The 114,203-nt window shown below is 70.8% G+C and carries 100 protein-coding genes (2 of these 100 cut by a window edge); 41 read left to right on the top strand and 59 right to left on the bottom strand.

Annotated features, from left to right (window positions below; genetic code table 11):
• Positions 1-1,005, top strand: the 3' portion of a protein-coding gene (locus PV796_RS01000) for an aminotransferase class I/II-fold pyridoxal phosphate-dependent enzyme (protein WP_274910829.1). 99 nt of this gene lie to the left of the window's left edge; the window shows 1,005 of its 1,104 coding nt (coding positions 100-1,104); its start codon lies off the left edge, out of view; its stop codon occupies positions 1,003-1,005.
• Positions 1,002-1,235: an acyl carrier protein gene (locus PV796_RS00995; protein WP_274910828.1), complete on the top strand. Its 234-nt coding sequence runs from the start codon at positions 1,002-1,004 to the stop codon at positions 1,233-1,235. The genes PV796_RS01000 and PV796_RS00995 overlap by 4 nt, the downstream gene beginning before the upstream one ends.
• A 37-nt stretch (positions 1,236-1,272) precedes the next feature.
• Here PV796_RS00995 and PV796_RS00990 read toward each other — a convergent pair whose 3' ends face one another.
• The 4 genes from PV796_RS00990 to PV796_RS00975 all read right to left on the bottom strand — a co-directional run bounded on the left by PV796_RS00990 (position 1,273) and on the right by PV796_RS00975 (position 6,258).
• Positions 1,273-2,079 (bottom strand): alpha/beta hydrolase family protein, encoded by an 807-nt coding sequence (locus PV796_RS00990; protein ID WP_274910827.1) that lies wholly within the window; start codon positions 2,077-2,079, stop codon positions 1,273-1,275.
• A gap of 155 nt (positions 2,080-2,234) precedes the next feature.
• Positions 2,235-3,782, bottom strand: coding sequence for an FMN-binding glutamate synthase family protein (locus tag PV796_RS00985; protein ID WP_274910826.1), 1,548 nt, complete (start codon positions 3,780-3,782; stop codon positions 2,235-2,237).
• A gap of 220 nt (positions 3,783-4,002) precedes the next feature.
• Positions 4,003-4,671: an SGNH/GDSL hydrolase family protein gene (locus PV796_RS00980; RefSeq protein WP_274910825.1), complete on the bottom strand. Its 669-nt coding sequence runs from the start codon at positions 4,669-4,671 to the stop codon at positions 4,003-4,005.
• A 63-nt stretch (positions 4,672-4,734) separates the two neighbouring features.
• Positions 4,735-6,258, bottom strand: coding sequence for an FAD-dependent monooxygenase (locus PV796_RS00975; RefSeq protein ID WP_274910823.1), 1,524 nt, complete (start codon positions 6,256-6,258; stop codon positions 4,735-4,737).
• Between the two features lie 146 nt (positions 6,259-6,404).
• Here PV796_RS00975 and PV796_RS00970 point away from each other — a divergent pair, with 146 nt between their 5' ends.
• Together PV796_RS00970 and PV796_RS00965 are read left to right on the top strand one after the other, a co-directional pair.
• A complete protein-coding gene (locus PV796_RS00970; RefSeq protein ID WP_274910822.1) occupies positions 6,405-9,689 on the top strand; it encodes a BTAD domain-containing putative transcriptional regulator in 3,285 nt (1,094 codons plus the stop codon).
• Between the two features lie 198 nt (positions 9,690-9,887).
• Positions 9,888-10,598, top strand: coding sequence for a phosphatase PAP2 family protein (locus PV796_RS00965; protein ID WP_274910820.1), 711 nt, complete (start codon positions 9,888-9,890; stop codon positions 10,596-10,598).
• Between the two features lie 12 nt (positions 10,599-10,610).
• Here the strand turns inward: PV796_RS00965 and PV796_RS00960 are convergent, their stop codons facing one another.
• The 21 genes from PV796_RS00960 to PV796_RS00860 all read right to left on the bottom strand — a co-directional run bounded on the left by PV796_RS00960 (position 10,611) and on the right by PV796_RS00860 (position 38,285).
• Positions 10,611-12,023 carry a glutamate-1-semialdehyde 2,1-aminomutase gene (locus tag PV796_RS00960; RefSeq protein ID WP_274910818.1) on the bottom strand — a complete coding sequence of 471 codons (1,413 nt, stop codon included), beginning with the start codon at positions 12,021-12,023 and terminating at the stop codon, positions 10,611-10,613.
• 7 nt (positions 12,024-12,030) lie between these two features.
• Positions 12,031-12,582: a dTDP-4-dehydrorhamnose 3,5-epimerase family protein gene (locus PV796_RS00955; protein ID WP_274910817.1), complete on the bottom strand. Its 552-nt coding sequence runs from the start codon at positions 12,580-12,582 to the stop codon at positions 12,031-12,033.
• A gap of 11 nt (positions 12,583-12,593) precedes the next feature.
• Positions 12,594-13,826, bottom strand: a complete 1,233-nt coding sequence (locus PV796_RS00950; RefSeq protein WP_274910815.1) for a polysaccharide pyruvyl transferase family protein — start codon at positions 13,824-13,826, stop codon at positions 12,594-12,596.
• Entirely contained in the window at positions 13,823-14,770 is a 948-nt protein-coding gene (locus PV796_RS00945; RefSeq protein ID WP_274910813.1) for a glycosyltransferase family 2 protein, read from the bottom strand. Before PV796_RS00945 ends, PV796_RS00950 begins: the two co-directional genes overlap by 4 nt.
• The gene (locus tag PV796_RS00940; protein WP_446750546.1) at positions 14,767-16,086 is read right to left on the bottom strand and encodes a hypothetical protein; all 1,320 of its coding nucleotides are present in this window, start codon (positions 16,084-16,086) and stop codon (positions 14,767-14,769) included. Before PV796_RS00940 ends, PV796_RS00945 begins: the two co-directional genes overlap by 4 nt.
• The gene (locus tag PV796_RS00935; protein ID WP_274910809.1) at positions 16,083-17,357 is read right to left on the bottom strand and encodes a DUF4910 domain-containing protein; all 1,275 of its coding nucleotides are present in this window, start codon (positions 17,355-17,357) and stop codon (positions 16,083-16,085) included. The genes PV796_RS00940 and PV796_RS00935 overlap by 4 nt, the downstream gene beginning before the upstream one ends.
• Positions 17,354-18,379 (bottom strand): NAD-dependent epimerase/dehydratase family protein, encoded by a 1,026-nt coding sequence (locus PV796_RS00930; protein ID WP_274910808.1) that lies wholly within the window; start codon positions 18,377-18,379, stop codon positions 17,354-17,356. Before PV796_RS00930 ends, PV796_RS00935 begins: the two co-directional genes overlap by 4 nt.
• Before the next feature lie 3 nt (positions 18,380-18,382).
• A complete protein-coding gene (locus PV796_RS00925; RefSeq protein ID WP_274910806.1) occupies positions 18,383-19,030 on the bottom strand; it encodes a PIG-L deacetylase family protein in 648 nt (215 codons plus the stop codon).
• Entirely contained in the window at positions 19,027-19,824 is a 798-nt protein-coding gene (locus tag PV796_RS00920; protein ID WP_274910805.1) for a glucose-1-phosphate cytidylyltransferase, read from the bottom strand. The genes PV796_RS00925 and PV796_RS00920 overlap by 4 nt, the downstream gene beginning before the upstream one ends.
• Before the next feature lie 13 nt (positions 19,825-19,837).
• Entirely contained in the window at positions 19,838-21,073 is a 1,236-nt protein-coding gene (locus tag PV796_RS00915; protein ID WP_274910804.1) for a class I SAM-dependent methyltransferase, read from the bottom strand.
• On the bottom strand, positions 21,070-22,278 hold the full coding sequence (locus PV796_RS00910; protein WP_274910802.1) for a glycosyltransferase: 1,209 nt from the start codon (positions 22,276-22,278) through the stop codon (positions 21,070-21,072). Before PV796_RS00910 ends, PV796_RS00915 begins: the two co-directional genes overlap by 4 nt.
• 2 nt (positions 22,279-22,280) lie before the next feature.
• On the bottom strand, positions 22,281-23,585 hold the full coding sequence (locus PV796_RS00905; protein ID WP_274910801.1) for an O-antigen ligase domain-containing protein: 1,305 nt from the start codon (positions 23,583-23,585) through the stop codon (positions 22,281-22,283).
• Between the two features lies 1 nt (position 23,586).
• Entirely contained in the window at positions 23,587-25,125 is a 1,539-nt protein-coding gene (locus PV796_RS00900; protein WP_274910799.1) for a right-handed parallel beta-helix repeat-containing protein, read from the bottom strand.
• 8 nt (positions 25,126-25,133) lie between these two features.
• Entirely contained in the window at positions 25,134-27,098 is a 1,965-nt protein-coding gene (locus tag PV796_RS00895; RefSeq protein WP_274910797.1) for an alginate lyase family protein, read from the bottom strand.
• Positions 27,095-29,272: a bi-domain-containing oxidoreductase gene (locus PV796_RS00890; protein WP_274910795.1), complete on the bottom strand. Its 2,178-nt coding sequence runs from the start codon at positions 29,270-29,272 to the stop codon at positions 27,095-27,097. Before PV796_RS00890 ends, PV796_RS00895 begins: the two co-directional genes overlap by 4 nt.
• 29 nt (positions 29,273-29,301) lie before the next feature.
• Positions 29,302-31,236, bottom strand: coding sequence for an asparagine synthase (glutamine-hydrolyzing) (gene asnB / locus PV796_RS00885; RefSeq protein ID WP_446750545.1), 1,935 nt, complete (start codon positions 31,234-31,236; stop codon positions 29,302-29,304).
• A gap of 2 nt (positions 31,237-31,238) precedes the next feature.
• Positions 31,239-32,756: a Wzz/FepE/Etk N-terminal domain-containing protein gene (locus tag PV796_RS00880; RefSeq protein WP_274910794.1), complete on the bottom strand. Its 1,518-nt coding sequence runs from the start codon at positions 32,754-32,756 to the stop codon at positions 31,239-31,241.
• Complete coding sequence (locus PV796_RS00875) at positions 32,753-34,150, bottom strand: Wzz/FepE/Etk N-terminal domain-containing protein (RefSeq protein ID WP_274910793.1); 1,398 nt, start codon at positions 34,148-34,150, stop codon at positions 32,753-32,755. Before PV796_RS00875 ends, PV796_RS00880 begins: the two co-directional genes overlap by 4 nt.
• Positions 34,147-35,412 carry a glycosyltransferase family 4 protein gene (locus PV796_RS00870; protein WP_274910792.1) on the bottom strand — a complete coding sequence of 422 codons (1,266 nt, stop codon included), beginning with the start codon at positions 35,410-35,412 and terminating at the stop codon, positions 34,147-34,149. The genes PV796_RS00875 and PV796_RS00870 overlap by 4 nt, the downstream gene beginning before the upstream one ends.
• Positions 35,402-36,727 carry a nucleotide sugar dehydrogenase gene (locus tag PV796_RS00865; RefSeq protein ID WP_274910791.1) on the bottom strand — a complete coding sequence of 442 codons (1,326 nt, stop codon included), beginning with the start codon at positions 36,725-36,727 and terminating at the stop codon, positions 35,402-35,404. The genes PV796_RS00870 and PV796_RS00865 overlap by 11 nt, the downstream gene beginning before the upstream one ends.
• Positions 36,728-36,806: 79 nt before the next feature.
• Positions 36,807-38,285, bottom strand: coding sequence for a sugar transferase (locus PV796_RS00860; protein ID WP_274918805.1), 1,479 nt, complete (start codon positions 38,283-38,285; stop codon positions 36,807-36,809).
• A 1,324-nt stretch (positions 38,286-39,609) separates the two neighbouring features.
• Here PV796_RS00860 and PV796_RS00855 point away from each other — a divergent pair.
• The 3 genes from PV796_RS00855 to PV796_RS00845 all read left to right on the top strand — a co-directional run bounded on the left by PV796_RS00855 (position 39,610) and on the right by PV796_RS00845 (position 43,659).
• Positions 39,610-40,533 (top strand): endonuclease/exonuclease/phosphatase family protein, encoded by a 924-nt coding sequence (locus tag PV796_RS00855; RefSeq protein WP_274910790.1) that lies wholly within the window; start codon positions 39,610-39,612, stop codon positions 40,531-40,533.
• Positions 40,534-40,702: 169 nt separating this feature from the next.
• A complete protein-coding gene (locus PV796_RS00850) occupies positions 40,703-42,385 on the top strand; it encodes a membrane-associated oxidoreductase (protein WP_274910788.1) in 1,683 nt (560 codons plus the stop codon).
• A 257-nt stretch (positions 42,386-42,642) separates the two neighbouring features.
• Positions 42,643-43,659 (top strand): NADPH:quinone reductase, encoded by a 1,017-nt coding sequence (locus tag PV796_RS00845; RefSeq protein ID WP_274910786.1) that lies wholly within the window; start codon positions 42,643-42,645, stop codon positions 43,657-43,659.
• A gap of 196 nt (positions 43,660-43,855) precedes the next feature.
• Here the strand turns inward: PV796_RS00845 and PV796_RS00840 are convergent, their stop codons facing one another.
• Positions 43,856-44,452, bottom strand: coding sequence for a chloramphenicol phosphotransferase CPT family protein (locus PV796_RS00840; protein WP_274910785.1), 597 nt, complete (start codon positions 44,450-44,452; stop codon positions 43,856-43,858).
• Positions 44,453-44,755: 303 nt separating this feature from the next.
• Between PV796_RS00840 and PV796_RS00835 the strand changes: the two genes are divergently transcribed.
• Both PV796_RS00835 and PV796_RS00830 read left to right on the top strand, forming a co-directional pair.
• The gene (locus PV796_RS00835; protein ID WP_342456948.1) at positions 44,756-45,232 is read left to right on the top strand and encodes a DUF6597 domain-containing transcriptional factor; all 477 of its coding nucleotides are present in this window, start codon (positions 44,756-44,758) and stop codon (positions 45,230-45,232) included.
• A 248-nt stretch (positions 45,233-45,480) separates the two neighbouring features.
• Positions 45,481-46,008, top strand: a complete 528-nt coding sequence (locus tag PV796_RS00830) for a sugar O-acetyltransferase (RefSeq protein ID WP_274910783.1) — start codon at positions 45,481-45,483, stop codon at positions 46,006-46,008.
• A gap of 406 nt (positions 46,009-46,414) precedes the next feature.
• Here the strand turns inward: PV796_RS00830 and PV796_RS00825 are convergent, their stop codons facing one another.
• The 3 genes from PV796_RS00825 to PV796_RS00815 all read right to left on the bottom strand — a co-directional run bounded on the left by PV796_RS00825 (position 46,415) and on the right by PV796_RS00815 (position 49,563).
• Positions 46,415-46,819: a hypothetical protein gene (locus PV796_RS00825; protein WP_274910782.1), complete on the bottom strand. Its 405-nt coding sequence runs from the start codon at positions 46,817-46,819 to the stop codon at positions 46,415-46,417.
• A 15-nt stretch (positions 46,820-46,834) separates the two neighbouring features.
• Entirely contained in the window at positions 46,835-47,191 is a 357-nt protein-coding gene (locus PV796_RS00820) for a hypothetical protein (RefSeq protein ID WP_274910781.1), read from the bottom strand.
• 149 nt (positions 47,192-47,340) lie between these two features.
• Entirely contained in the window at positions 47,341-49,563 is a 2,223-nt protein-coding gene (locus PV796_RS00815; protein WP_274910779.1) for an alpha/beta fold hydrolase, read from the bottom strand.
• An 87-nt stretch (positions 49,564-49,650) separates the two neighbouring features.
• Between PV796_RS00815 and PV796_RS00810 the strand changes: the two genes are divergently transcribed.
• Together PV796_RS00810 and PV796_RS00805 are read left to right on the top strand one after the other, a co-directional pair.
• Positions 49,651-50,214, top strand: a complete 564-nt coding sequence (locus tag PV796_RS00810; RefSeq protein WP_274910778.1) for a TetR/AcrR family transcriptional regulator — start codon at positions 49,651-49,653, stop codon at positions 50,212-50,214.
• 337 nt (positions 50,215-50,551) lie between these two features.
• A complete protein-coding gene (locus tag PV796_RS00805; protein ID WP_274910776.1) occupies positions 50,552-51,235 on the top strand; it encodes a recombinase family protein in 684 nt (227 codons plus the stop codon).
• Positions 51,236-51,337: 102 nt separating this feature from the next.
• On the opposite strand, the gene PV796_RS00800 is transcribed toward PV796_RS00805, so the two are convergent.
• Positions 51,338-52,369, bottom strand: coding sequence for a DMT family transporter (locus PV796_RS00800; protein WP_274910775.1), 1,032 nt, complete (start codon positions 52,367-52,369; stop codon positions 51,338-51,340).
• On the bottom strand, positions 52,363-52,974 hold the full coding sequence (locus PV796_RS00795) for a TetR/AcrR family transcriptional regulator (RefSeq protein ID WP_274910774.1): 612 nt from the start codon (positions 52,972-52,974) through the stop codon (positions 52,363-52,365). Before PV796_RS00795 ends, PV796_RS00800 begins: the two co-directional genes overlap by 7 nt.
• Before the next feature lie 310 nt (positions 52,975-53,284).
• On the opposite strand from PV796_RS00795, the gene PV796_RS00790 reads away from it, so the two are divergent.
• A complete protein-coding gene (locus PV796_RS00790) occupies positions 53,285-53,698 on the top strand; it encodes a (R)-mandelonitrile lyase (protein ID WP_274910773.1) in 414 nt (137 codons plus the stop codon).
• A 55-nt stretch (positions 53,699-53,753) separates the two neighbouring features.
• On the opposite strand, the gene PV796_RS00785 is transcribed toward PV796_RS00790, so the two are convergent.
• Together PV796_RS00785 and PV796_RS00780 are read right to left on the bottom strand one after the other, a co-directional pair.
• Positions 53,754-54,542 (bottom strand): alpha/beta hydrolase family esterase, encoded by a 789-nt coding sequence (locus PV796_RS00785; RefSeq protein WP_274910772.1) that lies wholly within the window; start codon positions 54,540-54,542, stop codon positions 53,754-53,756.
• Positions 54,543-54,866: 324 nt separating this feature from the next.
• Positions 54,867-55,568, bottom strand: coding sequence for a FadR/GntR family transcriptional regulator (locus tag PV796_RS00780; RefSeq protein WP_274910771.1), 702 nt, complete (start codon positions 55,566-55,568; stop codon positions 54,867-54,869).
• 230 nt (positions 55,569-55,798) lie between these two features.
• Between PV796_RS00780 and PV796_RS00775 the strand changes: the two genes are divergently transcribed.
• Entirely contained in the window at positions 55,799-56,131 is a 333-nt protein-coding gene (locus PV796_RS00775) for a cupin domain-containing protein (RefSeq protein WP_274910770.1), read from the top strand.
• Positions 56,132-56,376: 245 nt separating this feature from the next.
• Here the strand turns inward: PV796_RS00775 and PV796_RS00770 are convergent, their stop codons facing one another.
• Entirely contained in the window at positions 56,377-57,012 is a 636-nt protein-coding gene (locus PV796_RS00770; protein WP_274910769.1) for a hypothetical protein, read from the bottom strand.
• Between the two features lie 227 nt (positions 57,013-57,239).
• The gene (locus PV796_RS00765) at positions 57,240-57,959 is read right to left on the bottom strand and encodes a sensor histidine kinase (protein WP_274918804.1); all 720 of its coding nucleotides are present in this window, start codon (positions 57,957-57,959) and stop codon (positions 57,240-57,242) included.
• A 22-nt stretch (positions 57,960-57,981) separates the two neighbouring features.
• On the opposite strand from PV796_RS00765, the gene PV796_RS00760 reads away from it, so the two are divergent.
• Positions 57,982-58,866 (top strand): hypothetical protein, encoded by an 885-nt coding sequence (locus PV796_RS00760; protein ID WP_274910768.1) that lies wholly within the window; start codon positions 57,982-57,984, stop codon positions 58,864-58,866.
• Between the two features lie 101 nt (positions 58,867-58,967).
• On the opposite strand, the gene PV796_RS00755 is transcribed toward PV796_RS00760, so the two are convergent.
• The 5 genes from PV796_RS00755 to PV796_RS00735 form a co-directional block, all read right to left on the bottom strand.
• Positions 58,968-59,717, bottom strand: a complete 750-nt coding sequence (locus PV796_RS00755) for an alpha-ketoglutarate-dependent dioxygenase AlkB family protein (RefSeq protein WP_274910766.1) — start codon at positions 59,715-59,717, stop codon at positions 58,968-58,970.
• A gap of 489 nt (positions 59,718-60,206) precedes the next feature.
• Positions 60,207-60,764: a methylated-DNA--[protein]-cysteine S-methyltransferase gene (locus PV796_RS00750; protein WP_274910765.1), complete on the bottom strand. Its 558-nt coding sequence runs from the start codon at positions 60,762-60,764 to the stop codon at positions 60,207-60,209.
• A 360-nt stretch (positions 60,765-61,124) separates the two neighbouring features.
• A complete protein-coding gene (locus PV796_RS00745) occupies positions 61,125-61,319 on the bottom strand; it encodes a hypothetical protein (protein WP_274910764.1) in 195 nt (64 codons plus the stop codon).
• A gap of 712 nt (positions 61,320-62,031) precedes the next feature.
• Entirely contained in the window at positions 62,032-62,505 is a 474-nt protein-coding gene (locus tag PV796_RS00740; protein WP_274910763.1) for a nuclear transport factor 2 family protein, read from the bottom strand.
• 102 nt (positions 62,506-62,607) lie between these two features.
• A complete protein-coding gene (locus PV796_RS00735; protein ID WP_274910761.1) occupies positions 62,608-63,951 on the bottom strand; it encodes a serine hydrolase domain-containing protein in 1,344 nt (447 codons plus the stop codon).
• Positions 63,952-64,353: 402 nt separating this feature from the next.
• Between PV796_RS00735 and PV796_RS00730 the strand changes: the two genes are divergently transcribed.
• Positions 64,354-64,584: a DUF6296 family protein gene (locus tag PV796_RS00730; RefSeq protein ID WP_274910760.1), complete on the top strand. Its 231-nt coding sequence runs from the start codon at positions 64,354-64,356 to the stop codon at positions 64,582-64,584.
• A gap of 509 nt (positions 64,585-65,093) precedes the next feature.
• On the opposite strand, the gene PV796_RS00725 is transcribed toward PV796_RS00730, so the two are convergent.
• Positions 65,094-65,789, bottom strand: coding sequence for an aspartate/glutamate racemase family protein (locus PV796_RS00725; RefSeq protein ID WP_274910759.1), 696 nt, complete (start codon positions 65,787-65,789; stop codon positions 65,094-65,096).
• A gap of 106 nt (positions 65,790-65,895) precedes the next feature.
• Positions 65,896-67,083: a cytochrome P450 family protein gene (locus PV796_RS00720; protein WP_274910758.1), complete on the bottom strand. Its 1,188-nt coding sequence runs from the start codon at positions 67,081-67,083 to the stop codon at positions 65,896-65,898.
• A gap of 561 nt (positions 67,084-67,644) precedes the next feature.
• Here PV796_RS00720 and PV796_RS00715 point away from each other — a divergent pair.
• Positions 67,645-68,370 carry a Mut7-C RNAse domain-containing protein gene (locus PV796_RS00715; protein ID WP_274910757.1) on the top strand — a complete coding sequence of 242 codons (726 nt, stop codon included), beginning with the start codon at positions 67,645-67,647 and terminating at the stop codon, positions 68,368-68,370.
• 760 nt (positions 68,371-69,130) lie between these two features.
• Here PV796_RS00715 and PV796_RS00710 read toward each other — a convergent pair.
• Positions 69,131-69,835, bottom strand: coding sequence for a hypothetical protein (locus PV796_RS00710; protein ID WP_274910756.1), 705 nt, complete (start codon positions 69,833-69,835; stop codon positions 69,131-69,133).
• 310 nt (positions 69,836-70,145) lie between these two features.
• Here PV796_RS00710 and PV796_RS00705 point away from each other — a divergent pair, with 310 nt between their 5' ends.
• The 6 genes from PV796_RS00705 to PV796_RS00680 all read left to right on the top strand — a co-directional run bounded on the left by PV796_RS00705 (position 70,146) and on the right by PV796_RS00680 (position 78,297).
• Positions 70,146-70,841 carry a class F sortase gene (locus PV796_RS00705; protein ID WP_274910754.1) on the top strand — a complete coding sequence of 232 codons (696 nt, stop codon included), beginning with the start codon at positions 70,146-70,148 and terminating at the stop codon, positions 70,839-70,841.
• A gap of 210 nt (positions 70,842-71,051) precedes the next feature.
• Entirely contained in the window at positions 71,052-72,644 is a 1,593-nt protein-coding gene (gene proP, locus PV796_RS00700) for a glycine betaine/L-proline transporter ProP (RefSeq protein ID WP_274910753.1), read from the top strand.
• 209 nt (positions 72,645-72,853) lie between these two features.
• The gene (hemC, locus tag PV796_RS00695) at positions 72,854-73,789 is read left to right on the top strand and encodes a hydroxymethylbilane synthase (protein ID WP_274910751.1); all 936 of its coding nucleotides are present in this window, start codon (positions 72,854-72,856) and stop codon (positions 73,787-73,789) included.
• Positions 73,790-73,828: 39 nt separating this feature from the next.
• On the top strand, positions 73,829-74,839 hold the full coding sequence (locus PV796_RS00690) for an agmatine deiminase family protein (protein ID WP_274910750.1): 1,011 nt from the start codon (positions 73,829-73,831) through the stop codon (positions 74,837-74,839).
• A 348-nt stretch (positions 74,840-75,187) separates the two neighbouring features.
• Positions 75,188-75,742: a MarR family winged helix-turn-helix transcriptional regulator gene (locus PV796_RS00685; protein ID WP_274910749.1), complete on the top strand. Its 555-nt coding sequence runs from the start codon at positions 75,188-75,190 to the stop codon at positions 75,740-75,742.
• Entirely contained in the window at positions 75,739-78,297 is a 2,559-nt protein-coding gene (locus PV796_RS00680) for an MFS transporter (protein ID WP_274910748.1), read from the top strand. The genes PV796_RS00685 and PV796_RS00680 overlap by 4 nt, the downstream gene beginning before the upstream one ends.
• 79 nt (positions 78,298-78,376) lie before the next feature.
• Here PV796_RS00680 and gntA read toward each other — a convergent pair whose 3' ends face one another.
• Positions 78,377-79,102, bottom strand: coding sequence for a guanitoxin biosynthesis heme-dependent pre-guanitoxin N-hydroxylase GntA (gene gntA / locus PV796_RS00675; protein ID WP_274910747.1), 726 nt, complete (start codon positions 79,100-79,102; stop codon positions 78,377-78,379).
• A 302-nt stretch (positions 79,103-79,404) separates the two neighbouring features.
• On the opposite strand from gntA, the gene lpdA reads away from it, so the two are divergent.
• A complete protein-coding gene (gene lpdA, locus PV796_RS00670) occupies positions 79,405-80,805 on the top strand; it encodes a dihydrolipoyl dehydrogenase (RefSeq protein ID WP_274910746.1) in 1,401 nt (466 codons plus the stop codon).
• Between the two features lie 199 nt (positions 80,806-81,004).
• Here the strand turns inward: lpdA and PV796_RS00665 are convergent, their stop codons facing one another.
• From PV796_RS00665 to PV796_RS00650, 4 genes are all read right to left on the bottom strand, one after another.
• A complete protein-coding gene (locus PV796_RS00665) occupies positions 81,005-81,151 on the bottom strand; it encodes a hydroxybenzoate 3-monooxygenase (protein WP_274910745.1) in 147 nt (48 codons plus the stop codon).
• 124 nt (positions 81,152-81,275) lie between these two features.
• Complete coding sequence (locus PV796_RS00660) at positions 81,276-82,937, bottom strand: GMC oxidoreductase (protein WP_274910744.1); 1,662 nt, start codon at positions 82,935-82,937, stop codon at positions 81,276-81,278.
• A 274-nt stretch (positions 82,938-83,211) separates the two neighbouring features.
• Positions 83,212-83,865, bottom strand: coding sequence for a response regulator (locus tag PV796_RS00655; RefSeq protein WP_274910743.1), 654 nt, complete (start codon positions 83,863-83,865; stop codon positions 83,212-83,214).
• Positions 83,840-85,006: a sensor histidine kinase gene (locus tag PV796_RS00650; protein WP_274910742.1), complete on the bottom strand. Its 1,167-nt coding sequence runs from the start codon at positions 85,004-85,006 to the stop codon at positions 83,840-83,842. Before PV796_RS00650 ends, PV796_RS00655 begins: the two co-directional genes overlap by 26 nt.
• 599 nt (positions 85,007-85,605) lie before the next feature.
• Between PV796_RS00650 and PV796_RS00645 the strand changes: the two genes are divergently transcribed.
• The 3 genes from PV796_RS00645 to PV796_RS00635 all read left to right on the top strand — a co-directional run bounded on the left by PV796_RS00645 (position 85,606) and on the right by PV796_RS00635 (position 88,864).
• Positions 85,606-86,073: an ATP-binding protein gene (locus PV796_RS00645; protein WP_274910741.1), complete on the top strand. Its 468-nt coding sequence runs from the start codon at positions 85,606-85,608 to the stop codon at positions 86,071-86,073.
• Positions 86,074-86,543: 470 nt separating this feature from the next.
• On the top strand, positions 86,544-88,100 hold the full coding sequence (locus PV796_RS00640) for an alanine/glycine:cation symporter family protein (RefSeq protein ID WP_274910740.1): 1,557 nt from the start codon (positions 86,544-86,546) through the stop codon (positions 88,098-88,100).
• Between the two features lie 110 nt (positions 88,101-88,210).
• Entirely contained in the window at positions 88,211-88,864 is a 654-nt protein-coding gene (locus PV796_RS00635) for a response regulator transcription factor (RefSeq protein WP_274910739.1), read from the top strand.
• 89 nt (positions 88,865-88,953) lie between these two features.
• Here the strand turns inward: PV796_RS00635 and PV796_RS00630 are convergent, their stop codons facing one another.
• From PV796_RS00630 to PV796_RS00620, 3 genes are read right to left on the bottom strand one after another with little or no spacing between them, the layout of a single operon-like run.
• Positions 88,954-89,448, bottom strand: coding sequence for a hypothetical protein (locus PV796_RS00630; protein ID WP_274910738.1), 495 nt, complete (start codon positions 89,446-89,448; stop codon positions 88,954-88,956).
• A complete protein-coding gene (locus PV796_RS00625) occupies positions 89,445-90,974 on the bottom strand; it encodes an ATP-binding protein (protein WP_446750544.1) in 1,530 nt (509 codons plus the stop codon). Before PV796_RS00625 ends, PV796_RS00630 begins: the two co-directional genes overlap by 4 nt.
• 7 nt (positions 90,975-90,981) lie before the next feature.
• Entirely contained in the window at positions 90,982-91,668 is a 687-nt protein-coding gene (locus tag PV796_RS00620; RefSeq protein WP_274910737.1) for a response regulator transcription factor, read from the bottom strand.
• A gap of 133 nt (positions 91,669-91,801) precedes the next feature.
• Here PV796_RS00620 and PV796_RS00615 point away from each other — a divergent pair, with 133 nt between their 5' ends.
• From PV796_RS00615 to PV796_RS00600, 4 genes are read left to right on the top strand one after another with little or no spacing between them, the layout of a single operon-like run.
• Positions 91,802-92,434, top strand: a complete 633-nt coding sequence (locus PV796_RS00615; RefSeq protein ID WP_274910735.1) for a hypothetical protein — start codon at positions 91,802-91,804, stop codon at positions 92,432-92,434.
• On the top strand, positions 92,431-93,549 hold the full coding sequence (locus PV796_RS00610) for an efflux RND transporter periplasmic adaptor subunit (RefSeq protein ID WP_274910733.1): 1,119 nt from the start codon (positions 92,431-92,433) through the stop codon (positions 93,547-93,549). The genes PV796_RS00615 and PV796_RS00610 overlap by 4 nt, the downstream gene beginning before the upstream one ends.
• Complete coding sequence (locus PV796_RS00605; RefSeq protein ID WP_274910732.1) at positions 93,546-94,295, top strand: ABC transporter ATP-binding protein; 750 nt, start codon at positions 93,546-93,548, stop codon at positions 94,293-94,295. Before PV796_RS00610 ends, PV796_RS00605 begins: the two co-directional genes overlap by 4 nt.
• A complete protein-coding gene (locus PV796_RS00600; RefSeq protein WP_274910730.1) occupies positions 94,295-95,491 on the top strand; it encodes an ABC transporter permease in 1,197 nt (398 codons plus the stop codon). Before PV796_RS00605 ends, PV796_RS00600 begins: the two co-directional genes overlap by 1 nt.
• A gap of 94 nt (positions 95,492-95,585) precedes the next feature.
• Here the strand turns inward: PV796_RS00600 and PV796_RS00595 are convergent, their stop codons facing one another.
• The 3 genes from PV796_RS00595 to PV796_RS00585 form a co-directional block, all read right to left on the bottom strand.
• Positions 95,586-96,620: a D-alanyl-D-alanine carboxypeptidase family protein gene (locus tag PV796_RS00595; RefSeq protein WP_274910729.1), complete on the bottom strand. Its 1,035-nt coding sequence runs from the start codon at positions 96,618-96,620 to the stop codon at positions 95,586-95,588.
• Positions 96,621-96,841: 221 nt separating this feature from the next.
• Positions 96,842-97,402, bottom strand: a complete 561-nt coding sequence (locus PV796_RS00590; protein ID WP_274910728.1) for a DinB family protein — start codon at positions 97,400-97,402, stop codon at positions 96,842-96,844.
• Between the two features lie 74 nt (positions 97,403-97,476).
• Complete coding sequence (locus PV796_RS00585) at positions 97,477-98,130, bottom strand: TetR/AcrR family transcriptional regulator C-terminal domain-containing protein (protein ID WP_274910727.1); 654 nt, start codon at positions 98,128-98,130, stop codon at positions 97,477-97,479.
• 127 nt (positions 98,131-98,257) lie between these two features.
• Between PV796_RS00585 and PV796_RS00580 the strand changes: the two genes are divergently transcribed.
• Both PV796_RS00580 and PV796_RS00575 read left to right on the top strand, forming a co-directional pair.
• Positions 98,258-99,250 carry a PDR/VanB family oxidoreductase gene (locus tag PV796_RS00580; protein ID WP_274910726.1) on the top strand — a complete coding sequence of 331 codons (993 nt, stop codon included), beginning with the start codon at positions 98,258-98,260 and terminating at the stop codon, positions 99,248-99,250.
• Between the two features lie 40 nt (positions 99,251-99,290).
• Positions 99,291-100,001, top strand: a complete 711-nt coding sequence (locus tag PV796_RS00575) for an MSMEG_1061 family FMN-dependent PPOX-type flavoprotein (protein ID WP_274910725.1) — start codon at positions 99,291-99,293, stop codon at positions 99,999-100,001.
• A gap of 35 nt (positions 100,002-100,036) precedes the next feature.
• Here PV796_RS00575 and PV796_RS00570 read toward each other — a convergent pair whose 3' ends face one another.
• On the bottom strand, positions 100,037-101,494 hold the full coding sequence (locus PV796_RS00570; protein WP_274910724.1) for a S53 family peptidase: 1,458 nt from the start codon (positions 101,492-101,494) through the stop codon (positions 100,037-100,039).
• A 172-nt stretch (positions 101,495-101,666) separates the two neighbouring features.
• Here PV796_RS00570 and PV796_RS00565 point away from each other — a divergent pair, with 172 nt between their 5' ends.
• Positions 101,667-102,443, top strand: coding sequence for a class I SAM-dependent methyltransferase (locus PV796_RS00565; RefSeq protein WP_274910723.1), 777 nt, complete (start codon positions 101,667-101,669; stop codon positions 102,441-102,443).
• Positions 102,444-102,521: 78 nt separating this feature from the next.
• On the opposite strand, the gene PV796_RS00560 is transcribed toward PV796_RS00565, so the two are convergent.
• Positions 102,522-103,604: a trypsin-like serine peptidase gene (locus PV796_RS00560; protein WP_274910721.1), complete on the bottom strand. Its 1,083-nt coding sequence runs from the start codon at positions 103,602-103,604 to the stop codon at positions 102,522-102,524.
• A 183-nt stretch (positions 103,605-103,787) separates the two neighbouring features.
• Positions 103,788-104,558, bottom strand: coding sequence for an AraC family transcriptional regulator (locus PV796_RS00555; RefSeq protein ID WP_274910720.1), 771 nt, complete (start codon positions 104,556-104,558; stop codon positions 103,788-103,790).
• Positions 104,559-104,612: 54 nt separating this feature from the next.
• Between PV796_RS00555 and PV796_RS00550 the strand changes: the two genes are divergently transcribed.
• Positions 104,613-105,836 (top strand): MFS transporter, encoded by a 1,224-nt coding sequence (locus PV796_RS00550; RefSeq protein WP_274910719.1) that lies wholly within the window; start codon positions 104,613-104,615, stop codon positions 105,834-105,836.
• 110 nt (positions 105,837-105,946) lie between these two features.
• Here the strand turns inward: PV796_RS00550 and PV796_RS00545 are convergent, their stop codons facing one another.
• Entirely contained in the window at positions 105,947-107,524 is a 1,578-nt protein-coding gene (locus PV796_RS00545) for a glycosyltransferase family 39 protein (RefSeq protein ID WP_274910717.1), read from the bottom strand.
• 331 nt (positions 107,525-107,855) lie between these two features.
• Here PV796_RS00545 and PV796_RS00540 point away from each other — a divergent pair, with 331 nt between their 5' ends.
• Complete coding sequence (locus PV796_RS00540) at positions 107,856-108,764, top strand: polysaccharide lyase (RefSeq protein ID WP_274910716.1); 909 nt, start codon at positions 107,856-107,858, stop codon at positions 108,762-108,764.
• A gap of 49 nt (positions 108,765-108,813) precedes the next feature.
• Here the strand turns inward: PV796_RS00540 and PV796_RS00535 are convergent, their stop codons facing one another.
• Entirely contained in the window at positions 108,814-109,203 is a 390-nt protein-coding gene (locus PV796_RS00535; RefSeq protein WP_274910714.1) for a nuclear transport factor 2 family protein, read from the bottom strand.
• A gap of 211 nt (positions 109,204-109,414) precedes the next feature.
• Between PV796_RS00535 and PV796_RS00530 the strand changes: the two genes are divergently transcribed.
• The 6 genes from PV796_RS00530 to lspA form a co-directional block, all read left to right on the top strand.
• Entirely contained in the window at positions 109,415-109,750 is a 336-nt protein-coding gene (locus PV796_RS00530; RefSeq protein WP_274910712.1) for an ArsR/SmtB family transcription factor, read from the top strand.
• A 346-nt stretch (positions 109,751-110,096) separates the two neighbouring features.
• Positions 110,097-111,200 carry a C45 family autoproteolytic acyltransferase/hydolase gene (locus PV796_RS00525; RefSeq protein WP_274910710.1) on the top strand — a complete coding sequence of 368 codons (1,104 nt, stop codon included), beginning with the start codon at positions 110,097-110,099 and terminating at the stop codon, positions 111,198-111,200.
• 146 nt (positions 111,201-111,346) lie between these two features.
• The gene (locus tag PV796_RS00520; protein ID WP_274910708.1) at positions 111,347-112,126 is read left to right on the top strand and encodes an ABC transporter ATP-binding protein; all 780 of its coding nucleotides are present in this window, start codon (positions 111,347-111,349) and stop codon (positions 112,124-112,126) included.
• A gap of 99 nt (positions 112,127-112,225) precedes the next feature.
• A complete protein-coding gene (locus tag PV796_RS00515) occupies positions 112,226-112,978 on the top strand; it encodes an ABC transporter permease (protein ID WP_274910707.1) in 753 nt (250 codons plus the stop codon).
• Between the two features lie 114 nt (positions 112,979-113,092).
• Positions 113,093-113,692: an AAA family ATPase gene (locus PV796_RS00510; protein WP_274910706.1), complete on the top strand. Its 600-nt coding sequence runs from the start codon at positions 113,093-113,095 to the stop codon at positions 113,690-113,692.
• 233 nt (positions 113,693-113,925) lie between these two features.
• Positions 113,926-114,203: the start of a signal peptidase II gene (gene lspA / locus PV796_RS00505; protein ID WP_274910705.1), read on the top strand. 292 nt of this gene lie beyond the right edge of the window; only the first 278 of its 570 coding nucleotides appear in the window; the start codon lies at positions 113,926-113,928; the stop codon falls past the right edge of the window.

The raw sequence follows: 114,203 nt of genomic DNA, 5'->3' as shown, positions 1-114,203 counted from the left end.
CCGCATGCCGGGAGTTCTCCCATCCTCACCGGCCACACGCCACTGGCCGACCAATTGAAACGGGAAATCTCCCAACTCACCGGCATGGCACACATCATCCTGTTCCCCACCGGTTGGGGCGCCGGATACGGCTCGATCACCGGACTGATCCGGCCGCAAGACCATGTCGTTCTCGACGAACGCGCCCACGCCTGCCTGAACCAGGGAGCGCACGCCGCCACCCGCAACGTGGTGCTCGCAGACCATCTCCACAACGACTCCGTCCACGAACACCTGGCCCGGATCCGAGCCCACGACACCCGCAACGCCGTCATGGTCGTCACCGAAGGCGTCTACTCGATGGACTCCGACACCCCGCGACTGGCCGCACTTCAGGACATCTGCCACGCCTACGACGCCACACTGCTCGTGGACGTCGCCCACGACCTGGGCGCCCTCGGGCCCGGCGGTACCGGGAAGATCGGGGAACAGGGGCTGCTCGGCCAGATCGACCTGGTAATGGGGTCGTTCAGCAAGTGCTTCGCGACCAACGGCGGCTTCATCGCCGCCCGTTCCGAAAACGTGGCCGAGTACCTGTCCGGCTACGCCACGTCACACTTCTTCTCCTCGGCGCTCTCGCCACTCCAGGCAGCCGCGGCCCTGCAGTGCGCCCGCATCATCCAGTCGCCCGAGGGAGAACGCCGCCGCGCCGCCCTGGAACACGTAGCGACCCGACTGCGCGCCGCGCTGACCAAGCGGGGGCTCACCGTCCTCGGCGACATGTCGGCCATCGTTCCGGTGGAAACCCACTCAGCCGCCGTGGCGCGTGTCGCCTGCAAATTGGCCGAGGCCCGGGGACTGATTCTGGCGATCATCGAGTTCCCGGCCGTTCCGTTGAACTCGGCCCGCTTCCGGATGCAGTTGATGTGCGACCACTTACCACAAGACATGGACCTCACCGCGCAGATCCTCGACGAGACCGTGACCGAAGCCCGTGAACTGCTCACGACGGGAGCCGAAGAATGACCAACGCGATCGCCCGGGGCCGTCTACCGCACCTGCTGGACACGAAGTTCCGCGTTCCGGCCGACCAGGTCAGTGACGCCGTCACCCTGAAGGACCTGGACCTGGACTCCCTGGCACTGGTCGAGTTCAGCCTCACCGCCGAGGAGGAGTTCGGGGTGCTCATCCCCGAGACGGAAATCGGCACCATGACGGTCCTTGAGATCGTCGACCAGTTAACGATGCCCCTCTGACGAAACCCGCTGCGGCGCGGCCTGTCCGGTGTCCGCCCTATCCGAGCGAACTCTTCGGCGTCGGGGATGTCTTGCCTCCGGGCCGCGGCCTGGGGATGTACTGGTCGGCCCAGGCGCTGATGATGTGGGCGGCCCGCTGTGCCTGTCCTCGTGCGGTCAGGAGATGGTCCGCGCCTTCGAGCGAGACGAAGCTGCGCGGGTGCCGTGCCTCGCGGAAGATCTCCCCGGCGTTGTCGATGCTGACGGTCTGGTCGGTGGGCGAGTGCAGGACGAGTAGCGGCAGGCTCAACTCACGAATCCGGTCGCGGAGTTGAGCGCGGCGGACGTCTTCGACGAAGGCACGCTTGAGGACCAGGGTCCGCCCGCCGACGAACCACTCGTGCGACCCCTCACTGAGCACGCGATCCATCACCGCGTCGTACTGCCGCTCGACGTGACTGGGCTCGACCGGCGCCCCGATGGTGGCGAGCGCGCGGACGCCCGTCATCTCGGCCGCCGCTGCGAGGGCGGCGGCGCCTCCCCACGAGTGCCCCACCAACAGGTCTGCCGGAGTCCCTCGCTCCGCCATCATGGCCGCCGCGCGGAGCGTGTCCTGGACCTTGACGGTGAAGGAACCGTCACCCCAGTCACCGTCCGAGTCCCCGATCCCGAGGTTGTCGAAGCGCAGCATGCCGATCCCCTCGCGCGCAAGCTGCTTGCTGACGCGCGAGGCGGCCGGCGAGTCCTTGCCGAGCGTGAATCCGTGCACGAAGATCCCCCAGCCGCGGATCTCGCCGTCCGGCAGGTCGATCGCTCCGGCCAGTTCGGGGCCGACGACGCTTCGGAATCTCACTTTTTCGGTCATGTTGCGATCACCTAGGCAGGGGTTGTTCGTGTGCGGGGAGCGAGGCCGGCACCGGCTGGGGCGCCCTGTGCGTGCTCCGAGCGGGACAGTGGGGAAGAGGGGAGGGCGGTAAGGAGGAGAGTAGCGGGCGCGGTGCTTGACGCGGTGTCGGCGCGTCAGGCGGTCGGGGGCTCCTCCGATGCCGCCTTGGCGGCGAGCAGCGCGGTGATCTCCTCGGCGAGCCGCGGGCCGAGCTCGCCCCAACCGTCCTTGTAGCCGTAGACGCCGGCCAGGGTACGGGCCTCGTAGTCGCCGTTCATGATCTCGATGTCGGCGGCCGTGATGAGTGCCGGGTGGGGAACGCCGACGGCCGACGAGACCTTCAGCAACTCCTTGCGGAGGGTACGCAGGTAGACGGCGGCCCGGGTGGCCTTCGAGGTCGGGTCGAGACCGCGGGCCAGCCGCGGGTTCTGGGTCGCGACGCCGGTGGGGCACTTGTCGGTGTGGCACTTCTGCGACTGGATGCAGCCGATCGACAGCATCGCCTCACGCGCCACGTTGATCATGTCGGCACCCAGCGCGAAGGCGACCGCGGCGTTCTCGGGCAGGCCGAGCTTGCCGGAGGCGATGAAGGTCAGGTCGTCGGTCAGCCCCAGCTCGGCGAAGGTGCCGTAGACCCGGGAGAAGCCCATCCGGAAGGGCAGCGACACCGAGTCGGAGAAGATCAGCGGCGCCGCCCCAGTACCGCCCTCGCCGCCGTCGATGGTCACGAAGTCGACACCACGGTCACCGCGCGCCATCAGCGTGGCCAGCTCCTGCCAGAACTCCATCTCGCCCACCGCGCTCTTGATCCCGACCGGCAGACCGGTCTCGGTGGCGAGCAGTTCGACGAAGTCCAGCATCGAGTCGACGTCGCTGAACGCGGTGTGCCGCGACGGGGAGGCGCAGTCCTTGCCGAGCGGGATGCCGCGGATCTCGGCGATCTCCGGGGTCACCTTCGCGCCCGGCAGCATCCCGCCCAACCCCGGCTTGGCGCCCTGGGAGAGCTTGATCTCGATCGCCTTGACCGGGGCGCCGGCGATCACGTCCTTGAGCTTGTCGATGTTGAAGCTGCCGTCCTCGTTGCGGCAGCCGAAGTAGGCGGTACCGATCTGGAGGATGAGGTCGCCGCCGTTGCGGTGGTACGGCGAGAGGCCGCCCTCGCCCGTGTTCTGCATCGTGCCCGCCAGCGCCGCCCCCTTGTTGAGCGCGGTGATCGCCGCGCCGGAGAGCGATCCGAAGCTCATCGCCGAGATGTTCACCACGCTCGCCGGTCGGAACGCCTTGGCGCGCCCGCGCGGCCCGCCCAGCACCTTGGCCGAGGGCAGCGGGGCCTGCGGGTCGTGCGCGTCGGGCAGCGGAGCGTGGGCGAACGTGCGCTGCTTCAGGTACGCGTGCCCCTGCATGTGCTCGATGTCGTTGTCGGTGCCGAACCCGAAGTAGTTGTTCTCGCCCTTCGCCGACGCGTAGATCCAGGTGCGCTGGTCCCGACTGAACGGGCGCTCCTCGTCGTTGGAGGTGACTATGTACTGCCGCAGCTCCGGCCCGATCGTCTCCAACAGGTACCGGGCGTGCCCGATCACCGGGAAGTTCCGGAGCAGGGCGTGCTTCTTCTGGACAAGGTCACGAGCGGCCACGAGTGCCAGTGCAGTTGCGGTGGCCGTGGCGATGCTCCGGGCGCGCATGAACGTACCTCTCCTCGATGCTCGACCCCCTCGCCGTGCGGTGGAGCCGTCATGTCGTGTCGTATCGGGCGTTGGGCGGCGGGCACGACCAAGCGGGCGTCAGCGTCCGTCGGAGAACGCGAAATGATATTAGGGGCTCGTCAGGACCGGCGCGGGGGCAGGGTCGTCGGTGGGGCGGTCGCCCCAGCTCACCGATGGTGTGGGCGACCGCCAGGCACCGTCACGTGACCAGGCGTAGCCAGGCATCCGCGAGTGCGGCATGGCCGGCCGGCGTCGGATGCACGCCGTCCGCGGCCCAGTGCTCCGGCCCGCTCGCCGCGGCGAGTTGGGCGAACATGCTGTCCGCGGCGAGCAACTGCGCGCCGTGGGCGCGGGCGAGCTCGCGCACGACCTGGATCTTCGGGTCCAGATCGGCCCGCCACTCCTTGCGGACCGCCTCGTCGATGCGCGCGTCACCGGGACCGGCCACGACGGTGCCACTGATCGGCAGCAGGAACGGCTCGATGAGAACCAGCGCCGTGCCCGCCTCGGCCAGCGGCGCGAGCAGACGCTCGTAACCCGCCGCGAAGTCCTCCGGGGGGATCACCCGGCCGTCCGGGTCGATCGTGTGCCAGCCCATGTCATTGACGCCGACGAGGATCGACACCACGTCCGGGCCCGCGTCAAGCACGTCCGCCTGCCACCGGGCTTCCAGATCGCTCACCTTGTGGCCCCCGATCCCGGTGTTGAGCCAGCTCACGGGCCGGTCCGGGTGGCGGAGTCCGAACTCGCCCGCGACGCGCAGCGGGTAGCCGAACCCGAGGCCGTCCTCGCTCTCCAGCCGCTGGCTGTCGGTGATCGAATCTCCGGTGAACATCACGGTGGCTCCCGGACGGAGGGCGATCGTCATCTGCGCTCCTTGACAAGGGGGTTGGGGGAGGGAGGAGAGGCCCGTCGGGAACGGGGCGGCGCATCAGGTTTCCGCGGGGCCGAACCACTCGCCGGCGGCCCGCGCGAACGCCTGCCGGTCGACGTCGCGAGCGTCCGCCCAGGCGACGATGGAGTCCGGCCGGACGAGCACGGCGCCCAGCCCCAGGTCGTCCTCGACCGCCCCGGCCGCGTAACGCAACCGGCGCTGCCAGCCCGTCGCCGCATCCCGCAGGCGGCGTTCGGCGCTGAAGTCGAGCACCACGCCCCGTCCGTCGTGCATCAGGTCGGCGAGGCACGTGCCGTCCGCACGGCGGAACTCCGGGGCGTGGCGGCCGACCAACGGGTGGTCGCTGCCGAGGTCGTGGCGGGTCGCCCAGCCCGAGAGCCGCCCGACCACATAGGTCGTCCCGTCCCGGGTCCCGAGCAGATCGCGGATCACCCCCTGGAGGGCCCGACCGTGCGGGCCCGGCGCCATGGCGGACACCTGGGCGCGGGACCAGTCGAGCACCCGCGCGCCGACCGGGTGGCGTTCGCGGGTGTAGGTGTCGAGAAGGCCGTCCGGCGCGTCCCCGCGCACGGTCGCCGCCAGCTTCCACCCCAGGTTCAGGGCGTCGCCCAGCCCGGTGTTGAGTCCCTGGCCGCCCAGGGGGGAGTGGATGTGCGCGGCGTCGCCCGCCAGCAGGACGCGTCCCCGCCGGTAGCTCGTCGTCTGCATCGCCCGATCGGTGAAGCTCGACGCGAGGTGAACCTCGGTCAGCGTCACGTCGGTTCCGGACACCCGGCGCAGCACCGTCTGGAGGTGGTCGCGGGTCGGCGGGTGCGCACGGTCGAACGCGCCGCCGTCGAAGTCCATCATGCCGACGTGCCCTGCCGTGCCCATCCGGAGGTACATGCCGGTCGGTGTCGGGTTGATCCCAGGGCGGAGCTTCTCGGGATCGGCGAGGGTGGCGACCATGGTGTAGCCGGTGAACCTCGGCTCGGTGCCGACGCATTCGAAGCCGGCGAGCCGACGCACCGCGCTGCGCCCGCCGTCGCAGCCGACGACCCAGCGCGCCCGGTACTCGCGCTCGCCGGCCCGCACGACCACGCCCTCGTCGTCCTGCGCGACGCCGGAGACGGTGACGCCACGCCTGATCTCCACGCCGAGCTCCACCGCCCGCTCGGACAGCACCGCCTCGATCACATCGAGGCTGGTCAACGCGAAGTCCGGGGCCGGGCTGGGCAGTCGGAACGGCAGCGCGGTCAGGTCGACCCTGGCCGGGTCGAGCACCATGCCGGCGAAGTGCCCCACGCCGCCGCGGATGGCGGACTGCCCGTCCGCGCCGAAATCGGCAGCGAGTTCGTCATGGACACCCGAGGCGTTCAACAGCGGATGCAGCATTCCGCGGCGGTGGAACCCCTGGAGCGATGTGGCGAACAACCCCCGCATTCCCAGCGGTTCCGCCCGCCACGGGGACCCGGGCGCCGACTCCCGCTCCAGCACCACGACGGCGCAACCGGCGAGCCCCAGCTCGCAGGCGAGGAGGAGACCGACCGGGCCAGCACCCACGATCACTACGTCAGGCATGAGAAAACCCCTTCCGAGGACGGAAATCCGTGACGCACCCAGGCTGTTGGGGAGCGCTCACAGCGGGCTCACACGGCGCTGACACGGCATCGCACCGGCGCCGCCCTGATGTGAGGACCCGACGGTGCGTGCGCGAAGATGGGGACATGGACGGGGGCGCGCGGCTTCGCATCACGCTGCTCGGCGCCTTCGAGGCGTCTCGCGGTGACGCCGTCCTGCCCGTCCCGGGTGCCCGCTTGCAGGCCCTGCTCGGGCGACTGGCGCTCGCCGGCGGACACCCGGTCGAGCGGATCGCCCTGGTCGACGCGATCTGGGCCGAGGACCCGCCGACCGACCCCACCCACGCCCTCCAGGCCCTCGTCTCACGCCTGCGCCGAACCCTCGGCTCCGCCGGCCACGTCGCGCAGCGCGCGGGCGGCTACCAACTGGCCGTGGACGCCGCCGACGTGGACGCGCTGCGGTTCGAGCAGCTCGCCCGCGACGGCCGGGACCGCCTGCGCGCCGGCGACCCGCAGGCGGCGGCCCTGCTCGGAGCGGCCGTGGCGCTGTGGGGCGACCATCCCGGCACCGAGCCCGCGGCCGTCGCCGGGTTGGCGCCCGCCGCCGCGACCCGGCTGGCCCACGCCTCGATCGAGGCCGTCGCCGACCTCGCCGACGCCGAACTGTCCCTGGGTCGCGCCGACTTGGCAGCCACCCGCCTGACCGCCCTGCTCGCCGAGCACCCCGTCCACGAACGCGCCGTCGCGCTGCTCATGGACGCGCTCGCCGCCCAGGGACGCCAGGCCGAGGCCCTCGCCCGGTACGAGCAGGTCCGCGCGCGCCTGGCCGACGACCTCGGCACCGATCCGGGTGCCGGCCTGCGCGCCCGCCACCTGCGCCTGCTGCGCGCCGACCCGCCCACTCCCGACGCCGCCCAGACCAGACGGAGCAACCTGCCCGCGCCACTGACCCGTTTCATCGGCCGCGACGACGACCTCGCCCGGATCGAGGCGCTGCTCACGGCCGGGCGCCTGGTCACCGTGGTCGGCCCCGGCGGCGCCGGCAAGACCCGCCTCGCCGTCGAGGCCGCCCGCCGCCACCGGCCGGAATACCGCGACGGCGCGTGGATGATCGACCTCGCCGCGGTCACCGAGCCCACCAAGGTCGGCACGGCACTGCTGGCCGCGATCGGGCTGCGCGGCTCGGCACTGTTCGAGGCGTCGGCCGAGCCGCACGCTGACCGGGTCGGCGAACTGGACGTCCTGACCGACCAGTTGAGCGGCCGGGAGAGCCTGCTCCTGGTGGACAACTGCGAGCACCTCATCGACGCCGTGGCCCACCTGATCTCGGCGCTGCTCACCCGCTGCGCCGGACTGCGGGTACTGGCCACCAGCCGGGAGCCACTGGCCATCGACGGCGAGGCGCTCGTCCCGCTCGGCCCGCTGCCCCTGCCCGAACCGCACGCGGACGCCGAACAGGCCCGCCGGACGGCGTCGGTGCGGCTGTTCCGCGAGCGGGCGGCGGCCGTACGGCCCGGGTTCGACGTCGACGCACACCACCTCACCGATGTGCTGCGCATCGTGCGGGGCCTCGACGGCCTGCCGCTCGCCCTGGAGTTGGCCGCGGCCCGCCTCCGCACCCTCTCGCTGCCCGACCTGGCCGCCGGACTGTCCGACCGGTTCCGCCTGCTGACCACCGGCAGCCGCACCGCCGTCCCGCGGCACCGCACCCTGCGCGCGGTCATCGCCTGGAGCTGGGACCTGCTCGACACGGACGCGCGTACGGTCGCGGAGCGGATCGCGGTGCTGCCCGGTGGCATCACGCCGGCCTCGGCCACCGCGGTCTGCGCCGGCACCGCGGTGCCAGCCGACGAGATCCGGGAGCTGCTCGCGGCCCTGGCCGACCGGTCGTTGCTGCACCTCGCGCCGGACACCGGCCGGTACCGGATGCTGGAGACGATCCGCGAGTACGGCCTGGAGCGCCTGGCCGAGCAGGACACCCTGACCGTCGCGCGGGACCTGGCCGCCCGCCACCTCACCGAACTGGTCGCCCACTACGACCCGTTGCTCCGCGGCCCGGAACAGCTCGCCGCACTCCACGCGCTGCGCGCCGAGTACGACAACGCGCTCGCCGCGCTGCACCACCTCAACGACACCGGCGACGCCGACGGCGCACTCGGCCTCGCGGTGAACCTGATCTGGTGCTGGCACATGCTCGGCCGGAACGTCGACGCGGCCTACTGGCTCGACAAGGCGATCGCCCTGCCGGCCGCGCGGCCAGGCGTGCGGCGCGACATCGCCGAGGGACTGCTGCTGCTCAACTTCCTCGCCGTCCCGGGCGCACTGGTCATCGACGCGGCCAAGGAGCGGCGCGAGGAACTGCGCGTGCTCACCGACCGTCTGCGGAACCAACCGGAGTTGCCGGGCTTCGGCGGCGCGCTGCTCGCCATCAGGCTGGCCTCCCTGGACAACGACGACGCGTCCTCGATGACCATCCGGCGGCTGGTCGACGGGCCGGATGCCTGGCTGGCCGGGCTGGCCCGCATGTTCCGGGCCCACCTCGCCGAGAACGAGGGCCAGCTCGGCCAGGTACGCAGCGATGTGCTCGCCGCCCTGGAGTGCTTCGACCGGGCCGGCGACCGCTGGGCCCTGGCCAAGGCCTTGCCGCTGCGCGCCCTGCTGCGGCAGTACGACGGCGATCTCGACGGCGCGCTGGCCGACTTGAACGAGGCCAAGCGGTTGGCCCGCGCGTTCGGCTCACTCGGCCTCGACGACGAGATCTTCATCGACCGGCGCCGCATCGACGTGTACGAGCGGCTCGACGAGACCGCACGCGCGAGCACGATGTTCGCCGCGGCCCGCGAACGCGCGCTGCGCTCGGCGTCACCCGAGCTGGCGATCGTGCTCGACGCACGGGAGGCCGGTCTGCGGGTGCGGATCGGCGATCTCGACCGGGCGCGCGAGCTGGTCGAATCCGCCGAGACCGGGCTCTTTGAGCAACTCCGGTCCGTCCGCCCCCACGGGCGGGCGCTGGTTGCCACGGCCCGAGGCGCGCTCTGTCTCGCACGCGGCGACGGGCCGGGTGCCGAGGAGGCACTGGACCGGGCCTACGCGGCGGCGGTCGACAGCGGGGACCTGCCGTTCGCCGCGACGGTGGTGGTCACCGTGGCCGAACTCGCCGCGCTCTACGGGCGGCACCGGGACGTTGCCGCCCTGCTCGGCGCGGCGGCCCGTCTGCGGGGCGCCCATGACCACACCGACCCGCAGGTCCGCGCGTTGAGCGCCCGCAGCCGGCGCGCACTCGGCGACGCCCGCTTCACCGAGGCGTACGAGACGGGTTGGCGACTGGACCCACCGGCGGCCCTGACGTGGACCGATCCGGCGCGCCTGCGCCGCACGGCACCGCCCACGCCACTCCCCGAACCGGGCGGTGCCCAAGCACGGCGGGCGTGAGCCCACGGCGCGAGCGGCACGCAGACCACCGGCCGGCCCCGGGGACGGCGCACCGGATTGTTGGCTAGGGTGCCAACTGGCGCCTGATTCCGATGACTTGGCCAGGAGGAGGGCCGGGCGGGGCAGTTCGGGGCCGCGCGGGCTGCCGGCTCCCGCGACGGCATACGGCGATGGGCCGGACACGACGGGGGGCTTGCGGTGGCTCGCTTGGTGGGAGCGCATCCGGACGTCGGCCGGGCCCCGGCGCCCGCGGTGCTGCCGCCCTCGCTGCGCGGGTGGCTCGGGCCGCTTGCGGCCCTCGCCGCGCTGGTGGTCGTCGTGCTCGGGACCCGGTATGCCGACGACCGCAAGCCCGGCGCCATGGACGCGTGGATCTGGGCGGCGGTGGACGGTGCGGGGCCGTCGTGGCGGTATGTCGCCCTGGCCATGGACTTCTTGGGGGAGCCCGTCGGATCGGCGACGCTGGTCGTGACCACCGTGACGGGCTGCCTGTGGCTCAGGCGCCCTCGCGCAGCGGTGTTCGCGGTTGCCGGGACCGGCCTGACCGTGGGGACGGCGACGCTGCTCAAGTCCCTGGTCGGGCGCACCATCCACGGTGACCACCTGTCCTACCCGAGCGGGCACACCGCCTTCCTCACCGCGCTCTGTCTCGTGGTGGCGCTGCTCGTGACCGGCCGCCTCGGCCTCGGCGGGGCGGCCGGCACGCTGCTGGTGTCCGCCGCGGCGCTGGTGGCCGGCGCCGCGATGGGATGGGCACAGGTCGCCCTGGGTGCGCACTACCCGACCGACGTCGTCGGTGGCTGGTGCACCGCGGTGGCGGTGACGTCAGCGACCGGGTGGCTGGTCGACCGGACGGCCGACTGGCTCGTCGACCGGGGGGCCGACGCCGGCCGGCCGGAGCATCGCTGACGTCACGTCGCGTCACGCCAAGCGGCGGAACGCGGGCTTCACCGGCCGCCCGGCCAGCCAGGGGGTGGGGTCACCGGCGTCCAGTGCCTTCCGGTACACCGCACACGCCTGGGCCACCACGTCGACGGTGCGGTCGATGTCGGCGTCGTCGAGCGCGCTGCTCACCACGAACGACGGGGCCAGCACTCCGCCCGCGAGGAGTTGACGCAGGAACAGGGTGCGGTACTGCTGCGACGGCTGCCGGTTCTCGTCGAGGGTGGCGAAGACCAGGTTGCTGGCCCGGCCCCGGACGACCACGTGATCGCCGACGCCGGTGCCCGCCGCGGCGTCGCGGACACCGGCGGCCAACCGCTCGCCGAGGGCATGCAGCCGCGCGGTGATCCCCTCCTCGGTGTAGGTGTTCTGCACGGCCATCGCGGCCGCCAGCGAGTGGGTTTCCGCGCCGTGCGTGGTGGACAGCAGGAACACTCGGTCACGGGAGTGACGCAGCCCGCCCCGCTCCATCAGGTCGCGGCGCCCGGCCAGCGCGGAGACGGCGAAGCCGTTCCCCAGCGCCTTGCCGAACGTGGAGAGGTCGGGGACGACGCCGTACAGGCCCTGGGCGCCCGCCTCGGACCAGCGGAAGCCGGTGATCATCTCGTCGAAGATCAGGACGCAGCCGTGCCGGTGGGCCAACTCCCGCAGGTCGGCGAGGTACTGGGGAGTGGGATCTTCCCTGTGCAAGGGAGTCTCCCCTGCCTGAGCGAAGCCGGGAGCTTGCGGAAGGGGCTGAGAACCGGGGAAGAGGGCGGTGTGGGAGGCGGGTTCGAGGATCAGGCAGGCGACTTCGCCCCGGTAGCGGGTGAGCAGTTCCTCCGTGGTGGCCAGGTCTCCGTACGGGAACGTCACGGTGAGTTCGGTGGTCGCCGCCGGGATGCCGGCGGACATCGGGGTGGTGCCGATGAACCAGTCGTCGACGGAGAAGAACGGGTGGTCACCGCAGACGGCCACCCGCGGGCGGCCCGTGACGGCGCGGGCCAGGCGCACCGCGGCGGTGGTGGCATCGGAGCCGTTCTTCGTGAACTTCACCATCTCGGCGGTGGGTACCGTGGCCAGGAAGCGTTCCGCGGCCTCGACCTCCACGATGGACGGCCGGACGAAGTTGCTGCCGCGGTGGAGTTCCCGCCGCACCGCCTCGATGACGCGGGGGTGGGCGTGCCCGAGGCTGACCGACCGCAGGCCGGAGCCGTACTCGATGTACCGGTTGCCGTCGACGTCCCACACGTGGGCACCGCGGCCGTGGCTGATGACCGGGGCGAGGTTCTCGGGGTACTGGTCGTCGCCCTTGGCGTAGGTGTGCGCGCCCCCGGGGACCAGGGCGTGCAGCCGCTCGTTCGCCTGCCACGACCGGGGCAGACGGAGCTCTTCGGTGTCTTCGGTGGCCACGCCGACCTCAACTCCCTTCCCTCTTCAGGGCGTTGGCGAGGCTCGGTGCCTCCCGGTCCCGTCGGGACATCGAGGTGATCGGCAGCGGCCAGGGAATGGCGAGCTCCGGGTCGTCGAAGGCGATCGTCACGTCCTCGGCCGGATTGTGCGGACGGTCGATCCGGTACGAGGTGTCGGCGGTCTCGGTCAGCGCCTGGAAGCCGTGCGCGCACCCCGCCGGGACGTACAGGGTCGCCTGCGTCTCGCCGGACAGTTCGAAGAAGGCCCGGCCCAGGTAGGTCGGCGAGTCCGTCCGCAGGTCCACGACGACGTCGAAGATCCTCCCGTACGAGCACCGCACCAGTTTGGCCTCGCCGGCGCCGGAGCGCAGGTGCAGGCCGCGCAGCACGCCCCGGACCGAGCGGGACACGCTGTCCTGGACGAAGGCGCCCGGGTCGAGGCCCACCGAGCGGACCACGGCGGCGTCGAAGGTGCGGCAGAAGAAGCCGCGTTCGTCGGCGTGCGGCGTCGGCTCGAACAGGTACGCGCCGGCGATCGCCGGGACTTCGGTCGCTTTCATGCCGGGCACATTCATGGGACCTCCCGCAAGGCGTGGACGTGGTGGACCGCAGGGAACAGGGCCGTGGTCAACGCGGCGAACTGGTCGTCGAGTTGGCGAGCGGCGGCCGCGTTCCGCTCGGCGAGGACCTGGCGCAGCTCCGGCGCCTGCTTCTCCAGGGCCCGGAACTGCGCCAGCAGCCGGTCGGCGTCGACCTCACGGGCCGGGTGGCGGAAAGCGCCGAGACCCATCCGGGCCATCAGCGCGTCGCTCTTCGCCGCATAGCTGAGCGCGAGCGTCGGCGTGCCGACCTTCAGCGCGCAGATCAGGTTGTGGTAGCGGATCGCCACCACGGTGTCGGCGGCCGCCGTCTCCTTCATCAGGTCGGCGAGCGAGGAGACTTCGGCGGCGGTGAGCAGGGGCGAGTCCACCGCGTCGAGGATCGCGGCGACCACCGGTGCATCGCACGCGTCGCCGGTGAGCAGCCGGACGGGCCTGCCGTCCTCGACCAGCGCGCGGACGAAGCGCGTCGTCCCGTCGAGGTAGCGCCGGTGGATCTCCTCGGCCCGGGCGCGGTCGTCGTCGCTCCCGTAGAAGGCCATGACACCAACGCAGACCAGGCCCGGCGACGCCGCGGACCCGCCCGCCCGCGGCGTCGGCAGGGAGAACGCGAGGTCAGGGAAGACCCCGTCGCCGGTGGTGTCGACGCCCATCTCCCGCATCGCGTCACGGGATTGAGCGTCCCGGTACGACCGGTACGCGGCCAGCCGCGCCGACCAGCGCACCAGGGCCCGGGTCAGCCGGTTGCCGATCGCGGCGGCGCCGACGCTGACCAGCGCCACCGGGGTGCCAAGCAGCCGGCCGGACGCGCAGAGCAGGAACAGCGCGTACGGGAAGCCCCACGGCCGCAGCGGCAACGTGGCCTCCAGGACGCCCATGCCCGGCACGATCACCACGTCGTGCCGGCGCACCCAGGCGGCGGTGCGGAAGGCGTCGACGAGCTTGCCCAGCCCCTTCGCCGCGATCGCGCCCCCGCGCGAGGCCGTCCGGTACTCACCGCGGTACCAGTGCAGCCGCGTCGCGGGGATCTCGTACCGCGACGCGACGGCCTCGGGCCCGCCGCACAGCGCGTCCACGACCGCGTCCGGGTGCGCGGTGCGGAGGTAGCCGAGCACGGCCTCCAGCGACCCGTCGTTGCCGAGGTTGCCGGAGCCGAGCAGGCCGAACACCCCGACGCGCACCGGAGTTCCGTTCCCGGGCGTCATGGTCGCCTCCCCTCACGGCCCGCCACGAGGGCGTCGACGGAGACGGCGAGCCGGGCCGGGTCGACGGGGGCGCGGTCCTCGACCCGCTCGCCGGCGCCCGGCCGGACCCGACTGGTCAGCCAGGCGGCCAGGTGGCGGCGGCAGGCGCGCCGGTCGGCCGGGGACAGCGGCGCCCGCCGGATCGCCGAGGCGAAGCCCCAGACGTACTCGGCGAGGAGACGGGGCGTCGGGTGCAGCGGGCCCGCCCGGCGCGGGTCCAGGTTGACGCACCGGGCGCGCTTGGAAGGGTTCGCCCGCTCGGCGCGGGTGGGGTGGTCGCGGCGGAAGTACAGCAGCTCCGGTACCTGGTGGAAGGGCCCGTGCAGGGTGATCTCGGCGACGAACGTGCGGTCCGCGTGGTGGTAGCTGCCGAGCGGCTTCACCCGGCGCAGCACATCGGCCCGCAGCACCCCGTAGAAGTCGTCGCCGCCCGGCTCGAACAGCAGGCTGCGGAAGCGCTCCGGCGGATGCGGCGAGTCGGTGGTGAGCCCGTACTCGTACGGGACCTTCACCCGGCCGTCGCCGTCGACGATCGCCTGCCCGGTGTGCGCGAGGATCACCTCGGGCCTCTCGTCCAGCGCCTCCACGCAGCGCCGCAGCAGGTCGCGGCCGTAGAGGTCGTCGTGCGAGGCCCACTTGAACAACTCGCCCCGGCATTCGGCGAACACCCGGTTGTGGTTCGGTGTGGCGCCGATGTTCCGGGGCAGTCGGAGGTACCGGATGCGCGGGTCCCGCGCCGCGTACGCGCGGCAGATGTCCTGGGTCCCGTCGGTCGAGGCGTTGTCGGAGACGACCAGCTCGAAGTCCTCGTAGGTCTGGCCGAGCAGGGCCTCGAACGACTCGGCCAGGTACTCCTCGCCGTTGTAGACGGGCAGGCCGATGCTCAGCCGTGGTGGGGCGGTCATGGGGTCCTCACTTCGGGGGTGGGGGAGTGGTGGTACTCGCGCAGGGCGGACCGCAGTTGCAGCCACCACACGGCCGAGCCGCTGACGGTCGCGGTGGCGACGCCCCAGGCCGAGCCGACGGTGCCGGCGGCCACCGCCCCGCCGAGCCCGCCACCGACGTAACAGGCGGAGGCGAAGAGCTGGCAGCGCAGGCTGCGTCGGGCCGCGGCGAGGGCACGCAACCCCGCCGCCGCGCCAGTGCCGAGACCGGCACCCGCGACACCGAGCGTGATCGGCACGATGAGCTGCGCGGCGGAGGGCCAGACGCCGCCGAGCACCAGCGCGCCGAGCCGGTCCGGCATCAGCAGCAGCGCCCCGCCCCAGAGCAGCGCCGCCGCGGCCTGCCCGCCGCCCAACAGGAGGCAGAACGGGCCCAGTTGGTGCGGGGAGCGCCGCAGTACCCGTGCCGCCTCCGGGACGGTGACCAGCGAAAGCCCCATCAGCACCGCCAGGAACGGGCCGAGCAGCAGCTCGGCGCCCCGGACCGCACCCACCGCGCCGACCCCGACGATCGCGCCGAGCCCGTAGGCCCGGAGCTGGCTCGCGCCGCTGAGCGCGACGTTCTCGACCAGGTACCGGTAGCCGAGGTCGCGCTGCTCGCGCAGCCATCCGCGCGCCAGGGACATCCGGGGCCGGATGCCGGACTGGAGGCAGCCGTACGCCGCCGCCACCGCTGCGGCCGCGCCCCAGGCGAGCACGAAGGCGGCCACGCTGCCCACATGGGTCGCCACCACCATGGCCGGCACGAGCGCGACGCCGCACACGACGTCGTTGACGAACGCCCTGCGCCCGGTGCCGGCGGCGAAGAACGCGAACCGCCAGGCGTCCTGCAGCAGTAGCGCCGGTAGCACGACGCCGAGGCAGGCGAACGCGGGCCCCACGCGGCCGCCGAGGGCGAGCCCGGCCACCAGGCACACCGCACCGAGGGCGGTGCCGAGGCCGAGCGCGGTACCCGAGGACCGGGCCACCGCCGCGCGCCAGGACGCGGCCGACGCGCTGCTGAAGCGCACCACGAGCGGGTCGGTGGCCAGCCCGCGGGAGACGTTGAGCACCACGCCGTAGGTCACCCAGGCCAGGCTGAACACGCCGAACGCGGCCACCCCCAGCGAGCGGGCCACGTAGACCCCCACCACGAAGTTGGAGAGGCTGGAGGCCGCCTGGTCGGCCAGTCCCCAGGACAGCCGACCGACCATGGCCCGCTTGGCGGTCCGCCGGGCCGGCCCGGCCGGGTCCGCCGATGCCGTCGTCCGCTTCCCCCCGGTGGTCATCGGCGTCATGCCTTGATCAGCCCGGCGCCGTGCAGGGCGCCGGCCGCGGCGGCGACGGTGTCGAAGGGCAGCCCGGACCGCTCGGCGACGTCCAGCAGGCTGTGCTCGCCGTCGGAGAGGTTGAGCACCCACAGCATGGCCATCTGGGCCTGCTGGGTGTCGCTGCGGCCGCCGAGCGCTTCGTACAACCCGCGCCGGCCGAGCTGCGGTTCGCCGTAGGGGCTGAGGTTGAGGTACCGCCGGTTGCGGTCCAACACGGCGCACGCCTCGCGGCAGACGGCGAGGGTGTCCGCCATCGCCTCCGGGGAGACGAAGTCCGGGTTGTCCGCGGAGGTGTGGTACTCGGGATAGCCGGCGTACGGGGTTCGGCTGAGCGACCCCACACCGAGGTTGAATCCGGGCGAGCAGTACTGCCGCTCGTCGTAGCCGTACGGGGTGAACTCCACGACCCGGTGCGGGCGTTCGGAGGCGGCGAGCACGTGCCGCATGACCCGGTCGATCTCCGCGTCGCCACGTCTGCTCTGCTTGTACGTCAGATGGCCCGGGTCCCCGGCGCAGGCCAGCACCAGGCCGTGCTTGACCCGCTCCATCCGCCGCGCGTTGCGGGCGAGCCAGGTGATCGCCCCGATGGTGCCGGGCGCGTAGACGAACCGGTAGGTGTAGTACGGCGTTTGCCCGGCCAGCGACCGGGCCAGGAACGTCGCCACCGCGATACCGGCCAGGTTGTCGTTGGCCAGCGACGGGTGGCAGACGTGGCAGGAGACGATCACCTCGTCGGGGACCTGACCGGGGACCACGTGCTCGGCGTAGGTGAGGTGGCCGTCCGCGAGGGTGGAGTCGACGCACACCTCGTACGCGCCGTCCGGCAGCGCGTCCAGGGTCTCCTGGGCCAGGCAGAACCCCCAGTCCGGCGTGTAGTAGCTGGTGCGGTAGGGCACCCAACTCGGGTGTTCCGGCAGGGTGTGCAGGTGCCCGCGCAGCTCGGCCAGTGACATGGTCGTGGAGACCGGCACGCTGTAGCCGAGCACGTGCAGGCTGGACGCGGCGAAGTCGACGACCCGCTTGCCGGTGGCGTCGGCGATGTACGCGTCCCGGATGTTCCACTCCTGCGGCACCGTCCAGTCGAGCACCTGCGTCCCGGTCGGCACCTCGTGCACCGTGAGCGGGACGTACTCGCCGACGATGGCCAGGGTGTCGCGCACACCGTCGCCGGTGATGCTCCGGCACAGCGGGTACAGCCGCTCCACCAGCGCGTGCATCTTTTCTCCGAGCCCGGTCATCGGCGCCGCCGCAGGGTGTCGTCGACCGCGCCGGCCTCGGACGCCGCCCGCAGCACGGCGAGGCGGGTGAAGCGCCGTTCGAAGTCCTCCCGGGTCAGCCCGAACGTCCGGTAGGCATCGGCGAGTTCGAGCGCGCCACGCCGCACCGTCCACGCGCAGTCGAACCCGGGTACCGCGGCGCGGAACCGGGAGAAGTCCACCCGGTACGACCGGGGGTCGGCACCGTTCTCCCCGGTGATCCTCACCCGTGAGCCGGACACCGCCTCGGCGACCCGCTCGGCGATCTCGGCGACCGTGACGTTGTTGGCCTCGCTGCCGATGTTGAACGCCCGGTCGTGGACCGCCTCGCGCGGCGCGTCCAGCGCGGCCGCGAAGGCCCGGGCGATGTCGGCGGCGTGCACCAGGGGGCGCCATGGGGTGCCGTCGGAGAGCACCAGCACCTCGCCGGAGAGCAGCGCGTGGCCGACCAGGTTGTTCAGCACGATGTCGGCGCGCAGCCGCGGTGAGTAGCCGAAGGCGGTGGCGTTGCGCAGGTACACCGGGCTGAAGTCACCGTCGGCCAGCGCGTGCAGGTCGTCCTCCACCCGCACCTTGGACTCCGCGTACGGCGTCACCGGGCGCAGCGGGGCGTCCTCGGCCACCAGGTCGTCACCGCCGGCGGCGCCGTAGACCGAACACGTCGACGCGTACAGGAAGCGCCGCACCCCGGCGTCGCGGGCCAGTTGGGCGAGCCGCACCGAGGCGCGGTGGTTGATGTCGTAGGTGAGTTCCGGCGCCAGCGATCCCAGCGGGTCGTTGGACAGCGCGGCCAGATGGATCACGGCGTCCACCCCGGCCACGTGCGACGCCGTGACGTCGCGCAGGTCCACCCGATGCCCGGACGGGTCGGCGGGTGCCGGGCCGAGGACGCAGTCGGAGAACAGGCCGGCGTCGAGGCCGACGACCTCGTGTCCGGCGGCGGTGAGGACCGGGGCCATCACCGTGCCCAGGTAGCCCTGGTGCCCGGTCAGCAGTACGCGCAAGGTTCATTCCCCCAGCTTGAGAGTGAGTTTGGTGACGGCGAACGCCTCGGCGTAGCGCGCGTGGCATTCGATGCCGCGGATGCGCGCCAGGCCGAGGAAGGACTCCCGGTCGTACCAGGGCCGGTGCCGCTGCGAGGGGTAGTGCTCCTGCAGCAACCGCACCTTCTCTTCGGCGACCTCGGGCGACAGCGGTTGGTACGCCGCCGGACGGCCGAGATCGCCGTCCCACTTGACGATCTCGTAGCCGAGCACGAGGTGGTCGCGGAACGCGGTGGGCACCAACCGGGCCAGGCCGCGGTGGTCCTGGTGCGCGTCGTCGGTGCGCGGGGCCAGGATCAGATCCGGCTCGGTCCCCGCACGCAACTCCTCCACCGCGGCCTTGGCCTCGTCCCAGTGCACGGGCAGTCGGCCGTCCGGCAACTTGTCCACGGTCAGCCGCAGTTCGGCACCCGGGCAGAAGGCGGCGAGCGCGGCCTGCTCCTCCTGCTCCCGTTCGCTGCCACCGCCGGAGAGCACCAGCGCGTCGACGCGGATGCCCGGCCGGGCGCGGCACACCGTCAGCAGCGTGCCGCCGGCGCCGATGGCGATGTCGTCGCAGTGCGCGCCCACCGCGACGATCCGGTCCAGGCGCCCGGCCCCGAGGCGGATCACGCGGTCCCCACAGCGACGGCTTCGCGTTCCCACACGGCCCACGGGCGCTCGCCGCGGGCGTACCCGGCGTCGAGCGCGGCCCGCTCCTTCACGGTGTCGGTCGGCTTCCAGAAGCCGCGGTGTTGATGCGCCACCAACCGTCCACGCTTGGCCAGTTGGGCGCATCCGTCGGCGACCAGATCCCCGTTCTCCGGTATGTGGTCGAAGACCTCCTGGCGGAGCACGAAGTAGCCGCCGTTCTCCCACAGCGGCAGTTCGCTCACCGCGGTGATGCCCCCCACCAGGCCGTCCTCGCCCAGGTCCACGCAGTGGAACGAGGACTGCGGCGGCACCACCATCATCGACGCACCGGCGTCGCGCCGGGCGAAGGAGTCGATCATCTCGGGCAACGGGGCGTCGGTGAGCACATCGGCGTAGTTGGCGAGGAACACCTCGTCGCCGTCCAGGTGGTGCCGCACCCGGCGCAGCCGCTCCCCGATGGGCGACTCGATGCCGGTCTGCGCGAACGTGATCGTCCAGTCGGCGATGTCGGTGGACAGCAACTCGGTCCGCCCGCCCCGCAGCACGAAGTCATTGGACGCCGTCTCCTCGTAGTTGAGGAAGAAGTCCTTGATGTGGTGCGCCCCGTACCCGAGGCACAGGATGAACTCCGTGTGCCCGAAGTACGCGTAGTAGCGCATGACATGCCAGATCAGCGGCCGCGGGCCGACCATCGCCATCGGCTTGGGCATGTCGTCCGCGGCTCCGCTGCGCATGCGCAGCCCGTAACCGCCGCAGAACAGAACGACCTTCATGCTGCGACCTCTTTCACGACGTGACCTCGACAATGCTCAGTTCCGGGATGGGAAAGACCAGTCGGCCGCCCCAGGCGTGCACGAAGGACAGTTGCTCGACCAGCTCGGCCCGCAGGTTCCACGGGAGCACGAGGACGTGGTCCGGTCTGTCGGCGGCTATCTGCTCGGGCGACAGGATCGGGATGCGGGTGCCCGGGGTGAACCTGCCGTGCTTGTAGGGATTGCGGTCGACCGTGTACGGCAGCAGGTCCGGGCGGATGCCGCAGTGGTTGAGCAGGGTGTTGCCCTTGCCCGGGGCGCCGTAGCCGACGACCGTCTCACCGCGCTCGGCCGCCTCGATGAGGAACCGCAGCAGATCCCGGCGTACCTTGGCCACCCGGGCGGAGAACTCGGTGTACCCGGACAGCTCCTGCAGCCCGGCGGCCTTCTCCCGGGCCAGCACGTCGGCCACTTGGGGCGACGGCTCGCCGGCCACCTCGGCCGGCCGGGCCCACAGCCGGAGGGAACCGCCGTGCGTGGGCAGCAACTCGACGTCCACGAGCGCGAGTCCGCCGCTCGCCAGCGCCCGGGCCGCCGACGCGACCGTGTAGTACTGGAAGTGCTCGTGGTAGATCGTGTCGTACTGGTTCTCCTCGATCAGGGTCAGCAGGTGCTGCACCTCGATGGAGACCCAGCCGTCGTCGGCGACCAGGGCGCGCAGCCCTCGGGTGAACCCGACGACGTCGGGGACGTGCGCGTACACGTTGTTGGCCACGACCAGGCCCGCCGGGCCGTGTTCGGCGCGGACGGCCGCGCCGGTGTCCGGCGACAGGAACTCCGTGAGCGTGGGCACACCCGCGTCCCGCGCCGCGGCCCCGACGTTCACCGACGGCTCGATGCCCAGGCAGCGGATCCCCCGGTCCACCAAGTGTCGCAGCAGGTACCCGTCGTTGCTCGCGACCTCGACCACGAAGGCGTCGGCGCCGAGGGCGAGGCGCTGCACGGCGTCGGCGACGAACGTGCGCGCGTGCTCCACCCAGGACGTCGAGAACGAGGAGAAGTACGCGTACTCGCCGAACGTCTCCTCCGGCGTGATCAGCGGCGGGATCTGCGCCAGCCAGCAGTCGGTGCAGACCCGCAGGTGCAGCGGGAACGCCGGCTCCGGCTGGTCCAGTTGGTCCGCGGCGAGAAAGCTCTCACACGGCGGCGTCGCCCCGAGATCGACGACGCTCGCCATCGCTTCCGAGCCGCAGAGTCGGCATCGTGTCATCTACTTCCCCCCAATGATTCCGTCCGTCCCGCGATCGCGGTGCGGTACCCAGCCACCAGGCGCGCAAGGCCGACGGCCGGGCTGAAACCCCGCTCGTAACGGCGCCGGGCCGCCCGGCCCATCTCCCGGTTGCGGCCCGGCTCGGCCGCGATCCGGCGTATGCAGGACGCGAGCGAGTCGGCCTCGCCCGGCCGGTGCAGCAGCCCGGTCACCCCGTCCTCGACGAGTTCGACGAAGGCGCCGTGACCGGCGGCGACGGTCGGGACCCCCGCCGCCATCGCCTCGACGACCACCAGGCCGAACGCCTCCAGCCACGTCGAGGGAGCCACCACGGCCACCGACCGCGCGACGACCTGCCGGCACCGAACCGGGTCCAACAGGCCGACGTAGCGCACGTCGTCACGGCCCGCCGCCCAGGCGGACACCTCTCCCTCCAGCGGCCCCGCGCCGGCGATGACGAGGGGCACGCCCACTCCGCCGCCCGCCGCGATCCCGTCCCACGCGGCCATGAGCAGCCGCACGCCCTTGGCCTCCGCGAGCCGACCGAGAAAGAGCAGATGCTCGCCCGGGCCCGTGCGGCGGACGCCCGGCTCCGGCACGAAGTTGTGCTTCACCGCCAGTCGTTCGGCCGGCATGCCGGCCCGCACCAGGACCTCGCGCTGCGCCGCGGAGATGCAGAAGAACCGCTCCACGCCGGACCACCACCGTCGCCGGTTGACCGACAGGCTGACCGCGAGCGGCACCGTCGCAAGCCGGGAGCCCCGGTAACAGCCGTGCCGGACGGCCGGCAGCGGCGTCGCCCGGACGCACTCGGCGCACGGCCGGCCGTCCCGTTGCAGCGTGCCGGGCGGGCAGACCTGGGTGTAGTTGTGCAGCGTGGCCACGACGGGCACAACGGCGTCGGCGCAGGCGGCCAGCACCGCGGGCGACAGGAGCGGGAAGACGTTGTGGACGTGCACCACGTCCGGCCGCCCGGTGCGCAACCGGGCGGCGAGTTCCGCGCGGACCGCCGGGTTCCACGGCACCAGCAGCGGCACCGCGGCCTTGCCCAACAGGGACCGGGCGGCGATGTCGTCGCTGCGCCGCTCGAACACCTCGACCCGGTGGCCGGCCGCCCGCAGCAGCGCCGCCTCCTGGTCGACGACCTTGTTCTCCCCGCTCGGCTGCGCCGAGGCGTAGCGGTTGTGCACCACGAGGACGTGCATGGTCAGGCCACCTCCGACCGCTGGACTCCGCGCGGGACGCGTCGTCGGGGAACTACGGGCACGGGTAAGGGCGTTGCTGCGGCGGGTGCCGCCAGGAGCGAGGCGGCGACCGCCAGGTGCAGCAGGTACGGCGAGGCGTCGCCCAGCCCGGCCTCGGTGTACGACGCGATCGCGCAGTAGCTGATCAGGAAGATCGCGCAGGCCCTCGGCAGCGACGGCGGCCGCAGCAACGCGACGCCGCCCAGCACGAGGAGGAGGGCCGCCACCAGGGCGATGCCGATCAGACCCTGCTCGTTGTAGACGGCCAGCCAACTGTTGTCGATCGGCAGCCCGCCGAACGACTTGTCGCCCAGGCCCACGCCGAACATCTGCTCCGCGGCCGTCCTGGGCGCCGCCAGCAGGGCGTCCCACACCTTGGCCCGACCGGTGAGGCTGGAGAAGTTCTCCTGGCTCTGGCCGCGCAGGAACCACGCCTCCAGCACGGAACCGAGCGCCACCGTGGCCACCGCGGCGCACAGCACCGCCCAGAGGAAGAACCGGCGGGCGGCGGCACTGGTCAGCAGGAGCGAGCCGATCGCCAACGCCAGCCCGATGAACAGCCCGAGCGTGGCCGTCCGGGTATGGGTCAGCGCGAGCAGGACCAGCGACGGCACGATGACGACCGCCGCGCTGGCCCGGTCGGTCCGGCGGCCCAGCACGAGCAGCACGGTAAGCCCGGTGATCACCGCGGCGTACTGCCCGATCTGCGGTGGGGTGAGCGGCCACAGCGCGCCGACGAGGCGTCCGCCGTAGAGGTCGGGCAGGGCCGCACCCGGTGAGACGACCAGGCCGGCGGCCACCGACCCGAGCACCGCGAAGTACATCCGGATGTGGTGCCGGACGAACGTCGGGCCGCCGTCCCACCAACAACTGAGCAGCCACAGCGTGCCGACGAAGAGAGCCAGCCGGGCGCAGCGGAACAGCGCGCCGAACCCGGACTCCATCTGCGCGCTGGAGATCACGCCCGTCACCAGGAGCAGGGTGAGCAGGAACAGGAAGGCGCTGGGGCGGACGCGCAGCCGGCGGTTGAGGACGAGGGCCAGCGCGAACGCGGCGACCAGCGCGCCCATGGTGACCAGTTGGATGAGGGAGCGGGGCAGCGGAACGATGGTCCTCGCGCCGGCGGAGCCGAGCGTGTTGAGGACCAGCAACCCCCAGACGATCCCGACGAGTTTCGGTGCCCCGGGAGGGCGCGGTGCGCCGCCGGGCCGCGTTCCCGCCGTGTCCCGTCCGCCCGGCGGCCCACTGCGCGTCAGGTCCCCGGCCATCTCAACCACCGGCCCGCGGGTCGAGGGCGCTGCCCGCGTCCTGCCGGTACGGCGTGCCCCGCCACTGCCCGGAGTCCAGCACCCGGCTGGGGTCGTGGGCGACGAACTTCCACGGCCCGAGGTAGACGTTGTCGTGCCAGCGGTTGTGCTGCGTGCCGGTGATCGCCTCAGCCACCCGTTCGCCCTGGTACGGCGACCAGTCCGGGTACGTGCCGTAGTTGGCCAGCACCGCCATGCGATCGCACTTGGCCGTGCACGGGACGACGGACTCGTCCAGCACGAAGCGGTTGCCGTGGATGTCCACCCGCTGGGTCTTCCACCGGCAGTCGCCGTAGAGCGGTGCGCGGGCGATCGCCGGCTCCGCGCAGCGGCCGGTGTCGCGCACCAGCAACGTGCAGTCACCGGACGAGGTGTTGGCCGGGCTGTTGCAGAACCGGTCGGCGTTCTCCCACAGGGTGATCCCGTTCCAGTTGTTCTCCAGCACGTTCCGGTAGATCTCGATCCTGTCGGTGCGCGCGCGGACGCGTGGTTCGCCACCGGACTCGGACAGGTAGACGGTCGCGAACGGGAAGTCGTCGCCGCGGTCGGCCGCCCGGCGGCCCTCGACCCAGTTGTTCCGCCGGATCGTGTTGTTCCGGATGACCGCGTTGTAGCTGGTCTCGTAGATCAGGGCGGCGCCGTCATTGGCCTCGATCACGTTGTCCTCGATGCGGAAGTCGTTGTTGTTGGTGTCCGCCCACAACCCCGCTCCGCGGTTGTCGTGCACCCAATTGCCGCGTACCTCGGCGCGGTTGACGGCCCAGAACTTCACGCCCCCGGTGCAGCCGCAGCCCGGCCGGCGCCGTTCCCAGTCGCCGGTGTTGTTGCCCACGATCTCGTTGCCCTCCACCACCAGGTCGCTGAAAGGGCCGCCGTTCCTGTACGCGTTCAGGCCGTACTGTCCGTTGTCGCGCAGGCAGTTGGCGCGGACCCGCTGGTGGGCACCGGCCATCAACCCGGCCCCGGAGTTGTCCCGGATCGTCAGGTGCTCGATCACCCACCCGTCGGCCGAGTCGTGGTTGACCACGCCCTCGTTCTGTGGCGCGACGAAACGCCGCACGGTCAGGTAGCGGATGGTGACGTTGCGGGCGGAACCGCCGAACGCGTACTGGTTCTCCTTCCGACCGTCGAGCACTGCGCCCGGCGCACCCAGGTAGCGGTCTCCCTCCTTGGGGATGACCTGGGCGTAGCGATCCGGGGCGAGCCGGTGCCTGCCCGGGCGGAGCCAGAACGTGGTGTGCGGAGGGTTGTCCTTGGTCTTCGCCGCCAGGTCACCGACCACCGCGGGATCGACCGCCACCGTGCCCGCCGGCGCCCGCGTCGGCCCGGCCGCGGGCTCGGCACACACCCTGGCCACGGGCGTGGACAGCGCCCCGGACGCGGTGGGCGCGGCGGTCGGCTTCGCCCGGGTGCCGTGCGCGCCCTCACAGCCGGTCGTCGCCAACAGGGCCAGCGTCAGCGGTGTCGCCGCCCACGCCCAGTGCCGCCAGTTGATCCCCACGCGCCCCCCTAGCCGCGGAACCTGAGCACGGTGGTGAAGCCCTCCGCGCCGTCGGTGAAGCCGGTGCCGACCAGCGTGGTGGCGGGTTCCCTGCGCCCGAAGCCGGCGGAGTACCAGCCCAGCGGCGGATCGGTCTCGCCGCGGTGCGCCCGCCAACTCAGCCGCCCGGGCAGGTCGAGCACCGCCCGGCGCTCCTCGCCGCCCCGGGTCCAGGTGAGCACCGCCCGGGCGTCCGCCAGGTCCGCGGCGATCGCCGGACCCAGGTGGAACGCGAGGCGCACCGCCGCCCGGTGCCGGCCGCGCACCTCGTCCAGGACCCTCAACTCCGCCCGTGCCGGCGTCAGTTCCACCCTGCGGCGGTGCACGAAGCCCTGGTATCCGTCGTGCTCGGCACACCAGCGGGCCGTCCCGCCGATCGAGGCGCCGGAGGCGTCCGCGGCCAGCACGCGGCCGTGGGCATGTCGGGTCCACAGGAACGGGCCGCCGGAAGCGGACTGGTCACCGCCGGCCAACTGCAGGGTGTTGTGGCCGAGGGTCGACCGGAAGTACTGCCGCCACTCGGGCTGCCCGTGATAGCAGAACGTCCCCGGGTCGGCGAGCACATCGACCCCGTCGTGCCGGACCTCCACGGACAGCGCGTCCGCGTGGGCGTGCGCGGCGATGGACAGGAAGCCGTGCGGACCACCGTCGCAACGGCACCAGACCTCCGCCGGGCCGCGCAGGATGGTCATGCCGGCGTCGGCGAAGTGCGCCGGTCGGCTCGCCGGACGGGACACGTCCCGCACCTCGGGCGTGATCAGCGCGGCCAGCAACGGGGTACGCACATCGGTGCCGGTCACCGTCGGCCACCAGGCGAGCCGACCGAACACCGCGTCCCCGGTGGCCAGCAGCGAGGCCCAGCGATCCGTGCCCGCGCCGTCCACGACCAGACCGTGACCGTCGTCCGCGTCCCCCTGGCGCGGCGGCCGCAGCCGGTTGTCCACGACCGCCGCGAGCGCGTCGGTCATCCGCAGCAGCACCAGCCGGACGGTCGCGGGGACCGGCACCGCGGCGGCGTCCGCCTCGGCAAGCGCGGCCAGGCCGAGCTCCAGCACGAGCCCGTGGTACTCCGTCGCCAGCTCGCGATTGAGGCCCGAGGGGAAGGTGTTGGCGCGCAGGTGCCGTTCCAGCGACCGCAGCGCGCCCGCCCGCCACCGCGCCGAGGAGGGGAACCAGCCGAACGCGCAGGCCGCGGCGAACTGCCCGGCGGCCTCGGCGATGACGTGGTTGTTCGCCGAGGACCCCCGACTGGGGAAGGCGGCCAGCCAGCGCTGGTGGTGCCAGATCTGGTTCAGCGCCACCGAGTTGCCCTCGAACAGCCCGGCCGCGCCCGGCCAGTCGTCGAGCAGCCGACGGATCCACACCCAGGACAGCAGCCGGATGCCCAGCTCGATGCCGCTGACCCAGTGCACGCCGCGCAGTGGGGGGTTGGCCACCCACCACGACCGCAGGTGCGCGGCCACGCGCTCGGCATACCGTTCGTTCCCGGTGAGCGCGTAGGCGGCGGCGAGCACGGTGAGGTACTGATGCCGGGACAGCTCCCAGATCTGCTTGATGTCCCCGACCTCGTCCTCGTTCCGGTACGGCACGTCGAAGGCGTAGCCCCACGGCGCCCGGCGCCCGGTCTTCGGGTCGTACCACCAGTCCGGGTCGGCCAGGTCGTCGCGGACCACCCCGAAGTACTCGGCGCGCCCGTCCATCAGCCGGTCCGCTGCGGCGACGAGACGTTTCGCGGCGGCCGGAGGCACGGCGGCGATCGTCCCGGCGGGCAGTACCGCGGTGAACCGGGCGCCGGTCACGCTCGGGAAGTGCGGCCGCGCCGACCGCCACCGCCGCCTGCGCACCCCGTCGCCCACCCGGCCGCCGACCTCAGCCGGTCCCATCCGGGACAGCCGCCGCAGGTACCAACCCGGACTCCCCGAACTCACCGTCATCGCGCCCTCGCCAACGTCACCGGCGTGCCGCCGGCCAGGCCGGCCCGTACCGCGAGGGTGGCCGCCGTGGTGGCGACCAACGACTCCAGCGGCACCGGCATCGGCCCTCCGGTCCGCACCGCCTTGATGAACGCGGCCAGTTCGGCGTTCTGGCCCTTGTCCCGGGCCCTGGGCAGCCGCGAACTGACCCACTTCTCGGGGCCGTACACCGAGGCCCGGACGAAGTCGTCGAGCCGCAGCACCTTGCCGTCCGCGACCAGGTCCAGCGTCTCCTTGGGGAAGCCGGGCGCCCCGGTGGTGACGTAGCTGAGGGCGGCGGTGGATCCGTCCGGGTAGCGCAGCACGACCTGCAGATCCTCGTTGCCGGACGGGGCGAGGGCGTACACCGAGACCGGGTCGGCCCCGAGCAGCCAGCTCGCCGTGTCGATGAAGTGCCCGCCCTCGCCCTCGAACCGCGATCCCTCGGTGGCCTGTTGGAGGTACCAGCTCCCGTGCTGCAGCCTGCCCGCGTTGATCAGGTAGCGCAGGCTCGCCGGGCCGGTCCGGGCGCCGAACCGCTCCCTGGCCTCGTTCAACAGCGGTGCGAACCGGCGGTTGAAACCCACCTGCAGCCGGTCGTTGCCGGAATCCTCCACCGCCGCGAGCACACCGGCCAGTTCGTCCTCGGTGAGGGCCAGCGGCTTCTCCACGAACACCGCCTTGCCGGCCAGCAGCGCCTTCCGGGTCAGTTCGGCGTGCGAGCTGTGCCGGGTGACCACGAACACCGCGTCGACGGACTTGTCGCCGAGCACGGCGTCGAGGTCCGTGGTCGCCTCGGCGAAGCCGAACTTCCGCCGCGCGTTGGTCGCGGACAGCGCCGTCGTGGTGACGACGGTCGACAACTCCACGCCGTCGCGTCGCGCCAGGTGCGGCAGCAGCATCGACGTCGCGTAGTTCCCCGCGCCGACGAACGCCAGCCGCACCGGTGTCTCGGCGGCCCGGGCCGGACTCCGTTGCACGTGCACCGCGGGCACGGCCACCGCCGGTGCCTCCGCCTCCCCGTCCCCCGCACGTTCGGGGTACCGGAACAGCACGGCCACGGCCTTCAACGCGCCGTCCTTCAGGCGCCGGTACGTCTCGACGGCGTCATCGAAGGCGGCGACGTGGGAGACCAACGGCTCCACGTCCACGCGGCCACGGGCGACGAGATCGAGGAAGCACGCCAGGTTGCGACGCTCGGTCCAACGCACGTAGCCGATCGGATAGTCCCGCCCCTCCAACTCGTACGCCGGGTCGTAGCGCCCGGGACCGTAACTGCGGGAGAACCGGACGTCGAGCTCCTTCTCGTAGTACGCGTTCCACGGCAGGTCCAGACGGCACTTGCCGATGTCGACGACCCGGCCGCGGTCCCGGCACAACCGGGCGGCCAACTCCACGGGTTGGTTGCTGCCGGCGCCGGCGGCCAGGTACACCTGGTCCACGCCGCGGCCGTCGGTGAGTTCGGCGACGGCGGCCTCCACGGCCGCGGAGGCGGGATCGCTACAGGCCGCGGCGCCCAGGCGCTCCGCGAGCCCGCAGCGCGTCGGATCGGGGTCGACGCCGACGACGCGGACTCCCGAGGCGACGAGGAGCTGCACCACCAACTGGCCGATCAGGCCGAGGCCGATGACCAGCGCCACGTCACCGAGCTGTGGCTCACCGCGGCGCACACCCTGCATCGCGATCGATCCGACGGTGCCGAAGGCGGCATGCCGCGGCGCGAGGCCGTCCGGCACCGGGGCGTAGAGGTTCCTCGGCACCCAGTTCAACTCGGCGTGCAACGCATGCTCGTTGCCGGCACAGGCCACGAAGTCGCCGACCCGCACGTCGTCGATCCCGGTGCCGACCTGCTCGACCACCCCGCACAGCGAGTAGCCGAGCGGCGTGTAGGAGTCCAGCTTGCCCATCACCTTGCGGTAGGTGGCCGGCACCCCGCTGGTGGCCACGCTCTGCATGACCTTGGCCACCTGGTCCGGCCGGGAACGGGCCTTGCCCAGCATCGACATGCCGGCCTCGGACACCTTCATGAGCTCGGTCCCGGTGGATATCAGCGAGTAGGCGCTGCGGACCAGCACACCGCCCGGCTTGCACCCCGGCACCGGCACGTCGAGCACCGCCAGCTCGCCGCTCTTGTAGTTCTGCACGACCTGTTTCACCCGAAGTCCCCTTGTTTCTCAGCCGTCTTCTACGCCGTCGCACCGGCGCTCCGGTCGGACCCGGAGGTCGCGCCGCGATACCAGTGTTCGAGGGTCAGCACATGCCACAGATGCTTGGAGTAGTCCCGTTGTCCGGCGGCGTCCGCGGCGACCATGCGCGCCAGGGCGTCGCGGCGCAGCAACCCGGAGCTGACGAGCACGCCGTCGTGCACCACCTCGCGCACCAGCGGCGCCAGGTCCCGGCTCATCCAGGCCCGCAGCGGGGCGCTGAACAGGCCCTTGGGCCGGTAGACGACCTCCCGGGGCAGGATCGAGGCGGCCGCCTCCTTGAGGACGGCCTTGCCCTGCCGCCCGACGATCTTGCGATCGCCCGGCACGGCGAACGCCGCCCTGACCACCTCGACGTCCACGTACGGCACCCGCACCTCCATCGACGCGGCCATGCTCGACCGGTCCGTGTAGGCGAGGTTCAGGCCCGGCAGGAACATCCGGGCGTCGCCCAGGCACATGCGGTTGACGAAGTCGTCGAGGTCGTTGTCCTGATAGATGTCCGCGTGTTCGGCGAGCACCTCCTCGACCGCCCCCGCCAGGTCCGGATCGAGCAGGGCGAGCAACTCGTCCCGGTCGTACATGGTGTAGCTGCGCCGGAACGCGGTCTCCTCCGGCAGCTCGGCGAAGGACAGGAACCGCTTCGCGAAGCGCACCGACCGGTATCCCCGGCGGGCCGTGGCGACCGGCAGCCGGTCCACGACCCTGGACAGGCCGCGCCGCACCGGGCGCGGGACGCGCTGGTAGCGCAGCGCGACCAGGTTGGCCAGGTGCTTGCGGTACCCGGCGAACAACTCGTCGGCGCCCATCCCCGAGAGCATCACCTTGACCCCGGCCTCCCGGGCGGCCGAGCAGATCAGGAACGTGTTGATCGCGGCGGGGTCGCCGATCGGCTCGTCCAGGTGGTGGGTCATCTGCGGCAGCAGGTCGAGCACGTTCGGGGCGATCTCGATCTCGTGCAGGTCGACGCCGAACCGCCCGGCCACCCGCCGGGCGTGGCGCAGGTCGTCCGGCATTGCCTCGAACCGGGCGTCCTCGGCGCGGAACCCGATCGTGTAGGCGGAGATCCCGGGGCGGTCGCGGGCCGCCAGCGCGGTCAGGTAACTGGAGTCGAGACCGCCGGAGAGGAAGGTCGCCACGGGTACGTCGGCGCGCAGGTGACGCCGGGTCGACTCCTCGACGACGGCCGCGACGTCCGGCAGCTCGCCGGCCCGCGCCCGCTCCCGACCCTCGGCGGCCACCTCCCGAAGGTGCCAGAACCGGCCGCGCTCCACCCGACCGCCGGGCCGGCACCTCAGCCAACTCCCCGGCGGCAACTTCTCCACCTCGCGGAACGCGCACCGGGAGTCCGGCACCCAGTAGTACAGCAGCGAGGCCACCAGCGCCGCATGGTCCACCCGCAGCGAACCGCCGGTCGCGGCGGCGAGCGCCTTGAGCTCGGAGGCGAATGCCAGGCCCGCACCGCGCCGGAGCACGAACAGCGGCTTGATGCCCAACTGGTCGCGGGCGAGCACCAGTTCACCGGTTCGCTCGTCGAAGATCCCGAACGCGAACATGCCGCGCAGCCGGGGCAGGCAGCCCGTGCCCCAGCGCCGCCAGGACTCCAGCAGCACCTCGGTGTCGGAGGTACCGCGGAAGCGCACCCCCGCGGCCGCCAGCTCGGCACGCAGCTCGGGCGCGTTGTACAGCTCGCCGTTGTACGTCAGGGCGAGGCCGCCCGAGACCATCGGTTGGGCGCCGGTCCCGGACAGGTCGATGATGGCCAACCGGCGGTGCCCGAGGTGCACTTCGCCGCCCCCGACGGCGTGACCGTAGCGGCCCGCCCCGTCCGGACCGCGGTGGGCCAGGGCGTCGGTGAGCCGGTCGGTGACGACCTTCCCGTCCGGCCAACGGTAAGTCCCTGCGATGCCACACATGCCTACCGCGCCTCCTGGTCGTTGTTCGGAACCCGCGCCCACATCGGCAGCAACTCGGCCCGCCGCCGGCCCGTCCCGCTCTGCCGGGCCGGCCGCTCGGGCCGGCCGCACAGCGCGGTCCCCAGCCCGTCCCACAGCGTGCCGTCGGTCCGGTCCCGCGGATCGGGGTCGATCAGCACCACACCGATCACCGCGATGCGCTGGTCCGCGAGTTGCCGCGCCACGGTGTGCAGCCACGCGGCGCTGCCGTGCCCGGCCCGCACGACGAGCACGGTCTGAGTGCCGAGGTACGGGAGGTCGGTCCACGCGGTGCCGGGCGCGACCGAGCCGACGCCGAACCGGAGTTCCTCGTGCGACACGGCCGCGGCACGCTCGCCGCTGACCACGGTCGGACCTCCCGGCTCCGGGCGGCGGCCCGCGAGCTGCGCGTTGGGCAGACCGTCGACGATCACCACCGGCCCGTCCGCCGCCAGGGCCCCGGCGAGAGCCAGGGCGATCACGCTCGTGCTGCGCGCACAGCCCAGTTCCAACAGCGACACCGGTTCCGCGGAGCCGCGCACGGTGCGGGCCAGGGACGTGGCGAGCCGTTCACGTGCCGCCCGGGTCCGTCGGCGCTGCCACCGCCTGGCCGACCGGCGGGGCAGCTCCGCGAGGACCGAGGCGCCGAGGTTCGCCGCGATGTCCCGGCGCAGCACGGGGCGGTCCGCCACCACCGTCCCGACCGCGGCCACCGCGAGTCCGAGGACGAGTCCGAGGGCGAACCCGATCGCGGCGTCGGTGGCAGCGGTCCTGGGCAGGGAGCGCCGCACCGCGTGCGGGGCGTCCACGATCTGTGTGCCCGCGATGAGTTGGGGCGTGCCGATGTGCGCCTCCGCGGCACGCCGGCCCAAATCGGAGATCCGCGAGGTGAGTTCCGCACGGCGGGCGAAGAGCGACTCCAGACTCGCCGGCGCCTTCGCCCCGCCCTTCGGCGATCCGTCCCCGACCGCCTTGTTGACCTCGGCGAGTTCGTCCTGCGTTCGGTCACGCTGGTCGAGCAGGGCCTTGGCCTCGGCGTTCGCGGTGTCCCGTATCCGCCGCACATGGTCCGCGACGAAGGCATCGGCCAGCGCCTTGGCGCGGGCCACCGCCTCCGCGTCGCTCTGGCCCGTCACACTGATCTGCAGCAGGTTGTTGGTCAAACCGGTACCGCCGTAATCCTGCACGAAGTCCTCCGGTTTCGCCGGGGACTTGAGGGACTGCAGGGCCCGGCCGGCGATCCGTGTGGTCCCCAGCAACGCGACGTCGGTGCGGATCAGCGTTCCGGGGTCGTTCGGCTGGTCCTCCCGATGCGCGACCAGCACCTTGGTCACCGCGGTCGGCGGCGTCGGCAGCAGCACAGCCAACGTCGCGCCGACGAACAGCCCCAGCAGCGCCATGGAGCACCAGAGGCGACGCCGTCTCCGCACCGCCACCACCAGCGCCTGCAGGTCCAACAGCGGAGCGGCGGCCGACGACTCGGACGTCGTACGCGTCGTCACCCGACACCTCCCGTCGCGTCGGCCCCCACCGCGAGCGCCGGTGTGGCGGCATCCCGAGGACGGCCGACCGGCCGCGCCGGAAGGGCCCGGACCACGCCGGCGAGGACGATGCCGACGACCTCGTGCCGGGCGTCCGCACACGCCTCGGCGATGCCGGCGAGCTGCTGTGCGGTCCAATTGCCCGCGCTGAGCACGACCAGGGCACCGGACTCGTCGTCGCGGTCCGGCACCACCGGCCGGTCCACCGAAACCCCCACCACCCGCAGCGCGGGGTGCCCCCTGCTCGAAGAGCTCGGGGAAGGATCGCCGCCGGCCTCGGCGACCAGCCGCCCGGCGGCCCGGCGGGCGATCTCGTCGCCGTCCGGGACGACGACCAACAGCCGGCGCGGAGGCGTCAGTTGATCCCGAAGGCGGGCACACACCCGCCGGTAGCGCAACTGCCTTCCGGCCTCGTCGCCGGACGTCTGCGGGGTGGGGAGGTCCCACCGGACGTCGAGGCCCAGCAGCCACCGGATCCGGGCCAGCGGGCCGCGGTCCTGCGGCCGGTGCGCGGGCCGTTCATCGGGTACGTCGACGGTACCCAGCAGCGCCGAGCCCAGCGCCGCGGCGATCTCCGGTTCGGTGCGCAGCCGGCGACTCATCCGCGCGGCCGTGAGATGGCCGATGACCGCGAGCAGGAAGAACAGCACCGCCCCGGCAACGACGAGTTGCCTTCTCGTCGGTGGCGCCTCGCCGGCCGGCCGGGGCGCCGGCCCCATGACGACCATGTTGGCCTTGTTGGTGGCGGGGGCGGCCTGGTCCAGCTTGTTGATGGCCTCCTGCAGCGCGGTGCGCAGCTTCGCGAGCTCGGTGCGGGTCCCTACGCTCTCCACGCTCCGCCCCGGACCGGCCGCCTCGGACAGCTCGGTGATGCGGCGGCTGGTCTGCGCCACCGCCTGACGCAACGCGTCGGGCCCCGCCGCTGCTTCGGGGTCGGCACTGTCGCCCGCGAGCCGCGCGGCGAACGCGACGAACTGACGGACCATCTGGTCGGAGAGCCGCTGTGCCCGCTCCGGGGTGTCGGCCGTTCCCGAGACCATGATGATGTTCCCGTCGGCGGCCTTGGCGCTCACCCGATCCCGCAGCTCGCTGCCGCTGACCCCGGCCCAGCCCAGCGCGGCAGCCGCCCGGTCGACCACCGTCGAACTGGTCGCGACGTCCACCTGGGTCAGCAGTTCGCGCTCCTCCCACTGCCCCGGCAGCAGGACCGATGCCGACGCCGTGTAACTCGGCGGAAGCAGCAGCGAGACGCCGAAGCCGACGAGCGCACCCACCACGGCGAGGACGGCGAGGAGCCGCCAGCGCCCACGGATGATCCGCCCGATCGTGGCCAGGCGTATCCAGTCATCGCTCAACGGCGGGGCCTCTTCCCCGCCCGGTTCGGCCCGCCCGCCGACACCGGGGTGCGCCCGCGGCAGGCAGCGGAGTAGGCGGCGAGCAGCGCCGCCTGCGAGTTCCGCCAGCAGAGCTGTCCACCGATCCGCTCCTGGCCGATCTTCCCCATCCGGGCCCGCCGCTCCGGATCGTCGAGCAACTCCGCGATGAGCCGGGCGAATGCGGCCTCGTCGTTGGCGGGCGCGTAGACCGCGGCGTCACCGGCGGAGACCCGCGCCTCACGGAGGTCGAACGAGACGACGGGCCGGCCCATCGCCATGTACTCCAGGACCTTGTTCATGGTCGACACGTCGTTGAGCGGATTGCGCGGATCGGGGGAGAGGCACACGTCCGCGGTGGACAGATAGCGCACCAGGTCGGCGTCCGGGATGCGCCCGGTGAACTCCACCTGCTCCGAGAGCCCGAGCCGCCGGGACAGTGCCACCATCGCGTCGAACGCGTCGCCGGCGCCGACGAACACCGCATGCCAGTCGGTCCGCCCGAGCTCGTCGCGCAGCTTCGCGAGGGCCCGCAAGGCGTAGTCGACGCCGTCCTGCGGGCCCATGACGCCCAAGTAGCACAGCAGATGGGGCTTACCGTGCTTCAACTCCGGCTCGGGCGGCACCGGTTGGAACCGGTCGGTCTGGGGTGCGCTGCGCACCACGAAGACGTCCGCCGGCCGCTTGCCGCCACGGCGCACCGCGACGTCCCGGTAGCTCTCGTTCGTGGCGAGCACGACGTCCGCGGCGCGATAGGTCCGCCGCTCCAGCGCGCACACGGCGCGGTAGAGCAGGTCCTCGCCGCGGTCGAACCGGGAGAGGTACAACTCGGGCACCAGGTCGTGCTGGTCGAAGACGAACCGGGCGCCGCGCCGCTTCAGCCACAGCGCCGGAAGGAACAGCAGGTCGGGCGGGTTGCAGGCGTGGACCACGTCGACCGGGCCGACCTTGCGGGCAAGCCGGGCCGTGTGCCACAACGCCGATCCGTACTCCCGCAGGTAGCCGGCCGGTCCTCCGGTGGCCGCGCGCAGCGGATAGCGGTGGATCCGCACCCCGTCGATTAGCGCCTCCGGCTCCGTGTCCCGCTTCTCCCCCCGGGGACAGACGACGTGCACCTCCCAGCCCGCGTCGCGCAGCGTCGTGCACTCCTGCCACACCCGCCGGTCGAACGGCACCGACAGGTTCTCCACCAGGATCAGCGCGCGCCGGGCCGACGCGTCACCGCCGGTCGCGTTACCAAGCAAGGCCCATGTACCCCGGTTCGGCCCGGCGCGCCTCGGCGTCGGGAAGGCGGATGAGGTCGACGATCACCGCGCCGCCGCCATGGGGCAGCGCCGACAGCACGGCCGGGTCCCTGGTCCCGACCAGACACACCTCGGCGTGCTCCAACACCTCGTCGACGGAGTCCGCGAGCAACTGCGCGAGATGCGGCAGTCGGGTCTCGATGTACTCGCGGTTCGCGCCGAGCAGCCGAGAGAGACTCACGTTGGCGTCGTGGATCCGCAGGTCGTACCCCTTGCCGAAGAGCACCTCCGCCAGCTCGACGAGCGGGCTCTCGCGGAGGTCGTCGGTGCCGGGTTTGAAGGACAGCCCGAACAGGCCCACCCGGCGCTTGCCGGTGCGCTCGACCAGGTCCACCGCGCGCTGCAGATGGTCGGAGTTGGAGGGCAGCACATGGGCGAGGATGGGAACCGAGACGTCGGCCCGCCGCGCCGCGTGGACCAGGCTGCGCAGGTCCTTGGGCAGGCAGGAGCCGCCGAAGGCGAAGCCGGGCCGCAGGTAGGCGGGGCTGATGTTCAGCTTGCGGTCGGCCAGGAACACGTCCATCACCTGGTGCGAGTCCACCCCGAGTGCCTGGCACACCGCGCCCAGCTCGTTCGCGAAGCCGATCTTGAGGCCGTGGAACGCGTTGTCCGCGTACTTGATCGCCTCGGCCGTCGGGATCGGCACCCGGAACACCTCGCCGGGCAAGCCGTCATACAGCGCCCTCACCGCATCGCCGCTCGCCCGGTCCAACTCGCCGATGACGGTCTTGGGCGGGTCGAAGAAGTCCCGCACGCTGGTGCCCTCGCGCAGGAACTCCGGGTTGACCACGACCCCGATGTCCACCCCGGCCGTGCCGCCCACGTACTTCTCCAGGATCGGCACCAGCAGGTTCAGGCAGGTGCCCGGGAGCATGGTGCTGCGGAACACGACGGTGTGCCGCCCGCCGCGCGCACCGCGATCCGCCAGCGCAGCACCGATCTGTTCGGTGACCCGCTCCAAGTACGCGGTGCACAGGCTGCCGTTGGGCTCCGACGGCGTGCCCACGCAGACCAGTGACACCTCGCTGCCCGTGATCGCCGCGTGGACATCGCTGGTGGCGCGCAACGCTCCGGTCCGCACGACCTCGGCGATGAGCTCGCCGATCCGCTCCTCGACCACCGGGGCCCTGCCGTCGTTCACCAGGTCGACCTTCACCGGGTTCACGTCCACCCCGATGACCTCGTGACCCATGCTCGCCAGGCACGCGGCCGACACACAGCCCACGTAGCCGAGCCCCAAGACGCTGATTCTCATGACGCGTTCCTCCCCCCAGGCAGGCCCCTTCGGCCTGCGGTCCGTGCGCCGGCCGCACGACGTCGCCGCCGCTCGCGCATCAGTAGGCCCCCTGTCCTTGGAGCACCGCGCGCAGCGTCTTCCACAAGATCACCGTGTCGAGGGCGAGCGACCAGTCCTCCACGTACCGCAGATCCAGTCGGACGGCCTCCTCCCACGGCAGGTCGCTGCGCCCGCTGATCTGCCACAGGCCGGTGAGCCCGGGCTTGACCAGCAGCCGCCGCCGGATGTCCGGGCCGTACGCGGCGGACTCCTCCGGCAGCGGTGGCCGCGGACCGACGAGCGACATCGATCCGGTCAACACATTGAAGAGTTGCGGGAGTTCGTCGATGGAGTACCGCCGCAGCAGCGTTCCCACCCGGGTCACCCGCGGATCCCGGCGGAGCTTGAACAGCAGACCGGCGCCCTCGTTGCGCTCGGCCAGTGCGGCACGCGCCCCGTCGGCCCCGGCAACCATGGTGCGGAACTTGACAATGGTGAACTCGCGGCCGTCCTTGCCGACCCTGCGCTGCCGGTAGAACGCCCCGCCCCGACTGTCGACCAGCACGAGCAGTCCGACGAGCACCATCAGCGGTGCGAACAGCATCAGCAGGATCGCCGCGCCCATCCGATCGACGACCTCTTTGACCACCCGGTGCCCCCCGGTGAAGGTCGGCATGCTGACCCGCAGCAGTGGGATCCCGAGTACCGCGTCGACGTGCAGCCGCGGTCCGGCCACCTCCATCAGCACGGGCGCCACGACCATCTCGGCATCGCTGCCTTCGAGGTTCCAGGCCAGCCGCTGCAGCCGGTCCGGTGACCAGTGCGGGTCCGGCGTGACCGCGACGACCCGGTAGCCGTCGCGGTGGACGTGGCCCGCGACGTCCGCCAGCCGGCCGATGACCGGCACTCCGTCCAGTTGGTCACCGTCGACCCCGAGACCGTCCGTCGTGCACACCGCATCCACCCGCCAGCCGAGGTGCGGGAACTTCCGGGTCCGGGCGATCAGGTCGCGCACGGTGGCCAGGCTGCCGGCAGCGAGCACCGGTCGCAGGCACCGTCCTTCCTTCCGCTGCCTGTGCAGCCACAGACGCAGCAGATACCGCGCGATCATGGTGATCAACGCGGTCGTGGGGATCGCGACGAAGATCCAGAGCTTGATGTTGCGCGAGGCGAGGGCTATCCCGCCGAGCGCCAGGACGACGGTCGCCGTGAACAGCGCGCGTCCGAGCCGGCGGAATTCCTCCGCGCCCTGGCCGAGTACGGCCGGAGCCCACGACCGGCTCACCGCGAGCGCCCCCAGCACCAGCAGCTCGGTGCCGAATGCGAGAATGCCCCACTTCTCGTGCCAGTTCGCCGCGTCCCGGGACCCGAAGAGGTTGCCGATCGCCGCCACCACGAAGGCGGTGGCCACGGTATCGCTGATGATCACGGTACGGCGGTACCGCTGCTCCCAGTCGATCGCGGGCTGGTTGACTGCCCCGTTCTCCGGACGCCTGCGCGCCGAGAGCAACGGGTCGACCAATTCCCCCTGTTGCACAGATCCCCCCAGGTCGTCAGTGGTCTCGCGGTATTCGCTCCACACGCTCCCTCTCCTCAGGAGGCCCCCGCGCCGCCCTGTTCATCCCCCAAGAGGCCGGCCTCCCCGCATGACGTCCCGGCTGTTGCGGCGCGACGTGAACGCCCCACCCAGGCGGCATCGAACTCGCATGTCTTGCCGGACTCCCGAGGTGCGCGGAACCCGTCGAGCCCTCGGGCTCCCCACACCCAAGGCCCCCTCTCGGGCTCCAAAGAATCGCTCCTGCCCACGTGTGGCACCCAGGGCGCGACTGCCGGTTGTCCGTAACGCTGGCCCTAAAGATCACGATTTGTCGCCTCGTGTCATGTGAAGCAGCGTCAATGTAGACCATCGAGGCCCGTCTGGAGAGGGGAATGTGTGCAACTCGTGGCCAAACTTTGAAGGTTGACCCGCCGAACGGTCACGACACGTGTGTCTTGGCGGCGAAGCCGCGCTTGTGACCTGTGATGACGGGAGTTCTCGGGTGGCCGGCACCGGCAACCCCGGGACGCCCCGGCACCGCCAACCGAGCCCCCGCGGAGGAGTACTCCGTCACGTTCCGGCTCGGACGAGGCTCCGACCGCAGGCGGTGCAGACGCCCGTCCAGCACTGCGGCAACACCCTTCAGAAGAACGGGACATGACGGGAGATCAGGCCAATGCGCAGGCATCTGAGCCAAGCCCACGAATGGCCAGAAAGGTATGGGCGACCGATACCGGGCACCTCCCGCCGCCCCCGCGGTTGAACGCTGCCGTGGATCCCTCGTAGAACCCGCGGCCCTGTAGATCGATGCCGAGCCGAGCCTGCGGGTGAAGCCTTCGCGGGTCGCGGCCTCGCCGGTGGCGCCGGAAGGCGAACCGCACGGCATGCCGAGGACGGGACAGCGCGGGCGAACGAGTGTAGGTTTGGCGCCGGTTCATGTGAAAGGCTTCCGGAGCCCGACAAGTTACGGGAGCCTGGACCGTGACGGTTTCCCAATGCGAAGAAAAGCGACGACGGCCAATTTCGACAATTGAAGTGTCGGATGTCGAAGGCTGGCAGTCGGTGCCGAGAGTGACGTGTGGACGGTTTCAGTGCTGGACGGACGGCATTCCGACAGGGAACATCTCCTGGCCTCCTTCCGTCACCGACGAGTGACGCACTGCGAGGCGACGCAAACGCACTCGCCCGTGCGAATTCCGATTCCTCGGAGCGCTCGACGGGCTCCGGAGAAGGCGGCGAACGGGAATTCGGGCAGCCTTTCGCAAGGCCATTGAGTCGGCGCCGCGTACTGCGCGGGGCGGCCACCACCGCGGTCGTCGGAGCGATGGCCGCTGCGGCGACGGCCCCCGCGGCCGCCGCAGACGACAACGCGTACGCCGTGACCAAAGACGGCCGGCGCCCGCTCCGGGTGATGACGTTCAACCTGCGGTACGCATCGGACACTCGCCCGAACTCCTGGGGCGAACGCAGACCCGCGATGCGACAACTGCTCCGCCAGGAAGCGCCTCACCTGCTCGGCACGCAGGAAGGGCTCTACGGGCAGTTGCAGGACATCGCGACCGATCTCGGGCCGCACTACGCCTGGATCGGCACCGGGCGAGCCGGCGGAAGCCGGGGCGAATTCGCGGCGATCTTCTACGACATCCGACTCCTCACCCCCGTCGAGTACGACCATTTCTGGCTCTCCGACACGCCCTACCTGATCGGGTCGAAGAGCTGGGGCAACACCGTGATCCGGATGACGACGTGGGTACGGTTCCGAGATTTGGGGCGACGCGAAGTCCGGGACGGGGCGAGTGGCGCATCCGCGCGGAGCGGGGGAGGGGAAGGCGTAGCGGGCACCTGGGGCTCCGGAGAGTTCTACGCGCTGAACACGCACCTCGATCACGCCGTGCAATATGCGCGGGAGCGCTCGGCAGCACTGATCAATGACCGAATGGGCACACGGAATCCCGCGCTGCCGCGGATCGCGACCGGAGACTTCAACGTCGCGGCGCACAAGAACCCCGTGTACGAGGCCATGCTCGGGGGCGGCCGACTCGTCGACAGCTGGGACGCAGCAGGCGAACGGAGCGCCCCATACGGAACCTTCCACGGGTATCACCCGCTGGTGCCGGGCGGAGATCGGGTCGATTGGATCCTCACCTCGCCGGCAGTGCGAACGCGGCGCGCAGCGATCAACACGTATGCCGTGAAAGGGCAGTTCCCCAGCGATCACCTGCCGGTCCAGGCGCTGGTCGAGTGGTGAGGCGCGCAGGTGCGGCCAGGCGCGGGAGAGGGGGAGTAATCGGGGCCGACTTGACTGGTAGACGGCGCTCTGTCCCGTCAACGGGGCCCGTTCGGAAAGGGATCGGTGCCGTGTGCCACTCGGCGTCCCGTGGTTGACGCAGGATCAACTGCACCGAGAGGGTGCGGCGGTGGAGATCAGTGACCTGACAGCCGTCGAGCGACGCGTGTGGGATGCCTTCCCGAGCGGTGTCGCGGTCGACTTACGCAACGGCGAAGACGAAGACGAACACGGCGCCGTGCCGGAGGGGGACCGATGGGGGCCGGAACGCACGGTGCGCGGCGAGGTGTTGCGTGCGCTGGTGATCAGCGGCGCCTCGGCCGAGGGCGCGATCGCCGGCTTGCGTCTGGTCGGGGCGCGCATCGTCGGGCGGTTGGACTTGACCTGTGGCACTGTCGACGGCCCGGTGCGGCTGTTGGGTTGTCACTTCGATGAGCCCCCCGAACTGAGCGGGGCTCGAACCCGCACGCTGGATTTCACCGGATCTCGTCTGCCCGGACTGCGCGCGGATGAGGCCCGCGTGGACGGCGCCCTGCGCCTGAGCAGATGTCATATCGCCGGTCAGGTCACGCTGTCCGGTGCACGGATCGGCAACAGCCTCTTCCTGGACCGGACGAGGGTGCGGGGTCCGATACGTCTGGACGGCATCCGCATCGAAGACGCCCTTGCGGTCGAAGGCGCTCAACTGACCGTGGGTGAGGGCGAGGTGTCCCTGCGCGCGGTCAACGCCAGTGTCGGCGGCGGGGTCGTCGGCAAGGACCTCACCGCTCGGGGCACCGTACTGCTGACCGGCCTGCGGGTGGGCGGAACCCTCAACCTGGAGGGCTCCCACCTGGTGCACCCCGGCGGCGAGGCCCTGGCCGCCGCCGTGATGACCGTTGACCTGGACGTACTCTGCAACGGCCTGCGTGCCCAGGGCGAGGTGCGCCTCACCCGGTCCAGGATCGGCGGCCGGCTCAACCTGACCGGAGCCCGGATCGCCAACCCGGGGCACGCGGCCGTGCAACTCAGTGGTGTTGCGGTCGGAGCGGAGGTAGCGGCGGCTGATCTGCACACCCAGGGACAAGTCAAGGCCAGGGGCGCCAAGATCACGGGTGCCCTGGTCCTGACCGACGCCCGCCTGTCCCACCCCGGCGGAGCGGCCTTGCTGGCCAGTAACTGCACAGCCGCCCAACTCTGGCTCGACGGAACAAAAATGACCGAGGGTCACTTATCACTCCGAGGCTCCACCTTCACCACCGTGCACGCCCACCCCGAGACGTTTCCGGCACAGGTGTGGCTGGACGGACTCACCTACCAGGCACTGTCCCCGCGCCTTCCGCCCCGTCAGCGCCTGGCACCCCTGCAACGCGATGGGGACGGCTACGTTCCCCACTCCTACGAGCAACTCGCCACCGCCTACCAGCGGGTGGGAGACGAGACCGCAGCCCGCACCGTCCGCCTCGCCAAACAACGGCACCACCGCTCCACCCAACCCGGGTACGCCAGGCTCTGGGGATACCTCCAGGACGCCACCGTCGGCTACGGCTTCCGCCCCGTACGCGCCGCCGGCTGGCTGCTCACCCTGCTCCTCCTCGGCGCCCTGGCGTTCGGACTCCACCACCCCGTGCCGACCAGGCCCGGCGAAGGCCCCACCTTCCAACCACTCGTCTACGCGCTGGACCTTCTCCTGCCCGTCGTCGACTTCGGCCAGGAGAAGGCGTTCCAACCCCAGGGCTGGTACCAGTGGCTCGCGTATCTGCTGATCGCCTTGGGCTGGGTCCTGGCCACCACGGTCATCACCGGCATCACCCGGGCCGTCAGCCGCCAGTGACTGTCCCTGTCCCGCAGGTGGGGCGGCTCGTTCGGTTCGTGCCTGGGCAGCCCTCCCCGCCGACGTCGCCGGCAGATGAGTGGGGATGCGGGGCGTGGGCGGCAGAGCCGGGAGTGGGAGCCGCTCCGGAATACCCCGCTCAGGAGGGGAGTTGAGACGGGCGGGACGTCCCGTGCGTAACCGCGCCCGCCCCGGGCGCCGGTCGGGCGATCCGCAAGACGATCGTTCCGCGGGGACGAGCGAAGGAAAGGTGCGCGATGAAGTCCGTCATCCGGACGGCCGCCGGCGGCGGCCCCGAGGTCCTCCAACTCGTCGACCGTCCGGTGCCCGAGCCCGGGCCCGGCGAGGTACGCGTGCGGGTGCAGGTCTCGGGCGTCAACCCCACTGACTGGCGCAGCCGCAGGCGCGCGTTGCCGCCAGGCATGCACGAGCAGGTGCCCCACCAGGACGGCGCCGGGGTGATCGACGCCGTCGGACCGCGGGTTGACCCCGCGCGGGTCGGTCAACGGGTGTGGATCTGGGAGGCTGCCTGGGAGCGTCCCTGGGGAACGGCGCAGCAGTACACGCTCGTCCCCGACCGGCATGCCGTTGCGCTGCCCGACCACGCCCCGTTCGAACTCGGCGCCGCCCTCGGCATCCCGGCCCTGACCGCCCACCGCGCGCTGACCGTTCACGACGGTGGTCCGGGGCGCATCGCGCCCGGTGCACTGCGGGGTACGACCGTGCTGGTGGCGGGCGGCGCGGGCGCGGTCGGCAACGCCGCCATCCAGCTTGCCCGTTGGGCCGGCGCACGCGTGGTCACGACCGTCAGCAGCCCTGCCAAGGCCGCCCTGGCACGCGCGGCCGGCGCCCACCAGACGGTCAACTACCGTACGCAGGACGCGGCCACGGAGATCCTGGCCTTCGCGCCCGGGGGCGTCGACATCGTCGTGGAGGTCGCACCAGGCACCAACGCCGCTCTCGACATCGCGGTGGCCGCGCCGGGGGCCGTGGTGTCCTACTACTCGGCCGGCGAGGACGAGCGGCTGTCCGTCCCGGTGCTCTCCTCGCTTCCGGCGAACCTGCGCTGGCAGGGCGTCTTCGTCTACACCGTGCCGACCGCCGCGAAGCAGCAGGCGCTCACCGACGTCGCCGCAGCCGTGGACGCGGGCGCGCTGTGCGTGGGGGAGGAGGCCGGACTGCCGTTGCACCGCTTCGCACTGGAGCGGATCGCGGACGCCCACGCCGCACTCGAACGGGGCGTGGTGGGGAAGGTCCTGCTCGACATCCCGTGACTGCGGCGACGAGCGCGCCCTGACCGAGTGACTGGCTCGCTGGCAACCCGGTCAGAGATGTCCTGTCGGAGCGAAACCGACTGTGGATCTCGTGCTGAGCTGGGGGTTTGCCAGTTGGGGTGAAACTGGCATGGCTCAGGATGCTCACTGCACCTGGCTTCTGCGGAAGACCAGCGTGGCATGAGCGCGTTTGGCTCTAGTCGAAGAGACTGTGCTTCGCCGTCGGCGGTTCTTGGCTGTCCGTCAGATAGCGTCGTCGGAGGCGAGTGAAGGCGGCGGGGCTGGGGCGGCGCGGGAGGAACTCCTTGATGCGCTGCGCGCATTCGCGTGGGCTTGCCGTGCTGGTGTCGCACTCCACGTCGTAGTCGCCGTGGGCGTGGACCAGGTCGTATTGGTGCGCCGCGAGGCCCGGCGGGCGGTCGCCCCGGGCCAGCTCGCGGCGAGCCAGCTCGTCCAGCGGGCAGTGGACGCCGACAAACAGTACGTCCTCGGGCGGCAGCACCGTCAGGCAGTCGAGCAGTCGCCACGGCTCGCTCAGCACATGGTCGACCACGATGTCGTTGCCCACCTCGGCCATGGCCGCAATCGAGCGGTGGAAGCCCATCCTGGTCCGCCGCAGCGCGGCGTCGAGCTCCTCCGCCCCGAGCTCCCACTTGCTGCGCATCGCATTGAAGCTGTCGACCGCCAAGTGGAAGAAGACGCCGTCATTCAGGATGTCCAGAAGCTCCCGAGCGATGCTTGACTTCCCTGAACTGGAGGTGCCATTGAGGAAGATGATTCGACCAGGTGTCATATCGGCATGGTGACATGGTGCTGTTCCGGCTCCGCGGTGAGGGGACCTCCAGTAGTTCTCGGCGCCCGGCAAGACGGCAGTCTTGGACGCCGTAGGCTCGCGGGCTGTGAGTCAACAGGGTGGAAATGGCGGCGAGCTCGTCGCTTGTCCGAAGGCTGATCAATCGTGTGTCTGGGCTGCGAAGAACCCCGGATCTTCCGAAGTCGTCTGCACTACGGTCGTCCGCAGTTGTGTGCGTGGTGCGGAGGTGGACGATACGTGGGGAGCTATACGACACGACGAGGTGTCCGAACCGGCGCGACGATGTGGCGGGCGCTCTCAGATGGTCCCGAGAAGCGCATCGCCCCCGACGGCGTGATGGATCTGATGTGGTTCCAGGACCGTCTCGTCGTGGCAGGCCCCGACACTCGGACGGTCATCGTGCCGACGCAAGCCGGCAAGGTGACCTGGGGTCTCCAACTCGCTCCGGGCGTGGCGTACGCACTTCTCGGAGTGCCCGCACACGAACTGGCGGAGCGGCGCGTCGAGTTGTCGGACCTCGTCGTACTCCCCAGGCACGACCAGCCCGGACGGCAGGATCACGTTGATGGCCTCCAGCGCTTCGACCGGGGCACCGGCAGCGCGGGCGGCCGCGTCCAGAGCGACGTGGAGGCGGAAGCGGGACGCGGCCTGTTCGGCCTGCTCGATGCCCGCCAGGACCTTCTTGGCGTGTGGCAGGAAGACCTGCCCGTCCAGGCTCAGCCCGCCCGGAGCCTCGGGAGGTCCGCACCAGGAGCGTGACCCCGATGTGCCTCTCCCCAGGGCCGCGATCCGCTCGGAGATCGCCTGCTAGCTGCTCCCCAACTCGTCGGCCGCAGCCTGGAACTGGCCAGTCTCGGCGACGGCCGCGAACGTCCGCAGCGCTTCGGCATCCACGCTTCCGCTAACTTCCACAACCATTGGTTGTGTCGGGCGGGATGCAAGGTTGTTTGATCGAGTGTTGTGCGCGGTGGTGGAATCATCGCGTGTCTACCCGCACAGAGCAGGTTATGTATGTCCAGACCCCTGAGTTCGCGCGTCATGCGAAGCGGATCGTGGAGGTGACTGATGCGACGTCTCGACTGAACGTGCTTCCGTTCAGCGACAGCGAAGGTCGCGAAGAACTACTTTCTGTTGTGTTCGGTGGCCCGCTGCCGGAGTCGGTGACGATCTACCCGCCGTTCTTCACCGAGTACGGGCTGAACACGACGTTCGGGGAGAACGTCTTCGTCAACCAGGGATGCACCTTCATGGACAAGGGGGGCATCCGTATCGGCAACGGCGTCATGATCGCCCCGAAGGTCAGCCTCATCACCGGAGGCCATCCACTGCCCCTGGCCGAGCGCCGCGAGTACCTCGCCTTCGCCCCGATCGTCATCGAAGACGACGTCTGGATCGGGACGGCTGCCGTGATCACGCAGGGGGTGACCATTGGTGCCGGTGCGGTGGTCGCTGCCGGTGCGGTGGTCACTCGTGATGTTCCTGCCGGCACCGTGGTCGCGGGAGTGCCAGCCCGGGTGATCAAGACGATCGACTGAGCCCGGCCGGACTGCCGGCCCGGGGGCGCGCCTCTGCGGTCTGATGCTGATGCCTCGTCACGCCTGGCTGGCCGACGGGCAGTGGGACCGCATCCGACCTCTGCTGCCCTCGTACCGGTCGTCGGGGCAGGCCGTGAGCCGATCAGTGGCCGGTTGCCCCGCGGATTGCCGGGTGCCTCCTCATCGGCCCCGACCTCAACGGGTCCGTCCCATCGCCTGTTCCTGTCCCTGCCTGCGTCCCCGTCCCTGTCCTTGTCCCCGGCCCTGGAGGGTTGGGGCGTGGTCAACGCCCGTTCTGTTGGCGGGGGATGAGCCTGGTGGCCGTGCCAAGTTGTGTGCCGAGCCAGGCACCGTGGGGCCGGGGCCGGGGCTGGGGCTGGGGCGCGGCTACCGGGAGGGGGCGCCGTTACTTCCCGCGCGGGACGGTGAAGTACTCGGATGCGGAGGAGCCCCAGCCTCCGAGGTTGAGGGAGAGGATGGTGCCGTAGCGGGTCCGGGCGGTCGCCAGGCTCATCGGGGATTCCGGGTGTGTGGTGCAGCGCTGGTGGATATCTCCGGGGTCGGTGGTGGGGCACGGGGTGGGTTCGTTGACCCGGTGGGGGAGTGGAGTGTTGGGCGAGTCCCAGTCGAGTTGGAGTCCTGGAGCCTTGAGTGTCGGTGCGGGCATCGTCCTGCCGTCCGGGTGGCGGCCGTGACGGCGCAGGTAGTCGAGTGCGTAGGTCACGGTGCCTGCCGCGTGCGGTACGTCCCGCCCCGCGCTGTCCTGCGGTCCCCAGGCGGCGATGTCGGCCGCTCGGATGCGGCGCAACACGTCGGCGATGTCCCCCTAAACACCGAAGTAGGCGACGGCCTGCATGTCGCACCGGAGGACGTCCGGGGATCGGTTGTTCTCGAAGATCGAGCCGTTGTAGGGCCGGGTGCAGGAGTCGGTGAAGCGCGTGAGCACGTGCTCCAGGCCCGGGACGGCGGCCAGGCGCTCGATCAGGGCGCGCATCTTCCGTTCCTCCTCCGCCCTGCGGGACTCCGCCGCCGGCGACATGGCCCGCGCGCGCAGTGCCTTCTTCGACGGCTCGCGGGAGCACGCCATGGTCAGCCCCACCAACGCGAACGCCAGTAGCAACCCGCCTGCTCGGCCGCACTTCCCACGGACCCGGCGCCACCGGGCCCGCACGGTTTCCGTCATCTGCGAACCTCCGCAGCCAGCTTGCGCTGCGACGGGGGCCGGCCGCATGAGTGCGCGTACTCAGCGCCGGTGGTGTCTACGGGGCGCTGATGCAGTGGCCGAACGGGCTGGACTGTTAGGCGACTCTCTGCATGAGCATGTAGCTGTGCTCATCGAAGATTCTTGGATCGGAGCCAGGTGCGGATGGCCTCAATGTGTTGAGACTTGCTCTCCAGCGGCAGCCAGTGTCCTGCAGGCACCCGCGCCACGGTGAGATCTGCGCAGGCCGCGCGCATCGGGTCGCCTTGGCGGTTTCCCGAGATGTTGCAGATCGCGTCCCACTCGCCGTTGACGAACAGCACCGGCTGCGTCAGGCGCCCGCCGTCGGGTGCTTTGCGCGAGTAAGCGACGTTGGCGTCGTCGTTTGTGTACCACGCAGAGGGAGGACGAAAGCCGTGAGTTGCGAACGCCTGCACCAGGGTGTCGAAGTCCGCCGGTGGCCAGAGAGCCGGATCGGCCGGCGTCGGCGGTGCGCAGTGCGCGGCGCCGAAGCGTCCGCCGTCGCGTGTGACCGTGGCCGTCGGTGAGATGGCGCCGATCGCGGCGGGGCTGCCCGGTTGATAAACCGATGCCAGCGTTGCCGCCGGAGCCGCGTCAAGGTCGGCGACCGCCGCTTCGAAGTGTGTCGTGTAGTAGCGGTAGTAGTCCCACTGTCCGTCCGGATACCGGTCGGCCGGGTAGAGCTGACGGTCGACCAGGGGTACGAGCGTGGCCAGGCTGTTGGCGGTGGGGTAGTAGGCCCACGAGGTCAACACCACGCCGCGGCACCGCTCCGGCTCGTGTGCGGCCACTGCTCCCGCCACGACGCTGCCCCAGTCGTGGCCGATCCAGACCGCGGTTCTGCCGCCGAGATGATCGTGGAGCTCCGTCAGGTCCATCACGACCTCCTCGACGGTGTAGGCGTCGGTATCCGCCGGGGCGGAGGATTCGCCGTACCCGCGCAGATCGGGCGCGACGCAGCGCCACCCGTCGGCAGCGAACGCCTCCATCTGGGCCCGCCACAACAACCCGATGCCCGGCCACCCGTGGAGGAAGAACATCAGCGGTCCATCGGTTGGTCCGCACTCCAGGTAGTGCGTGGTGTGGCGAGGCGTGCCGAGAATGCGCGAGACCAACGGCGGTGCGATGTCGTGCCGAACATCGTCCTTGCCATCCCGTCGACGCGCGTGGGTGGTCCCGGCAACGAGAGCGAACAGGACCAATGCGATGTCCAGGGCTCCATACGCGACGGCTGTTGGTTTGAGCCCGAATCGCTCGACAGCGAGCCCGGCGGCGAGCGCGGGCACACTGAAGGCGAGATAGCTGACGATGTACATCGTCGCGAACACCTGGCCCCGTTGGGCGATCGGTGCCGCCTCACCGAGGGCATGGACGGCGAACCGGAACGTCGCCCCGAACCCGAACCCCGCGATCAGCGACCCGACGACGTAGAGCGGCAGTGCACCCGTCGGCATGGCTGCGATAGTGACCAGGACGCCAATGGCGAGGGGCCCGAGGCCGAACCATGCGCGGTGTTGTGGCGGAGCGAAGGCCGACGCGACCGTGCCCGCCGTCCCTGCGACGAAGAAGACGCCGAGGATGACGCCCGCGACGAAGTGGCTGTGCACGTCGAGGACGGTGGTGAGGATCGACGATCCGAGCGAGAGGTACAAGCCGCCAAGGGCCCACGTCGCACTGATCGACGGCAGCAGTGCGACGAAGACCGGCCGTGTGGCCCGCGGGAGTTGAGCGCTGGGCAGCAGTGACCGCCAAATGGTTTCCCGGGGTGGCGAGTCGGATCGAGCTTTCTCGGGAACCAGCCAGACGAGTGCCGCGAGCACCAGGTACACGACGGTGAGGATCCAGAAGACGAGTTGGCGGGGCAGTGGCGCGAACTCCACCAGGGCGCCGGCGAGGACAGCGCCGATCGCTATCCCCAAGGAAGGGACCGCGCTGCTGATGGTCGAGCCGAGCCGGGGGTTCGGCGCGGACTCCATGATCAGGGCCGTAGTGGCGCCGGCGGCTGTCCCCACGGCAAGCCCCTGCACAATGCGCGCGGCCATCAGGCCGCCGACGCCTGTGGCGACGGCGAAGAGCAGCATGCCCAGAGCGAGCAGCACCAGGGCACCGCAGGCGACAGGCCGACGGCCCACCCGGTCGGAGACCGATCCGACGGTCAACAGGGCGGCGAGCAAGGCGAAGACGTAGACGGCGAAAACGACCGTCAAGGTGAACGTGGAGAGGCCCCACAGGCGCTGATAGACCGGGTAGAGGGGGGACGGCGCCGAAGCGGCAGTGAGCGTGGCCGCGCCCACGGCCCCGGCCAGGAAGAACGAAACTGAACGGTTGAGCACGCGACCTCCATCAAAATGCAATGATCTTTGCTTTAACCCGCCCGGCCCATCGTAGTAGAAGCAAAGATCTTTGCGTATGCTGGTGACGTGTCTCACCATGCAGCCGCCAGCCGCCCCGGAGGGCGGAGCAGTCGAGTACTGACCGCGATCTACACCTCGGTCGGTGAACTCGTGGGCGAGGGCGCCGAAAAGATCACGTTTCCCGTGGTCGCCGAACGAGCCGGGGTCAACCCGACGACGCTCTACCGACGCTGGGACAGCGTCCACGCTCTCCTTGAGGAAGTCGCTGTCGCCGCCCTGACCCGGGACGGTGAGTCAGCGCCCGACACCGGATCCCTCCAGCAGGATCTGACCGAGTGGGCGCAGGTCATCGCCCGCGACATCACGCGTCCCCACCGAGCCCGATACCTGCGCGCGATGGTGTCGGCCCGCACCGAGAACGTCGCGAGTTGCCCGGTCACGGAGAAACGGCGCGAGCAGGCATCGGAGATGGTGAGCCGAGCCCGCGAACGCGGCGAGAAGACACCAAGCGTCCCGCAGATCCTCGACCATGTCATCGCACCTCTGTACCACCACGTCGTATTCGCCTTGCCCGTCGATCGCGAGTACGCGCGACGCCTGGTCCGCGATGTGCTGGCTATGGCTGAGTGACAGGCTGTCCCGCACATGCTGGACGCGCTGCTGGACCTGCACGGCGGCGTGAGCCGGAGATGGTGGTGCCCGACCACACCTCGGTACCGATGTTCCCCGAGGCCGTCTCACGAACGGTCCTTTGCCCGAGCAAGATCAATCACGGGCCACCAGACCCCCGCCGATCCCGGATTCGCTCTCAGAACCCGTTCTCACTTAAAAGTGGGACGGGCCCTCTTCTGAGACTTGCGTTGGGTGAATCCGGGCCCATGACGGACCCTCAGCAGCCTTCCCTGGCCGACCGATCGGTCGACACCGACGACACCGACGACGTCGAACAGGCACGCCTGTCCGAAGTGTGACGCGCAGCCCAGATCACCGTGCCGCTCGCGCGGCGGGCGCGGTCGCCTCCGCCCATCACACCCGCCGCTTCACCCAGGTGCCCCGGCTGAAGAAGGCGCTGCGGACCGCGCGGGAGATCAAGGCTCACGCCCCGCACTGCCGGGTCATCTTCCCCGTGTACGAGATGAAGCGGCTCGGCCGCGACGCCGCCGAACTCACCGCGCTCGCCGACCGCCTCACCGCCCACGGCCTGGTCCTGGAGCTGCTCGCCGGGCCGCTGCTCGGTATCTACGACCCCACCAGGCCGGGGAAGCTGCTGTTCGCGTTCTTCGCCGCGATGGCGGAGAACGAGCGGGAGAACATCCGGGAGTCGACGCTGGAGGGGCTCGACACCGCGGCCCGCAAGGGCAAGCTCGGCGGCCGGCCGCCTGTCATCACCGACGACATGCTGCACACCGTGCTGCGGCACCGCGCGGGCGGCGAGTCCGTCGAGCAGATCCAGCCCGACCTGATCATCCCCACCGGCAAGCGCACGGGCCAGAACCCCTCGGTGGCCAGCACTTACCGGGCGCTCGCCGAGCACGCCGAGCGCAAGGCGTACCCCGAAGCCGTCGAGCGGGCCCACGCCGACTTCGCCGCCCTCCAGTCCGGCGAAGTCCCCGGACCTCGCCTCGCCCTCTCTGACCGAGCGCTACTCTGATTACAGAGAGCTACTTGCCACTTCGCCGTAACTTCGGGAGAACAGGGCCAACTTGAGGCGCCGCAACAAACGCGTGCCTCACCGGGCATGACGCATGAACAGTCAGCTCGGTGTGCGGTCGAGTTGCGCTCCGGCATCGGAGGCGGCACCGGAGTCCGGCGTCGCCCCCTTTCCGGCTGCCGAACTGGTGCGGGTCGGCCTCGGGTTCAATGTCCGTGCCGGTGTGGTGAGTACGGCGAGGCAGCCGACGACCAGGGCGATGCCGGCCCAGCCCAGCGGGGGCAGGTGTTCGCCGACGACCAGGACGGCCAGGACGGCCGCGACGGCGGGTTCGAGCAGGGAAAGGGTGGTTGCGGTGCTGGCCGGGATGTGTGCCAGGCCCCAGCCGAACAGGACGTAGCCGATGAACATGGGCACCAGGGCCAGGTACGCGCCGACGGCGGCGTTCGACCAGGAGGCGAGGAGCGGGGCGCCGGTGGCCAGCAGCACGGGCAGGAGCAGCACTCCGCCCAGTCCGAAGACGGCACCCATGGACGCGCCGGAGGTGACGCCACGACTGATCAGGCGGTGGGCGGCCCAGGAGTAGAGGGCGTAGGTGGAGCCGGCGATCAGGCCGAGTCCGATGCCGAGCACGGTCGCCGCTGTGGAGTGGGCGCCGGGCGCGGAGTGCGGGTTGGCAGCTTCGGCCGCGCACAGCAGCACGGTCCCGGTCAGCCCGAGGGCGGCGCCCGTCATCCAACGGCGCGTCAGGCGGCGGCCGTCCACGACGCGTTCGACCACGGCGGAGGCGAGCGGGGCCGAGCCGATCGACACCACGGTCCCGGCGGCGACCCCGGCCAGGTGCATGGAGGTGTAGAACGCGAGGGGGTAGGCGCCGACCGCCAGTGCGCCGAGCAGCACCACACCGCGTTGGGCCCGGAGCCCGGACGCTTCCCTGGTGATGCGCGGGGCGGCCACGAGGGCTTGCAGCAGGCCGCCCAGTCCCATGGCGGCGGCTCCGATCGCGAGCGGCCCCACGGCCGGGGCCAAGGTGGCGGCGGTGCCTGTGGTGCCCCACAGCACGGACGCCAGGAGTACGCACGCCGATCCCGTGCCCACCGAGCCGGTGGCGTGCCCGGCGGGCCGCCTCACCATCGGTCCAGCAGGTCGGCCGCCATGGTCCGGGCGTGTTCCAGGCGCGTGCCCGCGCCTTCCAGTCCGGCCCGGGCCATCGCGCCTTCCAACAGGAACGCCAGGTGCTCCGCCACCTTGTGGGCCTCCGCGCGCCTGCCAGGCAGCAGCTCTTCGACGTGTCCGGCGAGCAGGGACTCGACGTCCTCCTTGTGTTGGCGGACGAGGGCCCGCCCCGCGTCGCCGGCCGGGAGTTCGGCCGCCGCGTTGAGCAGGCCGCACCCGCGGAAGCCGTGCTCGTAGGCGAAGGCGGCGTGGTCGGCGTACGCGTCGAAGACGGCCAGGACACGGCCGCGGGGGTCGCTGGCCTGTGCCAGGCGCCGACGGTAGAGGCCCAACCACTCCTCGTGCCGCTCGTCGAGGTAGGCCCACACCAGGTCGGCCTTGGAGGAGAAGTTGTTGTAGAGGCTCATCTTCGCCACGCCGGCCTCGGCGGTGATGGTGTCGATGCCTGTGGCCGACACGCCGTCGGCGTAGAAGCGGCGTGCCGCGGCGGCGAGCAGCCGCTCGCGCGCGGCTCCGCGCCGCCTGCCGGGCGGTTGCCTGGCCGCGGTGCCTGCTTCGCTCATCGAACCTCACCTTCCCTATTAGGTAGACAGACCTACCTAATATAGCGCCGAGGGGCTGCCGCGACCACTACGTGGCGCGGCAGCGCAGCGCTTGCCCCCCTTGCCCCCGAACACAGGAAACGGCCCACACGGCCCCGGTCGCGACGCAGCGCACCAACCCCACCCGCGAGGGACCATCGGAACCACAGGCATCGGAACCACAGGCATCTGCAACAAGACATCGACAACACAGGCACCCGATTCACGAGCACGCGATTCAGAAGGACCCGATTCACGAGCGTTCATCAAGCGCAGCACTGAGAGGACCACCATGGAATTCGTCAGGCAGCAGCCCACCGGCAAGGCGCCGGCCGATTGGTTCACCGGGGACGTGTGGTGGGACGTCATCGTCGCCGGCCGGGAACCCTCCCGGATGCGCGTCAACCTCGTCCGCTTCTCCCCGGGCGCCCGCACCCACTGGCACTCCCACGCCGTCGGACAGACCCTCCACGTCACTTCAGGCATCGCCCTGATCGGCACGCGGGACGGCGTCATCCTGGAAGCTCACCCAGGCGAGACCATCAGCTGCCCGCCCGGCGAGGAACACTGGCACGGCGCCACCCCCGACCGCTTCATGGCACACCTCGCCATGTGGGAAGGCACCGAGGACGACTCCCCCGAAACGCTGTGGGCCGAGTTGGTCACCGACCAGCAGTACAACGGCTCGCGCCGCCGCAGCCAGTAACCAGTAACCAGCAAGAATGCCGGGCCACCGCCTCGTTGGGGGCACCTCCGCCTGGTCATGGATGCGTACGCGGGAGGGGATGAGCGGCGAAGAACGCCATCACGGTCTGCGCGGCGTTGACCGAGTGGGTCGTGCCGCCGGGGCCGCTGGGCTTGGTGGCACCCGGCCAGGTGTGTCCGCCGCCGATGATGCGGTAGTTGACGACGGTGTTCCCGCTGGCGCAGCCCGACCACGTGGTCTGGACGACATCGGGCGCGAGCCTGCGATCGGTGGCTCGTCCCGTGCACCGGTCACGCTGGCGCCACAGTTGGATCCAGTCATCGGTCGAGTACAGCCTGCGGGCCGGTTTTCCGTCGTAGGGGATGACCGGGTCGGCGGTGCCGTGCATGTTGAGGACCGGGAGGGGGCGCCCGCCGGCGGTGCAGTGGTTGTAGTCCTGGTAGAACGCCGCGGAGAGGGTCGCGACCGCCGCGACTCCACCGATGCGACATGCCGCCGACGCGGCGAACCCGGCACCGTCCGACTTGCCGGTCATGCCGATACGAGTGGCGTCGACGCACGGCGACTGTGCCAGCCAACGCACCAAGTCGGTGGCGAACGCGTAGTCGTGCGCCCAGGCACCGAGGTAGGGGCTGGCCTCCCAAGACGGCTTTCCGTCCTTGCCGTTGAGGCCCTGGGCGTAGAGCACGATGGCGTCGGCGTCGTCGAGCCGCGCATACGCCGCGAATCGGCTGTCGGTCTCGCCGCGCCCGTGGAAGGCGATGACCGCGGGTTTCCTCGTCCGGGGCGAGAAGTCGGCCGGCAGGTGCTCGATGAACGTACGGGACTGCCCGCCGACGTTCATGGTTCGCGTAGTGGAGGAGTTCGCCGCGCCCGTGCACGCCGACCCACCGTCGGCCGGCCCGACCGAGGCGGATCGGCCCGCGGCCGTAGCCATGGTTGTGGTTGTCGCGGTGGTTGTGGTGCGAGCGGATGAACACGCTGTCAGCGAACCCGCCGCCAGTGCGGCGGCGAGCCCGACGGCCAGGCAGGTCGCCGACCGGCGGTGCAGGCGCCGACGCGTACCCTGTCGCAAGCGAATTCGCATGAGTGCTCGTCTCCCTCGGATCGCGCTCGTTGGGTGGCTCTTGTTGCGCCCCACCAAAAAACCCATCAACTCATCAACCCATCAACCCAGCAACGCCGCGGTGCTGTCACGCAGTTCACGCAGGTGCTGTCCGGTGAGTTCTTCGGCGGTGGTGGGATCCTGGTCCCGCACCGCCTCGAAGATCGCCCGGTGCTGGTCGCGGTCGCGGGGACGGTCCCGGACGAGCCGCCGCAGGGATCGCTGTTCTCGGCTTCGCACCGCGAGCAGCGAGTCGATGACGTCGAACAGCATGGGATTGCCGGAGCAACCGGCCAGTTCGCGATGGAAGTTGCGCGGGCCGGTCCGGGGCACGCACGGCCGTGTGGCGATCTCCACGGTGATCTCCAGTCGCGCCAACTGGTCGTCGGTGCGGTGCTGGGCGGCGAGCGCGGCGATGCCTGGTTCGATCGTGAGCCGTGCCTCGACCAGCTGGAGGATCTGCTCGTTGCGGAGGGGCATGGAGTGCGGATTGGGCAGCAGCGTCCGGCGCAGCCCGGGGCCGACGAAGATGCCGGAGCCGTGCCGGAGTTGGACGGCGTCGGTCGCCTGGAGCCTGCGGAGGGCTTCCCGGATAGTGGGTGGGGTCACGCCGAACTTTTCGGCCAGGGCCCGCACGGTCGGCAGGTTGTCGCCGGGCGCGAGCCCCCGCTCCGCGATCAGGTCGAGCAAGCCGGCGGCCAGCCGCTCGGAGAGGCCGCCTGGCGGCCGCGCCTGACCCTCGTCTCCCACCGTGCCGGATGACATAACTCAGCCTCCCGCCAACGCAATTGACCAATTGACTATATCAATTTCGAGAGTGGTGAGAACGGCGTTCGAGCAAGAGGGGATGGAGTCGGGGGACAGCTGCCCGGTCGGGCGCGCTGGCCGAGGGCTCCTCCCGTGAAGCACCCCCCGCAGCAGTTCGACGGTTACGGTCCAACTACGGATCCGGGCCTGGGTTTGGAGGGTCGTATGCCGTGTCGGATACTGGCACGATGCAGACAATCTCCCTGGACGAGCAGGCGCGCGAGCACCTGGAACGCGCGGCAGGTGCCACTTCCGGACGCAGTGCGGCAACCGTCTACGCCGGTCACGAGCGCGGACTGCGTCAGACCGTCCTGGCGTTGACCGCCGGTTCCGGCCTTGCAGAGCACGACAGCCCCGGGGACGCAACTCTTCTTGTGCTGCACGGACATGTGCGGCTCACCGAGGGCGACACCTCCTGGGAGGGGCGGGCCGGCGATCTGCTCGTCATCCCCCCGGTTCGCCACAGTCTCGACGCGATCGAGAACTCAGCGGTGCTCCTCACCGTCGCCAAGACCGGCTGACCAACACACCGGACAGGCACCGGCACCAGCGAGCGCAAGGCGACGGTCCGCGCACTCGCTGGTGCTGCGGTCGGACGGTCAGAGCTGGGGCGCGTGGCCGGTGCCGCTGCCGACGTGCTGCGGCTCCGGACAACGGGCCTCTGAAGGTTGTTGCGACGCAACTCCGTGTGCTGCGCCACCCGATGCGCCCGGCGCCACGGCGCGGTCAACGTGGAGATGGCAGCCGGAGCGGACTGGGGCAGCGTTCATCGTTGAGTTCGCGCCGGTGCGGTGACTGCGCAGAGGCGGCTGTTGCGCTCCTGCGGGGTGTCAGTGGACAGTGCAGCCTGCGCGTGCGCCTTCCACAGCCGGTGCGCGTCGACGGATTGCCCGTCGTAGCACGTCCCGTTGCCGCAGACCCCGCCGGCGGGATCGTAGGGGAGGTCAGGACCGCGCCACCCGCACGCACATCCGGGAACGAGGGCCAGCGGCTGTTCGGACGGGACACCAAGCTCGGGACCGAGCCACGTGCCGCCGTAGGCGGTGGAGTCGTCGGTGAACTGGCGCTCGCGTTGGGCCTGTCCCGGTGCGAGGGCGGAGGTTGAGTCATCAGCAAGGCGGCCGAGGACGAACCCCCCGTGCCGGGCGCCCTCGTCATCGCTGAGAAGCCACATCACGCCGCCAGCCGTCCGTCCCGCAGCGCTGCTCTCCGACGTGGGTTGAGGGGGCGGGGCCGCAACGCCGATGGCGGCCAAGGCTTCGGTCAAAGCGTCATGGGCGGCATGCGCGTCGAACTGGGCGCCGTAGCGGAGGGCGACGGCAGTAAGTCGTGCGTACGCCTGCTCGTACTCGTGGGGAGTGAGGGTTCGAGGCTCTTTTGCGAAGCCTTGACTCGCTGTCATGACGCCAACCTTGCAACATTCTTCGCCGAACGCAAAGTGCTCGGAAGCGGGACCCGGCTCTCGGGTTCTTCGGCAGGTACCGCTTCGGCCAACTCCACTCGCTGTGCGAAAGGGGCGCCCCGCCCGATGCCAGGCCGCGCGACTCGTCGGACAGGCCCGAGGCGCGGTTGCCTGGTCGCGCACCATGGTGTGTCTTCCCGCTGCAGTGGCGCCTGTCCCGTCAGAGGTCACATGCCGACAGCTGACGGCGCGGGGAAGTGCGGGGTGCCAGGGAGCCCTGCGGTGAACGTGGCGCCGCTGGCGGTGGGTTCGACGTAGAGGCGGCCGTTGTGACGGGTGGCGATCTCGCGGGCGAGGGCCAGGCCGGGGCCGCTGCCGCCCGCGTCGCGGCTGCGGGCTTCGTCGAGCCGGGTGAAGCGTTCGAAGATCCGCTCACGGTCGGCCGGGGCGAGAGGGGAGCCGTCGTTGTGGACGCGGATGCGGAGCGTTCCGTCGGTGGTGCCGGCCGCGTCGAGGGCCTCGACGGTCACGGTGACGGTCGTATGGGCGTGGCGTACCGCGTTGTTGAGGAGGTTGCGCAGGAGCCGGGCCAGTTGGAGGGCGTTGCCGTGTACGGGGGCGGTCGGTGGGGCGTGGACGGTGAGGGTGGGAGCGGGTGGGCGTCCGGTTCGGAGCTCCGTTGCCAGTTCCCGGGCCAGGCTGGCGATGTCGACCAGGGCGGTCCGTTCCCGGTCGCGGTCGGGGCGGGCGAGGAAGAGCAGGTCGTCGGCGAGTTCTTGCAGGCGGCGGGTGGCTGCCAGGGACTGCCGGGTGGCGTCGGGCCAGTCGGTGGTGTGGGGATGGGCGAGGGAGATCTCCAACTGGGTGCGCAACGCCGTGAGGGGGCTGCGGAGTTCGTGTGCGGCGTCGGCGACGAAGCGTTGCTGTTGTGCGGCGGCGTGTTCCAGCGGGTCGAGGGTTTCGTTGGTGGTGAGTCATCCGGGAGATCTCGTCCCGGGCGCGGGGGACCGGGACCCGCCGGTCCAGGCGCCGTTCGCCGATCTCCGCGAGTTGGGAGCGGATGGTGCGGATGGCCTCGACGGGACGCAGCGCCCGCCGGGTGGAGAGGTACGACGCCGCGGCCACGACGAGGGCGGCGAGGGGGACTCCGGTCCACAGGTGGGGCGCCAAGTCGTCGACGGCGGCCTGGGCGGCGTCGGGCTCGGCCGTACCACCGCACTGACCCTGGCGGCCGGGCTCGCCGCCATGCTCCTCGCCGGATGCGGTAGCGACTCCCACCGCGGCGACCACACCAACGGCAAGGACACCGTCGCTTCCCTCCAGACCCCCGAAGTCAACACCAACTCAGCAGCCCCCACTGCCGGTTCGGGGAAGAAGTACAAGGCGGGCAGCAAGGAAGCGGCCCAGGCGTTCGACGAGTGGCACGCCAAGTTCAAGTCGTGCACGGCCAAGAAGGCCCAACAGGTCGGCATCGAAGTGGAAGAGGGCACCGGAAGGAACCAAGGAGACCTCGTCCCCAAGAACGTGCGCGAAATGGGCACCGGCCAGGGCAGCGACGGTAGACCCACCTACACTGACGAATTCGCCCGGAAGTGGTTCGAGGACATCATGGGCCCCTGCCGCAAGGAACTACCGGCCCCGGAGACCGACGACGACAAGAGCGACGCCGCCCGACTCGCCGAACTCCGCACGATGTACGCGTGCCTGAACAAGGCGGGCCTCGACGGCCTGCACGAACCCACCCTGGACGCCCCCGTCCTGTTCACGGTCGACGGCACCCGCAAGTACATCGGCCGCGACGTCGACCCCAAGTCCAAGCACATCCTCAGCACCTGCGGAGTCACCCACGGCTGAGAACTCCCCGGCCGTCCGACACCATGGACGGCCGGGCCGTCATCTTCGACCGGCGCATGCGTCCCGTGTGCTCTTGGTAGCCGGCCGGTGCGTGGGGAAGATCAGCCGAGGCCGGTGACGCGCATGGTGATGTTGAGACGGCCGGCGGTGATGCCGGTGGCGGGGTCACCAGTCCCCGGATACACCTTGGGTACCCCGTGGTACACGAACCGCGACGGCCCGCCGAAAACGAACAGGTCTCCCGACGCCAACTCGATGTCGGTGTAAGGCTTGGTACGGGTCTCCGTGTTGCCGAACCTGAAGACGCAGGTGTCACCGATGCTGAGCGAGACCACCGGCGCACCCGAGCGCTCTTCCTTGTCCTGGTGCATGCCCAACTTGGCCGCACTGTCATAGAAGTTGATCAGCGCGGTGTCCGGGGTGTACTCGTCGCCCGCCGAGGGGTCCTGATACGCCTCGACCAGCGCCCGCCGCCCCAACGCCACCATCCAGTCCGGGAATTCGGCGACCCGGGCGCCGTTCACGTCATCGGCGGTGCGGCTGTACGCATACGGTTGCCAGTGCCATCCGACGCACACGGTCTGCACGGACATCACGCCACCCCGCGGGAGTTTGGTGTGCCGGATGGGCACCGGGCCGCGCGCCCAGCCGCGGCAGGCGGTAACCAGCTCGCGCTGCTCCGCGAGCGAGAGCCAACCGGGGACGTGGACCGCCCCGGGAGCCAGTTCCCGACGGGCGCGCTCTTCGGACCCGGGCGACGTCCCGGGCCGACGGGGTCCCCCGGGGCTGCTCGGTCCACCGGGCCCGCGGAGCTGCCCGACATCCTCGAAGCCGGGGAATGGGGTGGTCATGACCGTGGTGACCTGCCTTGATGTGGGTGGGGAGGTGGAGGGGTGGCCTGGAAGAGGTCTCCGGGAGGCGGGCTGCTCGCCTGTCCACTTTCAGGTGTCCGCGGGTGTTCGTGGTCCCTACCTTCAGCGTGCCACGGGTCGGAGGGGGCGGATGCCGTGGGGCGGGGGCGGGCCACTGGGGATCGGTGCCGGCGGACCGCGGGCACCCTCCGGCCCAGGGCCGTGATCATCCGATGACGTAGCGTGCCTCTGGCTCATACGGCTCATACGGCTCATACGGCTCATACGGCTCATACGGCTCATACGGCTCGTATGGCTCATGAGGTGTGCCGACTCTCATGTGCCGGCCGATGGCGGACGGTCAACGGTCAACGGCCGTAGGGGGCACGGCAGTTCGCTCGGCGGCCCGGTACGGCTCCGCGGGCGACTGCCGTGACGGGCGCGCCCTGGGCGCCCGCGAGCGGCGGCCGGCCAGCGGCTCGATGGCGGTCAGATGAGCGTGGGCTGAAGGGCGCCTTCGTGGGTGAGCAGCGCGGTCTTGCGTTCCACGCCCGCCGCGTAACCCCGCATGGTGCCGTCGGCGCCGACCACCCGGTGGCAGGGGCGTACGAGCAGCAGCGGATTCGCCCCGATCGCGGCCCCCAGGGCGCGGACGTCGGCGCGCGGCACGTCGAGGGCCTCGGCAAGACGGCCGTAGGTGGTCGTGGTCCCGTACGGAATGTCGTCCAGGGCCCGCCAGATGCGCTCCTGGAAGTCCGTACCCGTGGTGTGGAACTCCAGCTTGAACTTGGTCAGTCGGCCGTCGAAGTAGGCCCGGAGCTGCCGGATGACCTCGGCGAACGGGGCGGCGTCGCGCCGCCAGTGCGAGGCAACGGTCGGGGCCGTGCGCTGCTCGGGCATGGAGAGCGAGGTGAGGGCGATGCCGCCGGGCGCGGTGGGGGAGCCGACACCGACGAGCAGCAGCTCGCCGACAGGGCTGTCGAGGGTCGTGTAGGAGGTCGTAGTGGGGGCGGTGGAAGTGCTGATGGTGGTGTCGTGAGTGTTCATGGCGCGTCCTCGGGCGTGCTGTTACCTGGGCTTTCTTTGAGTCTGCCGGTTTTCCGAAGCGAAGGCTGGCGGAAATCGGACGTGGCGATTCGGAGCGGGAGGGGAAAGGACGTCGCACGGCGGGTGGTTGCCCGCCGTGGGGCGTGCAGGGCGTGAGTAGCGAGGGTGGCGGGCGACAGAAAGCCCGGCGGCCGCTGCGTGGCGTGCGAGAGGCATGCGCAAAGACGAGCCGGAAGCCAGACGTCCGGGTGGCTACGGCTACGGCTACGGATACGGCGATGAGGACGGCCCTGGCGCGGCCCGCTGGAGGGGGCGGCACCAGAGCCTTCGCACGTGCCTCGTATCCGTGTGGGCGTTCGGCTAGGCGGCCTCGACGACCTCCGTGACCTCAGCGCGCACCGCTAGCGTCCAGATCTCCAGCAGCACCGCATACTCCGCCATGTCCTGCGCCGTCCAGGCCAGACCGTGCCGGGCGCGCACAAAACGCCGGATCGAGTCATTGGCCTCGGACGCAGGAACGGGCGTAGCCGTATGGGCAGAAGGAGTTGGGGACATGTGAGACATGCTAGGGGCAGCCACTGACAACGCATTCCCGCGCGGTTCAGCCATGAGGCCCCCGAGCCCGCTCCATTGATCGCCCTGACTCCACCTCAACTCGCTGACCAGTAAAGACCGTCAGCACCTCACCCTCCCCTCGCTGCCTGCATGTGTCCATTCCCACACGCTCCGCGCTCGCCCCACCCTGTCCGCCGGCCCGCGAACCGTCAACAGGGCGTCATGCGATCCGGCCTACGGAAGACCGCTGCCGCTCCGCCCGGTGACAACGGACCCGCGGGGCAGGGCGGATGAGAGCCCCCACGGCGACGAGCGGACGCGCGAGTCGTTCTCGGCTGGATTTCTCGGGCGCAGCGACAATGCCAGCGGTCGTGGCGCGTTCCCCGGATCGGGTGATGTTTATGAGGCGTGTGCGGAGCGGGGGTTGAGCTTTTGCAGGGGGATCCGGGAGCGTGCGGAGGGGCGTTGGCGGTTGCTGTAGGGCTGGTCGGGACGCGCGGGCGCGCGGGGTGGTGTATCCGCGGGCGGGGGCCGCGGGGTGGCCTGACGGTGCGGCGGCGCGGAGTGTCAGTGGTCGCCCGTACTGTAGCCCCGTAACTATCCGAGCTGCTGGCGCTTCTCGGACCCGCCCCGCTCCCGTGGCAACGCCCGGGAGCGGGGCTCTTTGCCGCTTCCTTGCCGCTCCGCTTCTTTCTGCTCCGCTCCTTTCCGCTCAGCTTTCGCTCGGGGGCGGGAGACGCCGGGTGTCGGCCCCGAAGGCCAGGTGTGTGGTCCGGGTGGCGAGGAGCCATATGCCGTCGACCTTGCGGAAGGTGTCCTCGTAGTGGCCCACGTTGGTGGGCAGTTGGGGAGGGACCATACCGTCGACGAAGCCGTCCACCCGGTACGTGGTGAGGTAGGAGGTGGCGGTCGCCGTCGTGGGGGAGGTGACGGAGACCAGGATGTTCGTCATCAGGCGTCGGGACAGCCGGTCCCCGGGGCGGGAGCCGAAGTACTCGCGCAACGCTTCGCGTCCGGCGACACGGCGTTGGGCGTGGGGCCATTCCCAGACGCCGTCGTCCGTGAACAGTTCGGCGACGGAGCCCGGGTCGCCGAGGTCGAGACGGTGGACGAAGCCGATGATCAGCCGTTCACAGGCGCGCTCGGCGAGCAGCCGATCCATCGGATCGATCGTTTCGTCAGGCATGGGCAGTCCTCTGTGGATGGTGCGCCAGGGGAAGTCCTGAGGCAGGTGCAGCGCGGTGGATGGGCGCTTGCGGAGTTGATGAGCGAGCTGTTGACGAGTGCGCTACCGGCTCTGCTGGGCCGGTATGGAGCCTAGTTGGGCGGCCAAGGAGGACGGTGCGAGGGAGGGGCGGTCGGTGCGAGGGCTGCCTCCGGTGCTGCATACCGCCTGGGCGAGGTGGTCGTTCATGGCGGTGTCGATGGGGCTAGGTATCGGCTGACCGGTGGCGTCGAGCTTCTGGTAGCGGGTGAGGTTGAAGCCGAGGGAGACCTGGCGGCGGCCGTCCGCGCTGTGGAGGGACCAGGTCATGGCGCCCAGCACCAGACCGTTGTGGCCCCAGAGCTCTCCGCAGGAGGGCGAGGCCATGCGGAGCAGACCGAGGCCGTACCGTGCGGTGGAGCCCTGGATCGGCACGGTCGTCTTCATCTGGCGCAACTCCGTCGGGGCGAGCAACTCGCCGCCCAGGAGGGCGCGGTAGAAGCGGTTGAGGTCGGGCATCGTCGAGACGAGGGAGCCGGCCGTCGAGGCCCAGGACATGTTGTAGACGCTGAAGTCACGCGGCGGATTGAAGCCTCCGTAGGCGGCCTCGTACATCTTCGCGTGCGGCCCGGAGATGGTGGGGGACTGGGGGAAGTAGGTGTGCCGCAGGCCGGCTTTGCGGATGACGTGCTCAGTGATGTAGGTCTCGGGGGATTGGCCGGTGACCTTCCGCAACAGGAGGCCGGCGAGGACGTAGTTGGTGTTGGAGTAGTGGTGGGCCTCGCCGGGCTTGCCCAAGGGCGGTGCCGCGATGCCGAGGCGGGCCAGCTCCTGTGGAGGGAACGTGTGGAAGCGGTTGCCCTCCAGACTGTCCGCGGTCGTGAAGATCTTCCCGGAGTAATCGCCAATACCGCTGGTGTGGTTGAGCAGCATCCGGACGGTGATGGCGCGGCCGCGCTCACCAGTTATGAGGTCGGGCAGATAGCGGTCGATGGGCGCGTCGAGATCGATGTGACCCTTGCCAACCTCCTGGAGCACGGCGACCGCGGTGAAGGTCTTGGTGATGCTGCCGATGCGGTGCTCCATCTGCGGAGTGGTGGGACGCCCGGCCTCGACGTCGGCGACGCCGGCCGCGCCGTGCCAGTCATCGGAGCCGTCCCGCACGGCCGAGTACGCGCCGTACATCCCGGCATCGTGGAAAGCCTGGAGGGATCTCTGCAGGGCGAGCCGGTCAAGTGTGGCGTGCGGGGCAGGACCCGGCGCCGTTGACGGAGTGGCCAGGGTGACCGCGTTGGTGGTCGGCGACGGGATGGGGGAGGTGACGGTGGAGGCGGAGGCGGCGGTGGGAACGGTCAGGAGGCAAAGCGCGGCGGTTGTCGCGGTAAGGACCAGACCGGGACGCCAGAGGGTGCTGCGGTCAATCGCCATGGAATCTCCTGGAGTTGGAAGTGAGAGGTGCTCAGAAACACGTGTGTGGAGTCGAGTTCAGCAGTGGGAGTTCATCGGCGTGGATCATCCATCGGTCTTCGTCGGCGCTTCGTTGTATTGATTCTCGCGGTGGGACAGGCACGAGACATCAACCTACGGGTCTACCTTGATCGGGAATTTCGACGGTAAGAGTCGGAGCGTGGTGTGACAGGCGGCAAGCCCATCGATTTTTGCTTGAATGATTGATGAGATGCCCCTGATGCGAGGCAGCGGCGGCGGTGAGGCGTGGCGGGCTGACTTGGGCGACGATGGAAGGGCCGGGGTCGCGGTGTCGTGCAGCAGTGGCGGGGCGGCAGGGCGAGCGCGGCGGCAGTACCCGCAGAGCAGTATCGGGAGGCCCCGATGGATTACCCGGAACGCTATGAGCTGGTATTTCAGGCCCCCGCGGTCGAGGACGACGTCGTGATCGTCCGGCGTACGGACCAGGCGGGAGCGGGCGGGTATCCGATCTACGAGGATGAATCGGGGATCGTGCGCGCGGAGATCAGTGATCGGGGTGAGGTCCGCATGCTGGCGAGTGGAGGACACCAGGCGCCCCGGACGCCCATGCTGGCGCGGGCGCTGAGCCTGTAGAGGATGCCGAGCCCATGGAGCTGGGGTGGCGGCCCCGCGTGCCGGCGAGCCGGCTCACGCCTCGCCGATGAGGCCGACGAGAAGCCGTCCGGACGGCACAAGGGCCATCCGGGCGTTACACGCTGCGCAGGTGCCGGCGACGGGGCGGCGGTGACTGGCGAGGCGGCTCGGTGTCCGCGTCCTGTGCGGACTGGGTTGCGGATGCTTCAGACCCAGACCCAGACCCAGACACAGACCCAGACCCGGGGTCAGGGACGGCCCGTAGGGCGGGGGCGGTGGTGGCCTCAGCATCGGTGGTGTCTCCACGCAGAACGGCGAGGGCGCGTTCGAGGGTTTCTCCGGTGATCTGTATCCGGATGCGCGCTAAGCGTTCCAACTCGGTATGAGACACCACGTCAGCGTACCCGTCTTCGCGTCAAGCCCGGGGCGGGCGGTCACGGGCCGGAACGGACCGAACGCTCTTACAGGACGGATGAGTTGGTGGAAGGTTCCGCACGGAGCGGGAAGGTTCATGGGCCGGCCAGCGCCCGGGTCAGCGCTGCCTCGACATGCAGGCGAGTCGTCGGGAAAACGGGTACCGGACTGTCCTGCGGGCGGATGAGGAGTTCGATCTCGGTGCAACCGAGGACGATGCCCTCGGCCCCGGCGGCGATCAGGTCGTCGATGACGGCGACGAAGGCGTCCCGGGACTCCTCCTTGACGATGCCCAGGCACAACTCCTCGTAGATCACGCGGTGGACGGTCTCGCGTCCGACGGCCTCGGGGACCAGCACCTCAAGGCCGTGGCCCGCCAGGCGGCCGCGGTAGAAGTCCTGCTCCATGGTGAACGCGGTGCCCAGCAGCCCGACGCGGCGAAGTCCCTTGCCGCGCACGGCCTCCGCGGTGGTGTCGGCGAGGTGCAGAACGGGCACGCCGACGGCAGACGACACCTGGTCGGCGACCTTGTGCATGGTGTTGGTGCAGATCAGCAGCAACTCGGCCCCCGCCGCCTCCAGGGCCTTGGCGGCCTCGGCCAGGACGACGCCGGCCTCGTCCCATCTCCCCTCGACCTGGAGGCGTTCGATCTCCGCGAAGTCCACTGAATAGAGCACGCACTTGGCCGAGTGCAACCCGCCCAACCGCTGCCGCGTCAGCTCGTTCAGCAGGCGGTAGTACTCGGCAGAGGACTCCCAACTCATGCCGCCGATCAGCCCGATGGTCTTCATGACAACACTGTCGCACACGGCAGTGACAGCGTCCGTGCCGACCGGTCGGAGGGCCGGTCGGCGGTGTGTTGTGCCGCGGCGCGACGCCGGCTCGTAGCCGGGCAGGTCATGCGTCCCAGAGGATCGGGAGGTGGTGCATACCGCGCATGAGGAGGCCGGGGCGCCAGGTCGGGGTGGCCGCGGTGGTGTCCAGGGCGAGGTCCGGGCAGCGGTCCAGGAGGGAGCGCAGAGCGATCCGGCCCTCCAGACGGGCCAACGGTGCGCCGAGGCAGAAGTGGATGCCGTGGCCGAAGGCGACGTGACCGCGCGGGTCGCGGGTGATGTCGAAGTCGTCGGCGCCGTCGAACCGTTCGGGATCCCGGGAGGCCGAGGCGAGCGAGACCAGAACGGGGGAGCCGGTGGGAATCACGGTGCCGCCGACCTCCACCGGCTCGGCCGCGAAACGCCAAGTGGCGGTCTCCACCGGGCCGTCGTAGCGCAGCATCTCCTCCACGGCGTTGTCCAACAAGCCACCGTCGGCCCGTAGGGCGGCCAGTTGGGCGGGGTGCTCCAGTAGGGCCCGGACTCCGTTGGAGATCAGACTGACCGTCGTCTCGTGGCCGGCGACGAGCAGCAGGAACGCCGTACCGATCAGCTCTGCGTGGGAGAGCCGGTCACCATCCTCGTCGCTGGTCTGGATCAGGGCGCTGAGCAACCCGTCCACGGGCTCGTGGCGTTGGCGCTCAATCAGGGCGGTGAGGTACTCGGACATCGCCAGGACGGCGCTCTGCACCGCTTCCTGACCGGTCGGCGAGACGATCTCCTGTGACCAGGCGCGGAAGGCGTCGCGGTCCATGGAGGGCACGCCCAGCAGCTCGCAGATGACGGTCATCGGCAGCGGGAAGGCCAGCGCCTCGATGAGGTCGGCGCGGCGGTCCGGCGCAGCCAGCATCGCGTCGAGGAGCTCGTCGGTGATGTGCTGCACACGGGGGCGGAGCGCCTCGACGCGGCGGGACGTGAACTCCTTCGCCACCAGCTTCCGCAGCCGGGTGTGATGCGGCGGGTCCGCGTCCAGCATGTTGGTGAACAGGGGAGCGTCGTCGCCGACCACGCGTTGCAGGTTGGCGCTGCTCCAGTCCTTGCCCAGGCGCGGATCGGCGAGCGCGGAGCGGACCGCCTCATGGCCGACGACCAGCCACGCTTCCTGGCCGTGCGGCGTGCGCACCCGGTGAAGGGGTCCCTGGGCGCGCAGCTTGGCGTAGTACGGATACGGGTCGGCGACGAAGTCCTCGCCGTAGGCGGCCAGATCGAGCAACGGGAGCGTCTCGGGAGGCTGCGCCGGGCCGGCGGACGGGGGTCGCGACGAGGCGGATATCTCGGGGGCCTCGGGGACTGGAGGGGTCCGAGGGGTCTGCGTGGCCTGCGGGGATTGCGGATTTTCCGGCATCTGCCGTCCCGCCTCTCTCGACTCGCGACATGTTTCGACGTTCCACAAGACTCGGCACAGCACCGCGCCATGGGGCCGGCTGCACACTGCTCACCGTACGCAGACCGGGCGCGCGCATCGTCGTTCCAGCGGAGGAGCCGCGGGGAGTGACGTCCTCCATCCGCAGTGCAGTGGGGTACTCGGGGTGGTGGACATCCCGTAGTCCCAGGGTGCCGGTCGCGGCCGCCGCGGGGCCGCCCGGCGGTGAGCGCGTCGATCACCTGGGACGGCCGAACCGGTCTCCTCGCGGCCCACGATCCGCCCGCCGCACCGCTACGTTCCGTGCGCAGCACGCACGCCCCGCGCACGCCCGGGCGGGCCTGCCCGCGGACCCCCGCCACCCGAGAATCCGCTGGCTGTCACCGCCCGCCCGATGCCATGCTGTGCGACGTGAACGGTCCCGAGATCGACCTCAGTTTCGCCCCTGAACTGCACCTCTTCGTCGGCGCGGAGCGCAGCGCCGGCCGCGCGCCCCTGGTGACCGACGGTGCCTCGACGCTGGGCCATGTCGTCGAGTCGCTGGGCGTCCCGCTCACCGAGGTCGGACGACTGGTCGTGGACGGCGTCGAGGCGCCCGTCTCCCATGTGCCGCAGCAGGGCGAACGCATCGAGGTCCACGCGGTCGAGCGGCCGCAACGCATCCCCGGCGCGCCACTGCGGTTCCTCCTCGACGTGCACCTCGGCACCCTGGCCCGCCGGCTGCGGCTGCTGGGCGTCGACGCGGCCTACACCAACGAGGACCCGGGCGACGCGGCGCTGGCCGCACTCTCCGCGAAGGAACGGCGGGTGCTGCTCTCCCGGGACCGCGGGTTGCTCCAGCGGCGCGAGCTCTGGGCCGGGGCCTACATCTACAGCGACCGCCCGGACGACCAACTCCGCGATGTGCTCGGCCGGTTCGCCCCAACGCTGGATCCCTGGACGCGCTGCACCGCCTGCAACGGCCGTCTGTCCGCCGCCGACAAGGACTCCGTCCAACAGCAACTCCAACACGGCACGCAGCGCACCTACGACGTCTTCGCGCAGTGCACCTCGTGCGGACGGGTCTACTGGCGCGGGGCCCATCACGCCCGCCTGGAGGCGATCGTCCAGGAGGCGCTGCGGGCCGGCACCGGCTGAACGGCGCGACGGCCCCCACCCGACACCGAGGCGACTCACCCGCTTCCCACACCCCCGTGTCGGCGAGCACCCCGCGGCTCCGGGCAGGATGCCTCACCGGGCTTCCTGCCCGGTCCGGTAGATCAGCGCTCGATCATCGTTGCCGTCGAACAGGGCTGCCAGGAAGGCGCGTTGGGAATTCCCCAGCCGGTCGCTCCGCTCGGCGTCGGCTGCCGGCAGTTGTTCCGGTGAGAGCCTCCGCCGACGTCGATGAGGACCGCGGGCGGCCCCGGACCTTCGATGGCCCTCCGCTGGTCACCGTCCCTCCGCCGCCACCCTGCTCGCCCGCCCCACCCCGGACTCTACGGACGCACCGAGCCAATTGACGTCACGTCATGGGAACGCGCCAGGCAGCCGGGAGCGACTGTCTGTTCTGCAAGTCATTGCCAGGCACTCAGCCCCTCGGTCGCCGACCGTTCCGATTCCCACGGTGCCGTGCCTGGGAAATGCCTTGGCGCAGGTTTGGTGGTGACCGTGTACCGGTTCCCGATGCCCCGTCAGCCTGCGGGCCCGCGCCATCGGGTCCGGCGCGTGCCGATGTCGCCCTCCTCGGGCCCCTTTAGCCGGTCCCTAGCCCACCTTGATGACGACACGCCGGAGCTGAGCGCCGTCCAACGGGTGAATACCTCGCCCCCGGCCACCCGAAGAGCCGATGTTGTCCCCCAAATGCGACGTTCTCCGGTGGTGCCGAGCCGGATTCGGACTGACGGTGATCACGTCGCTACTGCGATCCGATGTGCAGACGAAGTGTCAGCCTTCGCAGTCGCGCCGAAAGGAACATGTCTCCATGCGCACTGCCCGCACACTGTTCGCTTCCGCCGCCATCACGGCGGCACTCACCATCTCCGCCCCCGCTGCGAGTGCCATGGGCCTGGTCGAGGACTTCGCCTCGGGCAGCGCCACCTCCGTCAGCGGCAATGACCACGACAACGACCACGGCAGAGGCGGTCGTGACCACGGCCGCGGCGGCCGTGACCACGGTCGTGGTGACCGTGACAACGGTCGTGGCGGCCGTGACCACGGTCGTGGTGACCGTGACAACGGTCGCGGTGACCGTGACAACGGTCGCGGTGACCGTGACGACTATGGCCGTGGCGACCGCGACGACAACGGCCGCGGCGATCGCGACTACGGCGGTTGGGGCCACCACCGCCGGCCGCACGGCGGCGTGCACACCGGTGGCGGCGCCCTGGCCATGCACGTGATCGGCGACTGGGGCGACGAGCACGGTCGTGGCGACCGTGACCGTGACCACGGCCGTGGCCGTGGTGACCGCGACCGTGACCATGGCCGTGGTGACCGTGACGACTATGGCCGTGGTGACCGTGACGACAACGGCCGCGGCGACCGCGACCGCGGCGGCGACCGTGACCACGGTCGCGGCGGCCACGACCACTGGGGCCGCCGTCCGCACGGTGGCGTCCACACCGGTGGCGGCGGGATGGCGATGTCCGGCAGCGGTCTGGCCGCCGGCTCCGTCCTGATGCTCGGTGGTCTGGGCGCCGGTGCCTACATGCTGCGTCGCCGCAACACGTCGGGCACCGCGGCCTGATAGAAGGCTGCCCCTCCGGAGGTCGATGTGCAGTCGCGGCCACCGTCCTCGTGGGACGGTGGCCGCGGCGATTGCGGGTCCGCCGCCCGGCGCCGCGCGCCCCAAGACGACCCGAGTGCCGTGCGACGGCGCCGCGCATGTCCTCCCCGCATCTCGCTCCGCCCGTTTCACGAAAGGGCCCCTCATGACCGCCCAGCAGTCGCCCCAGCCGAATCCGAACCCCGACCCACCAGAGGAGACCGCCGCCCCCCGTACCACGGGACGCGGCCTGATCTGGGCCGCGGGAGCGTTTCTGCTGGGTTCCTTCCTCGTCTACAACTCCCTGGACGACTCGGCGGACGCCACACCGCAGTCCCGTCCCGCGGCCGCCTCCGCCCATCACCGGGCCGCCGCGCCCCACTCCGACCTGGCACTGTCCCGCTCGGCCCCGAAGCGGCTGACGATCCCGGAGCTCGGCGTGGACGCGCCCTTCACCAACCTCACCCTCGGCCCCACCGGGCAGCTCAACCCGCCCCCGGCCAATGACAAGAACCTCGTCGGCTGGTACCAGGACGGTGCTGCCCCGGGGGAGCGCGGCGCCGCGATCGTCGCCGGGCACGTGGACACCAAGACCGGCCCGGCGGTGTTCCTGCAACTGGAGATCCTCAAGCCCGGGGCCACCGTCGAGATCACCCGGGAAGACGGGATCGTCGCCACGTTCAAGATCGACTCCGTGGAGACCTTCAGCAAGGCGAACTTCCCCAACGACCGGGTCTACGCCGACACTCCGGACGCCCAGCTCCGCCTGATCACCTGCGGCGGCTCCTACGACCACAAGGCCAAGGACTACAGGGCCAACGTGGTGGCCTTCGCCCACCTCACCTCGTCGAAGCGCGCCTAGGACGACGCGCCGCCGGTCCGCGTACGGGCCGGTGGCCGGAGCCCGGGTCGGCCGACCGCCGGCCCGGGCTCCCGGCTGCCGGGCACCCCGGAAAGGACCACGCGGACCGCGGCGTTCGACATGCGGCCCGGCGGGGCTGCCCCGCCGCGGAACGCCCGGAGAAAGAATGCCGCATATGAGGCACGGAATTGAGCTCCCGGACGGAATGAAATGAGCGCCGAACGCGGAAAACCGACCGGCCGCCGTCCGCTCCGGAAGAAGTCCGGTGGCGGCAGTGCCGACACCGACCGCCTTTTGCGTATTCTGCTGCGTCGCCGCAAACGACCGCTGAGCGTCGCGGACGTAACGGTGACCGACCGGCCGGCGGTACGCCGGGCGGTTTCGGCGGCCGCGCTCGGCAATACGATGGAGTGGTTCGACTTCGGCGTCTACGCCTACTTGGCGGGCACCCTCGGAAAAGTGTTCTTCCCGGCCAGTTCGCCGGGCGCGCAGGTCGTCGCGTCGTTCGCGACCTTTGCCGCGGCATTCCTCGTAAGGCCGTTGGGTGGCATGGTGTTCGGGCCGCTCGGTGACCGCATCGGCCGCAAGCAGGTCTTGGCCGCCACCATGATCATGATGGCGATCAGCACCTTCGCCGTCGGATTCCTGCCCGGGTATCAGGCCATCGGCTTTGCCGCGCCGATTCTGCTGTTGATCTGCCGGTTGGTGCAGGGATTCTCGACCGGTGGTGAATACGCCGGAGCCACCACCTATATCGCCGAATACGCCCCCGACAAACGCCGCGGATTCCTCGGCAGTTGGCTCGACTTCGGCACGTTCGTCGGCTATTCGCTCGGCTCCGGCCTGGTCACCGTGCTCACCGCGGTGCTCGGTGAGCACGGACTGGTGTCCTGGGGCTGGCGACTGCCGTTCCTCGTCGCGGGACCGCTCGGACTGATCGGCCTCTACATGCGGCTGCGGCTGGAGGAGACCCCGGCCTTCCAGCGCGAGGCCGAACAGGCCCACCGGGAGGCCGAGGAGAACCGCGCCGCGGGCGGCGAGGACCCGGTCGAGGTCGCCCGCCAGTCCGGGCACGGCAGGCTGAAGGAGATCTTCACCCGGCACTGGCAGGCGGTGCTGATCTGCATGGGCCTGGTGCTGCTCTACAACGTCACCAACTACATGGTCACGTCCTACCTGCCGACCTTCATGACCGAGACCCTCGGCGAGGACCCGCTCACCGCCCAACTGCTGATCCTGGGCACCATGATCGTGGTGGTGCTCACCATCACCACCGTCGGCCGCACCTCCGACCGTTGGGGTCGCCGCCCCGTCTTCATGGCCGGGAGCATCGCCCTGATCGCGCTCGCCACCCCTGCGATCCTGCTCATCCGGGCCGGCGGCATCCTGCTGCCCGCCCTCGGCTGCCTGATCCTCGGCCTGCTCCTGGTCTGCTTCGCCGGCACCTCCGCCGCCACCCTCCCGGCGCTCTTCCCGACCCGGCTGCGCTACGGCGCGCTGTCCATCGCCTTCAACATCTCGGTGTCGCTGTTCGGCGGCACCACGCCGCTGTTCGCCTCCGGGCTGGTGCAGTTGACCGGGAGCCAGCTGGTTCCCGCGTACTACCTGATGGTCGCCGGTGTGGTCGGCTTCGTCTCGACGCTCTTCCTGCACGAGACGGCGGGCAAGCCGCTGCGGGGCTCCGGCCCGATGGTGGAGACCAAGGAGCAGGCCCGGAAGCTGGTCGCCCACAGTCGCACGGAGGCCGGGCGGCGGGCCCGCGACATCTGGATCCGGTTGCGGCATCCCTGGGCCAGACGCTGACCGTGCGGCCCCGCCGGCGGTGCTGATGAAGGCGGATGCCTGTGGGCCCCAACAGGCATGCGGTGGGGGAGAGTTGGGCGACTTGAGCGGAGTGTGGGGAGTGGGGCGCCGGCCGTCCGTCCGGATAGCGGTGCGGGGGTGACGCGACGCACTCGAACTCCGACGCGCTGTCGGTAACTGTCCGTATTTGACGGTCTATCATCGGCGCCATGTCCGCCCCAGAACTGATCCGCATCGTTTCCCGAGACTCGCCGATGGCCCTGGCTCAGGTGGAGCGCGTCCGCGCCGAACTGGCCGCGCTGTACCCCGGCATCACCACGGAGGTCGTCCCCGTCAAGACGACCGGAGACCGGTGGATGGGGGCGCTCTCCCAGGTGGAGGGCAAGGGGGCGTTCACCAAGGAGGTCGACGCCGCCCTCCTGGCCGGTGCGGCCGACCTCGCGGTGCACTGCGTCAAGGACATTCCCGGCGACCGTCCGCTGCCGGCCGGGACGACGTTCGCCGCCTTCCTCAAGCGGGACGACGTCCGCGACGCGCTGATCCACCCCGGCGGCCGTACCCTCGACGAGCTGCCCGCGGGCACCCGCATCGGCACGTCCTCGGTGCGCCGGATCGCCCAACTCGCCGCCTCGTACCCGCACTTGGAGTGCGTCCCGATGCGCGGCAACGCCAACCGCCGCATGGAGAAGCTGGCCGCCGGCGACGCCGACGCCCTGCTGCTGGCGGTCTCCGGCCTGGAGCGGATCGGCCGCACCGACGCGATCACCGAGATCCTGCCGGTGGACTTGATGTGCCCGCCGATCGGCGCGGGCGTGCTGGCCCTCCAGTGCCGCGAGGACGACGCGGAGACCATCGACGCGGTGAGCGGGCTCGGCGACCCGGCGACGTACCGGGAGACCACGGCGGAGCGGATGCTGCTGCACGTCCTCCAGGGGCACTGCAACAGCCCGATCGCCGGGTTCGCCACCACCGATCGGCGCGGTGAGCTCTCGCTGCGGGCCAGCGTCTTCACCCCGGACGGCAAGACCGTGCTGAACGCGCACGAGTGGGCCGGTCCGCTGACCCCTGAGACACTGGGGACGTCCGTTGCCGTGGCGCTGCTGCGCCAGGGCGCCCGCGAGTTGATCGACAGCATCGCGCACTGATCCCGTCAACCGCCCGCACACGAGCAGGGAGCCCGGTTCATGCGTCCTCGGATGCCCGCCGAATGGGCCGAGCACGAGCTGTGCCTGATGGCCTGGCCGAGCCGGGAATCCCTGTGGGGAGCGGCGTTCGGGGCCGCTCGGCGGGAGTACGCCGAGGTGGCCCGTGCGGTCTCCGCGTTCGAGCCGGTGCTGATGGTGGCCGCGCCGGGGCAGGGGGCTCGGGCCCGTGCGCAGTGCGGCCCGGGCATCGAGATCGTCGAACTGCCCCTGGACGACTCCTGGATGCGGGACGCGGGCCCGATCTTCGCGTTCGCCGAGGACGGGCGCCGGGTCGGCGTGGACTTCCGCTTCAATGCCTGGGGCGGCAAGCGCCGTCCCTGGGATGACGACGACCGGCTGGCCGCGCGGCTGTTGGACCGGTTGCACATCGACCGGGTGCACTCCGAGATGGTGCTGGAGGGCGGGGCGATCACCGTCGACGGCGAGGGCACGCTGATCACCACCGAGCAGTGTCTGCTGCATCCCAACCGCAACCCAGGCATGGGGCGGGTCGACATGGAGGCCGAGCTCGGCCGGCGACTGGGCATCGACAAGGTGATCTGGCTGCCGTACGGCGGGTTGGAGGACACCGAGACCGACGGTCACGTGGACGGGGTCTGCGCCTTCGTGGCGCCCGGGAAGGTCGTCGCCTTCGTGCCCGATGACGAGCGGCACCCCGATCACGCCCGGATGCGGGCCAACCGTGCGGTCCTGGCGGCGTCCACCGACGCCCGGGGCCGGGAGTTGGAGATCGTCGAACTGCCGCAGACCGCGTACGGCACGGTCGACGGCGAGGAGGTCGAGGTCGGGTACCTCAACTTCTACCTCGCCAATGGTGGGGCGGTGGTGCCGGTCGGCGGCGGCGACCGGGACGAGGAGGCGCTCGCGGTGCTCGCCGCCGCGCTGCCCGGCCGCCAAGTGGTGGGGGTGCCGGCCCCGACGCTCGCCTTCGGCGGCGGCGGGGTCCACTGCATCACCCAGCAGCTTCCCGGGGCGCCCCGCCCCGGTTAGCCGCGGGCCCGCTCAGGACTGCGGGCGCTTGCCGTGATTGGCCGCGTGGTTGCGGCGCGCCTTCTTCTTGCGGCGACGCTTCGACGACATGACTTCTCCCTTCCGGTCGGGGTCGGTCGAGTGTTGCCGGCATATGTACCACCTTGGCGGGACTTTTCCTTGAGGCAGCGGCGGGCCGTGTCGGAGGTCCCCGGTTGGCGCTCCCGGGCCCGGGCCGCGACAGGTCGTCCCTTGGTCAGCGGCACCGGCTTCCACCCGCTATGCTTGCTGGATACAAGCAATGTATCCAGTGGACCGGCTGGATCGCGCTTTCACGCATGCGCCCATTGAGTGCGAAGGATCACGACGATGAGCAACGGCACGGTCCATGCCTCCGACGGAGCGGGGGTCCCGGAGATCACCGCCGCGTCGAGTCTGGACGAGGTGGCCGCGGGACTGGGGACCGAGATGGTCCGCTTCACCCGCCTGATCGCGGCCTGGAAGCAACGGGTCAAGCACGACGCCGGCGCCGCCGACCGGGTGCTGCTGGCCAGGCTGGTGTGCGGCGGCGACCAACGGGCGACCGACCTCGCCGCCGATGCCTTCCTGGACCTGTCCACCGTCAGCAGGCAGGTGCGCTCGCTGGTCGAGCGCGGTCTGGTCGCCCGTCGACCGGACCCGGAGGACCGGCGCGGTTCGCTGCTGACCGCCACCGAGGCGGGCCGGGCCCGCTTCGAGGACTACCGGCGCCAACGGGACGCCGAGTTGGCCGGGATCCTCGAAGCCTGGTCGCCGCAGGACCGGGCCGACCTGATCCGGCTGATGAGCCGGCTCAACCACGACCTGGCAGAACGTCAACACTCACGACCGTGCTCAGGGGGAGACCAGGGCACCGCCGTGGAGCAGGGAGAGATACGTAGATGAGCACAGCCACCTCTCCGCCGGGGGCGCAAGCCAAGGCGATACCGGGGGCGGGGGCGCTCAGCCACCGCCAGATCCTCACCATCCTCAGCGGTCTGATGCTGGGGATGTTCCTTGCCGCGCTCGACCAGACCATCGTCAGCACGTCCATCAGGACCATCGCCGACGACCTGCACGGCCTGAGCCAGCAAGCCTGGGCGACCACCGCCTACCTGATCACCTCGACGATCGCCACCCCGCTGTACGGCAAGCTGTCCGACCTGCACGGTCGCAAGCCGTACTACCTGACGGCGATCAGCATCTTCGTCATCGGCTCGGTGCTCTGCACCTTCTCCACCTCGATGACCGAACTCGCCGCGTTCCGCGCCATCCAGGGCCTCGGTGCCGGTGGCCTGATGTCGCTGGCACTGGCGATCATCGGTGACATCGTCCCGCCCCGGGAGCGTGCCCGGTACCAGGGCTACATGCTCGGTACGTTCGCCACCTCCAGCGTCGCCGGTCCGCTGATCGGCGGTGCGCTGGCCGGCCAGGCCCACCTGCTCGGCATCACCGGCTGGCGCTGGGTCTTCCTGGTCAACGTGCCGATCGGCATCATCGCGCTGTTCGTCGTGGCCAAGGTCCTCAACATCCCGCACACCCGGCGCAACCACCGCATCGACTGGTGGGGCGCGCTGACCATCAGCATGGGTGTCGTCCCGCTGCTGCTCGTCGCCGAGCAGGGTCGGGAGTGGGGCTGGACCTCGTCCAACTCCGTTGCCTGTTACGTCATCGGCGTCGTCGGCATCATCGCCTGGATCTTCGTCGAGCGGCGGATGGGCGACGACGCGCTGATCCCGATGCGGCTGTTCCGCAACGGCACCTTCAGCAAGACCAGCCTGCTGTCCGTGCTGATCGGTATGGGCATGTTCGGCGGGATGCTGATGATCCCGCAGTACCTCCAGATCGTGAAGGGCGCCAGCCCCACCAAGTCCGGCCTGGAAATGCTGCCGTTGATGGCGGGCATGATGATCGCCTCGATCGTCTCCGGCCAGATCACCTCCAAGACCGGCCGCTACAAGATCTTCCCGATCATCGGCACCGCGCTGATGGTCGCCGCGATGCTGCTCTTCCACTTCCGCGTCCAGTGGGACACCCCGCTGTGGGAAACCATGGTCTACATGCTGGTCTTCGGCCTCGGCCTGGGCGGCTGCATGCAGACCCTGGTGCTCGCCGTGCAGAACGCGGTGCCGCCGAAGGACATGGGCGTGGCGACCGCCTCGTCGACCTTCTTCCGGCAGATGGGCGCCACCGCCGGTACCGCGATCTTCCTGTCGGTGCTGTTCAGCACCGTCGGCGACAAGATCGGCGACGCGTTCAAGAAGGCCGCCTCCACCCTGCGCTTCCAGGAGGCACTCAAGGACCCCGCGGTGCTGCAGGACCCGGCCAACAAGCCGGTGCTCGACATGCTCAAGCACCCCACCAACGGCGGCTCCTCGGGCGTGCTGAGCGACTCCTCGTTCATCCAGCACCTCGACCCGCGACTGGCCGAGCCGTTCAAGCGCGGCTTCGCCGACTCGATGCACACCGTCTTCCTGATGGGCGCGATCGTCGTTGCGGTCGCCTTCGTGCTGATGTGGTTCATCAAGGAGGCGCCGCTGCGGCAGATCTCCGGCCTCCAGGCGCGGGCCCAGGCGGAGGCCGAGGCGAACGGCGAGGTCCCGCCGGCAGCGGAAGCGGCCGCGCCCGCCCCCAAGGAGGCGGCCCCGGCCGCCGCGGCCGTCGAGAGCGTCCCGGACCCCGGGCCGACGGCGTCCGGACCGGCGATCCACGGCACGGTGCGCGACAGCGACGGACGACCGGTGCCGCAGGCCGCGGTCACCCTGATCAGCGTCGGCGGCCGCCAGCTCGGCCGCGCGACAACCGACGCCGACGGCGGCTACGCGCTACCGACGACCGGCCCCGGCACCTACGTCCTGATCGGCTCCGCCGGCGCCCGCAAGCCGCAGGCGCTGACGGTCGTGGTGGGCGCCGAACCGGCCGCCTTCGACCTCACGCTGAGCGGCGCGGCCGGACTCTCCGGCGAGGTCCGCGAGGAGAAGAACGACGACCCGGTACCCGGTGCGTTGGTCGTGGCCACCGACGTGCGCGGCGAGGTCGTGGCCTCCGGCGTGGTCGGCCAGGACGGCGGCTTCGTGTTCAACGAGCTGACGCCCGGCAGCTACACGCTGGCCGTCAGCGCGGAGCGGCACCGCCCGTCGGCCCTCCAGGTGGAGGTCGCCGCCGGCAACCGCAACTGGTACGAGATCCGGCTGACGTTGGGCGCCCAGGTGCGCGGCACCGTCCGCACCGCACAGGGCGGCGCGGTCAACGACGCCCGGGTGACCCTGCTGGACCCCACGGGCAACGTCGTGGGCAGCGCCACGAGCGGTCACGACGGTGAGTACGTCTTCACCGACCTCGACAGCGGCGAGTACACGCTGATCGCCAGCGGCTACCCGCCGGCCGCCGCCCCGCTGCGGCTGGACGCCTCCGGGCAGACCGAGTGCGACATCGAGCTCAGCCACGACACGGTGAACTGACACCCACCGCGAACGGCACGAGCCAGGGCCCGGCGACTTCGGTCGCCGGGCCCTTCGCCGTACCGGGAACTCCCCGGCGCTACGCCTGCGGCCGGATCAGCTCGCCGTCCGCGTCATCGGCACCGGAGGCTGCGGCCTCCTCGTGTCGGGAGGTGAACGGGCACGACCACGCCCGCTCCGTGTACCGGCCCGAGAAGTGCCGGGCGGGTTGCTCGTACTCGTACGTCACGAAACTCGGGTTCACGGAACCGTTGTTGCGCACCTCGCGCCGCCGGATCGCGTCCTGCATCGAGTAGAACTTCTCGCCGAGCAGGACGAACTGCGTCAGGGAGTTGAACGCGACGGCCGGCACCGGGAAGCGGCGACTGACGCGGGAGGCGTCGGGGTGCATCCCGACCAGGAAGAACGACATCCCGCCCACATGGAATCCGAACTCGGGCCGGGTGGGGTCGGAGGTGTAGCCGGTCTCGGTGCCGTGGTCGCGGCTGTCGAGGTCGTGGATGTACTGGAGGTGCCGCCACAGCGCCTGCTCGTAGCCGAGTTCGTCGAGGTCGCCGGGGCCGTCGAAGGTCGCCACGAAGGTGCGGAAGCTCTGGGACGACAGTCGCGGCCGGATCTCGGCGGCGTACGCCAGCACATCGCGGTGGTTCTGCTCGGCGGACCGCGGGTCGCCCAGCTCCCCGTAGTGGCGGTGGGTGAGGGTGTCGCGTTTGAGGGCGGCCCGCGCGCCCAGGCAACTGAACTCACGGCTCTGTATGAAGTGTTCGAGGGCAGCGCGGTGCGCCGCGGTATGGGATTCGGTCATGGTGGGCCTTGTGGGGTGTGTGGGACGGAAGAAGTGCTAAGGGGTAATCCGGGAAGATCGCGACTGTCGCGATCGACAGTGCGGTGCACCGATCACCACGACAAGGACCTAACCGGACAAAATCTCCCCACGACGGGCTTCATGAGGCGCCGCTCCCTGGGGCGCAGAGACGCCCCCCGCCTGGACCGTGACGCGCTGCGGCCCCGTCCGCCCCCGCCTAGGCTGCCGAACATGAACGAGCGTAGCGAGCGCAGCCCGGGCGGCCGCACGCCCGGCACGGGCACCGGAAGCGGGATCCCGACATGAACACACAGTTCGACGTGGTGGTCCTGGGCGCCGGCCCCGGAGGGTACGTCGCCGCCATCCGAGCCGCCCAGCTCGGCCTGCGCACCGCGATCGTCGAGGCCAAGTACTGGGGCGGCGTCTGCCTCAACATCGGCTGTGTGCCGTCGAAGGCGCTGCTCCGCAACGCCGAGATCGCCCACATCGTCGGCCGCGAGGCGAAGACCTTCGGCATGCGGATCGACGGGCAGGTCACCTTCGACTACCGGGAGGCGTTCCTGCGCAGCCGCCGGGTGGCCGAGGGCCGCGCCAAGGGCGTGCACTTCCTGATGAAGAAGAACAAGATCGAGCAGTTCGAGGGCGTCGGCTCCTTCATCGATCCGCACACCCTCCACGTCACGCTGGGCGACGGCCGGACCGAGACCCTCACCTTCGGCCACGCGATCATCGCCACCGGCTCGGTCACCCGCCTGTTGCCCGGCACGGCGCTGAGCCACCGGGTGGTGACGTACGAGGAACAGATCCTCTCCGACGAACTGCCGGGCAGCATCGTGATCGCCGGGGCGGGCGCCATCGGCGTCGAGTTCGCCTACGTCCTCCACAACTACGGCGTCGAGGTCACCCTGGTGGAGTTCCTCGACCGCGTCGTGCCGCTGGAGGACGAGGAGGTGTCCGCCGAACTCGCCCGCCGCTACCGCAAGTTGGGTATCAACGTGCTGCCCTCCACCCGGGTCGAGGGCATCGACGACTCCGGGGAGAAGGTGCGCGTCACGGTCACCACCGGCGGCCAGCGCCAGACCCTGGAGGCCGACCAGGTCCTCCAGGCCATCGGCTTCCAACCACGCACCACCGGCTACGGGTTGGAGAACACCGGCGTCCGGCTGACCGGGCGCGGCGCCATCGACATCGACGGCCGCTGCCGGACGAACGTGCCGCACATCTTCGCCATCGGCGACGTCACCGCCAAGCTGATGCTGGCGCACGCCGCCGAGGCGATGGGCGTCGTCGCCGCCGAAACCATCGGCGGCAGCGAGACGATGGAGCTGGACTACCTGATGATCCCGCGGGTGACGTTCTGTCAGCCGCAGATCGCCAGCTTCGGCTGGACCGAGGCCCAGGCCCGCGAGCAGGGCTTCGACGTACGGGTGGCCAAGTTCCCGTTCACCGCCAATGCCAAGGCCCACGGCCTCGGGGACACCGCCGGCTTCGTCAAGCTCATCAGCGACGCACGCTACGGGGAGATCATCGGCGCCCACCTCATCGGTCCCGAAGTCACCGAACTCCTCCCGGAGTTGACGCTGGCACAGAAGTGGGACCTGACGGTCCATGAGGTGGCCCGCAACGTGCACGGCCACCCCACCCTCGGCGAGGCCATCCAGGAAGCGGTGCACGGTCTCGCGGGGCACATGATCAACATGTGACCGGGGTGCGCCGCCGATAAGCGCTCTGACCAGCGAAGAGCTGGCGGGGAAGGAGCGCAGACGCGGCTCGGTCGAACCAGACACGCAGGAGGGCCTCGGTTTCGATGAGTTGGTTCGCGGATGTCCGGGCGGGGAGTCTTCCACTTGGCAAGGGCGTCGGCTCGGTCGGGCCGAAGAACAATGCCCCGTTACGAACTGCCTAGTTCAGCCCGGCGATGAACTCGCTCAGCAGGCGGTTCGCCGAGCCGGACGTGAACAGGCGCGCAAGCTCCGCCCGGGCGACCTGCTGGCGGAAGAAACCCTGGTACGAGGCGTCACCGGCGTTGCAACGGATTTGCCAGCCCACTCTCCGGAAGACTGACGAAAAGGATCGGCAGTCGGGCGGAGTCCATGGATTCCCTTTCAGCGAAGACGATTTGAGGTTCGGCGAGCGAGCTCTCGCGCGGATCGGCTGGCCGGACCGCCGCCGGCTAGCGCGCGGTCTTGACGTCCTCCGCGACGATCCGCTCGATGTTCCGCTCGGCCAGCGCCGTGATGGTCACGAAGGGGTTGACTCCGATCGACCCCGGGATGAGCGCGCCGTCCGTGACGTAGAGGTTGTGGTAGCCCGCGACCCGGCCGTACCCGTCGGTGGCCTTGCCCAGCACGCAGCCGCCGAGCGGGTGGTAGCAGAAGTCGTCGGAGAAGTTCTTCAGTTGCGGCCCGAACAGGTCGTAGCGGTACATCGTCGTGTTGGCCTTGTTGATCCGGTCGAACAGCGACCTCGCGGCCTCGACCGCGGGCGCGTTCTGGGCCCGGGTCCAACGCAGCACCGCCCGGTCGGTGGCCTTGTCGTAGACGAAGGTGCCGCGCTCGGGGTTCTTGGTGATCGCCAGATAGAGGCTGACCCAGGTCTCCACACCTGCCGGCATCGGCGCGATCTCCGCGAAGACCGGGGCGGCGGGGTTGTCCCAGTCGTCGATCCCCAGGGCGGGGATCGACGACTGGTGGGCGCCGGTGGGGTTCCAGAGGTGGTTGGCCCGCCCGGTCATGATGTTGCCGTTGGGGCCCCAACCCTCCCCGACCTCGGAGTTGAGGCGGGGCAGCGCGCCGGTCTCCCGCGCCCGCACCAGCAGTTCGGTCGAACCGAGGCTGCCGGCGCCGAGGAACAGGTGGCGGCAGGCGATCTCCTTGTGGGTGATGACCGTGCCGTCGGCGTCGCTCTGGACCACGGACAGCACGTAACTGCCGTCCGCCTGCTGCCGGATCGCGCTGACCCGGTGCAGGGTCTCGATGGTGACCTTCCCGGTGCCGAGGGCGGCCGCCAGGTAGGTCTTGTCCAAGCTCTGCTTGCCGTGGTTGTTGCCGTAGATGACCTCGCCGGCCAGCGCGGACTTGGGCGCCGCACCGCTCGCCTCGCGCTGCATGTGGCCGAAGTCGTAGACGTTGGGGACGAAGGTGGTGTTCAGGCCCGCCTTGCCGGCCTGTTCGCGCGAGACCCGCGCGAACTTGTACCACTCGGTCTCCTCGAACCAGGCCGGATCGATGTGGTTCACCTTGAGCGCGGCGTTGGCGCGCGGGAAGTACCGCTCGTACATCTGCGCCGCGTCCACCTGCGGCAGCACTTCCTCGAAGTACGCGCGCTTCGGTACGACCGCCATGCCACCGTTGACCAGTGAGCCGCCGCCGACGCCGCGCCCCACGTACACCGACATCTCGTCGAAGTGCACCCTGTCCAGCACGCCCGCGTACGGGTCGATGTTCCGGTTGATCACGTCCAGCCACAGGAACGAACCGAGCGGGGCCTCGGTGCGCGACTTGAACCAGCTCGAACGGCGGTCGGGCGTGAGCATGCCGCAGAAGACGTTGCCGTCCTCCGCCGGCTTGTTCCATAGCTGGCCCATTTCGAGCATGAGCGTCGGAACCCCGGCCTCGCCGAGCCGCAGCGCGGACACCGCGGCGCCGTATCCCGTACCGATCACCACGGCCGGCACGAACGAGCCGCTGTCGGCGCGCGGAGCCCGCTGTTCGGCGGCGGTGGCACGCGGGGCGGCGGAGATCGTGGTCATTCCGGCGACGGCGGCGCCACCGAGGGCCGCCAGTCCGATCAGGCGGCGGCGTGACAGATGCTGGTTCTGCTGGTTCTCGAACATGTTCAGGGTGCCTGGCCTTCGTCGAAGGAGTTGTCCCCGCAGGGCTGATCCGCGGGGGCCGTCCCGATGGGAACCGTGGGCCGTCCAGCCGCCGCGTCACCATCCTGGGCACGAAAGACTGCGGTAAATGGCAGAGTTATGGGGGCCGTTGGCCGACTACAATGCGCCGCCGATGCGGGGCGCCGCCCGGGACTCCGACCGTCCAGGCACGGGGGACCGCGTCACTCGCCGCCGTCGCGGTGCGACCTTCGGGCGGTCGGGTCCGCGTGGAGTGCTACGGGGAGGCGGCGTCGGCGTTGCGGGCGAGGAGCGCCGCCTGGACGCGATTGTTGAGTTCGAGTTTGGCGAGTACCCGGCTGACGTGCATCTTGATGGTGGCTTCGCTGGCGGACAGCGAGCGGGCGATGTCCGCGTTGGACAGACCCTGTCCGACGAGGTGGAGGACTTCCCGCTCGCGCGCCGTGAGCGATTCCAGTTGGGCTCGCTCCCGTGCGGTCAGCGCCTGGTGTTGCTGGAGCAGAGTGTCGATGACCTGTCGGGTCACGGAGGGCGAGAGCACGCCGTGACCTTCGGCCACGTCGTGAACGGCGCGGATGATCTCGGTCGGTGGGGTGTCCTTGAGGAGGAAGCCGGCCGCACCGGCGCGCAGCGCCTCGGTCACGTACTCGTCGAGCTGGAACGTCGTGAGGATCACCACGGCCGGCGGCGTGGCCATCGCCCGCAGGGCACGGGTGGCGACGATGCCGTCCCCGCGCGGCATCCGGATGTCCATGAGGACCACGTCGCAGGCATGGGCGCGCGCCTGCTCGATCGCCGCATGACCGTCGGCGGCCTCGGCAACGACGCGGATACCGGGGTCGGCCTCCAAGATGGTGCGCAGCCCATGACGTACGAGGGGTTCGTCATCGACGATGATCACTCTGATCACGGGACGACTCCTGAAGGGTGGGCGTTGCTGCCTGCGAGGGGTGCGCAGCGCGGTGCGGAATGGTGGCGTCGACGCGGAAAGCGCCGCTGGGCTGCGTGGTGGCCTCGAAGGCGCCGCCCAGAACGCGGAGTCGCTCTGCCAGACCCACCAGGCCGTATCCGGCCGAGGGCAGGTCTTCGGCGGGGCTTGCCGTGGGCGGCCCGTTGGCGATCACGATGTGCACGGCGTCGTGACCGTCGTGCACATCGACGGTCACATGGGCGCCGGGCGCGTGCTTGAGCGCGTTGGTGAGCGCTTCCTGTACGACGCGGTAGACGGTGACCTGGGTGGCCGCGGGCAGTGTGTCCACGGCGCCCCGCAGCCGCAGGGTGATGTCCATGCCGAGGCGGCGGCAGTCGGCGACGAGCGTGTGGAGGTCGGATGTCGTCGGCGTGGGCTCCAAGGGAGCCTTCTCCTGGCTCTGGTGTCCGGTGAGGACGCCGAGGATGTCGCGCAGTTCGACGAGTGCCTGGGTGCCGGCGCGGCGGATGCGTTCCGTCTCCTGGCGGACCCAGTCAGCCCCGCGGTCCGCGCTGACCTGCAAGGCTCCGGCGATGAGAACGACGTGGCTGACGCGGTGGGCGACCACGTCGTGCAGTTCTCGCGCGATCCGGGTGCGCTCCTGCTCACGTGCACGCTCCTCAAGGAGGGCCTGCTGATGCTCCTGGATCGCGGCTTGTTCCCGCATGGTGGCGATGAGTTGTTGCCGGGTGGCCACGTACAGGCCCATCAGCAAGGGCGCAGCCACGAAGGGCACTCCGTGGACGAGGTCCAGACCCATGCCGCCGAGTTCGGAGGCGGCTGTCTGTGCGGCCAGGGCGATGAGACCCAGCGCGACCAGGCGCAGTCGGGATCGGTAGCGGCCCCCGAGGGTGTAGACCATGACCACGACGGCGCCGGGTGCGTAGCAGAACACGTGCGCAATGAGTACGACACCCGTCACGAAGCGTGGAAATCGGTGCCGCCACAGAACGATCAGTCCGGCCGATCCCGCAGCGGCCGCCGCCCAGTAGGGCTTGCCGGTCAACAGGCCGCTTCCCGCGAGGACCAGGGAGTCCCCGACGCCGTACGCGGCCGCGGCCAATGCCACTGCGGTGTCCACCGCGGACGGATGCCACCGGCTCCGATGCCGCGTTTCGGCGCGCGAAGATGAGGACGAAATCATTACAAAAAGGATACGTATGGTGGGCGGCGGTGCGGCAGTCCCACGGGGGCACGAAGGTCGGAAGCTCCCCTGTCTGGCACGGGTCGCCGGAGGGCGTTCTGGTCGAGGCGCATCCCGGCGGGGGGCAGGGTGGGCCGGGTGGTGGCGGTGCCGCCGTCATGCCACCGCCGGTATCGGTTGCGGGTGGTTCACGCCTGTTGATCGGCAGGCGTGACGCGTTGAACTCTCCTTATTCGTATGTCAGTTGGGCTTGCGGTGCGCATGGCGGCTAGCGGGTCACGCGCTGCCGGGGGCCTACTTTCGTCGGTCTCTGTTCCATCCGAAAAGGTGTCGCCTCGGCCCCGCGGTGCGTGGTGCCGTGGTCGTACAAGGCTCGCCATCGGCAGCAGGAGAACGGTGGACGAGCCACCACGGCACCAGTCACGGCGTCGACGGTGAGGCCAGGACGTGGCACTCCTCGCCCACGCGTCACCCAAGGCGGACTCCGGCGGAGTCCAGGGCCGGCTGAGGCCAGGGTGTGAAGGAGTCGGATTGCCATGATGTCTCTCAAGATCGCGCCGCGGCACCCCTGTGCTGTCACATGGTCCCGACACGCCCTTGGAGTCAGCCCCGCCAGGTCTGCCCGCCGCCTCGCCCGTCAATGGCTCACCCATCACGGGTGCGGTGTCGACCTCATCGAGGCGGTCGAGCTCGTGGTCACCGAACTGGTCGCCAACGCCGTGAAGCACTGCAGCTACACCACCGGGCTGAGCCTGTACATCGTTCACCCCACAGACCACGCCGAAGGAGCGCTGCACATCGCCGTGCACGACCCCGGTCCAGGGGAGAGCCTCCGCGCCGTGGCAAGCACCGAGACGGAACGCGGTCTGCGCGAGTGCGGCAGGGGACTGGCGATCGTTGCGGCGCTCAGCCGGGCGTGGGGCGTGGTCCGTCACGATGCCCAACACAAGCAGGTGTGGTGCGAGTTGCCCATCCCGCAGTACCGGAGCGTCGTCACGGTCTGATCGCCCCTGATGGTAGCCCCCGCGGAACGTGGGGCCGGATATAAGGATTCCTTTACTTCCCTGTAAACGGGCAACTGCTTATCTGTGCACTCATAACGGGCCTGATCGCCAAGCGGAACGCTATGGGCTGGGCCCGGCCACCCCCCGCTGAGGATGCGGCCAGGCACGCGGCCCCCGTGTCGCAACACCCGGTCTCCTTCGCAGCTACGTCGCCTTTCTGCAGGACGGCGCCGAGCGGCATTGGCAGGGCGCTGTCTCAGTGCCTTGAACCATCCGATGAGACAAGGAAAGAGACAGATGTCAGACCACCAGCGGGCAGTCGGGTGTGCACCATCACCCCCAAGTCGCGTGGACGCCGATCGTATGCGGACAGTCCCGCCGCACCTGCACAACTGCCAGGCGGCGTACCCGCCCAGCGGTTTCGCCACCCCGGCGCGGTACGTGAGCGTTCCGACTAGAGGGGTGTGCTGATGTCGTTTCTCGACACCCTCACCTCTCGCGTCGATAGCGCCGTCAACAGCGTCTTCGACCCCCTGTCCACTCACCTCTCCAATTTCGTCTTCGCTGAAGTCAGCATCTTTGGGCTGTCGTTTCCTTGGATCGTCGCTTGGTTGGTTGTCGCCGGCGCGGTCTTCACCATCTGGTTCAAAGGCGTGCAGTTGCGCCGGGTCGGCTTGGCCGTCGATCTGGTGCGGGGGAAGTACAGCAAGAGCAGTGACCCGGGTGAAGTCACCCATTTCCAGGCGCTGACGGCGGCCGTATCCGGCACGGTCGGTCTGGGCAACATCGCCGGCGTCGCCGTTGCGGTGACCATCGGTGGTCCCGGTGCGACCTTCTGGATGATCCTCTGCGGTCTGCTGGGGATGGCCACGAAGTTCGTGGAGTGCACGCTCGGAGTCAAGTACCGCGAGTACCACGCGGACGGCACCGTTTCCGGCGGCCCGATGTATTACCTGCGCAAAGGGCTGGCCGAGCGGGGCATGGCGCGCCTGGGCAAGGTATTGGCCGTCCTGGCCTCTGTGGCGCTGCTCTTCTTCGGCCTGTTCGGCGGCAACCTGTTCCAAACCAACCAGAGCTTCGCCCAGTTGAAGTCGATCACCGGGGGAGACGACGGCCTGCTGGGTTCCTCGACCGGTGCCCTGGCCTTCGGCATCGTGCTCGCGGCACTGACCGGTCTGGTCCTGCTGGGGGGAATTCGCTCGATCGCGAAGGTCACCAGCCGACTCGTCCCCATCATGGCCGGCCTCTACTGCGCCGCGTGCGTCTTCGTCATCCTGGTCAATTTCACCGCCCTGCCCAGCGCCGTCGCCACCATTATCGGCGGGGCGTTCGCGCCGGAAGGCGTGGCCGGTGGCGTCATCGGCGCACTGATCATCGGTTTCCAACGCGCCGCGTTCTCCAACGAGGCCGGCACGGGCTCCGCCCCCATTGCCCACTCGGCCGTCAAGACCCGCCATCCCGTCACCGAAGGGCTGGTCGCCCTCCTGGAGCCGTTCATCGACACCGTGGTGGTGTGCACCATGACGGCGCTGGCCATCGTCATTGCCAGCACGCCCAGTTGGGACAAGGCGCGCGCAGCCGCGGCCGAAACCGGAGCAGCCCCCGAAGGCGTGACCATCACCTCGGACGCCTTCGCCACGGTCATGCCGTGGTTCCCCTACCTCCTGACCATCGCGGTGCTCCTGTTCGCCTTCTCCACGATCATCACGTGGGGCTACTACGGCCTGAAGGCGTGGACGTACCTCTTCGGCCGCAGCAGCGTGAGCGAGAAGATCTACAAGGCGCTGTACACCCTGTTCGTCGCCCTGGGCTCGCTGCTTTCCCTCGCCTCCCTGATCAATATGGCCGACGCGGTGCTCTTCCTCCTCGCGGTCATCAACATCATCGGCCTCTACCTGCTGGCCCCCGTCGTGAAGAAGGAACTCGTCGCGTTCCTCGCCCTGGTTCGGGCCGGTTCGCTGAAGCAGGACCCGACGTCAATCCCCGCCCCGGCAGACCCCAGTCCAACCGCCCGCGAAACGCCCTGACCGTACACCGCTCCACCGGACCCTCACATAGGTATGGGTGACCCTGCCCTTGGGGCAAGGGCACCCATACCTCCCCGACCACGTCAGCAGTTGTGGCCGCAAGGAAAGTCATGAGAATTCTGTTCGCCCAAAGCGATCGTGTCGTGGCCCGGGCAACCGGTATGGGACTGCGACGGCTTGCCATAAACGTCGATGTCGCCAACTGCGGTGACGAGGCCGAACGATTGAGCAACTTCACCGATTACGACGTCATCGTCCTTGACCACGAACTTGGCCCCATCGGTGGGTATGAACTGTGCCGCCGCCTTGCCGAACGAAAGGAGCGCCCCCGAATCCTGTTGCTGACCGCAGATCAGGTGGCAGCCAAAGTCCGCGGGTTGCAGTTGGGCGCCGATGACTGCCTCACCAGGCCCTTCGCCTTTCCTGAACTCGTCGCCCGCGTACGGGCTCTCGGCCGCCATCGCCGGACCGGGGCTCCGCTCGTCCTGCGGCACGAGGGAATCACACTGGATCCCGCACGCCGCGAGGTTCGGGTCCACGGGAAACCGGTCGGACTCACTCCCAAGGAGTTCGCCGTGTTGCAACTGCTCATGGAAGCCAAGGGACTTCCGGTCCGGCATGAGGAACTGCTGGCCAAGGTGTGGGACGCCAACATGGACTCACGCACCAATGCCGTCCGCGCAACCATCAGCAGACTGCGTCGCAAACTCGGCGACCGCGACGCCATCTGCACCGACAACGGCAAGGGGTACTGCCTCGCTTAGCGCGGGTGTCCGGCCTCCTTTGGCCCTATCGGTTCGCTCGGCACCGCAAGCCCAGAAATCGCCGTTCGACACTGAGCGGGGAACCGCCCTCAGTGCTGGCGGAACTGCCAGCACTGGTACGGCCCGGCGCGGCCGGCCTTGCTGACGATGGTCACCGGGACCGTGTCCGAGGGGGTGCCGTGGAGGAGGGCCTCGGCCCGGGCGAGGGTGCAGACCAGTTGCCCGGTTGCCGGGTCCTGGGGGGAGGCGCCCAGGTGGTCAGGGGCGTTGATGGTGACGGTGCCGTGGCTGGCGGTGGCGGTGAACCTCGTTCCCGTGGGGACGAGGTTGGCCAGCCCGCCAGCGCGTTCCTGCGCGGTGGGGCCGACGGCCAACAGCTTGAAGGCGTCGTTGAGTCCCGTGAGGGTGATGCCGGGCCGGGAGACCGCGCGCGGCCCGTCGTCGGACGCGAAGTAGATCCGCATGCCCTGCGGGACGCCGGAGGGGGCGGCGCCGCCGTCCGTGACGCCGGTGGGTCGAATGCCGCAGCCTGCGGCGAGGAGGGCGAGGGCGCAGCAGAGCAGGGCGGTGCGGGGGCGTGTCATGAGGGGGATTCCGTGCGGAGGGGCAGGCGGAGGGTGAAGACCGCGCCGGTGCCGTGTGCCGGGGGCGCGAGCTCGATGGTGCCACCGTGCAGGCGCGCGTTTTCCAGGGCGATGGCCATGCCCAGTCCGCTGCCTTCGGAGCGGGTGCGGGCACTGTCGGCCTTGTAGAAGCGGTCGAAGACGTGGCGGGCGGCCTCGGAGGTCAGTCCGGGACCGTGGTCGGCGACCACGAGGGTGACCTGGTCGTCCGCGGCCCGCACGGTGAGCGTCACCGGCGGTGCGCCGTGGCGGAGGGCGTTACCGACGAGGTTGGCGACGATGACGTCGAGGCGGCGGCGGTCGAGCCGGGCCCGTATGCCTGGTGGGAGATCGGTCTCGACGCGTTGGGCCCAGCCGCGGGCGGTGAGCGTGGCGCGCACCGTTGCGGCGACATCGACGTCATGAGCGTGGAGGGCCGCGGCCCGGGCGTCGAAGCGGGAGATCTCGATGAGGTCGTCGACGAGTCGGGCGAGTTTGGTGGTTTCGGCGCTGACGGTGCGGGCCGCGTGCGCGGTGTCGGGGGTGAGCTGGTCGGCGTCCTCTTCCAGGACGCTGGAGACCATGGTCATGGCGGCGAGTGGAGTGCGGAGCTCGTGGGACACGTCGGCGACGAAGCGGCGGGCGAGGGCTTCCTGGTCGCGCAGCTCGCCGACGGTGCGCTCCAGCGCGCCGGCCGTTTCGTTGAACGTGTGGGCGAGCTCGGCCAGTTCGTCGTGCCCCTTCTCCTCCACCCGGGTGCTCAGCTCGCCGGCGGCGAGCCTGCGGGTGGCGCCCGCTAGCTTGCGCACCGGTCGCAGCACCGCACGGGCGGCGAGCAGCGCCAGGACCGCGGCCAGCAGCACCACCGGCAGCAGGCCGGTGGTCACGCTGCGCACCAGCGCGGCGGTGTCGCGCTTCTCCTCCGCCAGGGAGACCACGGCGAAGACCTCGATGCCGGACGGCTGCGCCGAGTCGCCGCCGCGGGCCGGCGGTTCCAGACCGACCGGGGCGCCGAGAACCAGCCAGGGCTGCCCGTCGTGCTCCACCCGCTGGAGGGAGACCCGAGGGTGGGCGCGTACGGCGGCGCGCAGCGCGGGAGTTATCCGGGTCCGGTCGGCAGACGGGTCGGAAGCGGCGGTGAAGTCGCGGTACTGGACAACGACGAGCGAGTCGTGCAGGCCGGAGGAGACCTCCGTGGCGAAGTGCGCCATGGAGCGCAACTCGGTGGGGACATCGAGCTCCCCGGCCAGGTGCTCGATGCGGTTGCGGAAGTCTTCGACGGCGGCGTTCTGAGCCCGTTTGAGGACCGCGTCACGCGATTCCCGGTACGCCAGTGCCGTGGCCGTGATCGCGCTGAGCAGGGCGGCCACGACGACGGTGAGCAGGAGACGGCCGCGGAGCCCGCCCGGGCGCGGCAACCTCGCACGGGCCCGGGCGGCGTGCCGTGCGAACGTCTCCGCGACGGGCTCCGCCCCGCCCCTCTCCGTGGTGCTCGTCGTGGCCTTCACCACGAGCTCACACCGGCCCGAAGCGATAGCCGAAGCCGCGTACCGTCTGGATGTAGCGCGGTGTGGCGGCGATGTCCTCCAACTTGGCGCGCAGGCGCCCCACCGCGGCGTCCACCAGCCGGGAGTCGCCCAGGAAGCCGTGGTCCCAGACGAGTTCGAGGAGCTGCTCGCGGCTGAAGACCCGGCCGGGGGAGGCGGACAACTGGAGCAGCAGCCGCAGTTCGGTGGGTGGGAGCGGTACGGCCACACCGCGTTTGGTCACGGTCAGGCCGGCCCGGTCGATGACGAGCCCGGCGAAGTCGTCGACGGTGGTGGGGGTGGGCGGGCCGGCCCGCCGCATCGCCGCCCGGATGCGGGCCTCAAGCACCCGGCCGGTGATCGGCTTGACCACGTAGTCGTCGGCGCCCGCCTCCAGTCCGCTGACCACGTCCAGATCGTCGCCGCGGGAGGTGAGCATGATGATCGGCATCTGGCTCCGGCCGCGGATGCGACGGCATACCTCGAAGCCGTCGATACCCGGCAACATCAGGTCGACCACCGCGATCTCGATGCCGCCGCCGCGCGGGCGGGACAGCAGTGCCAGGCCGGCCTCGCCGGTGGCGGCGCCCTCGACCTCGTGGCCATGGCGGCGCAGCACCAGCTCCATTCCGTCTCGTACGGAAGCGTCGTCCTCGATCAGCAGCACATGCGGCATGTTGCCGATTATGGGCGAGGGTTTACGCAGCTCAGGAGTTATCCACAGGCTGAGATGCAGAGCCGGGGCCATTGTTACGCGCTCATCATGTGGCCATGCAGCGCCCACCACGTGACGCCCCGAGATTGGCGGCATGCCCCAACAGACCTCCTCCTCTTCCCGCGCCGTGCGCCTGGCACTGCTGATCGCCCTACCGGCGCTCGCGTTGACCACGGCCTGCGGTGCCGCTACCCCGCCCGACGACGGGATCGCCTCCGTGAGCAGCCCGGCCAGCACGGGCGAGGCCAAGGACGGGTCGGGCTCCTCCCCAAGCGGCCGGGCCCCGGGCAAGAGCGCCTTCTACGACGCGCAGATGACCTATGTGAAGTGCATGCGCAAGAACGTCGACAAGGACTTCCCCGATCCCAAACTGAGCGGCTATCTCGACTGGACCAGGATCGACGAACTCCAGCGCAAGCCGGGTAACGAGGCGATCGCCAAGGGCGGCAACGACGGCGTCTGCACGAAGGACATGCTCGCCGCCGCGAAGTTGGAGCCGCGCCGCGACACCCAGAAGGAATACGAGTCGATGCTCGCGCACGCCCAGTGCATGCGCGCCCACGGCGTAGCGAAGTTCACCAACCCGCAGTTGAAGGACGGCAACGTCATCCCCGGCGGTGACCCCAACCCCGCCTCGTCCGAGATCAGCCGGGACTCGCCCGCCTACAAACAGGCCCGCCAGGCATGCAACGACAAGCTCCTCGACGGACTGGACGGCATGCAGTGAGCGCGGCACCACACAAGCGCCACCGGGGCGTCGTCGCGCTGGCGGCAGCGACCACCACGACCGCGGCGATCGCCGGCGTCATGCTCCTCACCAACTCCGACGAGGACGCCCCGGCCGACGGCCGGCGGCCCAAGGCGCCGCCCGCCACCACCCAGATCACCCGCACCGACCTCGTCCGGAGCAAGACCGTCGACGGACGCCTGGACTACGCGCAGCGCCGGGCGGTGAAATCCCCCGTCGCGGGCACCCTCACCAAGGCCGCCGAGCCGGGCAGGACCCTCTCGCCCGGGCAGCGCCTGTACGAGCGCGACGCCCGACCGGTGGTTCTCCTGTACGGCTCGACACCGATGTTCCGTGCGATGAAGGTCGGCGACCACGGCCCGGACGTCCTCCAGTTGGAACGCAACCTGCGCGAACTGGGCTTCGGTCCCCGCCTGTCCGCGGACACCCGCTACGACGAGGCGACCAAGGCCGCGGTCAAGGCGTGGCAGAAGTCCCTGGGCATCGTCGACGCCAACGGCGAGATCGGCAGGGGAGACATCGTCTTCCAGCCCGGCCCCGTGCGGGTGATCTCCGCCGACGCCGCCCTCGCCGACACCGTCGGCCCGGACAGCACGGTCCTGACCATCGCCTCCACCCAGCCGGTCGTGCGGGCCTCGCTCGACAAGGCCGACCGCGCGTTGGCCGCACGCGGCACCAAGGTGGATGTCACCCTGCCCAGCGGGGGCACGGTACGGGGCAAGGTCAGCGGCACCGCCGCCCCTGGCGGGTCCGCGTCCGCCGGGCAAGAGACGGCAGCCGGCTCCGGCACCGCCCCCTCGCAGGACGGCGGTGTCGAGGTCGAGATCACCCTCGATGACGGCGGCACGCTCCGGCCGAAGGACCAACAGGGCACGCTGAGCGTGAAGTTCGTCAGCGAACGCCGCAAGAACGTGCTGACCGTTCCGGTCGAGGCGGTCGTCGCACTGCGCGAAGGCGGCTACGGACTTCAGGTGGTCCAGGGCACCGGGACGCACCTGGTGCGCATCCAGACCGGGCTGACGGCCGACGGCCGCATCGAGATCAGCGGCACGGGCGTGACCGAGGGCACGAAGGTCGGAGCGGCCGAGCAATGACCCCCGCACCCACCGACCCCAGCACGCCCCCGGACGTGATCGAACTCCGCGCCGCCACCAAGACCTACCCCGGCGCGGTCCACGCCCTCAAAGACATCGACCTGACCGTGGCGCAGGGCGAACTGGTCGCCATCGTCGGCCCGTCCGGCTCCGGGAAATCCACCCTGCTCAACCTGCTGGGCACCCTCGACCGCCCCACCTCCGGCGAGGTCACGGTCGCCGGCTACGACATCGGCCGGCTCTCGGACGCGCAGCTCTCTGCGCTGCGCGCCCGGCACATCGGCTTCGTCTTCCAGCACTTCCCACTCGCCCCCGGCCGCAGCGCCCAGGACAACGTCGCCGACGGCCTGCTCTACGCCGGAGCCGGGCCGCGCGAGCGGCGCGCCCGAGCCCGCACCGCCCTGGACGAAGTCGGGCTCGGCCACCGCACCGACCACCTCGCCCACCAACTCTCGGGCGGTGAGAAGCAGCGGGTGGCCATCGCCCGCGCGCTGGTCGGCGAACCCGACCTGCTCCTCGCGGACGAGCCGACCGGCGCACTGGACACCGCCTCGGGCGCGCTGGTCATGAACCTCATCCGCGGACTGCACGCGGCCGGCACCACCGTCTGCGTCATCACCCACGACAACGACATCGCCGACGCGTTGCCCCGCCGCATCCGCCTCCGCGACGGCGAGATCGTCGACGACACAGGCAGCCCCAACTCACCCGATTCCCGGGCGGGGCACACCCAGGAGGTGCCTTGATGAGCGGCCCCGCACTGCGGCCGGCCCGGCTCCGTCCGGTCGACGTCCTGCGCACCGGCGCGAGCGGCCTGCACACCCGCCGCACCCGGGTCGTCCTGTCCGCCCTCGGCATCGCCCTTGGCATCGCCACCATGGTCGCCGTCGTCGGCCTGTCCACCTCCAGCCGCGCCGACCTGCTCGACCGTCTGGACCGGCTCGGCACCAACCTGCTCACCGCCGAAGCCGGCAAGAACGAGCTCGGCCAGGACATCCAACTCCCCAAGAGCGCAGTGGCGATGGTCGAGCGGATCGGCCCGGTCCAGCACGCCACCGCCACCGGCGCGGTCAACGCCCGGGTGCGCCGCAGCGACGTCGTACCCGAGGAACTGGCCTCAGGCGTCACGGTCCAAGCCGCCCGCCCCGACCTCCTCGACGCCCTCGGCGCCCGCACCAGCCAGGGCAGTTGGCTCAACCACGCCAGCGAGCGGCTCCCCGCCGTCGTACTGGGCTCCGTGGCCGCCGACCGCCTCGGCATCACCGCACCGGGCGCCAAGATCCTCCTCAACGACCAGTGGTACGTCGCCACCGGCATCCTCGCGCCCATCGACCTCGTACCGACCCTGGACCGCACCGCACTGGTCGGATTCCCCTCCGCCGAGCGGTATCTGGGCTTCGACGGTCACCCCACCACCCTCTTCGAACGCTCCACGGACGCCTCGGTGGAGGCGGTCCAGCAGGTCCTGGCCCGAACGGTCAACCCCGGCAACGAGGGTGCGGTGAAGGTCTCCCGTCCCTCCGACGCCCTCGCGGCCAAGGCCGCCACCGACAAGGGCCTGACGGCACTGATGCTGGGCCTCGGAGCGGTGGCGCTGTTGGTCGGCGGGGTGGGCGTGGCCAACACCATGGTCATCTCGGTACTGGAACGCCGGGCGGAGATCGGGCTGCGCCGCGCCCTCGGCGCGACGAAGCGCGCGATCCGCCTCCAATTCCTCACCGAGTCCCTGCTGTTGTCGGCGCTCGGGGGGACCGCGGGTGCCGCGCTGGGGGCCGTCGCCACGCTCGCGTTCGCCCGTGCGCAAGGGTGGACGGCCGTGGTACCGCCCTGGTCGCTGGCCGGCGGCCTGGGCGCCACCCTCGTCATCGGCGTCGCCGCAGGTCTGTATCCGGCCGTACGGGCCTCCCGGCTGCACCCCACTGTCGCTCTCAACGCCAGCTGAATCCCATGAGACCGGAGGCATCGCACGGTTCGCCGGCGGTGGGTGCCGCGCGCGGTGCGTGCGGCACCCGTTCAGCGTCGGCTGTGCTGCCGGCTCAGTGGGCGAAGCCCCAGTCGAGCATCTTGGTGGCGTCGTCGAAGCGGCCCTGGTCGTCCTTGAGGATCACGCCGACCAGGGTGCGGTTGTCCCGCTTGGCGGCGAAGACGAGGCAGTAGCCGTCCTCCGGGCCGCTGCCGGTCTTAACGCCCAGGGCGCCGGCGTAGGTGCTCAGCAGCTGGTTGGTGTTGTTCCAGGTGTAGTACCGGGTGTGGCCGTTGGCCGCCGGGGCCTCGGTCTTGAACTGCTTGTTCTTCACGATGTCGGCGAACACCGGCTGCAGCATCGCGCGCTGGCCCAGCTTGGCCAAGTCGCGGGCGGTGCTGTGGTTGTTGCCGTGCGAGAAGCCGTCGACGCCGTCGAAGTGCGTTCCGGTCATGCCCAGTTGCTGCGCCTCGGCGTTCATCTGGTGCACGAAGTCGGCGATCCGCGCGTCCTCGGTGTCACCGTGGCCGAAGGTGTCGGCCAGGGCTCGCGCGGCGTCCGCGCCGGACGGGAGCAGCATGGCGTGCAGCAGTTGCCTGGCGGTCAGCGTGTCGCCGGTCTGGAGGTCGGCGGTGCTGGCGCCGACCTTCTGGACGTAATCCCGGTACTCCTGCTTCACCGTGATCTGCCGGTCCAGCCACTCCGGGTGCTTGAGCACCACCACGGCGGTCATGATCTTGGTGGTGCTGGCCATCGGCACGCTCTCGTCCGCCTTGGCCCCGGCCCACAACTCCCGCTCCTGGCTACCGTCCCGCGCGTCCAGCAGGAAGGCGTGGTCGGTGTGGATCTGGGGAGCGGCCTGGTCCTGGGCGGCGTGCTGCCCCGCCTGGGAAGGCTGGGACTGATGGGGTGCGGCCTGGTGCCGGCCGGCCGTTGTGGCGGCGTCGTGGCTCTGCTGGCCGTTCTCGTCCGCGGAGTGCGTGGCGCCGGGGGTGGCTGCCTCGGCCAGGCCACCGGCAGTGATCGGCAGGGCGGCACCGACGAGTGCCACCATCGCGATCCGGACTCCGGTGCGGTGTATTCGGTTGGGGCGGGCGTGGGAACCCATGGGGCGTTCCTCCTGCCGACGAAGGGGCGCCGGCGCGTAGTGCGAATTCGGTTCACAGTGAACCTACTTGGGCGATGACAGTGACTGTCAAGCCGGCTGTGTCATGGTCGGGCAACAGTGCCCGCCCCTGTGGATGTGTTGTGTAGGTGACTGGTGTTTCTCGTGAGGCTGCTCGCGCGCGGCGCCCGGCCGACTCCCCTGGGTTACCGGCCCGCTTCTCGTCACTGGCCCACCCGCCCGTCGATGCACTCGCGCAAGAGGTCGGCGTGCCCGCAGTGCCGGGCGTACTCGTCGATCCGGTGCACCAACAGCTCCCGAACGGCGATCCCGTCCTTCCCCACGCGCGTGCCCAGGTCCGGGTGTTGGTCCAGCGCGGCGTCGGTCGCGGCCTGCTCGCGCTCCAGGTCGTCGTACGCGGCGTCGACCACGGCCTGCTCGGCGACGGCTCCGTCGAAGTCCGCCTCCCGCCCGCCGTACAGCTTCGGCAGCGGCTCACCGTCGCTGATCCAGTTGCGCCAGTCCCGCTCCACTCTGGCGAGATGCCGGACCAGGCCGAGCAGCGACATCGTCGACGGCGGAACCGAACGGCGGGCCAGTTGCTCCGCGTTCAGACCCTCGCACTTCATCCGCAGGGTCAGGCGGTAGTTGGTCAGCACGTCCCGCAACGTCGCGAGCTCGCCGTCCGGACTCGGACCTTCGTTGTTGCGGGGGTCGTCGTCCGGATCGGCCCACATGTCGGTGTAGCGGGTTGCCTGGCTCCATCGCGCGAACTGGTCAGTCATGCGAGGCATGTTCGTCTGCGACGGCCTCAAAACGCCACTGGGTTATCGCTGTTGCCGCCGCCACGGGTCGTGCCTCACGTCGTGCGTTGGCGCGTGGGCTGCTCCCGGAGGCCGGCCGTGATCGTTCGGAGGCCGAAGGCGAACCTGGTGTCGAAGTCGAGCAGGGCCGGCAGCGGGCTGCGGGCCAGGTGTGGGTAGTCGTCGTCGGAGAACGAGGCTTTGACGTCGTCCAGGTCCACATCGGTGCGTCCCTGTTGCTCCAGTGTTTCGCCCAGGACGTAGGAGAAGACCGTGGTGATGGCGCACACCGCCGCCTCGCCGGTGAAGCCCGCTTCCTGCATGGCGGCCAGCAGGGAGTCGGCGATCGCCAGGGTGGGGTGTCGAGTGGTGTAGGCACCGCCGACGATGCGGGCGCCGTCCCGTTGGGCGAGGAGGGCGGCCCGCAGGCGCTCGGCCAGCGCGGTCACGCGGGCCTCCCAGTCGGCCTGGGGGAGCGGGCCGAGCGCGGAGGCCAGTACGGCGTCGGCCATCGCGTCGACCAGGGCGTCCTTGTCGTGGAACAGCCGGTACAGGGTGGGTGGTTGGGTTCCCAGGGCATCGGACAGGCGGCGCATGGTCAGTGACTCCAGGCCGCCGTGGTTGACCAGGGCCAGCGCGGTGTCCACCACGGTGTCCGGCCGGAGCGATCCCCTGCGCGTACCCGCGCGACCGCTTTCTCGCATTGACATGTTAACGATGTTATCAGTAGCTTAATTTAACGTTGTTAACGTGGTTATCCATTGCCGATTCTCTTGGCGGTGCGGTGCGGTGTGAGAAGCCCGGCGCAACGTCAAGGAGTGCGGAGAAGGAGGAGAGATGGCAACCAAGACCGCGCCGGTCGCCGCGGGGGCGTCCGCTTCGGAGGCCGGGCCACAGGAAATCCCGGTGATCGTACGGCAGTTGCGTTGGGAGGCCGCGGGAGTGGTTTCGGTGGTGTTGGCCCGGCCGGGCGGCGGGGTGCTGCCCGTTTGGGAGCCCGGAGCCCATGTGGAGTTGGTGCTGCCCACGGGCATCGTCCGGCAGTACTCGCTCTGCGGCGCGCCCGACGACCCGTCCTGTTACCGCGTGGCGGTGCGGCGGGACCCCGCGAGTCGCGGCGGATCGGAGTACGTCCACTCCTTCCTGCGGCCCGGCCAGCCGCTGCGGATCCGCGGCCCCCGCAACCACTTCCGCTTCGAACCGGCCGACTCCTACCTCTTCGTCGCCGGCGGCATCGGCATCACCCCGATCCTGCCGATGGTGCGTCAGGCGGCCGCCTCGGGCGCCCGGTGGCGACTCGCCTACGGCGGACGGTCCGCCGCCGCCATGGCCTTCCGCGACGAACTCGCACCCCACCGCGACGCCGTAAGCCTCTACCCGGGGGACGAATCCGGGCGCATGCCCCTGGACGCGCTGCTGGGGCAGGCCCCTCCGGACACCGCCGTCTACGCCTGCGGCCCGGAATCGCTGCTGGACGCCGTCGCCAACGGGACCGCGCAACTGCCCCAGGGGACCGTGCACATGGAGCGCTTCCGGCCGCGGGAGCGGAAGCCGGCGCGCAACAGCGCGGTGGAGGTGGTCTGCGCCCGTTCCGGCCGCACCGTGGGCGTACCGGCGGAGCAAAGCGTCCTGGACGCGCTCGCGGACGCGGGCCTGCCGGTGGCCGGCTCCTGCCGACAGGGAGTCTGCGGCACCTGTGAGACCCGGGTGCTCGACGGCGTTCCCGACCACCGCGACGACATCCTCTCGGAGGAGGAACGGGAGCGCGGCGACCGGATGTACCTCTGCGTCTCGCGGGCGCGCACCCCCCGGCTGGTCCTCGATGTCTGACCGCATGGCCACCGGCCGTTCATCCGTACAGGAGCGCCCCATGGATCCGTTCGCCGCCGCTGTCGTGTGGGACGCCCGCGGCCCCGCGCCCGAACGCACCGCCGCCGACGCCTATCAGGCCATCGACATGGCCCGCGTCCGGGAGGTCATCGGCTACCCCCAGCCCTTCGTCGCGGAGAAGAAGGAGCCGTACCTCGGCGCGTTCATGCGTCGCTTCATCGCCCACAGCACGTTCTGCTGCCTGGCCACCGCCGACGACAGCGGGGGCGTGGACGCCAGCCCCAAGGGCGATCCGCCGGGCGCGGTACGGGTGTTGGACCCCTGGACCCTGGCCGTACCCGACCGTCCGGGCAACCGCACCGCCGACACCTTCGAGAACATCACCCGCAACCCGGCCGTGGGCATGGTCTTCTTCGTCCCCGGCGTACGGGAGACGGTTCGGATCAACGGGGACGCGTTCGTCACCGACGACCCCGGCCTGTTGGAGCGGCTCGGTGCCGAGGGCAAACCCGCCGTCCTCGCCACGATCGTGCGGGTACGCGAGGCGTTCTTCCAGTGCGGCAAGGCCGTGATCCGCGCCGGGCTCTGGGAGGACGACCGCCGGGGCCTGGCCGACGCGCTCACCCTCGGCAACAACTTCTACGCCCAGATCACCGCGCAGATGGCGGAGAAGATGGCCGCCAACCTCGGCAGCGAGCTCGGCTCCCTCGGCGCGATCGCCGAGGACCACTACCGCAACGACCTCTACTGATCCACCTTCCCCGCCCCTGACGTGCTGCCGCCGTGTCAGCCGGTTCCGGCCAGCCTCGGCACGAAGACGGAGGCATCGACCGTGCCGAGACCGGAGGCGAGGTCGTAGCCCCGTGTGGCGGCGAAGCCGTCGGGGCCGTTGTTCCCCTCGGTGATGTCGACGATCCCGCCGTGCGGATCGCGGGCGAGACCGTACAACGCCTCGTGGACGTCGCCGAGTCGGTGGCCGGCCTTCTGGTTGGCGAGCGCGACCAGCGCCCCGAACATGGGGGCGGCCTCGCTGGTACCGCCTACCGGGAGCCAGCCCGGGCCCGTGGGGAGGAAGCCCTCGTAGACGAGGGTGCCACCGGTGGACGAGCCGTCCATGGAGATGTCGGGGACGCCGCGGCGCTCACCCACCACGTGCGCCACCGGGGCCTGGTAGGCGGGGCGGGCGAAGGTCTGGGAAAGGCCGCCGCCGGTGGCGCCGGAGCGGTCGTTCCAGACGGTGTCCGGGGAGGTGCGCCGGCCCTCGTCGTCGAGGTGCAGGCGGGAGCCGCCCACGGCGAGCACGCTGGGGTCGGCGGCCGGCCAGGGAACGGATCTGACGCGTCGGCCGCCCGGCCCGATGGGCGGGGCGGCGCCGAGGTCGCCCGTACTGGCGGTCAGGGTGGTGCCCCCCGCCACGACCTGGGCCAGCGCGCTGCTGAACCCCGCCAGGTCGCGGGCGGGCGCGTGGCTGTTCCCGGCGGCGGCGTACTCCTCGATGCCGAAGCTGATCGAGATCACGTCGGGGCGGTGCCGGAGGAGGCTCTGCGCGATGCCGTCGAGCATCAGCGCCGCACCGACCTTCGCGGACTGCCTGGCCTCCTGGGGGGACTCCGCATCGGGCAGCGCTCGGGAGGCGTCGGAGGTGGGGGAGGGGGAGGTGAACGCGCGCTCGGGCAGGCCGATCTGAGTGACGACGATCTTCGCGTCCGGCGCCAACATGTGCACGATCTGGGTGTCGAGGGTGGCCTCCATGGCCGGGCCCACCATCTGCTTGTTCTTCGGATCGAACGGTGCGATGTGCCCGATCGGGGCGTACCGGTCGACGGTCAGCTCCGGCAGGGGCAGCTTCATGGCCCGGCTGAACGTTGCCAGGTCCTGCTTCAGGGTGTTGGGCACGACCTCCTCGTAGACCACGACGGTCCGGCCCTTGCCGGTGATCCCGGCGGAGTTGAGCGTGTCGACGCCGTACGCCCTGCGCACCGAGTCCGCGGGGTAACAGGGGAAGCCGAGCCGCCGACGGCACTCGGCCTGCGACGGGAGGTGCTTGAACGGCCGGAGCATGGCCGGCGGCGCGGCGGACGCCGACGTGGCGGCCTGGGCCGCCGCCGACGACCCCGCCCGCCCCGTTTCGGGCGTGGCACGGCCCGCACAGCCCGGGACGGTGACGAGCAGGGCCGCGGCCGAGACCGTGGCGAGGCCACGACGCAGACCGGGACGCGGACCGGGACGCGGACAATGACGCATGGTCAGCAAGCTGGGGAAGGTCACCCTCCGATCATGACCACGGCCCGGGTGTGGCGCCCCTCGCACTGGTCCGTCGGATGGTTGCGGACCGGGAGCGACGTCGCTGGGGCCCGCCAGCCAGGCGACCCCCGCGCCCGCGGCGGCGCGATCGGGCGGGCGTACGCTGGCGGATATGACGGGAACTCACGATGACTCGGTTCGCGAGCAGTTCCGCATCCAGGCGTCGACCTTCACCGATGAGGGCTTCGCCGCACGGGGGTTGGACTGGATCCTCGAACGGCTCGCGCCCTCGGCCGACGAACAGGTACTGGACGTGGCCGCCGGCGCCGCTCACCTGGGCCGCGCGCTGGCACCCCGGGTGCACCACGTCAGCGCCCTGGACCTGACTCCGGAGATGCTCCAGCAGGGGCACCGGCTCGCCAACGCCGCCGGCCTGCACAACATCACCTTCACCCTCGGCAATGCGGTCGAACTTCCCTATCTGGACGGGCAGTTCGACCTCGTCGTCTGCCGGCTGGCGCTGCACCAGGTCGCCGATCCGGCGGCGACGGTGCGGGAGATGGTCCGGGTCACCCGGCCCGGTGGCCGGATCGGTCTCATCGACATGATCGCCGATGAGGATCCGGCGCTGGCCGAGGAGACCAACCGGCTCGAATGTCTGCGCGATCCCAGTCATCACCGGACCTTGTCGCTCACCGAGCTGCGCACCCTGTTGGAAGCTGCCGGCGCCGCGGTGGCCTCGACCGCCATCCGGGACCACGACCTCGACCTGGCGGACTGGTTGGCGCGCAGCAAGACCCCGGAACCGGTGGGTGCCCGGATCCGGGCCCGGCTCGAAGAGGAGCTCGCCGGCGGCGCGCCGACCGGCCTGCGCCCGGTCCGCCACGACGACGGCTCCCTCACCTTCACCCATCCCTGGGCGGCCGTGACGGGCACCCCGCGCGGCTGACGCGGGAACGCGCGCCGGCGTGCCCCGCCCCGTCGCGTTGGCGGGGAAGCGGCGCCCGCCCCTTGCGGGGTACGACTGTCAACGCAGGCTCTGGGCCCGGTCGTAGAGCGGCTTGGTGAGGGCGGTGGTGAACTGCGGTCCGACCAGGTACCGCGTGCAGGTGGACCCGCCGCCGTCGGGGCACTCCGCGCCGTTGGCGGTCAGGTGTCCCGCATGCGTGTTGACGCCGACCACGGTGCCGCGTCCGGTGGTGGGGGAGAGGTCGGCCAGGCGCGGGCCGCCACTGGCTCCCCCGCCCATGACGCAGGGCAGTCCCCACTGCCCCGCGGGCTCGGGGTGATCCTTCGACCCCGGGTACTGCAGGGGAGCCCCGTGACAGTAGGCCAGCGCCCGGCCCGTGTACTCCGGTAGGCCCGCGCGGGCGCTGTCCGACGCAGCGCGGGGGTAGCCGAACTGGGAGGCTGGGCGGTCGCCGGACACGTCGAAGGCGATGCCTTGGGCCGCCTCGGCCGCCTCCTCCAGGGACTGACCGCGCGCGTTCCGGCCGACGACGGCGAACGCCTGGTCATGGGCGTCGAACCGGGCGTTGATCGCGTCGTTCTTCAACCAGGTCGAGTTGAGCACCGCCCAGCGGACCACGAAGGTGCCCAACGGGGCCCGACCGTCGCGGTAGCCGGGGACGAACAGGGCGTTGGCCTGCCACTGGTGGTGTTCGCCGATGAGGTCGGTGTTGTTGAGGCAGTGCGCGGCGGTCACCACCGTGCCGCCGTTCTCGCCGTGGACCAGCGTCGCGGTGCAACTCGCGTCCTCCCCGTGGTCGGTGAAGAAGAGCCGCCCCATGGTGGTCGTCGGGGCGCCGCCCTCCTTCCACGGGGCTCCGTCCGCGGCACTGTAGGGAGGCTTGTTCGACAGCGGGGTGGACAGGGCGGCGATGCGCTCGGGCGTCCAGTAGGCGCGCACCCGCGACTCGTCCTGCGCCGTGGACGCCATCGCGTGGACGGCGACCGTGCCCTCCGCCGGGGCATCGGCGGTGCCTGGGGCCGGCGCCGCCGCGGCCGACGGCGCGAGCACACCGGTCAGCACGGCCACGACGGCCGCGGCCACCGCCGCCCGACGGCTCGCGTGCGTACCGGTGCCCGGATGCGTGACGCGCTCGCTCATGTTGCCCCTCCAATGGTGGTGGTTGACCTGGAACCGGAGCCCCGATCCTCGATTCCCGATCCCGGGTTCCGGAACAGGGCTCCACAACGTCAGACGCCCATCGGGAGGCGAGGTTGCCGCGAGGGCGGAGAGGGGGACATGCCTGCCTCTCGGCGGTATCGCCCCCCGCGTTCCTCGCCGCCCTTAATGGCGGAGGTGCGCACCCGGCGTGTGCCCGAAGGCGCGGCGGAAGACGTCGATGAAGGCGCTGGTCGAGGACCAGCCACAGCGGCAGGCCACCGTGGTGACCGGGACGCCCTCGCTGAGCAACACCACCGCGTGGTAGAGCCGTAGTTGGGTCCGCCACTGGGGGAACGTCATCCCGAGCTCGGCGCGGAACAGCCTGCTCAGGGTGCGTTCGCTGGCGCCGACCTCGGCGCCGAAGGCGGCCAGCGTGCGGTCGTCCGCGGGGGCGCGGTGCAACAGGGCGCAGACCGCGGCGAGCCGGGGGTCGGTGGGGGTGGGCAGGTGCATCGGCTGCTGCGGCGAGGCGCGGAGCTGATCGAGGAGCACGGCGCGCAGGCGGAGCCGCTCGGGTTCGCGCTCGGGTGCGGCGGCCGCCTCGGCGGAGTTCGTCGCCCCGCGGGTGTACGCCACGATCAGCTCGCGCAGCAGCGGACCCACCGTCAGGGCCGTCGGAGCCCGCAGGTCGAGCGGGTTGACGGAGCGCGGCAGGCCGATGGTGTGCAGGTCGAGGTCGCCGTGCGCGCGGGGGGAGTGGGCGGTGCCGGCCGGCACCCACAGGGCGCGGTTCCCGGGGGCGATCCAGGTGCCGGCGTCGGTGGTGACGGCGAGCACCCCGCGGCCCGCGTAGATGATCTGGTGCTCGTCGTGCTGGTGGGCGTCGATGCCCTGTCCGGCGGTGAGCGGCCGGATCGCGGTGGTGGCCTTCGGCGTATGGCGGATTTTCGACACACCACGGCAATTTATCGGAAGCGCGCTGGCTTCCCGGGCGGTGAAGATCGCACCATGCCGTCGCCCACTCGTCTCCCGCACCCGCCCGAACGCTCGCCGAAGCGGTCCGTCGACCCGGCAGCGCCCGCGTCCCACCCCCGGAGTCCGATCGCCGCCCTCTCCGTCGGCCACGCCTGCGTGGACGTGTACCAGGGGGCCGTCTCCGCCCTGGTGCCGTTCCTCGTGGCTGAGCGCCAGTACTCCTACGCGGCGGCCTCGGGCGTGGTGCTCGCCGCCTCGCTGCTCTCGTCGGTCGTCCAGCCCCTCTTCGGGGTCCTGACGGATCGTCAACGCATGCAGTGGCTCTTGCCGTTGAGCACGGCCGTGGCCGGAGTCGGCATCGCGCTGAGTGGAGTGAGCCGTTCCTATGTGCTGACCCTGGTGTTCGTCGCCCTCGCCGGAGTGGGCGTCGCCGCGTACCACCCGGAGTCCGCGCGGGTCGCGCGCCTCGCCAGCCGCGGCAGCCACACCGCGATGGGCTGGTTCTCGCTCGGCGGCAATGTCGGCTTCGCCCTGGCCCCGGTGCTGGTCACCCCGGTGGTCGCGGCGGGTGGGCTGCGCGCCACACCCGTACTCGTCGTCCCGGCGGCCGTGGGCACGGTACTGGCCCTGCTCGCCCTCCGACAGGGCGCATCCGACCCGGCCGGCGCCCGCAAGGCGGCGCACTCCGCCGGGCCGGACGACCACCGCTCCTTCCTCCGGCTGACGCTGGCCATCGTCTGTCGCTCGATCGTCTTCGTCGTGCTCGGCGGCTTCATCTCGCTCTACGCGCGCCAGCGGACCGGGGGCGGCGCGACCGCGGGGGCGGTAGCGCTGTTCGTGCTCTACCTCGGCGGCGCGGTCGGCACCCTCCTGGGCAGCCGGCTGGCGGCGCGCTGGGACCGGGTGCGCGTCGTGCGCTGGTCGTACGTGGCGACGGTGTTCGCGGTCGCGGGCGTGGTCCTCGTGCCGGGCCCGGCCCTCTATCTGTTCGTGGCGTTGACCTCGGCGGGCCTCTACATCCCGTTCTCGCTCCAGGTCACGCTGGGCCAGGACTACCTTCCCTCGCGCGTCGGCACGGCCAGCGGGGTCACCCTCGGGCTCGCGGTCAGCGTCGGCGGCGTCGCCAGCCCCCTCGTCGGTGCCCTCGCCGACGCCACCTCCCTCCACACCGCCCTCCTCCCCCTGATCGCCCTCCCCGCCGTGGGGTGGCTCCTCACCCGGCGCCTCCCCGAACCCCCTGTCCCGTCCGATATATGACGAGGCGTCAGTATCAACGAAGCGCCAGGGGCGTTGCGGGAGTCCGCGTTCTCCGCGGTCCGCAGCGCCCCTGGCGCGTCCCGATCCTCCTCCTCGTCACCCGTGGTCGGTTACGGGTTCCGCTCGTAGGTCGTCACCTGGCGTCCCCCGGCGTCGCCGGACGCGGCGGGGGTGAAGTGCTGGGCGAGGACGGCGAGTTTGGCCCGGTCCTGGGCGGTGGCGGCCGCGGGGGCGGAGCCGCGGTCGCTGAGGACGATGATCCGCCGGTGGGTCAGCATCGCGGCCCGGATGTCCGCGGGCGCGGCCTCGGTGCCGTAGAGGGTGCCCGAGGGGCCCGCGGTCTCGGCCAGGGCGAGGTCATCGAGTCCGCGGAACGAGGAGGGGGTGACGAGGACGGCGTCGCGCCGATGGGCGGGTATGAAGACGATGCCGTCGCCCGGGTGGGCCACCGTCGCAACCTTCTCCGCGGCCGCCCGTACGTCGTCCGTCCGGCTCTCCGGGGTGCGCAGGCTCAACTCCAAGGGGAGCAGCGCCAGGAGCGCGACCGCCACGATGGCGGCGAGCAGCGCTTCGGTGCGGGGACGGCCGGGGCGCCGGTGCCGGGCCCGGATCCGTGCGGCGAGTGCCTGGGCCACCCAGGCAAGGGCGGGGCCGGCGAGGAGCGACAGCCCTATGGACGCGAAGAGCACGTAGCGGTCGACGTAGAGCGGCTTGACGAGCCAGGACGCCAGCAGCAGCCCGAGGTGGGGGACGGCCAGGAGCGGCAGTCCCACCGCGGCCGGCGAGCGGGGCGCGCGTGGCAGGCCGGGCACCCTGGTGCACGCCAGGGCGACGATCAGCATGGCCGCCACCCCCAACAGGCTTCCCGCCGACGGGGGTTGTATCCAGGCCACCTGCCCCGCCTGCCTGCTACTGGCCACTATGAGCGGCAGGGTCCCGCCGGCTATCACCACCGCGGCCATCAACCACCGTGCCAGCAGGGGGCGTTGACCGTGGCGACTGGCTGTCAGGACGGTCACGCCGTGGGCGACCAGGGCGAAGAGCGAGAGCCAGTTGAGCAGTGTGGTGGCGAGCATCACCGTCGCGTAGGCGGTCCAACGCAGGAACTCCGGGGTGCGGCGTCGCTGCTTGGTGCACCCGGCGGTGGATCCGGCCGGTCCCGCCAGGCCCAACGCGCCGGTCAGCAGCCAGGTCGCCACCGCCACGCCCGCGGCCACCAACGTGAACGAGCGTCCTTCCTGCCCGTACCGCTGCATCGCCGGCAGTACGGCCAGTGTCAGTCCCGCCGCGACGCCCGCCAAGGGGCCGGCGAGCCTGCGCGCCGTCGCCGCGGTGACCGCCACGGCAACCATGGCGCCGAGTACCGAGGGCAGTCGCAGTGCCGTCAGATGAGGTCCGAAGACCTCGAATATGGCGTGCATGAAGAGGTAGTAGAGGCCGTGGACGATGTCCACGTGCCCGGTCATGTGCCAGATTTCGGGTAGGGATCGCTCGGCCACACCCCAAGTCGCGGCCTCGTCCCGCCATATGGCGCCCCGGCGGGAGAGCCCCCACAGTCCTAGGACGAGGGCCAGCGCGGCGGGCAGGGCGGGAACCAACCAGGCCGGCCAGCGGTGTCCACCGGTGGGGGGCGGGGTGGTCGCGCACCCCCTGCCCGCAAGTGTCGTGGAGGCAAGATCGAGAGGCATGACGCGAACTATACTGCCCGTGTATACTCCCGATTTCATCGCCATATCTCATGGCATTTTCCGCCAGTGTAGACGTACGGCGCATGCCGTCGCCGAGGGCGCCTTCGCGATCAATTCGGATGATCTTGGACTGGGGGTCGGTGCGGCACCCGAGGGGGTCAACTCGGGGCGTAGTTAGGAAAGTTTCCCACCAACTCCTGGACGGCTGGCGGCCGGAGCGCTAACTTCGCCGTTGATTGGTCATGTACCTGCCCTGCGTTCGGCTGTGTGAACGCGGGGTGGAATCGGCGAGGGCCGGCCTTTCGCCCGGCCCGCAACACCGAGGAGTGGCATGTCCCCGCTACCCCGTTCTCCGCTGCCCCGTCTCTCCACCTCGTGGCGGTGCCTGTTGGCGGCGGGTGCCGCCCTCGCCGCGACCGCGTGCACCGGCGCATCGCTGCCGCCGACCGCGGCCCTCCCCGGCCGAACCCCCGCGGTCCACGCAGGGGTCTGGTCCGGACAGTTCGGCGACTACGGCTCGGCGTCCTGGAAACGTGCCTGGGGGGTCGCGTCGAAGGGCGCCTGGGGCCAGTCCGACCTCAAGGGGGTCAGCGACTCGACGGCTCCGGGTGACGGCTCCGCGCTCCAAGTCACCTACGGCGCCGGCTCGTCGGCCAACTCCTGCTCGAACTGCCCCAACCCCGGAGGCGGCCAGTTCTACACCCAGCTCGACAAGATCGGCCGGTCCGATCTGGCGCGTTCGACCACGTTGGACCTCAAATACAGTCTCAAGCTGCCCAGCGGCTTCGACTTCGGCAAGGGCGGCAAACTGCCCGGCCTCTACGGCGGCACCATCGGCCAGGAATCCGGCGGCAACCACGGCGACGGCTGGTCCACCCGCTATATGTTCCGCGCCAAGTCGCACCCCAACGAGGGCGAGGTCTACCTCTACACCCCCACCAACTCCGGCCCCACCGGCTATGGCGTGGACGTGGGCCTCGACTCCTGGAAGTGGCTCGCCGACGGTGGTTGGCACACCGTGGAGCAGCTCGTCGATCGCGCCAGCGGCGACGTCACCGTCTGGTACGACGGCAAGCGGGCGCTCCAGTCCAAGGCGACCGCCACCGGCATCGCGGACATCCCGTTCAGCGGGGTGTTCTTCTCCACCTTCTTCGGCGGCCATGACACCAGTTGGGGGCCGAAGGCGACCGAACGGGCCGAGTTCGCGGACTTCTCCCTGTCGGCGACGGCCCAGCACTGAGCCGGGGGAGCCCCTGCCGGACCGCTGACGCAGCGGCTACCGCCCTGCTTCAGACGAAGAAGGCGTTCATGCCCTTGACGTCGGAGAGGTAGGTCTCGATCCGGGCTATCTTGCCGTCGCGCAGGGTGCACACCGTGGACAGGTACTCGTCCAACACGGCGTCGTCGCGCCGGGCGGTGTTGTGCAGGGAGAGCGCCATGTTGGTCGGGCTGACGAGGATGTGCAGAAGCGCGAAGTCGAGCCCGTAGCCGCCGATCTTCCTGGCCCGGGCGACCACGGCGTCCGCCCCTTCGACCGTGCCGGAGACGGTGTTGTCGCCGGGCAGGGACCAGGTGGCGTCGTCGTGGAGCAGGGCGCGGATGCGGTCCCAGTCGGCGGTGGACAGTGCGGTGTGGAACTGCCGCCCGATCTCGTGCTTTTCCTCGTCGGTGAGGGGCATGGGGTCTCCGTTCTTGTGGGTTGTGTTCGTTGTTCGGCGCGCGTGGCCTGCGCTGTGCGGCGTGGCGCCAGGGTGTGACGGGACATGAGGTGATGCCTCGTCCGCCGCGATAGTTCGACTGTACTTGAACAGACGGATTGTGTGGAGGGGTTCCGCGCAATCAACCGACGGAGACGGGAGGCTGGTTCGGCTCTTCTTGTAGGGTCGAACCATGCCCGCTGCGCTGTTCCACCCCACCCGAGAGCAGATGCGCCTGGAGCACGTACTGGAGGCGCTGGCCAACCCCATTCGGCTCCGCGTCGTCCGCACGCTCGCGGAGGAGGCGGAGTCGACGTGCGGGGCGATCCTCCCGGACGTCTCCAAGTCGACGGCCAGTCATCACTGGCGGGTGCTGCGCGAGAGCGGGCTGGTGCACCAGCGGCGCGAGGGTCGCCATCTCCATATGCACCTGCGGCGCGAGGATTTGGACAGTCGGTTCCCCGGCCTGCTCGACTCCGTGCTCAGGAGTCTGGAGCAGCAGGAGGGTGACGGGCGCGACGCGTCGTAGGCGTGCCTGGTCTCGTCGCCGCGGGCTACGGTGGCGACTTGAGGTCGGGCAGCTCGGATCCCGGAGGTGGCGGCGGTGGCGGTCGGGGCGCGCTTGGACGAGGCTGACGGCGGCGATGCCTGGGCGGGCGGCCCGATCGCCGAGGTCTCGGAGGCGGTACGGCCGGGGTGAGCGGGTCGGGAGCGGCGTCACGGTGGGGAGGTTGCTGGTGCGGGTGCGGCCGGTTCGCCGTTGCCGGTGGCGGTTCCTCGGCGGCGGGATGGTCGCGCCCGGCCGGTGTGCCCGGCCATGATGGGGGTGAGAACGGAGGAGACGGCAGTAGACGGGGGAGACGGAGGGGACAGTCATGACCAAGCTCACCGTTTTCCGATCGACGCAGGCCACGCCCGGAGAGCGTGGGCGCGTGCTCGGCCGGGCCTTTCCGGACCGCATGCGCCGCACCAGCGCCTTCTATGATCGACTGTTCGCCGCCGTCGGCATCGACCAGCGGGACGTCGTCGCATGGAGCCGGGAAGCCTTCGCGCACGTCGGCGTCCGGACCCCCGAACTGGCCGAGGAAATGGAGGGCATGGCGCGCGGCGCGGACCTGCCCCTGTGGCGGATCGCCGCGCTCAACGCGCGCACGGAGATCCTCGGACGGTTCGGCGCGCTGCCCGAACCGGAGTGCTCGACGGTGGTCCACGCCCCGGCCGACGGCAGACCGCCGGTCACCGCACAGACCTGGGACTGGCACGACGGCATGCGGGACGGCTGGTTCGTCTGGAACATCGAGCACCCCGACGGCCGGGTGGTCCGCACCGTGACCGAGTACGGCATCGTCGGCAAGATCGGGGTCAACGCGGCCGGGTTGGGGGTGCACTTCAACATCCTCGGACACGCGTCGGACAAGTCGGTTTCGGACGAGGGGAGTTGGGTGCCGGTGCACGTCCTGTCCCGTGCCGTGCTCGACACCTGCGCGACCGTCGGCGAGGCCGCCGAACTGGCCGTGACGACGCCGGTCGCGGCGTCCAGTTCGCTCACCCTGGCCGGGTACGCGCACGGGCGCGCCACCGCGGCCGCCATCGAGCTCAGCCCGGTCGGCTCGGCCTGCCTGCCGCCCGGAGCCGACGGCTATGTGGTGCGGACCAACCACTTCGTCGACCCCGTCCTCGCCGAGGGCGAGGCGAGGGGGACCGCCGAGCCGGGGACCTACCACCGCCTGGCCGCCCTCCAGGAACGGACCGCGAAGCTGGGCGACGCACCCGACCGGGCAGCCCTCCTCTCCGCCCTCGTCTGTCACGGGGAGGACGGGGCGGAGGTGTGCTGCCACCCGCAGCCGGAAGCGGCGTTCGGTACGCGGTGGGTGACCCTGGCCACCGTCTCCCTGGACGTCGCCGGAGGTTCCCTCGCGGTCCATCCGGGCCGGCCGTGCTCGCTGGCGGGCGCGGATGCCTGGCCGGTCGTGGGGTGAAGTCCCCGACTGGCAGGGCTGGTTGAGGGAATAGGGAGGCGTCCGTGCTGTCGGGCATGCCGCTCCACTGCCCGGCAGGCGGGGCCGCCGTCAGGGAAAACTGAAATGCATTGCAAGTTTTGAATCCGCTGTGCTTTTATCTGGGCATGAACACCCCAGTCATCCGAACCCGGGGTCTGACCCGGACGTTTTCCCTCAAGAGCGGTCCCGTGCACGCCGTCCGCGGCATCGACCTGACCGTCGGCCGCGGTGAGATCCTCGGCTTCCTCGGCCCCAACGGGGCCGGCAAGACCACCACATTGCGCATGCTCACCACCCTGCTGCCGCCCAGCGGCGGGGAGGCGGAGGTCGCCGGATGCGACCTGCTCCGGGACCCGGCCGGCGTGCGTCGACGGATCGGCTACGTCGCCCAGTCAGGCGGGCTCGACCCCGCGTGCGCGGTGCGCGAGGAACTCCTCACCCAGGGCAGGCTGCACCGGCTGTCCAAGCGGGAGGTTCGGGAACGGGCCGACGAACTCGCCCGGGATCTCGACCTGTTGGCGCTGATGGAACGGCCGACCGGCGCGCTCTCCGGCGGTCAGCGCCGACGCCTGGAGATCGCCCTCGGCCTGGTCAACCGGCCCGAGGTGCTCTTCCTCGACGAGCCGACGACCGGACTGGACCCGGGCAGTCGCGCCGAACTGTGGGACCTCGTCCGGCGCATCCGCGTCGAGCGGGGCACCACGGTCTTCCTCACCACGCACTATCTGGACGAGGCCGACGCGCTCGCCGACCGCATCGTGGTGGTGGACGCGGGAACCGTCGTCGCCGAGGGGACCGCCGCCGAGCTGAAGAGCCGGTACGCCGGCGGTGCCGCGGCCAGTCTCCAGGACGCCTTCCTGGCCATCACCGGCCGGAGCGCGGCCGAGGAGCCCCTCGCCGTCTGACCGCCACACAACCCTCGCCAGAACAAACGCCGTTGGGACAGGCAGACACCAGACGGCTCAGACAGTCAACCCGTGCATCAGACCAACCAAGGCCCTCTCATGACGCTTCTTGCCGACACCGGCATCATCTTCGGCCGCTACCTGCGCGCGACCCTGCGATCGAAGACCTCCCTCTTCTTCGGCATGCTCCAACCATTGCTCTTCCTGGCTCTCTTCGGCCCCCTGTTGACCAGGCTGGACCTGGGCACCCGGGGCTCGTCCTGGCAGACGCTGGTGCCGGGCGTGCTCATCCAGCTCGCGCTGCTGGGCGGTTCCTACGTCGGGCTCGGCCTGCTGATGGACCGCAACCTCGGGGTGATCGACCGGATGCGGGTCACCCCGGTGAGCCCGTTGGCGCTGCTGCTCGGTCGAACCTTGCGCGATGTCGTCCAGTTGGTGACGCAGTCCGTCGTGCTGGTGCTGTTGGGGTTCCTCCTCGGGCTGCGGGCGCCGCTCGTCGGCGTGCTGATCGGCCTGCTGTTCGTCGCCGTGTTGGCGGGGGCACTGTCGGCGCTCTCCTACGGGCTGGCCATGAACGTGCGGACGCCGCCGGAGTTCGCGGCCATCGCCAATACGGTGGGGATGCCGTTGATGTTGCTCTCGGGTCTGCTGCTGCCGATGACGCTGGCGCCGGGATGGTTGGACGGCGTCTCGCGGGTCGTGCCGTTCCGCTACACCGTCGACGCCGTGCGCCAGGCATTCCTCGGGCACTACGCCAACGGTGCGGTCGCGGTCGGCGCCGCGGTGACCGTGGGACTGGCGGCGCTCTGCCTGCTGCTCGGAACCCGGATGTTCGCCCGGGTGCGGCCCTGAGGGTGTGAACGGCCGGCAGACGGTGGCGGGATGGTGGGCACGGGGGAAGAAGTTCGGCCGCCGCTCGTGGGGGCCGGATCCGGACCGCGCGCCGGGCACCGATACGGTGTGATCATGACCGATTCCGCGTGGGACATCCTCCTCCTCGGCGGTGCTTCCGGCGTGGGAAAGAGTCGCGCCGCCGCCCAACTCGCCGGCGAACGGGGTGCGTTCGTGGTGGAGTTCGACGACGTGGTGAGCGCGCTGCAACGCTTCACCGACGCCGGACACCACCCCGCACTGCACCATTTCGCTGGCATCCCCGACACCTCGGTGCTCGACGTCGACCACGTGGTGGAGCTCCAGGTCGCCACCGCCAAGGCACTGACGCCCGCCCTCCTCGGCGTCGTGGACAACCGCCGCACCGTCGACGTCCCCGCCGTCATCGAGGGCGACTACCTGGACCCGGCGGCCGTCGCCCGGGCCGTGGCGGAGGGTTCGGCGGACGGCCGCAGGGTGCGTGCGGTGTTCCTGCACGAGGGCGATCCCACGCGGATCGCCGCCAACTACGCGGCCCGCGAGCCGGATGGCGGTCCACAGACCCACCGCGCACAGGTCAGCGCCCGCTACGCCGACCGGCTCGCCGAAGAGGCCACGCGGCACGGACTGCCGGTGGTGGCGGCCCGCCCCTGGCACGAGGTGTCGACGCGCATCGAGCGGGCCCTCGCCGGCTGACCCCGCCCAGTCACCGCCCCTGCGCTCGGGACCGTTGCTGCCGCCGCGGTCGCCGTCGCCCGGCTCACCGCTACCGCGTTGCTCGGGTCAACTCGCCGAAGCCGGCCCCGGTCGGCCCGTTCTATGGTGGATCAACAGCCCACGGGGGAGAGCCCAGGGCGGCCTCCGTTGGCTGGCCGCGCGCGACGGCTGACGGTGGGACGAGGGCACAACCGACTTCGAGGTGACCGGACTTGACGAATACGCAGCGGACGGCGGCGACGGCCGAAGGGGGCGCGGGAGAAGAGGGGAGCGCTGGGCGCCGGCGGGTGTTCCTGCTCCTGTTGGTGGCGGGCCTGGTCTACGCGGTGGACCTGGTCAGCAAGGTGGTGGTGGTCAAGAAGTTGGAGTACCACGATCCCGTTCCGGTGATCGGGAACTGGCTGGAGATCCGGGTGATCCGCAACACCGGCGCGGCGTTCGGACTGGGCGGGGCGATGACCCTGGTGTTCACGCTCATCGCGGCGGGCGT

Source organism: Streptomyces sp. WZ-12, from assembly GCF_028898845.1.
Lineage (GTDB): Bacteria > Actinomycetota > Actinomycetes > Streptomycetales > Streptomycetaceae > Streptomyces.
Note: the sequence above shows the minus strand (reverse complement) of the source record. Positions and strands in the feature narration are given on the sequence as shown.

What these genes read in the sequence shown, in the direction of transcription:
- PV796_RS00685 (WP_274910749.1), top strand. Translation starts at nt 75,188, where the DNA reads ATGAGCAACGGCACGGTCCATGCCTCCGACGGAGCGGGGGTCCCGGAG.
- PV796_RS00745 (WP_274910764.1), bottom strand. Translation starts at nt 61,319, where the DNA reads ATGTCCCCAACTCCTTCTGCCCATACGGCTACGCCCGTTCCTGCGTCC.
- PV796_RS00945 (WP_274910813.1), bottom strand. Translation starts at nt 14,770, where the DNA reads ATGACCGCCCCACCACGGCTGAGCATCGGCCTGCCCGTCTACAACGGC.
- PV796_RS00855 (WP_274910790.1), top strand. Translation starts at nt 39,610, where the DNA reads ATGGCCGCTGCGGCGACGGCCCCCGCGGCCGCCGCAGACGACAACGCG.
- PV796_RS00575 (WP_274910725.1), top strand. Translation starts at nt 99,291, where the DNA reads ATGGATCCGTTCGCCGCCGCTGTCGTGTGGGACGCCCGCGGCCCCGCG.
- PV796_RS00705 (WP_274910754.1), top strand. Translation starts at nt 70,146, where the DNA reads ATGACCGCCCAGCAGTCGCCCCAGCCGAATCCGAACCCCGACCCACCA.
- PV796_RS00775 (WP_274910770.1), top strand. Translation starts at nt 55,799, where the DNA reads ATGCAGACAATCTCCCTGGACGAGCAGGCGCGCGAGCACCTGGAACGC.
- PV796_RS00600 (WP_274910730.1), top strand. Translation starts at nt 94,295, where the DNA reads ATGAGCGGCCCCGCACTGCGGCCGGCCCGGCTCCGTCCGGTCGACGTC.
- PV796_RS00580 (WP_274910726.1), top strand. Translation starts at nt 98,258, where the DNA reads ATGGCAACCAAGACCGCGCCGGTCGCCGCGGGGGCGTCCGCTTCGGAG.
- PV796_RS00910 (WP_274910802.1), bottom strand. Translation starts at nt 22,278, where the DNA reads ATGCACGTCCTCGTGGTGCACAACCGCTACGCCTCGGCGCAGCCGAGC.
- PV796_RS00950 (WP_274910815.1), bottom strand. Translation starts at nt 13,826, where the DNA reads ATGACGCCCGGGAACGGAACTCCGGTGCGCGTCGGGGTGTTCGGCCTG.
- PV796_RS00935 (WP_274910809.1), bottom strand. Translation starts at nt 17,357, where the DNA reads ATGACCGGGCTCGGAGAAAAGATGCACGCGCTGGTGGAGCGGCTGTAC.
- PV796_RS00570 (WP_274910724.1), bottom strand. Translation starts at nt 101,494, where the DNA reads ATGCGTCATTGTCCGCGTCCCGGTCCGCGTCCCGGTCTGCGTCGTGGC.
- PV796_RS00645 (WP_274910741.1), top strand. Translation starts at nt 85,606, where the DNA reads ATGATGTCTCTCAAGATCGCGCCGCGGCACCCCTGTGCTGTCACATGG.
- PV796_RS00635 (WP_274910739.1), top strand. Translation starts at nt 88,211, where the DNA reads ATGAGAATTCTGTTCGCCCAAAGCGATCGTGTCGTGGCCCGGGCAACC.
- lpdA (WP_274910746.1), top strand. Translation starts at nt 79,405, where the DNA reads ATGAACACACAGTTCGACGTGGTGGTCCTGGGCGCCGGCCCCGGAGGG.
- PV796_RS00660 (WP_274910744.1), bottom strand. Translation starts at nt 82,937, where the DNA reads ATGTTCGAGAACCAGCAGAACCAGCATCTGTCACGCCGCCGCCTGATC.
- PV796_RS00545 (WP_274910717.1), bottom strand. Translation starts at nt 107,524, where the DNA reads ATGCCTCTCGATCTTGCCTCCACGACACTTGCGGGCAGGGGGTGCGCG.
- PV796_RS00630 (WP_274910738.1), bottom strand. Translation starts at nt 89,448, where the DNA reads ATGACACGCCCCCGCACCGCCCTGCTCTGCTGCGCCCTCGCCCTCCTC.
- PV796_RS00755 (WP_274910766.1), bottom strand. Translation starts at nt 59,717, where the DNA reads ATGACCACCCCATTCCCCGGCTTCGAGGATGTCGGGCAGCTCCGCGGG.
- PV796_RS00680 (WP_274910748.1), top strand. Translation starts at nt 75,739, where the DNA reads ATGAGCACAGCCACCTCTCCGCCGGGGGCGCAAGCCAAGGCGATACCG.
- PV796_RS00725 (WP_274910759.1), bottom strand. Translation starts at nt 65,789, where the DNA reads ATGAAGACCATCGGGCTGATCGGCGGCATGAGTTGGGAGTCCTCTGCC.
- PV796_RS00995 (WP_274910828.1), top strand. Translation starts at nt 1,002, where the DNA reads ATGACCAACGCGATCGCCCGGGGCCGTCTACCGCACCTGCTGGACACG.
- PV796_RS00530 (WP_274910712.1), top strand. Translation starts at nt 109,415, where the DNA reads ATGCCCGCTGCGCTGTTCCACCCCACCCGAGAGCAGATGCGCCTGGAG.
- PV796_RS00895 (WP_274910797.1), bottom strand. Translation starts at nt 27,098, where the DNA reads ATGACGGTGAGTTCGGGGAGTCCGGGTTGGTACCTGCGGCGGCTGTCC.
- PV796_RS00595 (WP_274910729.1), bottom strand. Translation starts at nt 96,620, where the DNA reads ATGGGTTCCCACGCCCGCCCCAACCGAATACACCGCACCGGAGTCCGG.
- PV796_RS00620 (WP_274910737.1), bottom strand. Translation starts at nt 91,668, where the DNA reads ATGCCGCATGTGCTGCTGATCGAGGACGACGCTTCCGTACGAGACGGA.
- PV796_RS00565 (WP_274910723.1), top strand. Translation starts at nt 101,667, where the DNA reads ATGACGGGAACTCACGATGACTCGGTTCGCGAGCAGTTCCGCATCCAG.
- PV796_RS00980 (WP_274910825.1), bottom strand. Translation starts at nt 4,671, where the DNA reads ATGACGATCGCCCTCCGTCCGGGAGCCACCGTGATGTTCACCGGAGAT.
- PV796_RS00640 (WP_274910740.1), top strand. Translation starts at nt 86,544, where the DNA reads ATGTCGTTTCTCGACACCCTCACCTCTCGCGTCGATAGCGCCGTCAAC.
- PV796_RS00590 (WP_274910728.1), bottom strand. Translation starts at nt 97,402, where the DNA reads ATGACTGACCAGTTCGCGCGATGGAGCCAGGCAACCCGCTACACCGAC.
- PV796_RS00790 (WP_274910773.1), top strand. Translation starts at nt 53,285, where the DNA reads ATGGAATTCGTCAGGCAGCAGCCCACCGGCAAGGCGCCGGCCGATTGG.
- asnB (WP_446750545.1), bottom strand. Translation starts at nt 31,236, where the DNA reads ATGTGTGGCATCGCAGGGACTTACCGTTGGCCGGACGGGAAGGTCGTC.
- PV796_RS00605 (WP_274910732.1), top strand. Translation starts at nt 93,546, where the DNA reads ATGACCCCCGCACCCACCGACCCCAGCACGCCCCCGGACGTGATCGAA.
- hemC (WP_274910751.1), top strand. Translation starts at nt 72,854, where the DNA reads ATGTCCGCCCCAGAACTGATCCGCATCGTTTCCCGAGACTCGCCGATG.
- PV796_RS00540 (WP_274910716.1), top strand. Translation starts at nt 107,856, where the DNA reads ATGTCCCCGCTACCCCGTTCTCCGCTGCCCCGTCTCTCCACCTCGTGG.
- PV796_RS00510 (WP_274910706.1), top strand. Translation starts at nt 113,093, where the DNA reads ATGACCGATTCCGCGTGGGACATCCTCCTCCTCGGCGGTGCTTCCGGC.
- PV796_RS00835 (WP_342456948.1), top strand. Translation starts at nt 44,756, where the DNA reads ATGTGGCGGGCGCTCTCAGATGGTCCCGAGAAGCGCATCGCCCCCGAC.
- PV796_RS00905 (WP_274910801.1), bottom strand. Translation starts at nt 23,585, where the DNA reads ATGGCCGGGGACCTGACGCGCAGTGGGCCGCCGGGCGGACGGGACACG.
- PV796_RS00730 (WP_274910760.1), top strand. Translation starts at nt 64,354, where the DNA reads ATGGATTACCCGGAACGCTATGAGCTGGTATTTCAGGCCCCCGCGGTC.
- PV796_RS00955 (WP_274910817.1), bottom strand. Translation starts at nt 12,582, where the DNA reads ATGAAAGCGACCGAAGTCCCGGCGATCGCCGGCGCGTACCTGTTCGAG.
- PV796_RS00585 (WP_274910727.1), bottom strand. Translation starts at nt 98,130, where the DNA reads ATGTCAATGCGAGAAAGCGGTCGCGCGGGTACGCGCAGGGGATCGCTC.
- PV796_RS00690 (WP_274910750.1), top strand. Translation starts at nt 73,829, where the DNA reads ATGCGTCCTCGGATGCCCGCCGAATGGGCCGAGCACGAGCTGTGCCTG.
- gntA (WP_274910747.1), bottom strand. Translation starts at nt 79,102, where the DNA reads ATGACCGAATCCCATACCGCGGCGCACCGCGCTGCCCTCGAACACTTC.
- PV796_RS00830 (WP_274910783.1), top strand. Translation starts at nt 45,481, where the DNA reads ATGTATGTCCAGACCCCTGAGTTCGCGCGTCATGCGAAGCGGATCGTG.
- PV796_RS00845 (WP_274910786.1), top strand. Translation starts at nt 42,643, where the DNA reads ATGAAGTCCGTCATCCGGACGGCCGCCGGCGGCGGCCCCGAGGTCCTC.
- PV796_RS00915 (WP_274910804.1), bottom strand. Translation starts at nt 21,073, where the DNA reads ATGACACGATGCCGACTCTGCGGCTCGGAAGCGATGGCGAGCGTCGTC.
- PV796_RS00795 (WP_274910774.1), bottom strand. Translation starts at nt 52,974, where the DNA reads ATGAGCGAAGCAGGCACCGCGGCCAGGCAACCGCCCGGCAGGCGGCGC.
- PV796_RS00615 (WP_274910735.1), top strand. Translation starts at nt 91,802, where the DNA reads ATGCCCCAACAGACCTCCTCCTCTTCCCGCGCCGTGCGCCTGGCACTG.
- PV796_RS00800 (WP_274910775.1), bottom strand. Translation starts at nt 52,369, where the DNA reads ATGGTGAGGCGGCCCGCCGGGCACGCCACCGGCTCGGTGGGCACGGGA.
- PV796_RS00785 (WP_274910772.1), bottom strand. Translation starts at nt 54,542, where the DNA reads ATGAACGTCGGCGGGCAGTCCCGTACGTTCATCGAGCACCTGCCGGCC.
- PV796_RS00940 (WP_446750546.1), bottom strand. Translation starts at nt 16,086, where the DNA reads ATGACGCCGATGACCACCGGGGGGAAGCGGACGACGGCATCGGCGGAC.
- PV796_RS00550 (WP_274910719.1), top strand. Translation starts at nt 104,613, where the DNA reads ATGCCGTCGCCCACTCGTCTCCCGCACCCGCCCGAACGCTCGCCGAAG.
- PV796_RS00820 (WP_274910781.1), bottom strand. Translation starts at nt 47,191, where the DNA reads ATGACGGAAACCGTGCGGGCCCGGTGGCGCCGGGTCCGTGGGAAGTGC.
- PV796_RS00735 (WP_274910761.1), bottom strand. Translation starts at nt 63,951, where the DNA reads ATGGCGATTGACCGCAGCACCCTCTGGCGTCCCGGTCTGGTCCTTACC.
- PV796_RS00520 (WP_274910708.1), top strand. Translation starts at nt 111,347, where the DNA reads ATGAACACCCCAGTCATCCGAACCCGGGGTCTGACCCGGACGTTTTCC.
- PV796_RS00740 (WP_274910763.1), bottom strand. Translation starts at nt 62,505, where the DNA reads ATGCCTGACGAAACGATCGATCCGATGGATCGGCTGCTCGCCGAGCGC.
- proP (WP_274910753.1), top strand. Translation starts at nt 71,052, where the DNA reads ATGAGCGCCGAACGCGGAAAACCGACCGGCCGCCGTCCGCTCCGGAAG.
- PV796_RS00770 (WP_274910769.1), bottom strand. Translation starts at nt 57,012, where the DNA reads ATGACAGCGAGTCAAGGCTTCGCAAAAGAGCCTCGAACCCTCACTCCC.
- PV796_RS00560 (WP_274910721.1), bottom strand. Translation starts at nt 103,604, where the DNA reads ATGAGCGAGCGCGTCACGCATCCGGGCACCGGTACGCACGCGAGCCGT.
- PV796_RS00750 (WP_274910765.1), bottom strand. Translation starts at nt 60,764, where the DNA reads ATGAACACTCACGACACCACCATCAGCACTTCCACCGCCCCCACTACG.
- PV796_RS00920 (WP_274910805.1), bottom strand. Translation starts at nt 19,824, where the DNA reads ATGAAGGTCGTTCTGTTCTGCGGCGGTTACGGGCTGCGCATGCGCAGC.
- PV796_RS00840 (WP_274910785.1), bottom strand. Translation starts at nt 44,452, where the DNA reads ATGACACCTGGTCGAATCATCTTCCTCAATGGCACCTCCAGTTCAGGG.
- PV796_RS00975 (WP_274910823.1), bottom strand. Translation starts at nt 6,258, where the DNA reads ATGCCTGACGTAGTGATCGTGGGTGCTGGCCCGGTCGGTCTCCTCCTC.
- PV796_RS00985 (WP_274910826.1), bottom strand. Translation starts at nt 3,782, where the DNA reads ATGCGCGCCCGGAGCATCGCCACGGCCACCGCAACTGCACTGGCACTC.
- PV796_RS00970 (WP_274910822.1), top strand. Translation starts at nt 6,405, where the DNA reads ATGGACGGGGGCGCGCGGCTTCGCATCACGCTGCTCGGCGCCTTCGAG.
- PV796_RS00515 (WP_274910707.1), top strand. Translation starts at nt 112,226, where the DNA reads ATGACGCTTCTTGCCGACACCGGCATCATCTTCGGCCGCTACCTGCGC.
- PV796_RS00535 (WP_274910714.1), bottom strand. Translation starts at nt 109,203, where the DNA reads ATGCCCCTCACCGACGAGGAAAAGCACGAGATCGGGCGGCAGTTCCAC.
- PV796_RS00865 (WP_274910791.1), bottom strand. Translation starts at nt 36,727, where the DNA reads ATGAGAATCAGCGTCTTGGGGCTCGGCTACGTGGGCTGTGTGTCGGCC.
- PV796_RS00780 (WP_274910771.1), bottom strand. Translation starts at nt 55,568, where the DNA reads ATGTCATCCGGCACGGTGGGAGACGAGGGTCAGGCGCGGCCGCCAGGC.
- PV796_RS00990 (WP_274910827.1), bottom strand. Translation starts at nt 2,079, where the DNA reads ATGACCGAAAAAGTGAGATTCCGAAGCGTCGTCGGCCCCGAACTGGCC.
- PV796_RS00525 (WP_274910710.1), top strand. Translation starts at nt 110,097, where the DNA reads ATGACCAAGCTCACCGTTTTCCGATCGACGCAGGCCACGCCCGGAGAG.